This is a genomic window from Fictibacillus macauensis ZFHKF-1 (genome assembly GCF_000269865.1).
GTDB lineage: Bacteria > Bacillota > Bacilli > Bacillales > Fictibacillaceae > Fictibacillus_C > Fictibacillus_C macauensis.
In genome coordinates this window covers 1-115343 of the sequence record NZ_AKKV01000023.1, presented here as the reverse complement: position 1 = coordinate 115343, position 115343 = coordinate 1, and the positions used below count along the sequence as shown (strand labels likewise).

Annotated in this window: 122 protein-coding genes and 4 tRNA genes (1 of these 126 running past the window's edge); 83 read left to right on the top strand and 43 right to left on the bottom strand. The window is 39.7% G+C overall.

Annotation, left to right across the window (positions count from 1 at the left end):
- The 7 genes from gyrA to dnaA form a co-directional block, all read right to left on the bottom strand.
- On the bottom strand, nucleotides 1-72 hold the beginning of the coding sequence (gyrA, locus tag A374_RS07415; protein ID WP_007201583.1) for a DNA gyrase subunit A. The gene continues 2433 nt to the left of window position 1, outside the view; only the first 72 of its 2505 coding nucleotides appear in the window; the start codon lies at nucleotides 70-72; its stop codon lies beyond the left edge, outside the window.
- Between the two features lie 91 nt (nucleotides 73-163).
- Complete coding sequence (gene gyrB, locus A374_RS07410; RefSeq protein WP_007201582.1) at nucleotides 164-2086, bottom strand: DNA topoisomerase (ATP-hydrolyzing) subunit B; 1923 nt, start codon at nucleotides 2084-2086, stop codon at nucleotides 164-166.
- Nucleotides 2087-2138: 52 nt separating this feature from the next.
- The gene (remB, locus tag A374_RS07405) at nucleotides 2139-2408 is read right to left on the bottom strand and encodes an extracellular matrix regulator RemB (RefSeq protein ID WP_007201581.1); all 270 of its coding nucleotides are present in this window, start codon (nucleotides 2406-2408) and stop codon (nucleotides 2139-2141) included.
- 8 nt (nucleotides 2409-2416) lie between these two features.
- Nucleotides 2417-3538, bottom strand: coding sequence for a DNA replication/repair protein RecF (gene recF, locus A374_RS07400; protein WP_007201580.1), 1122 nt, complete (start codon nucleotides 3536-3538; stop codon nucleotides 2417-2419).
- Between the two features lie 14 nt (nucleotides 3539-3552).
- Nucleotides 3553-3765: a S4 domain-containing protein YaaA gene (yaaA, locus tag A374_RS07395; protein WP_007201579.1), complete on the bottom strand. Its 213-nt coding sequence runs from the start codon at nucleotides 3763-3765 to the stop codon at nucleotides 3553-3555.
- Nucleotides 3766-3906: 141 nt separating this feature from the next.
- Entirely contained in the window at nucleotides 3907-5049 is a 1143-nt protein-coding gene (gene dnaN / locus A374_RS07390) for a DNA polymerase III subunit beta (protein ID WP_007201578.1), read from the bottom strand.
- Nucleotides 5050-5252: 203 nt separating this feature from the next.
- Complete coding sequence (dnaA, locus tag A374_RS07385; RefSeq protein ID WP_007201577.1) at nucleotides 5253-6608, bottom strand: chromosomal replication initiator protein DnaA; 1356 nt, start codon at nucleotides 6606-6608, stop codon at nucleotides 5253-5255.
- A gap of 702 nt (nucleotides 6609-7310) precedes the next feature.
- Here dnaA and rpmH point away from each other — a divergent pair.
- From rpmH to A374_RS07330, 11 genes are all read left to right on the top strand, one after another.
- The gene (rpmH, locus tag A374_RS07380; RefSeq protein WP_007201576.1) at nucleotides 7311-7445 is read left to right on the top strand and encodes a 50S ribosomal protein L34; all 135 of its coding nucleotides are present in this window, start codon (nucleotides 7311-7313) and stop codon (nucleotides 7443-7445) included.
- A 140-nt stretch (nucleotides 7446-7585) separates the two neighbouring features.
- Complete coding sequence (rnpA, locus tag A374_RS07375; RefSeq protein WP_007201575.1) at nucleotides 7586-7942, top strand: ribonuclease P protein component; 357 nt, start codon at nucleotides 7586-7588, stop codon at nucleotides 7940-7942.
- Nucleotides 7939-8169, top strand: a complete 231-nt coding sequence (gene yidD, locus A374_RS07370) for a membrane protein insertion efficiency factor YidD (RefSeq protein WP_007201574.1) — start codon at nucleotides 7939-7941, stop codon at nucleotides 8167-8169. Before rnpA ends, yidD begins: the two co-directional genes overlap by 4 nt.
- A 26-nt stretch (nucleotides 8170-8195) precedes the next feature.
- The gene (gene spoIIIJ, locus A374_RS07365; protein ID WP_007201573.1) at nucleotides 8196-8984 is read left to right on the top strand and encodes a YidC family membrane integrase SpoIIIJ; all 789 of its coding nucleotides are present in this window, start codon (nucleotides 8196-8198) and stop codon (nucleotides 8982-8984) included.
- Complete coding sequence (gene jag / locus A374_RS07360; RefSeq protein WP_007201572.1) at nucleotides 8981-9610, top strand: RNA-binding cell elongation regulator Jag/EloR; 630 nt, start codon at nucleotides 8981-8983, stop codon at nucleotides 9608-9610. The genes spoIIIJ and jag overlap by 4 nt, the downstream gene beginning before the upstream one ends.
- Before the next feature lie 243 nt (nucleotides 9611-9853).
- A complete protein-coding gene (gene mnmE, locus A374_RS07355) occupies nucleotides 9854-11230 on the top strand; it encodes a tRNA uridine-5-carboxymethylaminomethyl(34) synthesis GTPase MnmE (RefSeq protein ID WP_007201571.1) in 1377 nt (458 codons plus the stop codon).
- Between the two features lie 18 nt (nucleotides 11231-11248).
- Nucleotides 11249-13135 (top strand): tRNA uridine-5-carboxymethylaminomethyl(34) synthesis enzyme MnmG, encoded by a 1887-nt coding sequence (gene mnmG, locus A374_RS07350; RefSeq protein ID WP_007201570.1) that lies wholly within the window; start codon nucleotides 11249-11251, stop codon nucleotides 13133-13135.
- A gap of 16 nt (nucleotides 13136-13151) precedes the next feature.
- Nucleotides 13152-13865, top strand: coding sequence for a 16S rRNA (guanine(527)-N(7))-methyltransferase RsmG (gene rsmG, locus A374_RS07345; protein WP_007201569.1), 714 nt, complete (start codon nucleotides 13152-13154; stop codon nucleotides 13863-13865).
- A 119-nt stretch (nucleotides 13866-13984) separates the two neighbouring features.
- Entirely contained in the window at nucleotides 13985-14836 is an 852-nt protein-coding gene (gene noc, locus A374_RS07340) for a nucleoid occlusion protein (RefSeq protein ID WP_007201568.1), read from the top strand.
- Nucleotides 14837-15060: 224 nt separating this feature from the next.
- Nucleotides 15061-15834, top strand: a complete 774-nt coding sequence (locus A374_RS07335) for a ParA family protein (protein WP_007201567.1) — start codon at nucleotides 15061-15063, stop codon at nucleotides 15832-15834.
- Complete coding sequence (locus tag A374_RS07330; protein ID WP_007201566.1) at nucleotides 15815-16663, top strand: ParB/RepB/Spo0J family partition protein; 849 nt, start codon at nucleotides 15815-15817, stop codon at nucleotides 16661-16663. Before A374_RS07335 ends, A374_RS07330 begins: the two co-directional genes overlap by 20 nt.
- Before the next feature lie 14 nt (nucleotides 16664-16677).
- Here A374_RS07330 and yyaC read toward each other — a convergent pair whose 3' ends face one another.
- Nucleotides 16678-17307: a spore protease YyaC gene (gene yyaC, locus A374_RS07325; protein ID WP_007201565.1), complete on the bottom strand. Its 630-nt coding sequence runs from the start codon at nucleotides 17305-17307 to the stop codon at nucleotides 16678-16680.
- Nucleotides 17308-17554: 247 nt separating this feature from the next.
- Between yyaC and A374_RS07320 the strand changes: the two genes are divergently transcribed.
- From A374_RS07320 to rpsR, 6 genes are all read left to right on the top strand, one after another.
- Nucleotides 17555-18430, top strand: a complete 876-nt coding sequence (locus A374_RS07320; RefSeq protein ID WP_007201564.1) for a mechanosensitive ion channel family protein — start codon at nucleotides 17555-17557, stop codon at nucleotides 18428-18430.
- Nucleotides 18431-18458: 28 nt separating this feature from the next.
- Nucleotides 18459-18656 (top strand): DUF951 domain-containing protein, encoded by a 198-nt coding sequence (locus A374_RS21120; protein WP_007201563.1) that lies wholly within the window; start codon nucleotides 18459-18461, stop codon nucleotides 18654-18656.
- Nucleotides 18657-18829: 173 nt separating this feature from the next.
- On the top strand, nucleotides 18830-19927 hold the full coding sequence (gene ychF / locus A374_RS07310; RefSeq protein ID WP_007201562.1) for a redox-regulated ATPase YchF: 1098 nt from the start codon (nucleotides 18830-18832) through the stop codon (nucleotides 19925-19927).
- 190 nt (nucleotides 19928-20117) lie between these two features.
- On the top strand, nucleotides 20118-20405 hold the full coding sequence (gene rpsF, locus A374_RS07305) for a 30S ribosomal protein S6 (RefSeq protein WP_007201561.1): 288 nt from the start codon (nucleotides 20118-20120) through the stop codon (nucleotides 20403-20405).
- Nucleotides 20406-20432: 27 nt separating this feature from the next.
- Nucleotides 20433-20951: a single-stranded DNA-binding protein gene (gene ssb, locus A374_RS07300; RefSeq protein ID WP_007201560.1), complete on the top strand. Its 519-nt coding sequence runs from the start codon at nucleotides 20433-20435 to the stop codon at nucleotides 20949-20951.
- A 60-nt stretch (nucleotides 20952-21011) separates the two neighbouring features.
- Nucleotides 21012-21245, top strand: a complete 234-nt coding sequence (gene rpsR / locus A374_RS07295) for a 30S ribosomal protein S18 (protein ID WP_007201559.1) — start codon at nucleotides 21012-21014, stop codon at nucleotides 21243-21245.
- A gap of 47 nt (nucleotides 21246-21292) precedes the next feature.
- On the opposite strand, the gene A374_RS07290 is transcribed toward rpsR, so the two are convergent.
- Nucleotides 21293-21736 (bottom strand): YtoQ family protein, encoded by a 444-nt coding sequence (locus tag A374_RS07290; protein ID WP_007201558.1) that lies wholly within the window; start codon nucleotides 21734-21736, stop codon nucleotides 21293-21295.
- A 63-nt stretch (nucleotides 21737-21799) separates the two neighbouring features.
- A complete protein-coding gene (locus A374_RS07285; protein WP_007201557.1) occupies nucleotides 21800-22108 on the bottom strand; it encodes a hypothetical protein in 309 nt (102 codons plus the stop codon).
- A 154-nt stretch (nucleotides 22109-22262) separates the two neighbouring features.
- Here A374_RS07285 and A374_RS07280 point away from each other — a divergent pair, with 154 nt between their 5' ends.
- The 17 genes from A374_RS07280 to rlmH all read left to right on the top strand — a co-directional run bounded on the left by A374_RS07280 (nucleotide 22263) and on the right by rlmH (nucleotide 37283).
- Nucleotides 22263-23201 carry a YybS family protein gene (locus tag A374_RS07280; protein ID WP_007201556.1) on the top strand — a complete coding sequence of 313 codons (939 nt, stop codon included), beginning with the start codon at nucleotides 22263-22265 and terminating at the stop codon, nucleotides 23199-23201.
- Between the two features lie 11 nt (nucleotides 23202-23212).
- Entirely contained in the window at nucleotides 23213-25186 is a 1974-nt protein-coding gene (locus A374_RS07275; protein WP_007201555.1) for a DHH family phosphoesterase, read from the top strand.
- Nucleotides 25183-25629: a 50S ribosomal protein L9 gene (gene rplI / locus A374_RS07270; RefSeq protein ID WP_007201554.1), complete on the top strand. Its 447-nt coding sequence runs from the start codon at nucleotides 25183-25185 to the stop codon at nucleotides 25627-25629. The genes A374_RS07275 and rplI overlap by 4 nt, the downstream gene beginning before the upstream one ends.
- A gap of 61 nt (nucleotides 25630-25690) precedes the next feature.
- Nucleotides 25691-27055: a replicative DNA helicase gene (gene dnaB, locus A374_RS07265; RefSeq protein WP_007201553.1), complete on the top strand. Its 1365-nt coding sequence runs from the start codon at nucleotides 25691-25693 to the stop codon at nucleotides 27053-27055.
- A gap of 262 nt (nucleotides 27056-27317) precedes the next feature.
- Nucleotides 27318-28604 (top strand): adenylosuccinate synthase, encoded by a 1287-nt coding sequence (locus A374_RS07260; RefSeq protein ID WP_007201552.1) that lies wholly within the window; start codon nucleotides 27318-27320, stop codon nucleotides 28602-28604.
- Between the two features lie 285 nt (nucleotides 28605-28889).
- Nucleotides 28890-28965 (top strand) — tRNA-Lys (locus A374_RS07255).
- 20 nt (nucleotides 28966-28985) lie between these two features.
- Nucleotides 28986-29060: transfer RNA gene (locus tag A374_RS07250), tRNA-Glu, on the top strand.
- Between the two features lie 29 nt (nucleotides 29061-29089).
- Nucleotides 29090-29165: transfer RNA gene (locus A374_RS07245), tRNA-Asp, on the top strand.
- 15 nt (nucleotides 29166-29180) lie between these two features.
- Nucleotides 29181-29256 (top strand) — tRNA-Phe (locus A374_RS07240).
- 247 nt (nucleotides 29257-29503) lie between these two features.
- On the top strand, nucleotides 29504-30208 hold the full coding sequence (gene yycF, locus A374_RS07235; RefSeq protein ID WP_007201551.1) for a response regulator YycF: 705 nt from the start codon (nucleotides 29504-29506) through the stop codon (nucleotides 30206-30208).
- Between the two features lie 4 nt (nucleotides 30209-30212).
- Nucleotides 30213-32060, top strand: coding sequence for a cell wall metabolism sensor histidine kinase WalK (gene walK, locus A374_RS07230; protein WP_007201550.1), 1848 nt, complete (start codon nucleotides 30213-30215; stop codon nucleotides 32058-32060).
- A gap of 3 nt (nucleotides 32061-32063) precedes the next feature.
- Nucleotides 32064-33449, top strand: coding sequence for a YycH family regulatory protein (locus A374_RS07225; RefSeq protein ID WP_007201549.1), 1386 nt, complete (start codon nucleotides 32064-32066; stop codon nucleotides 33447-33449).
- A complete protein-coding gene (locus A374_RS07220) occupies nucleotides 33449-34261 on the top strand; it encodes a two-component system regulatory protein YycI (RefSeq protein ID WP_007201548.1) in 813 nt (270 codons plus the stop codon). The genes A374_RS07225 and A374_RS07220 overlap by 1 nt, the downstream gene beginning before the upstream one ends.
- Nucleotides 34262-34278: 17 nt before the next feature.
- A complete protein-coding gene (locus A374_RS07215) occupies nucleotides 34279-35076 on the top strand; it encodes an MBL fold metallo-hydrolase (RefSeq protein WP_007201547.1) in 798 nt (265 codons plus the stop codon).
- 141 nt (nucleotides 35077-35217) lie between these two features.
- Nucleotides 35218-36429: a S1C family serine protease gene (locus tag A374_RS07210; RefSeq protein ID WP_007201546.1), complete on the top strand. Its 1212-nt coding sequence runs from the start codon at nucleotides 35218-35220 to the stop codon at nucleotides 36427-36429.
- Between the two features lie 128 nt (nucleotides 36430-36557).
- The gene (locus A374_RS19930; RefSeq protein WP_007201545.1) at nucleotides 36558-36722 is read left to right on the top strand and encodes a CxxH/CxxC protein; all 165 of its coding nucleotides are present in this window, start codon (nucleotides 36558-36560) and stop codon (nucleotides 36720-36722) included.
- Nucleotides 36723-36803: 81 nt separating this feature from the next.
- On the top strand, nucleotides 36804-37283 hold the full coding sequence (gene rlmH / locus A374_RS07205) for a 23S rRNA (pseudouridine(1915)-N(3))-methyltransferase RlmH (protein ID WP_007201544.1): 480 nt from the start codon (nucleotides 36804-36806) through the stop codon (nucleotides 37281-37283).
- Between the two features lie 154 nt (nucleotides 37284-37437).
- On the opposite strand, the gene A374_RS07200 is transcribed toward rlmH, so the two are convergent.
- The 3 genes from A374_RS07200 to A374_RS20535 form a co-directional block, all read right to left on the bottom strand.
- Complete coding sequence (locus A374_RS07200) at nucleotides 37438-39081, bottom strand: DUF2075 domain-containing protein (protein WP_007201543.1); 1644 nt, start codon at nucleotides 39079-39081, stop codon at nucleotides 37438-37440.
- A 304-nt stretch (nucleotides 39082-39385) separates the two neighbouring features.
- Nucleotides 39386-40594: an MFS transporter gene (locus A374_RS07195; RefSeq protein ID WP_007201542.1), complete on the bottom strand. Its 1209-nt coding sequence runs from the start codon at nucleotides 40592-40594 to the stop codon at nucleotides 39386-39388.
- 102 nt (nucleotides 40595-40696) lie between these two features.
- On the bottom strand, nucleotides 40697-40870 hold the full coding sequence (locus A374_RS20535; protein WP_156793167.1) for a hypothetical protein: 174 nt from the start codon (nucleotides 40868-40870) through the stop codon (nucleotides 40697-40699).
- A gap of 457 nt (nucleotides 40871-41327) precedes the next feature.
- On the opposite strand from A374_RS20535, the gene A374_RS07185 reads away from it, so the two are divergent.
- Nucleotides 41328-42113, top strand: coding sequence for a hypothetical protein (locus A374_RS07185; protein ID WP_007201540.1), 786 nt, complete (start codon nucleotides 41328-41330; stop codon nucleotides 42111-42113).
- Between the two features lie 24 nt (nucleotides 42114-42137).
- Here A374_RS07185 and A374_RS07180 read toward each other — a convergent pair whose 3' ends face one another.
- Entirely contained in the window at nucleotides 42138-42440 is a 303-nt protein-coding gene (locus A374_RS07180) for a nucleotide pyrophosphohydrolase (RefSeq protein WP_007201539.1), read from the bottom strand.
- A 256-nt stretch (nucleotides 42441-42696) separates the two neighbouring features.
- Between A374_RS07180 and A374_RS07175 the strand changes: the two genes are divergently transcribed.
- Nucleotides 42697-43575, top strand: coding sequence for a Cof-type HAD-IIB family hydrolase (locus A374_RS07175; protein ID WP_007201538.1), 879 nt, complete (start codon nucleotides 42697-42699; stop codon nucleotides 43573-43575).
- 41 nt (nucleotides 43576-43616) lie between these two features.
- Here A374_RS07175 and A374_RS07170 read toward each other — a convergent pair whose 3' ends face one another.
- The 3 genes from A374_RS07170 to A374_RS07160 are packed head-to-tail and all read right to left on the bottom strand — an operon-like array spanning nucleotide 43617 to nucleotide 47143.
- The gene (locus tag A374_RS07170) at nucleotides 43617-44249 is read right to left on the bottom strand and encodes a hypothetical protein (protein WP_007201537.1); all 633 of its coding nucleotides are present in this window, start codon (nucleotides 44247-44249) and stop codon (nucleotides 43617-43619) included.
- Nucleotides 44239-45108 carry an ATP-binding cassette domain-containing protein gene (locus A374_RS07165; protein WP_007201536.1) on the bottom strand — a complete coding sequence of 290 codons (870 nt, stop codon included), beginning with the start codon at nucleotides 45106-45108 and terminating at the stop codon, nucleotides 44239-44241. The genes A374_RS07170 and A374_RS07165 overlap by 11 nt, the downstream gene beginning before the upstream one ends.
- Entirely contained in the window at nucleotides 45089-47143 is a 2055-nt protein-coding gene (locus A374_RS07160; protein ID WP_007201535.1) for an ABC-2 transporter permease, read from the bottom strand. Before A374_RS07160 ends, A374_RS07165 begins: the two co-directional genes overlap by 20 nt.
- 174 nt (nucleotides 47144-47317) lie before the next feature.
- On the opposite strand from A374_RS07160, the gene A374_RS07155 reads away from it, so the two are divergent.
- Both A374_RS07155 and A374_RS07150 read left to right on the top strand, forming a co-directional pair.
- The gene (locus A374_RS07155; protein ID WP_007201534.1) at nucleotides 47318-47593 is read left to right on the top strand and encodes an autorepressor SdpR family transcription factor; all 276 of its coding nucleotides are present in this window, start codon (nucleotides 47318-47320) and stop codon (nucleotides 47591-47593) included.
- Entirely contained in the window at nucleotides 47583-48212 is a 630-nt protein-coding gene (locus A374_RS07150) for a DUF1648 domain-containing protein (RefSeq protein WP_162098289.1), read from the top strand. The genes A374_RS07155 and A374_RS07150 overlap by 11 nt, the downstream gene beginning before the upstream one ends.
- 20 nt (nucleotides 48213-48232) lie before the next feature.
- Here the strand turns inward: A374_RS07150 and A374_RS07145 are convergent, their stop codons facing one another.
- Complete coding sequence (locus tag A374_RS07145; RefSeq protein ID WP_007201532.1) at nucleotides 48233-48580, bottom strand: hypothetical protein; 348 nt, start codon at nucleotides 48578-48580, stop codon at nucleotides 48233-48235.
- A 111-nt stretch (nucleotides 48581-48691) separates the two neighbouring features.
- Between A374_RS07145 and A374_RS07140 the strand changes: the two genes are divergently transcribed.
- On the top strand, nucleotides 48692-49159 hold the full coding sequence (locus A374_RS07140) for a GNAT family N-acetyltransferase (protein ID WP_007201531.1): 468 nt from the start codon (nucleotides 48692-48694) through the stop codon (nucleotides 49157-49159).
- 17 nt (nucleotides 49160-49176) lie between these two features.
- Here A374_RS07140 and A374_RS07135 read toward each other — a convergent pair whose 3' ends face one another.
- Entirely contained in the window at nucleotides 49177-50283 is a 1107-nt protein-coding gene (locus A374_RS07135) for a serine hydrolase (protein ID WP_007201530.1), read from the bottom strand.
- A 72-nt stretch (nucleotides 50284-50355) separates the two neighbouring features.
- A complete protein-coding gene (locus A374_RS07130) occupies nucleotides 50356-50619 on the bottom strand; it encodes a hypothetical protein (protein ID WP_007201529.1) in 264 nt (87 codons plus the stop codon).
- 96 nt (nucleotides 50620-50715) lie between these two features.
- Between A374_RS07130 and A374_RS07125 the strand changes: the two genes are divergently transcribed.
- The 3 genes from A374_RS07125 to A374_RS07115 all read left to right on the top strand — a co-directional run bounded on the left by A374_RS07125 (nucleotide 50716) and on the right by A374_RS07115 (nucleotide 52892).
- Nucleotides 50716-51168, top strand: coding sequence for a hypothetical protein (locus A374_RS07125; protein ID WP_007201528.1), 453 nt, complete (start codon nucleotides 50716-50718; stop codon nucleotides 51166-51168).
- Nucleotides 51169-51277: 109 nt separating this feature from the next.
- Nucleotides 51278-51889: a hypothetical protein gene (locus tag A374_RS07120; RefSeq protein WP_007201527.1), complete on the top strand. Its 612-nt coding sequence runs from the start codon at nucleotides 51278-51280 to the stop codon at nucleotides 51887-51889.
- A gap of 298 nt (nucleotides 51890-52187) precedes the next feature.
- The gene (locus A374_RS07115) at nucleotides 52188-52892 is read left to right on the top strand and encodes a hypothetical protein (RefSeq protein WP_007201526.1); all 705 of its coding nucleotides are present in this window, start codon (nucleotides 52188-52190) and stop codon (nucleotides 52890-52892) included.
- 39 nt (nucleotides 52893-52931) lie between these two features.
- On the opposite strand, the gene A374_RS07110 is transcribed toward A374_RS07115, so the two are convergent.
- A complete protein-coding gene (locus A374_RS07110) occupies nucleotides 52932-54113 on the bottom strand; it encodes an MFS transporter (protein WP_007201525.1) in 1182 nt (393 codons plus the stop codon).
- Nucleotides 54114-54377: 264 nt separating this feature from the next.
- On the opposite strand from A374_RS07110, the gene A374_RS07105 reads away from it, so the two are divergent.
- Nucleotides 54378-54866, top strand: a complete 489-nt coding sequence (locus A374_RS07105; RefSeq protein ID WP_007201524.1) for a ubiquitin family protein — start codon at nucleotides 54378-54380, stop codon at nucleotides 54864-54866.
- Nucleotides 54867-54917: 51 nt separating this feature from the next.
- On the opposite strand, the gene A374_RS07100 is transcribed toward A374_RS07105, so the two are convergent.
- Genes A374_RS07100 through A374_RS07090 form a run of 3 tightly spaced genes read right to left on the bottom strand, consistent with a single transcriptional unit; the run spans nucleotide 54918 to nucleotide 58300 of the window.
- On the bottom strand, nucleotides 54918-55751 hold the full coding sequence (locus A374_RS07100; RefSeq protein ID WP_007201523.1) for a hypothetical protein: 834 nt from the start codon (nucleotides 55749-55751) through the stop codon (nucleotides 54918-54920).
- Nucleotides 55752-55795: 44 nt separating this feature from the next.
- Nucleotides 55796-57472, bottom strand: a complete 1677-nt coding sequence (locus A374_RS07095; RefSeq protein WP_007201522.1) for a tetratricopeptide repeat protein — start codon at nucleotides 57470-57472, stop codon at nucleotides 55796-55798.
- A gap of 15 nt (nucleotides 57473-57487) precedes the next feature.
- The gene (locus A374_RS07090) at nucleotides 57488-58300 is read right to left on the bottom strand and encodes an AAA family ATPase (protein WP_007201521.1); all 813 of its coding nucleotides are present in this window, start codon (nucleotides 58298-58300) and stop codon (nucleotides 57488-57490) included.
- 218 nt (nucleotides 58301-58518) lie between these two features.
- On the opposite strand from A374_RS07090, the gene yiaA reads away from it, so the two are divergent.
- Nucleotides 58519-58989: an inner membrane protein YiaA gene (gene yiaA / locus A374_RS07085; RefSeq protein ID WP_007201520.1), complete on the top strand. Its 471-nt coding sequence runs from the start codon at nucleotides 58519-58521 to the stop codon at nucleotides 58987-58989.
- A gap of 222 nt (nucleotides 58990-59211) precedes the next feature.
- Here the strand turns inward: yiaA and A374_RS07080 are convergent, their stop codons facing one another.
- From A374_RS07080 to A374_RS07050, 7 genes are all read right to left on the bottom strand, one after another.
- Nucleotides 59212-59775 (bottom strand): GNAT family N-acetyltransferase, encoded by a 564-nt coding sequence (locus A374_RS07080; RefSeq protein ID WP_007201519.1) that lies wholly within the window; start codon nucleotides 59773-59775, stop codon nucleotides 59212-59214.
- Nucleotides 59776-59831: 56 nt separating this feature from the next.
- Entirely contained in the window at nucleotides 59832-61133 is a 1302-nt protein-coding gene (locus tag A374_RS07075) for an MFS transporter (RefSeq protein ID WP_007201518.1), read from the bottom strand.
- Between the two features lie 105 nt (nucleotides 61134-61238).
- Nucleotides 61239-62408, bottom strand: a complete 1170-nt coding sequence (locus A374_RS07070; RefSeq protein WP_007201517.1) for an iron-containing alcohol dehydrogenase — start codon at nucleotides 62406-62408, stop codon at nucleotides 61239-61241.
- Nucleotides 62409-62475: 67 nt separating this feature from the next.
- Nucleotides 62476-65166: an MBL fold metallo-hydrolase gene (locus A374_RS07065; protein WP_007201516.1), complete on the bottom strand. Its 2691-nt coding sequence runs from the start codon at nucleotides 65164-65166 to the stop codon at nucleotides 62476-62478.
- A gap of 67 nt (nucleotides 65167-65233) precedes the next feature.
- Entirely contained in the window at nucleotides 65234-65980 is a 747-nt protein-coding gene (locus tag A374_RS07060; protein WP_007201515.1) for a metallophosphoesterase family protein, read from the bottom strand.
- Between the two features lie 184 nt (nucleotides 65981-66164).
- The gene (locus A374_RS07055; protein WP_007201514.1) at nucleotides 66165-67907 is read right to left on the bottom strand and encodes a methyl-accepting chemotaxis protein; all 1743 of its coding nucleotides are present in this window, start codon (nucleotides 67905-67907) and stop codon (nucleotides 66165-66167) included.
- A 104-nt stretch (nucleotides 67908-68011) separates the two neighbouring features.
- Entirely contained in the window at nucleotides 68012-69610 is a 1599-nt protein-coding gene (locus tag A374_RS07050) for an amidase family protein (RefSeq protein ID WP_007201513.1), read from the bottom strand.
- A 268-nt stretch (nucleotides 69611-69878) separates the two neighbouring features.
- Between A374_RS07050 and galU the strand changes: the two genes are divergently transcribed.
- The 4 genes from galU (at nucleotide 69879) to A374_RS07030 (ending at nucleotide 74767) form a co-directional block, all read left to right on the top strand.
- On the top strand, nucleotides 69879-70766 hold the full coding sequence (galU, locus tag A374_RS07045) for a UTP--glucose-1-phosphate uridylyltransferase GalU (protein WP_007201512.1): 888 nt from the start codon (nucleotides 69879-69881) through the stop codon (nucleotides 70764-70766).
- Between the two features lie 32 nt (nucleotides 70767-70798).
- On the top strand, nucleotides 70799-73708 hold the full coding sequence (locus A374_RS19480; protein WP_007201511.1) for a CDP-glycerol glycerophosphotransferase family protein: 2910 nt from the start codon (nucleotides 70799-70801) through the stop codon (nucleotides 73706-73708).
- Nucleotides 73709-73834: 126 nt separating this feature from the next.
- Nucleotides 73835-74059, top strand: a complete 225-nt coding sequence (locus tag A374_RS07035; RefSeq protein ID WP_007201510.1) for a hypothetical protein — start codon at nucleotides 73835-73837, stop codon at nucleotides 74057-74059.
- A 306-nt stretch (nucleotides 74060-74365) separates the two neighbouring features.
- Nucleotides 74366-74767: a hypothetical protein gene (locus A374_RS07030; RefSeq protein WP_007201509.1), complete on the top strand. Its 402-nt coding sequence runs from the start codon at nucleotides 74366-74368 to the stop codon at nucleotides 74765-74767.
- 327 nt (nucleotides 74768-75094) lie between these two features.
- Here the strand turns inward: A374_RS07030 and A374_RS07025 are convergent, their stop codons facing one another.
- From A374_RS07025 to A374_RS07010, 4 genes are all read right to left on the bottom strand, one after another.
- A complete protein-coding gene (locus A374_RS07025; protein ID WP_007201508.1) occupies nucleotides 75095-75481 on the bottom strand; it encodes a DUF4064 domain-containing protein in 387 nt (128 codons plus the stop codon).
- A gap of 35 nt (nucleotides 75482-75516) precedes the next feature.
- Complete coding sequence (locus A374_RS07020) at nucleotides 75517-75930, bottom strand: DUF4064 domain-containing protein (RefSeq protein WP_007201507.1); 414 nt, start codon at nucleotides 75928-75930, stop codon at nucleotides 75517-75519.
- 656 nt (nucleotides 75931-76586) lie between these two features.
- Nucleotides 76587-76973 (bottom strand): hypothetical protein, encoded by a 387-nt coding sequence (locus A374_RS07015; protein WP_007201506.1) that lies wholly within the window; start codon nucleotides 76971-76973, stop codon nucleotides 76587-76589.
- 734 nt (nucleotides 76974-77707) lie between these two features.
- A complete protein-coding gene (locus A374_RS07010) occupies nucleotides 77708-78478 on the bottom strand; it encodes a YhfC family intramembrane metalloprotease (protein ID WP_007201505.1) in 771 nt (256 codons plus the stop codon).
- Nucleotides 78479-78677: 199 nt separating this feature from the next.
- Between A374_RS07010 and A374_RS07005 the strand changes: the two genes are divergently transcribed.
- On the top strand, nucleotides 78678-79562 hold the full coding sequence (locus A374_RS07005) for a helix-turn-helix domain-containing protein (protein WP_007201504.1): 885 nt from the start codon (nucleotides 78678-78680) through the stop codon (nucleotides 79560-79562).
- Nucleotides 79563-79636: 74 nt separating this feature from the next.
- On the top strand, nucleotides 79637-80866 hold the full coding sequence (locus A374_RS07000) for an MFS transporter (protein WP_156793166.1): 1230 nt from the start codon (nucleotides 79637-79639) through the stop codon (nucleotides 80864-80866).
- Here the strand turns inward: A374_RS07000 and A374_RS21115 are convergent.
- Together A374_RS21115 and A374_RS06990 are read right to left on the bottom strand one after the other, a co-directional pair.
- Nucleotides 80800-81600 carry a helix-turn-helix transcriptional regulator gene (locus tag A374_RS21115; protein WP_007201502.1) on the bottom strand — a complete coding sequence of 267 codons (801 nt, stop codon included), beginning with the start codon at nucleotides 81598-81600 and terminating at the stop codon, nucleotides 80800-80802. The two genes, A374_RS07000 and A374_RS21115, sit on opposite strands and share 67 nt — an antisense overlap.
- A 128-nt stretch (nucleotides 81601-81728) precedes the next feature.
- The gene (locus A374_RS06990) at nucleotides 81729-82118 is read right to left on the bottom strand and encodes a hypothetical protein (protein WP_007201501.1); all 390 of its coding nucleotides are present in this window, start codon (nucleotides 82116-82118) and stop codon (nucleotides 81729-81731) included.
- A gap of 245 nt (nucleotides 82119-82363) precedes the next feature.
- Here A374_RS06990 and A374_RS06985 point away from each other — a divergent pair, with 245 nt between their 5' ends.
- The 6 genes from A374_RS06985 to A374_RS06960 all read left to right on the top strand — a co-directional run bounded on the left by A374_RS06985 (nucleotide 82364) and on the right by A374_RS06960 (nucleotide 88263).
- Nucleotides 82364-83029, top strand: a complete 666-nt coding sequence (locus A374_RS06985; protein WP_007201500.1) for a hypothetical protein — start codon at nucleotides 82364-82366, stop codon at nucleotides 83027-83029.
- Between the two features lie 959 nt (nucleotides 83030-83988).
- A complete protein-coding gene (locus tag A374_RS06980; protein ID WP_007201499.1) occupies nucleotides 83989-84723 on the top strand; it encodes a peptidase MA family metallohydrolase in 735 nt (244 codons plus the stop codon).
- A gap of 315 nt (nucleotides 84724-85038) precedes the next feature.
- Nucleotides 85039-85413, top strand: coding sequence for a 3D domain-containing protein (locus tag A374_RS06975; RefSeq protein ID WP_007201498.1), 375 nt, complete (start codon nucleotides 85039-85041; stop codon nucleotides 85411-85413).
- 349 nt (nucleotides 85414-85762) lie between these two features.
- Complete coding sequence (locus A374_RS06970; RefSeq protein WP_007201497.1) at nucleotides 85763-86509, top strand: metallophosphoesterase family protein; 747 nt, start codon at nucleotides 85763-85765, stop codon at nucleotides 86507-86509.
- A gap of 102 nt (nucleotides 86510-86611) precedes the next feature.
- Nucleotides 86612-87670 carry a dual-specificity RNA methyltransferase RlmN gene (gene rlmN, locus A374_RS06965; RefSeq protein ID WP_007201496.1) on the top strand — a complete coding sequence of 353 codons (1059 nt, stop codon included), beginning with the start codon at nucleotides 86612-86614 and terminating at the stop codon, nucleotides 87668-87670.
- Between the two features lie 170 nt (nucleotides 87671-87840).
- Nucleotides 87841-88263, top strand: coding sequence for a DUF4871 domain-containing protein (locus A374_RS06960; protein WP_007201495.1), 423 nt, complete (start codon nucleotides 87841-87843; stop codon nucleotides 88261-88263).
- 81 nt (nucleotides 88264-88344) lie between these two features.
- On the opposite strand, the gene A374_RS06955 is transcribed toward A374_RS06960, so the two are convergent.
- A complete protein-coding gene (locus A374_RS06955) occupies nucleotides 88345-88608 on the bottom strand; it encodes a hypothetical protein (RefSeq protein ID WP_007201494.1) in 264 nt (87 codons plus the stop codon).
- A 116-nt stretch (nucleotides 88609-88724) separates the two neighbouring features.
- Here A374_RS06955 and A374_RS06950 point away from each other — a divergent pair, with 116 nt between their 5' ends.
- The 13 genes from A374_RS06950 (at nucleotide 88725) to A374_RS06890 (ending at nucleotide 98479) form a co-directional block, all read left to right on the top strand.
- A complete protein-coding gene (locus A374_RS06950) occupies nucleotides 88725-88976 on the top strand; it encodes a hypothetical protein (RefSeq protein WP_007201493.1) in 252 nt (83 codons plus the stop codon).
- 62 nt (nucleotides 88977-89038) lie between these two features.
- A complete protein-coding gene (locus A374_RS06945; RefSeq protein ID WP_007201492.1) occupies nucleotides 89039-89524 on the top strand; it encodes a hypothetical protein in 486 nt (161 codons plus the stop codon).
- 124 nt (nucleotides 89525-89648) lie between these two features.
- Entirely contained in the window at nucleotides 89649-90422 is a 774-nt protein-coding gene (locus A374_RS06940; protein ID WP_007201491.1) for a hypothetical protein, read from the top strand.
- Nucleotides 90423-90503: 81 nt separating this feature from the next.
- The gene (locus A374_RS06935; protein WP_007201490.1) at nucleotides 90504-91319 is read left to right on the top strand and encodes an AAC(3) family N-acetyltransferase; all 816 of its coding nucleotides are present in this window, start codon (nucleotides 90504-90506) and stop codon (nucleotides 91317-91319) included.
- A 201-nt stretch (nucleotides 91320-91520) separates the two neighbouring features.
- On the top strand, nucleotides 91521-91967 hold the full coding sequence (locus tag A374_RS06930; protein ID WP_007201489.1) for a GNAT family N-acetyltransferase: 447 nt from the start codon (nucleotides 91521-91523) through the stop codon (nucleotides 91965-91967).
- Between the two features lie 168 nt (nucleotides 91968-92135).
- Nucleotides 92136-92915, top strand: a complete 780-nt coding sequence (locus A374_RS06925) for a hypothetical protein (RefSeq protein WP_007201488.1) — start codon at nucleotides 92136-92138, stop codon at nucleotides 92913-92915.
- Nucleotides 92916-92982: 67 nt separating this feature from the next.
- Nucleotides 92983-93558: a hypothetical protein gene (locus A374_RS06920; protein ID WP_007201487.1), complete on the top strand. Its 576-nt coding sequence runs from the start codon at nucleotides 92983-92985 to the stop codon at nucleotides 93556-93558.
- Between the two features lie 500 nt (nucleotides 93559-94058).
- Complete coding sequence (locus tag A374_RS06915; protein ID WP_007201486.1) at nucleotides 94059-94697, top strand: ABC transporter ATP-binding protein; 639 nt, start codon at nucleotides 94059-94061, stop codon at nucleotides 94695-94697.
- Nucleotides 94698-94725: 28 nt separating this feature from the next.
- A complete protein-coding gene (locus A374_RS06910) occupies nucleotides 94726-95529 on the top strand; it encodes a hypothetical protein (RefSeq protein ID WP_007201485.1) in 804 nt (267 codons plus the stop codon).
- A gap of 118 nt (nucleotides 95530-95647) precedes the next feature.
- Nucleotides 95648-96427 (top strand): hypothetical protein, encoded by a 780-nt coding sequence (locus A374_RS06905; protein ID WP_007201484.1) that lies wholly within the window; start codon nucleotides 95648-95650, stop codon nucleotides 96425-96427.
- Complete coding sequence (locus tag A374_RS06900) at nucleotides 96424-97062, top strand: ABC transporter ATP-binding protein (RefSeq protein ID WP_007201483.1); 639 nt, start codon at nucleotides 96424-96426, stop codon at nucleotides 97060-97062. Before A374_RS06905 ends, A374_RS06900 begins: the two co-directional genes overlap by 4 nt.
- Nucleotides 97059-97826, top strand: coding sequence for a hypothetical protein (locus A374_RS06895; RefSeq protein ID WP_007201482.1), 768 nt, complete (start codon nucleotides 97059-97061; stop codon nucleotides 97824-97826). The genes A374_RS06900 and A374_RS06895 overlap by 4 nt, the downstream gene beginning before the upstream one ends.
- The gene (locus tag A374_RS06890; RefSeq protein WP_007201481.1) at nucleotides 97823-98479 is read left to right on the top strand and encodes a hypothetical protein; all 657 of its coding nucleotides are present in this window, start codon (nucleotides 97823-97825) and stop codon (nucleotides 98477-98479) included. Before A374_RS06895 ends, A374_RS06890 begins: the two co-directional genes overlap by 4 nt.
- Nucleotides 98480-98496: 17 nt before the next feature.
- Here the strand turns inward: A374_RS06890 and A374_RS06885 are convergent, their stop codons facing one another.
- Both A374_RS06885 and A374_RS06880 read right to left on the bottom strand, forming a co-directional pair.
- Nucleotides 98497-100095, bottom strand: a complete 1599-nt coding sequence (locus A374_RS06885) for a glycoside hydrolase family 55 protein (RefSeq protein WP_007201480.1) — start codon at nucleotides 100093-100095, stop codon at nucleotides 98497-98499.
- 68 nt (nucleotides 100096-100163) lie between these two features.
- On the bottom strand, nucleotides 100164-101462 hold the full coding sequence (locus A374_RS06880) for an NCS2 family permease (protein ID WP_007201479.1): 1299 nt from the start codon (nucleotides 101460-101462) through the stop codon (nucleotides 100164-100166).
- Between the two features lie 327 nt (nucleotides 101463-101789).
- Between A374_RS06880 and A374_RS06875 the strand changes: the two genes are divergently transcribed.
- Together A374_RS06875 and A374_RS06870 are read left to right on the top strand one after the other, a co-directional pair.
- Nucleotides 101790-102992, top strand: a complete 1203-nt coding sequence (locus tag A374_RS06875; protein ID WP_007201478.1) for a ParM/StbA family protein — start codon at nucleotides 101790-101792, stop codon at nucleotides 102990-102992.
- A gap of 26 nt (nucleotides 102993-103018) precedes the next feature.
- Nucleotides 103019-103327, top strand: a complete 309-nt coding sequence (locus A374_RS06870) for a hypothetical protein (protein WP_007201477.1) — start codon at nucleotides 103019-103021, stop codon at nucleotides 103325-103327.
- A 90-nt stretch (nucleotides 103328-103417) separates the two neighbouring features.
- Here the strand turns inward: A374_RS06870 and A374_RS20530 are convergent, their stop codons facing one another.
- A complete protein-coding gene (locus A374_RS20530) occupies nucleotides 103418-103738 on the bottom strand; it encodes a TIGR04104 family putative zinc finger protein (protein ID WP_156793165.1) in 321 nt (106 codons plus the stop codon).
- 429 nt (nucleotides 103739-104167) lie between these two features.
- Here A374_RS20530 and A374_RS06860 point away from each other — a divergent pair, with 429 nt between their 5' ends.
- The 8 genes from A374_RS06860 (at nucleotide 104168) to A374_RS06830 (ending at nucleotide 110450) form a co-directional block, all read left to right on the top strand.
- Nucleotides 104168-104584 carry a hypothetical protein gene (locus tag A374_RS06860; RefSeq protein ID WP_007201475.1) on the top strand — a complete coding sequence of 139 codons (417 nt, stop codon included), beginning with the start codon at nucleotides 104168-104170 and terminating at the stop codon, nucleotides 104582-104584.
- A complete protein-coding gene (locus tag A374_RS19470) occupies nucleotides 104574-105689 on the top strand; it encodes a hypothetical protein (RefSeq protein ID WP_007201474.1) in 1116 nt (371 codons plus the stop codon). Before A374_RS06860 ends, A374_RS19470 begins: the two co-directional genes overlap by 11 nt.
- A complete protein-coding gene (locus A374_RS06855) occupies nucleotides 105667-106485 on the top strand; it encodes a multinuclear nonheme iron-dependent oxidase (RefSeq protein ID WP_007201473.1) in 819 nt (272 codons plus the stop codon). Before A374_RS19470 ends, A374_RS06855 begins: the two co-directional genes overlap by 23 nt.
- Nucleotides 106486-107007: 522 nt before the next feature.
- Complete coding sequence (locus tag A374_RS06850) at nucleotides 107008-107349, top strand: lmo0954 family membrane protein (protein ID WP_007201472.1); 342 nt, start codon at nucleotides 107008-107010, stop codon at nucleotides 107347-107349.
- 17 nt (nucleotides 107350-107366) lie between these two features.
- Nucleotides 107367-108011 carry a PspA/IM30 family protein gene (locus tag A374_RS06845; protein WP_007201471.1) on the top strand — a complete coding sequence of 215 codons (645 nt, stop codon included), beginning with the start codon at nucleotides 107367-107369 and terminating at the stop codon, nucleotides 108009-108011.
- Between the two features lie 77 nt (nucleotides 108012-108088).
- The gene (gene liaF, locus A374_RS06840) at nucleotides 108089-108799 is read left to right on the top strand and encodes a cell wall-active antibiotics response protein LiaF (RefSeq protein ID WP_007201470.1); all 711 of its coding nucleotides are present in this window, start codon (nucleotides 108089-108091) and stop codon (nucleotides 108797-108799) included.
- Nucleotides 108796-109818: a sensor histidine kinase gene (locus A374_RS06835; RefSeq protein WP_007201469.1), complete on the top strand. Its 1023-nt coding sequence runs from the start codon at nucleotides 108796-108798 to the stop codon at nucleotides 109816-109818. The genes liaF and A374_RS06835 overlap by 4 nt, the downstream gene beginning before the upstream one ends.
- A complete protein-coding gene (locus A374_RS06830) occupies nucleotides 109818-110450 on the top strand; it encodes a response regulator transcription factor (protein WP_007201468.1) in 633 nt (210 codons plus the stop codon). The genes A374_RS06835 and A374_RS06830 overlap by 1 nt, the downstream gene beginning before the upstream one ends.
- A gap of 35 nt (nucleotides 110451-110485) precedes the next feature.
- Here A374_RS06830 and A374_RS06825 read toward each other — a convergent pair whose 3' ends face one another.
- Nucleotides 110486-111208, bottom strand: coding sequence for a peptide ABC transporter permease (locus A374_RS06825; protein ID WP_007201467.1), 723 nt, complete (start codon nucleotides 111206-111208; stop codon nucleotides 110486-110488).
- Between the two features lie 18 nt (nucleotides 111209-111226).
- A complete protein-coding gene (locus tag A374_RS06820; RefSeq protein WP_007201466.1) occupies nucleotides 111227-111859 on the bottom strand; it encodes an ATP-binding cassette domain-containing protein in 633 nt (210 codons plus the stop codon).
- A 263-nt stretch (nucleotides 111860-112122) separates the two neighbouring features.
- Here A374_RS06820 and A374_RS06815 point away from each other — a divergent pair, with 263 nt between their 5' ends.
- From A374_RS06815 to A374_RS06805, 4 genes are all read left to right on the top strand, one after another.
- Nucleotides 112123-113316, top strand: a complete 1194-nt coding sequence (locus A374_RS06815; RefSeq protein ID WP_007201465.1) for a glycine C-acetyltransferase — start codon at nucleotides 112123-112125, stop codon at nucleotides 113314-113316.
- A 42-nt stretch (nucleotides 113317-113358) separates the two neighbouring features.
- Complete coding sequence (locus tag A374_RS06810) at nucleotides 113359-114321, top strand: L-threonine 3-dehydrogenase (protein ID WP_007201464.1); 963 nt, start codon at nucleotides 113359-113361, stop codon at nucleotides 114319-114321.
- Between the two features lie 93 nt (nucleotides 114322-114414).
- Entirely contained in the window at nucleotides 114415-114663 is a 249-nt protein-coding gene (locus A374_RS19465; protein WP_007201463.1) for a hypothetical protein, read from the top strand.
- Complete coding sequence (locus A374_RS06805; RefSeq protein ID WP_007201462.1) at nucleotides 114663-115064, top strand: hypothetical protein; 402 nt, start codon at nucleotides 114663-114665, stop codon at nucleotides 115062-115064. Before A374_RS19465 ends, A374_RS06805 begins: the two co-directional genes overlap by 1 nt.
- Nucleotides 115065-115343: the final 279 nt, after the last annotated feature.

The window sequence follows — 115343 nt, the reverse complement described above, 5'->3', positions numbered from 1 at the left end:
ATCCATAAAGGATTTACGCATTTCACTACTTATATTAACTTCCTTCACGCGGGGTTGATCTGCTTCAGACATTCGTTCTAACCTCCATTTAGTGCATAATTCATGATTAAACAACCGCTTATAACGGGAAGAGAAACAGGGAGATGCCCTGTTTCACTTCAAGTTATATGTCTAGGTTTTCTACGTATTGCGCATGTTCCTGAATGAAATCACGACGCGGCTCTACCTTGTCCCCCATTAATATTTCAAATGTTTCATCGGCATCCATTGCATCTTTTAACTCAACTTGCAGCAATGTGCGCGTTTGTGGGTCCATTGTCGTTTCCCACAGCTGGGTAGGGTTCATCTCTCCAAGACCTTTGTAGCGTTGTACACCTGGTTTTGGTTGCTGAGGAAGCTCTTTCATAATACGATCCATTTCTTTATCATCGTACGCATATTCAATGCGCTTTCCTTGTTGCACTTTATAAAGTGGTGGTTGCGCAATATAAACATAGCCATGTTCGATAATTGGTCGCATATAGCGATAGAAAAAGGTTAATAACAAGGTACGAATGTGCGCACCATCAACATCAGCATCTGTCATAATAATGACTTTGTGATAGCGTGCTTTGGAGATATCGAAGTCTTCACCAATACCTGTTCCAAGCGCTGTAATAATGGCACGTATTTCATTGTTGGATAGTATTTTATCAAGACGTGCTTTCTCTACGTTAATAATCTTACCGCGCAGTGGCAAAATCGCTTGGAAATGACGATCTCGTCCTTGCTTAGCGGAACCACCAGCGGAGTCACCCTCAACGATGTAAAGCTCTGAGACGCTTGCATCTTTTGACGAACAATCCGCTAACTTACCTGGTAAGGAGGACACTTCTAGGGCGCTTTTACGACGGGTAAATTCACGCGCTTTCTTCGCTGCAACCCGCGCGCGTAACGCCATCATGCCTTTTTCAAGGACACGCTTAGCTACGTCTGGGTTTTCAAGCATGAAGGATGAGAAGTGTTCTGAAAATAGTGATTCTGTAATCGTACGAGCTTCTGAGTTACCAAGCTTCGTTTTTGTTTGTCCCTCAAACTGCGGATCCGGATGCTTAATCGAGATAATGGCCGTTAATCCTTCGCGAACATCATCACCGGTTAAGTTCGTGTCACTGCCTTTGAAGTAATTGTTTTTGCGGCCATAATCATTAATTACACGTGTTAAAGCGGTTTTAAATCCTGATTCATGCGTTCCACCTTCATGTGTACTAATGTTATTGGCAAACGAGTAGATATTGCTCGTATAGCTATCATTGTATTGAAGGGCGATTTCAAGAGAAATGCCTTCTTTTTCTCCTTCAATAAAAATCGGTTCGTGAAGCACTTCACGCGAACGATTAATGTGCTCTACATACGATTTAATACCACCCTCATAATGAAACTCTTGCTTTGTAGGGTTTTCTTCACGTTGATCCACCGCACAAATCTTAATGCCACGGTTCAAATAGGCAAGCTCACGAATCCGCTGTGAAAGTGTAGCGAAGTCATATTCAGTCGTTTCAGTAAAGATTTCAGTGTCCGGTACAAAGTGGATTTTCGTTCCACGTTCTGTCGTTTCACCGATTACTTCTAAATCACTTACTGGTACACCGCGATGATATTTCTGATGGTGAATGTGGCCATCACGATAAACGGTTACGTCCATTTCACTGGAAAGTGCGTTTACAACCGATGCCCCTACACCATGAAGACCACCTGATACTTTGTAGCCGCCACCGCCAAACTTACCGCCGGCATGAAGCACAGTCATAATAACTTCGACAGCCGGACGTCCCATTTTTTCATGAATACCGACAGGAATACCACGGCCGTTATCAGTAACGGTAATGCTATTATCTTTTTCAACCGTTACGGTTATTTCATCACAATATCCAGCGAGCGCTTCATCGATGGAATTATCGACAATTTCCCAGACGAGATGATGAAGTCCTTTTACATTGGTAGCACCAATATACATCCCGGGGCGTTTTCGTACGGCTTCTAGTCCTTCGAGGACCTGAATATCACTTTCATCATAATGTTGTTCTACTTGTTGGTCAGTTGACATTGTATTCTTCACCTACACTTCGGCTTTTAGATCCTATTCTTGTAAAGCTCGTTTATTTTAAATACCAGCTATGAGCAAAATCAACACGCTCTTCTGCCCGTTTTTTGAGAGTCATGGACGATAAGGGAGAGATGTAAACATGTTTCTTCGTGATGATGAGTGACTTTGGATGAAGCTCACTCAATTGAACGAGGCTTTTTTCTGCTTTATGCTTTTGTAAAAAGGCAGGCAAGCAATCCGAGTCTTCCATTGCTTGATAATCCAGAATGGCGATAATTTCTTTTTGTTGAATAACGGCATCTTCACCAATATGAAGTAACATAGTTCACCTCACCTTAATCGTTCAATCGTACCGTTTGCGACTTGGTACGTTGCAGCTTTTTCTAATGTTTCGTGATGAATGCCCTCAACGCTCGTCGTTGTCACGAACGTTTGCACTTTGCCTTGAATGGTGTTTAAAAGATGAGATTGACGATAATCATCTAACTCGGATAAGACATCATCTAGAAGTAGTATCGGATATTCTCCTACCTCAGCGTGAATAAGATCAATTTCAGCTAATTTAACAGATAGCGCTGTTGTTCGTTGCTGTCCTTGAGAGCCATACGTTTGTACGTCCCGACCATTCACGAAAAAGAGAAGATCATCTCGATGTGGCCCAAACATGCTCGTCCCGCGTTCGATTTCTCTATCTTTCATTTTAACAAACTTTTCTTTATACGCTTCTATCATTTTCGACAACTCTTGCTCTTCGCATACGTCAATTGTTGGCTTATATATTACTTCTAGTTTTTCTAAGCCTCGACTAATGCCGTGATGAACTGGCTCAGCCCATTGCTGCAGCAACTTCATATAGCTATGCCGCTTCTCGGTAACCCGAGCGGCTGACTCAATCATTTGCTCTGTTAAAATATCCAGCATGACGCGTTGTTCTTCCGAACGGCTTCGTTGCATCGTGCGTAACAATGAATTACGCTGAGCGAGAATCTTTTGATATTGCGATAAATAATGAAGATAGACGGGATTGACTTGTCCAATCTCCATGTCAATAAAACGACGTCGCACCTGTGGACTCCCTTTCACAAGATTCAAATCCTCAGGTGCAAACATGACGACATTTAATGCGCCTATATAGTCTGTAAGCCTTCGCTGCTCAAGGCTGTTAACTTTTGCTTTTTTTCCCTTGCCAGAAATAACAAGGTTTAAACGGATTGGTCCATTCTTTTTATGAACCCTTCCTTCTATTTTAGCATATTCTTTGTCCCAATAGATTAATTCTTTATCGCGCGGTGTTCGATGCGATTTCGCAAGCGCTAACACGTAGATCGCTTCCATGATGTTTGTTTTTCCTTGCGCGTTTTCACCTAAAAAAACATTTACTTTATTTTCAAACGTCACATTCGTCGTTTCGTAATTGCGGTAATTCTTTATGCTTAATTCTTCAATGTACAACGGGATACCCCCAGTTATTTGGCAACGATAAATTCACCTAATTCTTTAATGGTGATGACATCGCCTTCATATAGCTTTCTTCCACGACGTGTTTCGTGTTCTTGATTAACGAGCACTACATGCTCTTGTAAATACCATTTTACCATTCCCCCGCTACTAATGGCATCTACGTGTTTTAAAAGCTGTTGCAATGTAATATAGTCTGTTGAAATTTGTACCTTTTCCATGTTCATTCTCCTTTAGCTTGTAACCATAATTTGTTTGTGGATAAATCCTACTGATGCAAAGTTATACACAGTGGATAACTCCTAGTGTGAATAAAGACCGGGGAACTAAGTCCACCGGTCTTTTCAAGCTTTGTTCTTAAATTAATACGTTCGAACAGGAACGATCAGTTGAGTAACTGTTTCACCTTCCGTTGGACGGATTAAAAATGGACGCATAGCCCCTGTAAACCAAATCTCGATATCCGAACAATCCATTGCTTTTAGAGCATCAATCATATATTTCGCATTAAAGGAGATTTTTAATTCTTCTCCTTGCATAGACTGTGTTGTTACATTTTCAAATACTTTCCCGACTTCCGGGGAATTTGATGAAATTTGAATATTCGTTTCATCGATGGTTGCTAACTTAACAACATTATTTTTTCCTTCTTTCGCTAGAAGCGAGGCACGATCGATGGCTTGTAAAAACTCTTTTGTCGATAAAACAAGCGTTGTTTTACTTTCTGATGGTACGAGTTTCGATGTATCTGGATAATTGCCATCTAAAAGACGTGAGAAAAATAAGGTATTTTTCGTTTTAAATAATACTTGGTTGTTCGTGACAACAATATGAACAAGCTCGCTTGATTCTTCGACAATTTTCGAAAGCTCATTCAAGCTTTTTCCAGGAATAACGACATTTTGGAAGGCAAGACCTTCTGTGCTGTTGTCAATAGAGGCAATGCGCTTTGCCAAGCGATGGCTATCTGTTGAAACAAACGTTAAAACGCCTTCTTCCAGTTTCATATTTACCCCAGTAAGAATCGGGCGAGTTTCTGTCGTTGAAACGGCAAAAACAGTTTGACGAATCATTTGTCGAAGTAAATCACCTTGAATCATAAGTACTTCTTTTTCTTCTACTTGTGGTAATCGTGGATATTCTTCAGGATCTAGTCCAATTAAGTTAAATTCGGAAGCGCCTGAGCGTAACGTTGTCTCGAAACGTTCGCCTACTTCAATTTCCACTGTTTCTCCTGGAAGCTTACGAACGATATCAGAGAAATAACGAGCAGAAAGCACAATTTTACCTGGTTGTGCTACTTCAATATTAACATTCCCTGCTTCTTCGATTGGAATGTGACGTTCAATCGAAATATCGTTATCACTTCCTGTTAACACCATACCCTCACTATGAACTTCCATTTTGATACCGGTTAGGATCGGAATGGTTGTTCGAGAAGATACAGCTTTCATTACGTCTTGAACGCCTTCGAGCAAATGACTGCGGTTAATTTGGAATTTCATAACGTCCCCCTAAATCTATTTTTTTAATGAATGGTTATATATTATTTTTTTAAAAAAAAGTAGTCGTAGTAGTAATAGGGCCTGTGAATCTGTGGATAACTGCAAAAAGTAAAGTAACAACAGCCTATCCACATGTGGACAGACTGTGTATAAATGCGATGATGTTATGCACACTATTCACAGGGAAAAATGGCATGCAGCGACTATGACTTTAATTGATCGTGTATTTCTTTCATGTTTTTTTGTAATTGTTGATCAGAAATCATCAAATTTGAAATCTTCTCATGAGCATGAAGCACGGTCGTATGATCACGACCACCAAATTCTTCGCCAATTTTCGGCAAAGAGTTATCGGTAAGTTCACGAGCTAAATACATAGCAATTTGTCGAGGAAAAGCGACAGATTTTGTACGTTTTTTGGCTGTGAAATCTTCAAGCTTCACATTGTAATGTCGACCTACGACTTCTTGAATATGATGAATTGTAATCGTGCGTGGCTTAGAGGATGGAATAATATCCTTTAAAGCTTCGGCAGCAAGATCCGCATTCATATCTTGATTAATAAGCGACGAGTAGGCAACAACACGAATAAGGGCTCCTTCAAGCTCGCGAATATTCGTATCGATTTGATTGGCGATATAAAGCATCACTTCATTAGGAATATCAAGGCCTTCTGCTTTCGCTTTTTTACGCAAGATGGCAATGCGTGTTTCCAGGTCTGGTGGTGTAATATCCGTTATTAATCCCCATTCAAAACGGGAACGAAGGCGATCTTCTAACGTTGGAATTTCCTTCGGTGGCCGATCACTTGAAATAACAATTTGTTTGCTTTCTTCATGAAGCGCATTGAATGTATGGAAAAACTCTTCTTGTGTTTGTTCTTTTCCTGCTAAAAATTGAATATCATCTATAAGCAATACATCGACACTGCGAAATTTGTTGCGAAACTCAACGGTTTTATTATCACGAATGGAATTGATAAATTCATTCGTAAACTTTTCAGATGATAAGTAGACCACTTTAGCATTCGGTTTATGATCAATGACATAATGACCAATCGCGTGCATTAAGTGTGTTTTCCCTAAACCTACGCCTCCATATATAAATAATGGATTGTATGCTTTCGCAGGTGCTTCGGCAACGGCAAGTGAAGCGGCATGCGCAAAGCGATTGCCTGATCCAATAACAAAACGATCAAATGTATATTTCGGATTAAGCATGCTTTGACTAATGACTTCTTCTTGTTGCTCACTGTTTGCCTTTTGCGAGGCTTTTAATACTTTATCTAAATCAACTTCTTCCTCAATTTGATGCTGAGGAATTATAAACTTTACATCTAAGGCAGCACCGGTTACATCAAGTAACGTTTCCGAAATTAGCGGGGAATAGTGTGATTCTAGCCAATCTCTAGCGAACTCATTAGGAGCCGTTATGATTAATGTATCTTTTTGCAAAGCATGTGCGACCGTGGATTTTAACCATGTCTCAAAGCTAGGTTTGCTGACCTTTTTCTCTATGGCAGCAAGCGCTTTGTTCCAAAGGTCGTTAATATTCTCCACCAATTGTCCCTCCTACATCATTTCATTAATTTGTGCTTTTAAGCGGGCAAAGAAACCTCAAGATTTTCACAGGCACCACAAGAAAAAAACAATTGCGATGAAAGAGGTGCCGTATAGAAATTGAGAAAGAATCTTGAGGTTTACGTATATATTGCACGTTTTTTACGATCAAACATCATCATTGTACAACGTATGTACAACACAAAGCGCGACAATGAATAATTATACTGTCCACATAAAACGTGCCGATCTATTAATATAGTAGAAAAGCAGTCATTCACACATTATACAAGCGCTGTGGACAAACATATTCACAGCATAGAAATACTGTCCACAACTTTATCCACATGCTGTGGATAGTATTTTGTCAAAAGAAGTTATTAACGAGTTAAAACACAACTAGCATATCAAAAATACCCCATGATTGCAATGGGTTTTTCGTACTTATCCACAACTTCTACACCTTGTGTGGAACTGTTGTCCACAGCACTAGATTTTGTGTAAAACTTGTCGATAAATGTTGTGGATAATCTAAAAGTCACGAAAAAACATATCCACAGTCGTTTTTTCACCTGTTGTGTAAGAGAATGTGAAACGCAGCCCAATGGTTTTTTTTCAGGAGAACTTGACAAAAATCATAAGTCGTTATTATACTTACTTAGACTGTCTTTTTTAAGAGATCCTCAGGGAGGTGTATATATAATGAAACCTACGTTCCAGCCTAACAACCGCAAACGTAAAAAAGTTCACGGTTTTCGTGCTCGTATGGCAACTAAGAACGGCCGCAAGGTTCTAGCTCGTCGCCGTCAAAAAGGAAGAAAAGTATTATCTGCATAGGCCACTGACATCAGTGGTCTTTTTTCTGATATGAACCTGCTTTCTTAGAAAAGTTTGAAATGGTATTAAATGACCGATACTAAAAAGCAGTTAACAATAAATGATGGTCGGGATCTTTAATCCAGGTGGAGTGTTACCCCATGGAAAAACAAAAACGCATTAAAAAAAATGAAGAATTTCAAGAAGTGTTTAAAAGAGGAAAATCATCTGCGAATCGCCAATTTGTAGTGTATACACTGTTGAAGGCCGAACAGCAGCAAGCTCGACTGGGGCTGTCTGTTAGCAAGCGTGTTGGAAATGCGGTAACAAGAAATCGCATTAAGCGTGTCATTAAGGAAATTTTCCGAAAGCATGAAGCAGACATTGCGCATCAAGAATATGTCATCATTGCAAGAAATCCAACAGCAAGCATGGACTTCTTCCAAATGGAGAAAAGTTTACTTCATGTGTTACAGCGAGCAGGTGCTATGAGACAGTCCAAGGGCAAACGCTCATGAAAAAGCTGCTCATTGCGGTCATTCGGTTCTATCAAAAAGGTATTTCGCCAATGACCCCGCCTACTTGTCGGTTTCATCCGACTTGTTCGCATTACGGATTGGAAGCGATTCAACGATTCGGAGCATTGAAAGGCCTATGGTTAACCGTACGGCGAATTTTGAAATGTCATCCTTTTCATCCAGGAGGCTATGATCCTGTTCCGGAAAAAAAGGATCGCCATAAATAATCAACATCTCTGTAAGGAGGATAAGCGTGCGAAATAAGAAATTATTCATACTCATCGGTTTAATCGGTTTGATGGTAGTATTATCAGGCTGTAGCTCTACGCAAACGCCTATTACTGCAAATAGCGACGGTTTTTGGGATCGTTATTTCGTGTATCCACTTTCTTGGGTATTAACAGAAGTCGCTCAATTTTTTGGCGCTGGTGGAACAGGTTACGGTTATGGCTTAAGTATTGTTATTACAACAATTGTTATTCGTCTCATTTTGCTACCGCTCATGATTCAATCAACACGTAGTCAAAAAGCGATGCAAGCGATTCAACCAGAAATGCAAAAGCTTAAAGAGAAATATAGTTCTAAAGATGCAACGACACAACAAAAGCTTCAACAAGAAACGATGGAGCTCTTTAAAAAGAGTGGAGCTAATCCGTTAGCGGGTTGTTTACCACTTATTATTCAAATGCCAATCTTACTTGGTTTCTATCAAGCGATTGTACGAACAGCTGCGATTAAGCAACAAGAATTCCTATGGTTTAACTTAGGACATGCTGATCCTTTATATATTCTTCCGCTCGTTGCCGGTTTAACGACCTTCTTACAGCAACGTATTATGATGGGGAATATGGAAAACCCGAATCCGCAAATGAAAATCATGATGTACATTATGCCAATCATGATTATCGTATTCGCGATTAACTTCCCAGCTGCCCTTTCTCTTTATTGGGTAGTCGGTAACATTTTCATGATGGTTCAAACCTATTTCATTTCCACTCCAAAAAAAGGAGATAAAGCTTTGGATAGGGGCGCTAAAAAGTGAAACAAACAACGGTAACGGGAAAAACAGTAGAAGAAGCAGTTTCGGCAGCACTGATTGAACTTCAAGCTTCAAGAGAAGAAGTAGAGATACATGTTCTAGAAGAGGCGAAACGTGGATTTTTTGGCTTTGGTGGGAAACAAGCAACCGTAGCAGTTTCTCTTAAAGAAAAGGATCCAGTCGCATACGCGATTGCTTTTTTACAAGAGGTCACCGAGCAAATGGGTGTACCTGTTACCATTTCACTTCAAGAATCATCCGAGGATATAGCCTTACAGCTAGCGGGCGAGAAAATTGCCATTCTCATCGGCAAAAGAGGACAAACGCTTAATGCGTTACAATACTTAACGAATTTAGCGGTCAATCAATATAGCGATCATTACGTGCGCATTTCACTTGATGCTGAAAATTATCGGCAGCGTCGTCAGGAATCGTTAGAAAGACTGGCGCTTCATACCGCTCAAAAAGTAGCGGCGACGTTAAAAGCGGTTGCGCTAGAACCGATGCCGTCCAATGAACGGAAAATCATTCATTTGGCACTTCGAACGAATCAGCGCATTGAAACGACGTCAGAAGGCGTAGAGCCTTTTCGTAAAGTATTGATACGACCGAAACGAATAAAAAACTAATAGGTTTTTTTAAAAGTCACTGATCATTATGATGAGTGACTTTTTTTATGGCAAAGAAGCGACACGTAGCCCAAGTTTTCTCATTGCGTTTTAGGGAGCGAATGAGTTAAACTAAAAGGTATTGTGGATAATTATGTCTTCTTTTTTTATGAAGTTATCCACTGTGGAACGTTAGAAATGCAAGTAAAGGAAATAATACACATAGATAATGCAACATGGATGGACTAAAGAGAGGTGAAATCAATGGAATACGATACAATTGCAGCGATCTCAACACCGATGGGTGAAGGAGCTATTGCCATCGTTCGACTGAGTGGTGAACAAGCTGTGACGATTGCTGATTCCATATATAAGGGGAAGCAATCTCTTTGTGATGTGACAACTCATACGATTCACTACGGAAAGCTCATGGATCCTGCGACTGATGAAGCAGTAGAGGAAGTAATGATGTCAGTCATGAGAGCACCGCGTACGTTTACACGAGAAGATGTTGTAGAAATCAATTGTCACGGTGGACTTGTCTCGGTGAATCGGGTGCTACAGCTCGTCTTACGTGAAGGAGCTCGTTTGGCCGAACCTGGGGAATTTACGAAACGCGCATTCTTAAATGGACGCATTGATTTATCACAAGCAGAAGCAGTGATGGATCTAATTCGTGCAAAAACAGATCGCGCAATGAATGTCGCGTTGAATCAAATGGAAGGACGTTTGTCGAAGCTCGTCAGCTCTCTGCGCCAAACGTTGCTAGAAACCATTGCCCATGTAGAAGTAAATATTGATTATCCTGAGTATGATGCCGAAGAAATGACACATCAACTCTTGCAAGAAAAGCTTCATGAAGTGAAAAATGAAGTGGCAACATTGTTAACAACTGCGCAGCAAGGAAAAATTTTGCGTGAAGGATTATCAACGGCGATTATCGGCCGACCGAATGTTGGAAAGTCATCGCTAATGAATGCCCTCGTGCAGGAAAATAAAGCAATTGTTACAGATGTTGCTGGAACGACGCGCGATGTCATCGAAGAATATGTCAATGTTCGAGGCGTACCGCTACGGCTCGTAGATACAGCAGGTATACGAGAAACAGAAGATATTGTCGAACGCATCGGTGTCGAGAAGTCACGAAAAGTATTAAAAGAAGCGGATTTGATCTTACTCGTTCTCAATAATAATGAACGTCTTACGCAAGAAGATGAGAATTTATTGGCTGCCGTTAAAGGGCTTAATGCCATTATTATTATTAATAAAACGGATTTAGAGTCACACATTGATCGCGATCGGCTCCAACAATTGAGTGATAATCACCCGATTATTACGGTTTCATTGTTGCAAGAAGAAGGTGTCGATCGTTTAGAAGAAGGAATTGCCAAGCTGTTTTTTGCAGGTGGGATGGAAGCACAAGATATGACGTATGTATCCAATTCTCGTCATATTGCGCTATTACAACAAGCGTCAGGATCCATTGAAGAAGCGTTGCATGGCATTGAGGCAAGCTTACCGATTGATATGATTCAAATTGATATAACGAGAGCATGGGAAATCCTTGGAGAAATTGTGGGTGACACCGTTTCTGAAAGTTTAATTGATCAGCTCTTTTCACAATTTTGTTTAGGAAAATAGGAGAAGGAGGAAGTTATCATGGGATATGAAGCAGGCCAATTTGACGTGATTGTCGTTGGGGCAGGCCATGCCGGTGTAGAAGCAGCGCTAGCTTCGGCACGAATGGGAGCCAAAACGCTTTGTTTAACCTTAAATTTAGATACCATTGCGTATATGCCGTGTAATCCATCTGTCGGCGGTCCTGCCAAAGGAATCGTTGTACGGGAAGTGGATGCACTAGGCGGTGAAATGGGACGCAACATTGATAAAACGCACATTCAAATGCGTATGCTGAATACAGGTAAGGGACCTGCTGTGCGCGCCTTGCGTGCGCAAGCAGATAAATATCAGTACCAAAATGAAATGAAACGGACGATGGAAAATACACCAAACCTCACACTTCGCCAAGGAATGGCAGAGCGTTTACTAATGGAAGATGGTAAATGTCGAGGTGTTGTGACGCAAACAGGTGCAGAATATAAAGCCAATGCGGTCGTTCTAACAACAGGTACGTATTTACGTGGAAAAATTATTTTAGGCGAACTTTCTTATGAAAGTGGTCCGAACAATATGCAACCGTCGGTTAACTTATCCTACCATTTGCAGGAGCTTGGCTTTGAAATGGTGCGCTTTAAAACAGGAACACCACCGCGTGTTAATAGCAAAACCATTGATTATTCTGTAACAGAAATTCAACCAGGCGATGATGTACCACGTGCATTTTCATATGAAACGACGTCGTATATTACCGAGCAATTGCCATGCTGGTTAACGTATACAAGCCCAGAAACACATGAGCTTATTAACGGAAATCTACATCGTTCGCCGATGTACTCGGGCATGATTGAAGGAACGGGACCACGCTATTGTCCATCGATTGAAGATAAAATTGTGCGCTTTAATGATAAGCCGCGTCATCAAATTTTCTTAGAGCCAGAAGGACGTTCGACAGAAGAAGTATACGTACAAGGTCTTTCTACAAGCTTGCCAGAAGATGTTCAACGGAAAATACTCGCCAGCATTCCTGGTTTAGAGAAAGCCGAACTTATGCGTGCAGGCTACGCAATCGAATATGATGCAATCGTGCCGACACAGCTATGGCCATCGCTTGAAACAAAGCGTGTGGATGGCTTATTTACAGCAGGACAGCTAAACGGAACGAGTGGGTATGAAGAAGCAGCGGGTCAAGGTGTGATGGCCGGTATTAATGCAGCCTTAAAAGTTCAAGGAAAAGATCCGTTGATTCTCGATCGTTCCGAAGCGTATATTGGTGTTCTTATCGATGATTTAATTACGAAAGGAACGAATGAACCGTATCGTTTGTTAACTTCTCGTGCTGAATATCGTCTATTGCTTCGTCACGATAATGCAGATCTACGCTTAACGGAAAAAGGCTATGAAATTGGGTTAATTTCGCAAGAGCGCTATGAACGCTTCTTAGAAAAGAAAGACCAAGTAACGGCAGAAATCGAGCGCTTAGAGCAAGTGTCGATTAAACCGAGCGAAGAGGTTCAAGCGTTGCTAGAAAAAGCGAATAGCTCGGCCCTAAAAGAACCAATGTCAGCTGCGACCCTCTTGAAACGTCCGGAAATCACGTATGATGTGATTGCGAAAATCGTACCAGCGCCAACTAATCTTGATGAAGTGGTAGCAGAACAAGTAGAAATCCAAGTGAAATATGCAGGGTATATTGATAAACAGCTAGCACAAGTAGAACGTATGAGAAAAATGGAAAATAAAAAGTTGCCAATCGATTTGGATTATAACGCGATTAACGGCTTAGCAACGGAAGCGAAACAAAAGCTGTTGGAAGTGCGTCCACTTTCCGTTGGCCAAGCATCCCGCGTATCTGGAGTAAATCCTGCGGACATTTCCATTCTCCTTATCTATTTAGAGCAAGGAAAATTAGCGAAGCTCGCTCAGTAACGTCAGGGGGACGAATATGAAGATCACGGCTTTTGCAGAAGCGCTCAAGGAGAAAGGCATTGTCCTTTCTTCTGTGCAGCTTCAGCAATTTGAAGATTACTTTCATTTGCTCGTAGAGTGGAATGAAAAAATGAATTTAACGGCTATTACAAATCAAGAGGAAGTGTATTTAAAGCACTTCTATGATTCAGTTAGCGCCGCTTTTTATTTTGATTTTACACAAGACCTTTCTATTTGTGATGTTGGAGCGGGTGCGGGTTTTCCTAGCATTCCTTTGAAAATCTGTTTTCCACATGTAAAGCTGTCCATTTGCGACTCTTTGCAAAAGCGCATTACCTTTTTACAGCATCTAACGGATCAGCTTGGCTTACGTGACGTTACGCTTCATCACGACCGTGCCGAAACCTTTGCAAAGCGTCCAGAAATTCGGGAAACGTATGATCTTGTCATGGCGCGTGCAGTGGCACGTATGTCTGTATTAAGTGAACTCTGTTTGCCATTAGTGAAAAAGGGTGGCCACTTCTTAGCGATGAAAGGTTCGCAGCTTCCAGATGAAATGAAGGATAGCGAAAAAGCCATTTCATTATTAGGTGGAAAGGTAAAAGAAGTTCATTCGTTTAAACTTCCTGAAGAGAATAGCGATCGCCATATCGTGCTCTTATCAAAGGAAAAACCGACACCTAAAAAGTACCCACGCAAACCCGGAACACCGAACAAAACACCACTATAAGTGGCATTTGCTGTCGTTTTATCGGGAAAACAAGAGTAAATATTTTCAAGATGGTGGCAGGAAATAAACAAGAAGTAATCGAAATTCTAGGATAGATAACAAAAGGTGGTGTCATTCATATGAAACATCCTTTTTCCCGCTTTTTTGGCATCGGCGAAAAGAGTCAACCGGCAGACGCCGCAAAAAGTGATAACGAAGAAATTCATCAGTTGCTTGTATCATCCATACATCCAAATCAATTTCAGCCTCGTACGATTTTTATAGATGAGCGTATTGAAGAGCTCTCACAAACGATTGAAACGCATGGCATTATTCAACCTATTGTCGTTCGGAAGTCCGGAGAAACCTCGTATGAAATTATTGCTGGTGAACGTCGCTGGCGAGCTGTTCAAAAATTAGGTTGGGAGAAAATCCCTGCTATTATTAAAGATTTTGATGATTCTCAGACCGCTTCGGTCGCTTTAATTGAAAACTTACAACGGGAAGAACTAACAGCCATTGAAGAAGCCATGGCTTATGCGAAGCTGTTAGAGATTCATGACCTCACCCAAGAAAGTTTAGCGATTAAGCTCGGCAAAGGGCAATCGACGGTAGCGAATAAACTACGCTTGCTGAAGCTCCCTGCTTCCATCCAAGAAGCACTTTTACGCAAGCAAATTACGGAGCGCCATGCGCGTGCGCTTATTATTTTAAAGTTGCCGCAAAAGCAAGAAGAAATGCTGCAGGAAATTTTAGAAAAGCACTTAAATGTAAAGCAAACCGAAGAGCGAGTTAAAAAACTCATCGCTGCACAGCATGAGGCAAAAAAACCGGTTGCGAAACGAAAATCGTATAGCAAGGATACCCGTCTGGCCATTAATACGGTACGACAATCCGTTGATATGGTATTAAAAAGCGGCTTGACGATAAATACAGAAGAAGAAGATCATGAAGAATTCTACCAATTTACGATTCGAATTCCAAAAAAGTAAGATAAAAAGCAGACTCTCGTGTTATAAAGGGAGTCTGTTTTTTTGTGTGCGCTTCCCTTTCTCCGCAAAAAAAGGCAAGGAACGTCGAATGATGTCAAGAAGCGTAGAATGGTCATTTTTTTCTGGAAATCTTTTTCTAAAATGCAGGAAATAGCGACAAGTTAGCGTATGTTTCGTGATATGATAGAGAAAATGAACTTTCTCAAAAAGAGGTAGGTGTCATCGTGGCGAAAACCATTGCAATTGCCAATCAAAAGGGCGGCGTTGGGAAAACAACAACGTCAGTAAACCTTGGGGCATGCTTAGCTTATTTCGGCAAGAAAGTTTTACTCGTGGATATTGATCCACAAGGAAATGCAACAAGTGGAGTAGGAATTGATAAAGGTGACATTGATCGCTGCATCTATAACGTTCTTGTTGATGATGCAGAAGTAAAAGATGTGGTATTAGAAACCATTTGTGAAGGATTACATATTCTTCCCTCCACCATTCAATTAGCAGGTGCAGAAATTGAATTAGTACCAACTATTTCCCGGGAAGTAAGACTCAAACGAGCATTATCAGCGGTGGAGAGTCGCTACGATTATATCATTATTGATTGTCCGCCCTCTCTTGGTCTCTTAACGATTAATTCATTAACAGCAGCAGATGCCGTCTTGATCCCTGTCCAGTGCGAATATTACGCGCTCGAAGGATTAAGTCAGCTGTTAAATACGGTTCGACTGGTTCAGAAGCATTTAAATACGGATTTAATGATTGATGGTGTGCTATTAACGATGCTAGATGCACGTACGAATTTAGGCATTCAAGTCATTGAGGAAGTGAAAAAATACTTTCAAGATAAGGTGTATGCGACGATTATACCTCGAAACGTTCGCTTGTCAGAAGCACCAAGCCATGGAAAACCGATAATTATTTATGATCCTAAGTCAAGAGGCGCGGATGTTTATCTAGAATTAGCGAAGGAAGTGATGGGCAGTGGCGAAAGGGTTAGGTAAAGGAATTAATGCGCTCTTCCCCCCTACAACGCAATCAGAACATGAGGAGCTTATTATTGAGCTTGAGGTTACACAACTACGCCCCAATCCTTATCAGCCAAGAAAGCATTTCAACGATGAAAGTATTCAAGAACTCAGTGTTTCAATTCAAGAGCATGGTGTCTTACAACCAATCATCGCGCGAAAAAGCATTAAAGGCTATGAAATTGTAGCGGGTGAACGAAGATTTCGTGCCGCAAAAGCAGCGGGATTAACGAAGCTTCCCGTAATTGTCCGCACGTTTACCGAAGAGCAAATGATGGAGATTGCGCTCATAGAAAATCTACAGCGGGAAGATTTAAATCCGATTGAAGAAGCAGTTGCTTATCAAAAACTCATTGAACATTTACATCTTACACAAGAAGAGCTAGCCACACGAGTTGGCAAAAGCCGTCCACATATTGCGAACTTTGTACGTTTGCTTCAACTGCCCTCCCCTGTTCAAGATCTGCTGGCAGATGGGACATTAACGATGGGACATGGGCGCGCTTTAGTAGGCTTGAAAAAGAAAGCGAAGCTTCAAAGTGTGGTGCAAAAGTGCTTAGATGAAAAAATGAACGTTCGTCAGCTGGAGAAGTTCGTGCAGCTGATCAATGAAAATGTTCCACGTGAAACGAAGAAAAAAACGCCAGCAAAGAATGTCTTTCTTGCGGAAAAAGAAACAGCGCTCCGCGCGCATTTTGGGACATCCGTGTCCATTAAGCGTTCGAAGCGTAAAGGCAAAATAGAAATTGAGTTCTTTTCTGATGATGATTTAGAACGGATTTTGCAATTGCTAGGAAATGAATAATAAGAAGATCATCTTTAAAGTGTTGACTTTAAAGGTGATTTTTTTAATGGAATTGTAATGGTTTCTTCTTTATGACCTCTACTATCTTTCGTAGCGTGATAGAGAGATTGGGCAATGAGTTCAGCCATTTTCATTACGATACTTAAGCGCGTGTTTTGTAATACGAAATATTCCATGAAGCCACTAACATTCACAATCCCTGTCAGATGCATATCGCCAACAGGAGGTAGCTCTTTATTGACACCAGCTCCGGGCTTCACAGGCCCATCACCGACCGAGACCATCCCAACGTGATTTAATTTACCAAGACAAGCATCAATCCCAATAACAAAGGCATGTGGATGCTTTTTTTCAACCATTTTCAATTTTTCTACGAGATTTACCGCATGAACAGGCTCATCTAATGTGCCGTAAACAGGGTAAGGAAAGGCGGTGTTTGCCTTTAACTTCGTACCAACAAGTGGACCAAGAGCATCTCCAGTGGAGCGGTCTGTTCCAATGCATATGACGACAATTGCCGGTTTCCGCGCAGCAGGAAGCAGCATTTCTATGTGTTCTGTAATCAGCGGGCAGGCATCTTGATCCTCATGGTGGGCTTTATAGGTCACTCGCTGACTGGGCACAGGCTTCCTTTTTAGGAACATGACATCCACTCCTTTATAATGGTACTACCAGTATACGGTCAATTTGAGAAAACTATACATATGAAGAAGCAAGGAAGCTTGTCTCTTTTCAAGTGATACCCCATTCCCTCTTCTTTCTAACACGCGGATTTTGCCGCTATGATGCACTCAACATGGAAATTAAGGAGCGTGGGCACTTGTCGTTGAAACTTCGTAGGAAATTGGGTACATTAAGGATGTGTGCAGCGCGTGGGAGGGAGAGGGACGATTGGAACTATTAACCATCGCTCAAGAAGCAGATCGTTTTGTTAAGTTAGTTAGTGATGAACAATTGTGGATTAATATAGGTATGAGAGTACTGCGCATTGCTGCTATTATTATTGGAGCACAAATCGTTGTAAGATTAACGAGAGCGGTAGTGGCCAATGTTTTTAATTTTCGATTAAGAAGTCCGCTACGCATGTCAGAGCGAAGAGAAAATACGCTAGTTCGCTTATTAGATAATGTTGTTGCGTACCTGATTTACTTTATTGCGCTACTCATGATCTTAACGGAATTTAGTATTGATGTAAAAGGGCTATTGGCTGGGGCCGGAGTTGTTGGTCTTGCTGTTGGGTTCGGAGCACAAAGTCTTGTCAAAGATATTATTACTGGGTTTTTTATTATTTTTGAAGAGCAATTTGCCGTCGGTGACTATGTGAAGATCAATAATTTGGAAGGTACAGTAGAAGAAATTGGCTTACGTACGACGAAAGTGAAGCAATGGACGGGAGAATTGCATATTTTGCCGAACTCCTCGATCGTCATTGTAACGAATTATTCGGTTAATAATAGTATTGCGGTTATTGATTTTAGTATTGCTTATGAAGAGGATGTTGACCGCGCCCAAGGAATTATTGATGAGGTTGTCCGTGAAAAGATGCATGAATTGCCTGAGATGGTGGCAGAACCTCAAGTGCTTGGTATTCAATCCGTTGCTCCACTTGAAATTGTGATTCGAGTAACAGCGGAAGTATTGCCGATGACACATTTACAAGTTGTTCGGGAATTGAAGAAGGCCATTAAGCTTCGCTTAGATGATGAAGGAATTGAATTACCGTATCAGAAGATGGTGTCCTATCATAAACACGTTTCAGACGATTAATATAGGTAAATTGAGGGGGCTTTTTTTCTTGAATAAAGAATTTGGATTACATGATGAAGTAGAAATGAAAAAACCTCACCCATGTGGAACAAATCGTTGGAAAATTATTCGAATGGGAGCGGACATTCGCATTAAGTGCATGGGCTGTCAGCATAGCGTTATGATTCCACGCAAAGATTTTACAAAAAAAATGAAAAAAGTACTTCTTTCTCATCAAGGAGAATGATGTTTCACGTGAAACGTTTTTTCAGATAGAGTCGGCGTAATTGCCGGCTTTTTTGCTATGGTTCTACAGTGCTTGTGTTTTATTAGGCAACAACCTATAATGAAAAAAGATGGAATAACGAATGAACAAAGCGCACCAAGGGTGGCGTTTTAACATAATGAGGAGTGAATGACATGGCTTTAACAACTGGGATTGTCGGTCTTCCGAACGTAGGGAAATCGACGCTTTTTAATGCCATTACACAGGCAGGAGCAGAATCGGCAAACTACCCATTCTGTACGATTGATCCAAACGTAGGAATTGTTGAGGTACCAGACGAGCGTCTTCATAAGCTAACAGAAATGGTACAACCGAAGAAAGTCGTGCCAACGGCTTTTGAATTTACGGATATCGCTGGGATTGTAAAGGGTGCGAGCAAGGGTGAAGGTTTAGGAAATAAATTTTTATCACACATTCGTCAAGTAGATGCCATTCTACAAGTCGTGCGTTGCTTTGAAGATGAGAATATTACGCACGTTTCTGGAAAAGTTGATCCGATTGACGATATTGAAGTAATTAATCTAGAGTTGATCTTTGCCGACTTAGAAACGGTAGAAAAGCGCGTGGCTCGTGTTGAAAAATTGGCAAAATCAAAAGATAAAGAAGCAGTAGCTGAATTCAGCGTTCTTGAAAAAATTAAAGAAGCGCTAAGCAATGAGCTTCCGGCACGAAGTGTAGATCTTACGCCAGAAGAAAAGAAAATTGTTTACGGCTTGCATTTGTTAACGATGAAACCGATCCTTTATGCGGCAAACGTTAGCGAAGAAGATCTATTAGAAGGCGGCAATGAGCACGTGGATAAAGTGCGTGACTATGCTGCGCGCGAACAGGCAGAAGTCATCGTTATTTGTGCGAAGATTGAAGAGGAGATTGCTGAGCTTGAAGGCGAAGAAAAGATTGCGTTCTTAGAAGAGCTAGGCATTCAAGAAGCGGGTCTTGATCAATTGATTCGTGCCTCTTACTCCTTGCTTGGACTGGCAACGTACTTTACAGCAGGCGTTCAAGAAGTTCGTGCGTGGACGTTCCGTAAAGGAATGAAAGCACCACAATGTGCGGGGATTATTCATACCGATTTCGAACGCGGTTTTATTCGCGCCGAAGTGGTTGCCTATGATGACCTAATGGAAGCAGGCAATATGGGAGCAGCGAAGGAAAAAGGGAAAGTTCGTCTTGAAGGAAAAGAGTATGAGATGAAAGATGGAGATGTTGTACATTTCCGCTTTAACGTATAAACGTGTAATGAAGGAAATCCGCGACGGCTTCTGCTGTTGTGGATTTTTTCTTTTTGGAAGAGAGGCTTGTCAATTGCCTGGGATTTTGCTATAATTTCTTATTGTGAGTAATTATCGATTTTTTTATGAAATGTTGATAGTTTACTCCTTGCCCGCTTAGGGCCGTTTAGACCAAAAGGAGGTGACCGGAATGAAAAAGTACGAAATCATGTACATCGTCCGTCCAAATGTTGAAGAGGATGCTTTCACTGCTGTTAAAGAAAAAGCGAAAACAATCCTTTCTGATAATGGTGCGGAGATCGCAAAAGAGAAAGACATGGGTAAAAAGCGTTTGGCATATGAAATCAAAGACTTCCGCGATGGCTATTACACGCTATTAGAAGTTAACGCTCCTGTTGAAGCGATTAATGAATTCGACCGTCTTATGAAAATCAATGAAGATGTTCTTCGCTTCATGACAATTGCAGACGAGAGATAATAATTAACGTTTGAAGGAGAGGTTCTTATGCTAAACCGTGTAATCTTAGTTGGTCGTTTAACGAAGGATCCAGAGTTGCGCTACACGCCTAATGGGGTAGCTGTTGCTAACTTTACTTTGGCCGTCAATCGTGCGTTTACAAATCAGCAAGGCGAGCGTGAAGCAGACTTCATTAATTGTGTCGTTTGGCGTAAGCCGGCCGAAAATGTAGCGAATTTCTTGAAAAAGGGGTCGCTCGCGGGCGTAGATGGACGCGTTCAAACGCGTTCTTATGATAATAATCAAGGACAGCGTGTGTATGTAACTGAAGTAATGGCAGAAAGCGTTCAGTTCCTGGAGCCGAAGAATGCGAATGCAGGCGGCGGTGGAGGCGGACAATATCCGCAATACCAACAAGGCCAAGGCAATCAATTCAACGCCCCATCGACAGATCGCGGTTATGGACAGCAGCAGAACCAGAACCCGAAACGCAATAACTTCAACGAAGATCCATTTGCCAACGATGGCACACCAATCGACATTTCTGATGACGATTTGCCATTTTAAAAGCAAACATATAACGGATACGATTATAGATCATTTTTAAAAAGAAGGAGGCGAACGAATATGGCAGGACGTCGCGGTGGACGCCAAAAGCGTCGTAAGGTTTGTTTCTTCACTGTAAACAAAATCACTTACATCGATTACAAAGATGTTGATCTTCTTAAACGTTTTATCTCAGAACGTGGTAAGATCCTTCCTCGTCGTGTGACAGGAACATCTGCAAAATACCAACGTCAATTGACTCGTGCAATCAAACGTGCACGTTTCATGGCACTTCTACCTTACGTAACTGAATAGGTTATGTATGCAAAAAGCACGATTGCCCAGCGGCAATCGTGCTTTTTTTAGCTTTCAAAAATATAAGATAGCGCTTGAAGTGCTTGTGTTGGCGTTTCACATGTTAAGGCCGCTTTATTCGAGAGTTCTTTTAAGGGATGATGGAGAGCGGCAGGACGAATTAAAAGCAACGGCTTGCCGAGTGTAATGGCGCGCGAAGCATCCATGGCTGTATTCCACTGTTTGTATTGTTCGCCGAATAAGGCAATGACAACGTCCGCTTTATTCATGAGCACATCGGTGCGTAAATTATTAATCTTTGATGCGGCTTCATCTTTTAAAATTGCATTCGGTTGCACGCCGAGTATTTCTTCCCCAATATGATCAGAGCGGTCATGGTTTTCCATTGGTCCAACAAAGGTTAATGGTAAGTTTCGTTTTTTTGCTTCCTCTTTAATGGATTCACGCCAATCATCATGAATTTGTCCAGCTAAATAAACCGTTAATTCCATTTTAAGTTCTCCCCTTTTTTTTACGTAATGTACGCCTATTATAACAAATTGGAAAAAGTTCCATTACTTTTTCGTTTTGCGACGACGTACGATGGATAATAGAAGGGAGAGAATACCTGTTAGCAATAAGAACAGCGGAAAGCCTTGTATAACGAAAAATCCAGTCCAAAAGGTTGTTTCATCATTTCCAGTGGCGGTAGTTAACATGGCACCAACGAGCGAGGAAACGAAAAAGCAAAGAATGTTTATAATGAGGTAAACACCTGTTAGAATACTACTTATTAAAACGGATGATTCACTTTTAGGAATGAGGATGACAGACCAACAGGCTGCGATCAAGAGAACAATTGCGGACAATGATAAGAGAATCATAGCGATTCCCACCTTTCCTTAAAATCAAAAATGAGTGAAATAAGTCCTTCATGTTTGTTTTTTTCATACGACGTTAAAACTAAATGATATAATTGGATTTGCGGTACAGAATTTACTACAATAGATACCGTAGGCAATAAGCCAGAGGTGAACTATGAAAAAAACATCAGCACTTGTAGAAGGCGCGATTATGACTGCCGTCTACTTAATTTTACTACTAATTAGCTTATATGTACCATTGATTAATCTCTTTTCGATGCTTCTTCTACCGATTCCGATTCTATTGGTCGTTTGTCGCCAAGGATTACAGGTTGGATTTCTATCCGCAGCGGTTGCATCTGTATTATCGCTCCTTGTCGCTGGTGTGTTAGGCGGGTTTATGGGCGTGATGTTTGCGCTCATTGGTGTAGTCATTGGTGAGCTCTATCGTCGCAAGAAATCAGCCTTTGCCGTATTATTAGGAACGTCGCTAGCCTTTGTCGTTAGTCTGCTCGGCTTGCTTGTTTTTATGAAAGTAGTTCTTGATATTAACCTTATTCAACAAGGGCAACAAGCAATGAACGAGATGATCACGCAATTTGAAAAAATGTATAAAGTACAAGATCCTAGCGTTTTCAAACCTTTACGCGAAGCGATTTCATTAATGCCGATTGTCTTGCCATCTTCTATCCTAATAGGCTCTTTACTGATAGCAATCGTTGTTCAATGGCTATCGACGCTGTTCTTGAAACGTTTACGTATTCCGTTTCAGGCGTTGCCACCGGTTCGTGAGTGGAATGTGCCACGTGGTTTTTTATGGCTGTATTTACTAACGATTGTACTCATGTTTACGAATCCTGAACAGGGTAGTACGTTACATGCGCTCGTGTTGAATGCATTTTCCTTGTTATCTCTCGTGTTAGCGGTGCAAGGTTTCTCTGTGATTTTTCACTTCTTTTATGTGAAACAATGGTCACGTGCAGGTGCCATTTGGACGACAGTTGCGATTGTGATTCTCTCCCCATTTTTTGCACTATTAATGGAATTCGTTCGCATTCTCGGTATTCTTGATTTAGGGTTTGGATTAAAGCAACGGACGAAAAAAAGACAATAGGAGCTGACAATATGCCTAAGTTTTTGCTAAAACGGTGGCATGGCTATCCGGTGATTGCCTTGTTTGCATTAGCGGTAGTATTTGCTGGCGTGCTGACATACTATCAGTGGGTCATTGGTCTAGCCTGCTTCCTATTATTAGCGATCGTGCTCTATTTGATTATGAAGGGAGAATCCTCCTTTCAAGATGATCTTGGCGAATATATTTCGACCCTTTCGCATCGCATTAAAAAAGTTGGCGAAGAGGCACTGATGGAAATGCCAATTGGGATCATTTTATACGATGAGGACTTTAAGATTGAATGGGCGAATCCATTTATGGCTGCCTGGGTGGAAGAAGAGTCGTTTATCGGCCATTCGTTAAATCTTGTGTCTGAGGAGCTCGTTCCTTATATAAAAAGTGATGCGCGTGAAGAAATTATTTTATTAAAATCGCGCAAATTTGAAGTGCATTTTAAAAAAGAAGATCGGTTGCTTTACTTTTTTGATGTGACCGATAAGATTGAAGTAGAACGTCTTTATGAAGAAGAACAACCAAGTCTCGGTATTATTTTTCTTGATAACTATGATGAAGTCACACAAGGCTTGGACGATCAATTTCGCTCGCATATTAACTCGAAAGTGACGTCTATTTTAAATAAATGGGCGAGTGACTATGGTGTATTCTTAAAGCGAACGAGCTCAGATCGTTTTCTCGCCATCTTTAATCAACGCATCTTATCTGAACTGGAGAAAAATCGGTTTGCAGTGCTTGATGAAGTACGTGAATCAACAGGAAAAGATAACGTACCGCTTACATTAAGTATCGGTGTGGGCATGGGAACCGCCGATTTACCGGAGCTCGGTGCACTGGCACAATCAAGCCTAGATTTAGCACTCGGTCGCGGTGGTGATCAAGTGGCGATTAAACAACAGAGCGGGAAAGTCCGCTTTTATGGTGGGAAAACCAATCCTGTTGAAAAACGTACGAGAGTGCGTGCCCGCGTTATTTCTCATGCGATGAGCGAGCTCGTCGTAGATAGTGATAAAGTTATTATTATGGGACATAAGAGCCCTGATATGGATGCGATTGGCTCGGCAATGGGGATCTTGAAGGTTGCTCAAGTGAATGGCAAGGATGGCTACATCGTGCTTGATACGTCTGATCTTGATACGGGCGTGAACCGTTTAATCAATGAGGTAAAGGGTACAGAATCATTATGGAAGTACTTTATTACACCAGAAGAAGCGCTTGAGATGGCAACGAATGATACGCTGCTCGTCGTCGTTGATACACATAAGCCATCGATGGTCATTGAGGAGCGGTTGTTAACGAAACTCGATCATGTCGTTGTGATCGATCACCATCGCCGCGGTGAAGAATTTATTGCCGATCCTGTGCTCGTCTATATGGAGCCCTATGCATCTTCAACAGCCGAGCTTGTGACGGAGCTGCTTGAATATCAACCGAAGCGTTTGAAAATGCGGATGTTAGAGGCGACTGCGCTTCTTGCGGGTATTATTGTTGATACGAAAAGCTTTACGCTTCGTACGGGCTCGCGCACATTTGATGCGGCCTCTTATTTGAGAGCACATGGTGCTGATACCATCCTTGTCCAACGTTTCCTGAAAGAGGATTTGCAAACATACAATAAGCGTTCTAAACTAATTGAAAACGCCAAAATGTATAAAAAGGGAATCGTCATTTCGAAAGCTGAGCCAGAAGAGCAATGCAATCAAGTACTGATTGCGCAAGCTGCTGATATTCTACTTTCGATGAATGGCGTTGCCGCCTCTTTCGTCATCGCTAAGCGCCACGATCAAAAGATTAGTATTTCGGCGCGTTCGCTCGGCGACGTGAACGTTCAGATGATTATGGAAGGTCTCGGTGGTGGTGGTCATTTAACGAATGCCGCTTGTCAGTTAGAGAACGAGACACTCATTACAGCAGAAGAAAAATTAAAAGCTGTCATTAATGAGTATTTTGAAGGGGGAGAAGAAGAATGAATGTAGTTTTTCTTAAAGATGTAAAAGGTAAAGGTAAAAAAGGTGAAATTAAAAATGTTTCTGAAGGTTATGCACGCAACTATCTACTTCCGAACAATCTAGCACAAGAAGCAACGAAAAGTGCGGTGTCTGCTGTTGAAGGCCAAAAGAAAAGCGAAGAGAAAAAAGCGGTAGCGCAACGTGAAGAAGCAGTTCAACTTAAAGAAAAGCTTGCGGAACTAACGGTTGCGATTGCAACGAAAACAGGTGAAGGCGGTCGTGTCTTCGGTTCTGTTACGAGCAAGCAAATTGCAGAAGGCTTAAAGAAACAGCATAAAATCACGATTGATAAACGTAAAATTGAATTGAGCGATCCGATTCGTTCATTAGGCTATACAAATGTCCCAGTTAAGCTTCATAATGAAGTAACAGGCAGTATTAAAGTACACGTTGTAGAAGAATAAACGAAAGAGCAGGACCGGGAGCAAGAGCCGGTCTTCTCTTCTGTCTTTAGGAGGAACACGTATGAGTGATCTGTTTGCTGATCGCATTCCACCCCAGAATATTGAAGCGGAACAAGCTGTTCTTGGTGCCATATTTCTTGAACCGGAAGCGCTGGTCACGGCATCGGAAATCTTACTTCCGGATGACTTCTACCGTGCCTCCCATCAGCGCATCTATCAAGTTATGCTTTCGCTTTCGGAAAAAGGGGAACCAGTCGATCTGGTTACCGTTACATCTGATTTAGCAAATCGTAAGCTGTTAGAGGAAATCGGTGGTGTCTCTTATTTAAGTGATCTTGCCAATGCTTCGCCTACAGCAGCGAATATTGAATATTACAGCAAAATTGTCGAGGAAAAATCATTGCTTCGTCGCTTAATTCGTGCAGCAACAGAAATTGCTGCGAACGGCTATGCTCGTGAAGAAGAAGTCGAAGCTGTAATGAATGAAGCGGAAAAAGCAATATTAGAAGTATCGAATCGTAAAAATGCCGGAGCTTTCATTTCAATTAAGGATGTCCTCGTTGATGCGTACGATAACATTGAAGCTTTGCATAATCGTAAAGGTGATATTACCGGGATTCCGACTGGTTTCTCAGACTTAGATTCTATGACAGCTGGCTTTCAACGCAATGATTTAATTATTGTCGCGGCGCGTCCATCTGTTGGTAAAACCGCTTTTGCCTTAAATATTGCGCAAAACGTGGCAACAAAAACGGAAGAAAATGTAGCCATCTTCTCTCTAGAGATGGGTGCAGAGCAACTTGTGATGCGGATGCTTTGTGCAGAGGGAAATATTGACGCACAGCGTCTTCGTACCGGCTCGTTAATAGCGGAGGATTGGCAGAAGCTAACGATGGCGATGGGCAGCTTATCGGCAGCGGGCATCTTTATCGATGATACACCGGGCGTTCGGATTAATGAGATACGCTCGAAATGTCGTCGTCTTAAACAAGAAAAAGGACTCGGCATGATCTTAATTGATTACTTACAGCTCATTCAAGGCTCTGGGAAATCGGGCGAGAACCGCCAGCAAGAGGTTTCAGAAATTTCCCGCTCCCTAAAGTCGTTAGCGCGTGAGTTGCAAGTACCTGTTATTGCGCTGTCACAGCTTTCTCGTGGTGTGGAATCTCGTCAAGATAAGCGACCGATGATGTCAGATATTCGTGAGTCGGGAAGTATTGAGCAGGATGCGGATATTGTCGCCTTCTTATACCGTGACGACTATTATGATAAAGAATCAGAAAGCAAAAACATTATTGAGATTATTATTGCGAAGCAACGTAACGGTCCAACAGGAACCGTGGAGCTTGCTTTCGTTAAAGAATATAATAAATTCGTAAATTTAGATCGGCGGCATGAAGAAAGCAGTATTCCGCCGGGTGCATAAAGAAACGATGAAACAGGCATTCTTACAAAAGAGAGCCTGTTTTTTTTATCGGCAGATGTGTTACTGACGATCATGCTTATTGTTCGCCGTATGAATACAGGAATGTATAGTAAATACGAACGGATATACTTTTATTCTTGGATAATGTTCGTGTTTTGGTTGACTTCCTACTATAAAATTGGTACACTAAGCAAGGATTATTGCTATTACGCTAAAAAAGGGCGAAATAATAGTTGTGAAAATTTTTGGAGGTGCTGACGTTATGTCATCCGTAGTTGTTGTCGGAACACAATGGGGAGATGAAGGTAAAGGAAAAATTACTGACTATCTTTCTGAAAAAGCAGAGGTTGTTGCTCGCTATCAAGGCGGAAACAACGCAGGACACACCATCGTATTTAACGGAAAAAAATATAAATTACATTTGATTCCATCTGGAATTTTTTATAGCGATAAAATTTGCGTCATTGGTAACGGAATGGTTGTCGATCCGAAGGCGCTTGTTGAAGAGCTTAAATATCTTCATGACCTTGGGGTTACAACAGATAACCTACGCATCTCAAACCGTGCGCACGTTATTTTACCGTATCACCTTCGCCTTGATATTCTTGACGAAGAAAGCAAAGGTGCTAACAAGATCGGTACAACGAAAAAAGGAATCGGCCCAGCCTATATGGACAAAGCAGCTCGCGTCGGAATCCGCATCGCTGATCTTCTTGATAAAGAAGTATTTGAAGAGAAGTTAGAGCGTAACCTTGCTGAGAAAAACCGTCTATTTGAAAAAATTTACGAATCAGAAGGCTTTACGAAAGAAGAAATTCTTGATGAATATTTCGAATATGGCCAACAAATTGCGAAGTACGTATGTGATACGTCTGTCGTTCTTAACGATACGCTAGATGAAGGACGCCGTGTTCTTTTTGAAGGTGCTCAAGGCGTTATGCTTGATATCGATCAAGGAACATATCCATTCGTAACGTCTTCGAACCCAATTGCTGGTGGGGTAACGATTGGTTCTGGTGTCGGTCCTTCTAAAATTCACCGTGCGGTAGGTGTGTCTAAAGCCTATACAACACGTGTTGGTGATGGACCATTCCCAACAGAGCTTAACAACGAAATTGGCGATCGCATTCGTGAAGTAGGTCGTGAATACGGAACAACAACAGGTCGTCCGCGCCGTGTTGGTTGGTTCGATGCTGTTGTTGTTCGTCATGCGCGTCGCGTAAGTGGATTAACAGATCTTTCTCTTAACTCCATTGACGTTTTAACAGGCATTGATACGTTGAAGATTTGTGTTGCATATAAGCATAACGGACAGCTCATTGAAGAGTTCCCAGCAAGCTTAAAAACGCTCGCTCAATGTGAACCAGTCTATGAAGAGCTACCAGGTTGGACAGAAGATATTACAGGCGCAAAAAGCCTTAGCGATCTTCCAGCCAATGCACGTCACTATGTAGAACGTGTTGCTCAACTAACAGGCATTCCACTTACAATTTTCTCTGTCGGACCAGATCGTAACCAAACAAATATGGTTCGTGGCGTATTTGAATAAATAAGTAGCAACTCCCCCCAACTCTTAAGCTTCTTCGGTGATTGGGGGGTTTTTCTTTGTCTCCTTCAAAAGTAACAACAAACATGGACAAATTGATTACATAGTAAGCTGCTAGTAGCAGGGTCGTTAGAGCGATACAGCTATCAGTTTATGGCTCTACTGCTGCCCCATTCTTGGATAAAAGCATGATTTTAAAACTTTTTTATAAAAGATGCTTGTCAAATAATTAGTTTCGTGATAAGATAAATCTTGTCGTGTTCGACAAGGATATTGTCGAAAGTAGACGAGCCATTAGCTCAGTTGGTAGAGCATCTGACTTTTAATCAGAGGGTCGAAGGTTCGAATCCTTCATGGCTCACCATTTTTCTTTCAAAGAAAGATGGCCCGTTGGTCAAGCGGTTAAGACACCGCCCTTTCACGGCGGTAACACGGGTTCGAATCCCGTACGGGTCACCATTTTCTTTTATAATAGATTACAATACTTTGGACTCGTGGTGTAGTGGTTAACATGCCTGCCTGTCACGCAGGAGATCGCCGGTTCGACCCCGGTCGGGTCCGCCATTTTATTGTAAGAGTGGCTCGATAGCTCAGTCGGTAGAGCAGAGGACTGAAAATCCTCGTGTCGGCGGTTCGATTCCGTCTCGAGCCACCATTTTACTTGCATATAACAAACAATTACTATTACCTAAATCATGACAAAAAAGCATGCAGCTTCGTACTGCATGCTTTTTAAGTGTTTCTAGGCTTAAAAACGCTAACGGAATTGGAGAAGACTGGCGTTAGGGAGAATGAAAAGAATATGGTAAAATAAGAGTAGTTTTCTAAAGGATCATCTTCCCAAGAATATACTGACATAGAATGATAGATACAAATACGGTTTCCAAAGGAGCGACAGCCGAATGGACAAAAAAATACTAGTAGTAGATGACGAAAGGCCTATTGCCGACATTTTACAATTCAACTTAGAAAAAGAAGGTTTTCAAGTTTCTTGTGCGTACGATGGCGTAGCAGCCATTGAAATGGTAGAGAGTGAAAAGCCGGATATGATTCTTTTAGATATTATGCTTCCGCTAAAAGACGGAATGGAAGTATGTCGTGAAGTGCGTAAAAAGTATGATACACCCATCATTATGCTAACAGCGAAAGACTCAGAAATTGATAAAGTATTAGGTCTTGAGCTTGGAGCGGATGATTATGTAACGAAGCCTTTTAGCACCCGCGAACTGATTGCGCGTGTAAAGGCGAACTTGCGCCGTCATCAGCAGGAAACAGAACGTGAAGTGGATGAAAATAATGAGATTGTGATTGGAACGTTAACGATTCATCCAGACGCTTACCTTGTAACGAAGCGTGGCGAAACGATTGAACTGACACATCGCGAATTTGAGCTGCTGTATTATTTAGCAAAACATATTGGACAAGTCATGACACGCGAACACTTGTTACAAACGGTGTGGGGCTATGACTATTTTGGTGATGTTCGTACGGTTGACGTAACCGTTCGTCGCCTTCGTGAAAAAGTGGAAGATAATCCAAGTCATCCGCTTTGGATCATAACACGCCGCGGTGTCGGTTATTATTTAAGAAATCCTGATCAGGAGTAAGCAGATGGATAAGGTAGGTTTTTTTCGATCAATACACGTTAAGTTTGTATTGATCTATGTTTTGCTCATTTTAATTGCGATGGAAGTTATTAGTGTGTACTTCATTAACAACTTGGAAAACAATTTGCACAAAAACTATATGAGTGCACTGCAAAACAACTTGGACTTCTTCTCATTCAATGCCGAGCAAAAGATTTTAACGTCTCAACAGACGAAAGAATCGACGGAGCGTAAGAATAATACGTTAACGGATGGCATTATGAAGCTCATTGGGGAAACAAAGGATGAGAACATTAAAGAAGTACAAGTATTAAATAAAGACGGCGTCGTAATTGGCGCCACGAAAAAGAACTTGATTGGGCAAGTAAGTACGAACTCTAAGATTAAGCTTGCCCTCAATGGAACCGAAGATAAATCGGAAATGTACGATCGCAATAAGCAAGCCCGGGTTGTTGTGTGGGCGCGCCCGATTGTGACTGGAAAAGATAAACAAGGCGGTAAGACGGGAGAAGTGCTTGGGGTTATTTACGTAGAGGCCTCCATTGAAAGCGTTTATCAACAGATTACCGATATTAATAAAATATTGACGACCGGAACGGTTATTGCCCTGGTAATAACGGCGTTGCTCGGTATTTTCCTTGCCCGTACGGTTACGCGGCCAATGGCAGATATGCGAAAGCAGGCGCTCGTTATGGCGCGAGGGGATTTTTCGCGAAAAGTGCAAGTATATGGCGATGACGAAATTGGTCAGCTGTCGTTAACATTTAACGATTTGACGCGGAAATTACAAGAAGCGACAGCCATTACCGAAAGCGAGCGCCGCAAGCTGCGTTCTGTTTTGACGTATATGACTGATGGTGTTATTGCGACTGATCGCGACGGCTGTATTATTTTGATGAATGACCGTGCCGAAGAAATGTTAAACATTTCTCGCCAAAATACGCTCGGTAATTCCTTGCTTGAGCTGTTGCGTTTAAATGATCAATATACGTGGGACGAGCTTTACAATGAATATGAAACGATGCTGCTTGATTTTAGTACCGAGAATGTTCATTATGTACTGCGCGCAAACTTTTCTGTTATACAAAAAGAAGGTGGACCAGCAAACGGCTTAATCGCTGTACTTCATGACGTTACCGAGCAAGAACAAATCGAAAATGAGCGTCGTGAATTCGTATTTAACGTGTCGCACGAGCTGCGCACGCCGCTTACGACGATGAAAAGTTATTTAGAAGCACTAGCGGAAGGTGCTTGGGAAGATAAAGATATTGCACCACGGTTCTTAGAAGTAACACAAAACGAGACCGATCGCATGATTCGCCTCGTAACCGACTTACTGCAGCTGTCGAAAATGGACAGCAAAGATTATCGTTTTAATTTCGTACAAAGTGATTTAACCCGCTTCCTACAAGATATTGTCGAGCGTTTTGAAATGCTGCAGCATGAGCATATTCGCTTTCAACGCAATTTGCCATCGCGCAAAATTAACGTACAAATTGATACCGATAAAATGACGCAAGTGGTCGATAACATTATTTCAAATGCGATTAAATATTCACCTGAGGGTGGTGCCATTTCGGTATCTGCTTCTTTACATGGTCGCAAAATTAAAGTAAGCGTATCGGACCAAGGTGTCGGCATTCCGAAAAATAACGTATCGAAAATTTTCGATCGCTTTTTCCGTGTGGACCGCGCACGTTCGCGCGATTTAGGTGGCACGGGTCTTGGTTTGGCGATCTCAAAAGAAATTGTGCTCGCGCACGGTGGAGATATCTGGGCCGAAAGTGAATGGGGACAAGGGACAACCATTCATTTCACCCTTCCTCTAAAAAAGGTCAGGGGGGAACAGTAAGGCATGAAGTGGAGAAATCGATTTCACCAATTGAAGCGTCACGCGAAACGAGTGTCTCGGCATTATGAAGTCATTAAGTCTGTGTTCCTCGTCGTCCTGATCGTCTTAAGCTTGTTTTTAACGTGGAGTCTGTGGACGTTAAAGCCAGACTTAGGCTCGCTAGAAAACACGAAAACGTTAAAAAAAGAACAAGTGACGGATGCGAAGAAAGTATCTGAAGTGATTCGTCCGATTCAAATGATGTATTATAATAAAACGTCGTATCTTGGCGTACCTGCGAATGATAAATTTACGAAACAAGTAAAAGACATGCTCGAAAATGCGAAGTTTTATGATACGCGTACAAAATCTACGAAGAATTTAGAAGAAACGCTTGTGAACCGCGAGCATATTGAAATCATTTATCCAGAGGAAATGTCCTCTGAGGTATATAGCCAAATTTTCAATGTCGCTTCTTCGGGAGGAACATTTACGATTCCATCAGCCGATCGCGTTATTTTTTACAAAAATGCTTCCAATGACGTAGAGGCATATATCGTTTCGTATGGAACAGAAAAAATGATTGCAGCGAGTACGACGTTATCGTTTGACTCTTTAAAGCGTCTTGTAAATCAGCAAGAAAAATCACTCGTTGAATATGAACCTTATGTTGTGCAAAAGCAAGATGATAAAGGCTCACACGGCTCGAAGCGTTTCTATTTTCCGAGTCATGCTTTTAAGCTGAATGTGTATAACTACTTAGCACGTTCGATTTCAGAAGATACGATTGATCGCTACAAAAATGCGCTGTTCCGTGATCCAAGTAACGTAAAAAGTAGCAATGACTATTATACTGATGAAATTTCAGCGATGAATATCTACAATGGCAATCGATTTAAATATACGAATTTCTCTCAAGAACGGACAGAAGACTTTTCACAACAAAGCAAGGGCCCTCTCTTAAGTTCCGTAGAGTATGTGAATAGTCACGCGGGTTGGGGCATGCCGTATTATTACAGCGGCAATGAAGAAGCAAGCTCAACAACGACCTTTGTTCCTTTTATTCGCGGGTTACCGATTTTAAATAGTGAGATGAAAATGAAACTCGTATGGAATAACAATGACTTAAGTGAATACCAACGATCGATGGTAGAACTGAACACCGATGCGAAAGATGTTGGCTTTACAACGAAAAAAGTAGAGCTAGAGTCTGGTGAACAAGTGAAACAAGCGTTAAAAAGTTATGATTCAAGCCAAATACATGGCATCATGATTGGCTATGAAATGAAAGTAACGAAAAATCAATACAATCTCTACGTATTAGAGCCGAAATGGTTTATTAATGCTGGTCAAAATCACGAATGGCATCCACTGTTTCGAGATGAGCCACGACCAGGAGGTGATCGCTAATGGATTGGAAGAGTACGAAAACCATCTTTATCCTTTCCTTTTTGATCTTAAATATATTTCTTGGTTATCAGCTGTCTGTTAAGCTTCAGCAAAATAACATCCAATATATTGCCGACTTACCGCTTGAAAAGCAGCTTGAAGATAATAACATTAACTATAAGGACGAGCTGCCTGATTATAAAGCGAAACAAACCTTGATTAGCGGACAGCGGGCGCCATTTTCGCCAGCTGACTTAAATACGTCTAAGGAAGTCAAGCTTGATAAAGATAAAAGTGCCAACGATATGCTCGTTTATTCACTAAAAAAACCACTAAAAGTAACAGAAAGCAACGTGGTTGACGAAGTGAGCGCCTTTTTAAAAGAAGAAGTATACCGTGGCAATGAATATAGTTTCTATAAAAAAGATACGACAAGTAAAACAGTCTGGTTTACACAGTCGTATGATGGTAAGCCCATTCTTTTTGACTCAAAAAGCAAAGATATGCCCGGGGGTATGGTGAAGTTTCATTGGAATGATACAGGCGAAGTAAGAGGCTTTGAGCAGACATTTCTGTCGATTTATCGCCAAGGTACACCTCAGGAAATTATTTCACCGATGAAAGCGATCGGTCGCTTGTTTAAGACAGGCTACCTCTCAAACGGTGAAAAAATTAAAAAAGTACAGCTTGGCTATTATAGTTTAGCGAATGTAGAAGACGTGCAAGTGTACGTTCCAACGTGGAGTGTGGAAACCGAAAACGGCCATTATTTAGTGAATGCGACCGATAGTTCCATTCAACAAATTGATCGAGAAGGCAATGAGGAATCATAAAGGAAGAAGGGTTAGAGATGAGTTTGCAATTTAGTGTGCTTGCGAGTGGAAGCACCGGAAACGCGATTTACGTGCAAACGGAAAAGGCGCGTTTGCTCGTCGATGCCGGCTTAAGTATGAAAACAATCAAGAAGCTCTTTCTAGACGCAGGCTGCTGTGGCCTTGAAGAGCTTGACGGCATTTTAATTACACATGAACATAGCGACCATATTAAAGGGCTTGGGGCGCTAGCACGCAAATATAAACTGCCTGTGTATGCAAATGACAAAACGTGGAGCGCCATGAATGCGAACATCGGAACGGTGGATGACGCGCAAAAATTCACATTTGAAATGGAGAGTGTGCGCACGTTTGGCGATCTTGAAGTGGAGAGCTTTGGCGTGTCACATGATGCTGCTGAGCCGATGTTTTACGTTTTTCATCATGAAGGGAAAAAGCTAACGCTCATGACTGATACGGGTTATGTGAGCGATCGCATGAAAGGCATTACGAAGCATAGTGATGCGTATGTAATGGAATCCAATCATGATATTAATATGCTAATGATGGGTCGTTATCCGTGGAGCATTAAGCGCCGCATCCTAAGTGATCACGGTCATATTTCCAATGAAGATTGCGGCTTTGCGCTGGCTGATCTTATTGGTGAGCAAACGAAGCGTATTTATTTAGCGCATTTAAGTAAAGATAACAACATGAAAGATATTGCCTACTTAAGTGTAAAGCAAACGCTAGAAAGTAAAGGTGTAGCGGTCGGTGAACAAGTGTCGCTCTATCATACCGATGCCAGTGAGCCAACCGAGCTCATACGTTTATAATTCACCCTTTGAGGAAATAACAATAAATGTGAAAAAGTGTGGAATTTCACTCATAGTTTTTTCACGCTACCAACATTTTTCTATAATTGAGTCATAACAGTAATTGCAATTATCCATTCCAGTTGAAAGGGTGAACAATTGATGGGCTTTTATGATGATCATGACAATAACGAATCGCGCCCACGTAGAGGACGTAGTCGAGGTGGCTTTCTCCTCACCGGGATTATTGGTGCCGTCATCGGTGGCTTAATTGTCCTTTTATGTATCCCGGCACTTGGCGGTGTTGGCTTATTGCCAAAAACATATACGCCAACGAATGAGTATAGCGGGAAAGAAGAAGATGGACTGAAAAAATCCGTCGATGTCAACGTGACAACAAAAGTAACCGATGCGGTGAAAAAAGCACGCGACTCGGTCGTTGAAGTCTTAAACATTCAAGGCGGCAACTTCTGGGATCAAAACAAGCAACAACCAGCGGGCTCGGGATCGGGTGTTATTTATAAGAAAGCAGGCGGCAAAGCGTACGTTGTAACGAACTACCACGTTGTTAAAGATGCCTCTCGCCTTGAAATTACACTAAGTAACGGGTCGAAGTTAAAAGGTACGCTACGCGGTGGCGATCCGGTCATGGACCTTGCAGTCGTTGAAGTTGACGGAAGTAAAGTACAAAAAGTCGCAGAGTTCGGTTCTTCTAGCTCATTAAAGCCAGGTGAACCAGCAATCGCTATCGGAAATCCACTAGGCAGCTTCCCAGGCTCCGTAACAGAAGGTGTCATTTCAGCCGCGGACCGCACGATGCCAGTTGATTCTGATAAAGACGGCAACCCAGATTGGCAAGCAGAAGTCATTCAAACGGATGCCGCCATTAACCCTGGTAACTCCGGTGGTGCCCTGCTTAATATCGCCGGCCAAGTAATCGGTATTAACTCAAGTAAGATTGCTGAATCAGCCGTTGAAGGCATTGGCTTTGCGATTCCAGTCGATATCGCACGACCAATCATTAACGACCTTGAGAAGTATGGAAAAGTAAATCGCCCATTCCTAGGCATTGGACCAATTCCACTTTCTCAAATAAGCAGCTATCACCGTGATTCCACGCTGAAGCTTCCATCAAGTGTGAAAGATGGCGTCGTTGTTATGAACGTCGAGCCATTATCACCAGCTGATCGTGCGGGCTTAAAAGAGCTAGATGTCATCACAGCCTTTGATGGCCAAGCGATTAAGTCACCACTCGATCTTCGTAAGTATCTCTATACGAAAGCCAAAGTCGGTCAAAAGATTAAAGTGACCTACTATCATAAAGGTGATAAAAAGACGACAGAAGTAACGTTATCGTCTAATAAATCATCGTAAGTCATGACGAAGAAACCAGTGAGCGAACGAGCGCCCACTGGTTTCTTTTTGAGAGGCAATAAAGAGCCACGCTTTGTGTTACAATATCAAGAGAAATTGAAATTGTGGATAAGTAAAGGAGTTTATATATGATACATTATTGCTGCGAAGAACATGTGGACATTGGGATTGACGAGATTGTGGATGAAACCGAAAAGTACCCAGATCTTGAGTTATTAACAGAAGAAGCAAAGTTATCAACAACCTGTCATTATTGCGAAAAAAAGGCCATATATAAAGTATCGAACACGTGAGCCCATACTAAATGTGGATAGAATCTGTGTATATGTGGATAAAGTCTGTGGATAAGTTGTTTATAAAAGGAGTTATACCCTGTGAATATCTTAATTATCACTGTCGGTAAGCTAAAAGAGAAATACTTAAAACTTGGAATCGACGAATATACAAAGCGCTTACGACCGTACGCCAAAATCGACATTATCGAAGTACCCGACGAAAAAGCACCCGAAACCTTAAGTTCCCAAGAAATGCACATTGTCAAAAAAGCAGAAGGCGATCGCCTTCTCGCCAAAATCCCACCCGATGCCCACGTCATCGCCATGGCCATCGAAGGCAAACTCATCTCCTCCGAAGACCTCGCCGCCAACCTCGACCAGCTCGCCACCTACGGCAAAAGCAAAGTCGCCTTCGTTATCGGCGGATCCCTCGGCTTAAGCGACGACGTAATGAAACGCGCAAATGAGAAAATCTCATTTGGACGAATTACCTATCCGCATCAGCTGATGAAATTGGTGTTGGTAGAGCAGGTGTATCGCGCGTTTCGGATTGTGCGGGGGGAGCCTTATCATAAGTGAGTGAGGATTTAAAAACAAAAAGTTAAATGATTGTTATTTTATACAAATAGAACCCTTCTATTTATCTTAGAAGGGTTTGGTATGTCAACATTCATAATAAACAGCAATGTTTAGGCTGAATTGAAAGTTGACCGAGCTTTCATTTTAATTTCACTCAAAATCGTCTTTTCTTTTTCAACTCGAGTAGTCTTTCTCTTAATTTAGAATCTGTTGCGTAAATATATAGTCCATGAATACCCCGCTTCATAAGGACATTAATAGAATTTAAAATAATTTCTTCTTTAATTTCTTGGTTTTTTTCAGGTGACAGATCTGTTCTTGAAGTGAATGCACCTATATCTTTGTATTTGGACGAATCAATGACGAGTTCGTCTGTTTTTCTATCATAGCTTACGGAAGGACCAAGAACTACACCAACGTAATTTAAGTCAAACCCCTGTACAGTATAAATGGATCCAACTTCCTTAATAGAGCTTGGACCTTCTGCCCACGTAATACTATCCTGGGTGCTATTCCAAGGCATGTTAATTCCTTCTTCATCAACGAAATAAGTTTTTCCGTCTTTTTTATGAATATAATCAAAGGTTGATACAATTCGAGAAAGTCCGATTTCGTTGTTTTTACGTTCAATAGCTTTTTTAAACGTATCAGCATCTTCAAAAAATTCAAGCTCGAATGAGGAGTCTTCTTTTGACGGCATAGTAAGAATTTTCTTTGCAACAAAATGGTCAATCCATTTGATAGTTTCTAAATTGGCGTGCATTCTCATTTGATCTGTAAGCTTTACAGTTTTCACATTATACTGATGGGTTATTTCTTCTAACAACCTATCGTTCCAATAACTTTTTATCTTCAATACTTGTTTTGGATCAAAGATAACGATGGAGATTTTACTACGCTTAATAATTTCATCTAGTTGATTATGGGAACGAAAATTGTTATAAGGATCTTCTTTCGTCAGAAGCAAATGAGCTTCGTCGATTAGTACGATATCTACCGTTTCATTAGACTTATTCTTCGTATTAATAAAGGGCGTTGGCTTAAGAAGATTCTTTTTCTTCAAGTTTGGTAGACTGTTGGCAATGCTTTTATATGTCTTTAGCATCTCCGTATGATTCACTAGCAAGTAATTATCTGTTCCGTATAAAAAAGAGCTAGCATCTTTAGCCAAATCTTGAATGGTATTAAACAGAGAGCTTAATAAAACACTTTTACCTGTTCCGGCATCGCCTTCAATAGTAATTACGTGATTCCCCTCTTTGTGTACATATTCTTTACAAAAATTGAGAATTTCATTTTTTATATCGAGCTGCTGAGTAGAGAGTTCCTTATAAGGTGATAACTTATAAATGTCCTTGTTTCTAAGATTTTCAATAGTGTCAGTCACTATTTGCTCTTTTCTAAGTTCCTCCCAAATTAAATGAAAGATTTCTTCATTATAGAAAGATTTCTGATAGTAATTATGCATTACCCTCGATTTAGTTTGGCTCACGTTTTGCAATTGATAGTGGTTATCAGCGATAAAATAGTTAATTAAATTTGACTCGATATTATATGTTGCAGACTGATTGAACTTCTCGTGTCCAATTAGTATAGAGTGGTTCAAATTTTTTCGCTTGTCATTCTCCATATGGTTCTTCAAGCGTCTTGAAGCGTGAACTGTTTGTCCAATATAGACAGATGGCTTTTTTTTATCATTATAAAGTATATATACAATAGGATAGTTATTCAGATGTAGTGATTGTACAGTAAGTATATTGTCGAGAGTAGAATTTTTTTCAAACACAAGTTCATTCATGGTTATAGCCTCTGTATCTTTTTCTATAATGTTATCATATACATGATAAAAATTTCCGTAATTTGTATAATATACGTGAAATATTAATAAGATTACCTGAAACAATGTTGTGTGCTGAAAACCATGGTGTAAATCTCAATATGGAGATTAGAGGAAACATCTTCTGGAAAAGAAGCACTGATTGATGGAGCAGAATTTGTTCCTACTTCTAAAAAAATGAATTGAGTTATGATTGATGTGTTGAATGCCTCATATGACTGTATTCTTAAAATAATTACTTACCCTCATTTCTCTTTTTCAGATATCATTTCCTACCTTTGTTTTTTACGAGGGAGCTAATCAGTAATATACCTATTATTATAATAAAGGGAATTGGTGATATTTTTAAAATTATCCCTGGTTCATAAATTTCCGTTAATAATGGTAACAATAATGTTATTAAGGAAAAAAGAATACCATCCACTGCATCTGCTAACGCTATAATTTTCCCCCTAATTTTATTAGGTACTGTTTGTAACTCAACATTCAGTAAATTTGAAGGTAAATCCATAGCAATCCAGATTATTAAATAAAATAGATAGCCTAAAAAGAATGGCGAGAAAGGGATTAGTAATGTAAACAAACACATTACTATGATTGGTATATAAAATCCAATTAAATGTTTTCCATGACTTTGAAAAAGACGATACCATTTATAAGATAAGTAAGAACCAATGATCATACCGATTGCTGAAATGATTCGGTAAAAGCCATAAACATCCTCTCCACCGACCCTAGCAGCTCCTAAAGTAGGGACTAAGAGAGTGTCTGATAGTGCTAAACACCCCCACAGTATTGTGGATCCTATTACTAAGCCAAGAATTTTTTTACTTTCCCAGAGATAGTTTAAAGCATCCTTGTATGTACCTAAATGCTCTTTTTCTAACTCAGAATTCATAGAGGAATCTCTTTTATTAGTAGGAATACTTATCCAACAAACAACAGCAAATATAAAGTAAGTTAAAGCATTTAGTATAAATATAAATTCAATAAAATTAGAGACGATTACAAAAGCAGCTATAGAGGAGCCTACCACTCTAGAAACGCCACTAAAGACCCCAAACCATCGATTCACACTAGGTAATTCTGATTCACTAACGAAAAATGGAATGCTAGACATAAATGAAGGTTTAAACACTGTTTTTACAAAGCTCGCTATTGTCGTAATGATTAAGATCATAGTGTAATGCTCAATAAAAACGATTAATAAAAGGCTTAGTACAGCTAAAACTATATTTACGGTTGTCGTAATAGTTTTTCTAGAATATTTATCCGCAAGATAACCAGAATACGGTCCAACAATCAATTCTGGAACAAATCGAAAAAATAAAAATAATCCAAACAGTAGACTAGATTGAGTTAACGTATACACAAATGTGGCTAGCGCAATACCCTCTGCCATATTCCCTAATTTTGATAACGAATCTGAAAATATTAATAATTTTATTTTACTTCGATTGCTATTTACTATCACTTAATCCCCCCTTACTAAACATAGGTATATCAAAAACAGCAAATCATTGTTTTATAACTACAAAAAAAGGGCATCTACCAGATCCCCTTGATTTTGCTTTCCTCAATCCACAGCCTTCGTATAATACTTCACATACAGAAAAAGCGCTAGAGCTAAGACTGCTTTTGAAAGACGGTTTAGAAAATCTGCTGTTTCTGAAAAGTGAAAACCTACAATAATATCTGCAATAGCGAAAACCCCTGTTAGTACAATGATGAGTTTTAAAAGTGTTTTCATAGTTGTTCTCTTCCCCTTTTTTCACTGCTATATCCATTATATCAAAATTTTTCTATGTGAAATTGTTCATGTTGAATTCTTTAGGTGTATTCTATTTTTTACAATATTTATATAAAGTGTGTTTTTTTAGAGGGGGAATAGCGGTACAATGAAGGTGTTCTTATCGCAAATTTCATCTAAGGTGTGTGCTCATATGCTTCAGAAAAAGAAAAGAGAAATAAATATAACAGCGATCATTGTGTCTTTAATATATGTTTTCACTTTCTCGTACTGGCTTAATAATCAACCGCCTGAAAAATATCCACTGCAGTTCGCAGCGTTAATGCCAGCAGGAGTGGCGGTGATCCATATAATGTTGGAATATGTTATTAAGTATGATTTCTTTAGAAAAAATGAAAAGTAACAAACTACATCGCTTCCTAAATGGGGGCGGTGTTTAGGTGATGGGGTGGTATTTTTGAAGGGTCTTACGAGCTTATTTATTGTGTATTATGCGCTGATTGTAGGTTATATAGGAATCATTGATCAAGAGTCATCGGTTGGTAGTTTGTTAAAATTGGCTATTGTCTTAGCCGGGATTATGGTACTTGTTGTGTGGAGTAGCTTTATGTTGTCCTTACTGTATCATGAACAGCTACGTGATAAGAAAAAGAGAATGAATGTGATCTTTTTTTCGCTGTATAGTGAGGGGTTTTTATTTATGATGGTAATTCCTTACACATACAAGCATGTTTCTCCGCTCATTTTGTTGCTGATTTTGTTTGGTTTATTTACAGTAAACTATATGTTATGGGTTTCGGTTGTGGCGACGGTCAAGCAGCGAGGGCTTTCGTTAAATGTGAGTTTGTGGCGTATTGTAAAAATGGGCGAGGCGTTAGAGCATACTGCGCTCATATCGTCTATGACGACGCTTGACCGATTAAGTTACGTTTTTGCAGTAGCGTGTGCCATTGTTGAGGATTCTGTTTTCTTTTCAAGCATTGTCGTAGGCATTCTTTTGTTATCAATTAAGCCAGTGCGTCGTTTAGAAGAAATGACGACGTTTGGTGTGGTTGTCCATAAAGAATATGTTGTTGCTAAAGTGATGTATTATAGTGTGTATCTTTTCACGATCGGTTGGCATCTTTATTTTCCGAATCTAACGACATTTCTTATTGGTGTATGTAGTATACTGGCGCTTAAATTATGTATGGGAAAAGTTATGGAGGACACTTACCATAAAGTTCAAAGAAATGAGATTTAGCAGCGCGCTAAATCTCATTTTCCTTTATTTCACCGGATATTTCTTTCCGTTTTTCTTAATTTTACTGTGAATAATTTCGCTCACATCAAGATTGAGCTCGGAACAAAGCGTTAACGTATAAATAAGAATGTCGGCGATTTCTTCTGAAATGTTTTCGCTATTATCTTGTAGTGCTTGTTCGTTCGTACGCCATTGAAAGTCTTCAAGTAATTCCGCCGCTTCAATCGAGATGGAAATCGCAAGGTCTTTTGGATTGTGTGCTGGACCCCAGTTACGGGCATCGCGGAAGTCATTAATGGCTTTCATAATGGTTGTTAGATCGGACATTATGTATCCTCCTCGAGTAAATTTTTGGCATTCATTGTATTGCTTCACATATAAATACAGTTCTCATCGTACCATTTTCAAAAGAATCATGGTGGGATTTTTGTGATGAAACTATAATCATATTACCTCCCAACCCATGTAGTATGCTTCCTGGGAACTATTTTACAAAAGATACCATAAGCAATTTCGTGTTCGTTCGGTGCTAAAAGATTTATAATCGAGAGATAGTGTTTGCTTTGAAAGGGGAAACGACATCATGATATTATTTGCACTTGATATGGATGGGACGACGTTATCATCTAGCAATGAAATTAGTCTAGAGAATATCGCAGCCATTCAAAACGCTCAAAGCCTTGGCCATAAAGTGATGGTCTTATCGGGGAGAGCACCAGAATCCATTCAAACCGTGTTAGATCAATATAACTTACAACTTCCGATGGGTGGAAGTAACGGAACGGCCGTTTATGCAGATGGAAAGCTATTGGAGCTCACATCATTATCGCACGAACAAAATCTACGCATCGCGGAAAAAGTGGAACAGGAAGCAGTTCCTTTTAAACTGTATACGAATAAAGGGACGTTCATTCAAAGGAAGTGGAGTGAGCGTTTAGAGGAAGTGCTTGCTTCAGGCACAATTCCTGCTTCTCATTATGATGATGAGAACTTCGGAAAAATGACGAGGGTTGTGGAAGATCCACAGCTATTTGATTCCATTGAAGACTTATTAGAAGATGAGGAACTCGCGATTCAGAAGTTTTTCATGCTTGTGTTAGATCCCGCACAAAAAGAGCGTTTATTAAACGTTATGAACGCAATGGACGGTGTGTATGTGACTACTTCATCGCCATTCAACATTGAAGTGATGAATATTACAGGAAACAAAGGAAACGGCCTAAAAGTCATGGCAGAGTACTTACAAATTCCTATGGAAAACACCGTTGCCATTGGTGATCAGTTCAATGACCTTCCGATGTTTGAAGCGGCGGGCTTTGCGGTAGCTATGGGCAATGCTGAAAATGAAATCAAGCGACATAGCGACTATGTCACATTAACAAATGATGAAAATGGCGTAGCGCACGCTATTGAGCTTGTTTTGAAAAAAGAAGCCGAGCTTGAGCTTGCGGTAACGAAATAAGAGGTAGCACCGAATCGAGATAGGATTCGGTGCTTTTTTACTTATAATTTACGTTTTAAAATAAGATGACCCATCGTCAACAAGACAGAGCCGAAGAGTAAGTTACCTAATACATTTATCTTAATTTCATTGAACGCGAGGGATTGCTGGTTGAATAACATAATATGAAAGGGGAGAATACTTCCTTCTGTTAGAAATTCTGTAGAAACATAAACACCAACAAATAAGAGTGGAATCATCACTTTTTTAGAAATTATTACGAGTGAAAAGGCAATTCCAATGTAGAGAACCGTCTGTGAACCGAATTGTAAAAAGAGAAGAAGCATATTGCTGTTTGAAATACGTAGAGATAAAAGTATCGAGCACAGCAAAATGAGCGCTAAGTAAAAACCACCAAATACAACCAGTGTTAATAGACCGTGTTCGCGCGCTTTTAATGGATAACTAAACAGTAACTCGTCGCCTTTTTCTTCGTAATAATCATAAAATAGAAAGGCGATCCACCAAACAGAAAATGGTGCGATTAAGAATTCCATTTGTTTTAGTAACTGAAAGGAAAATTCCGACTCGCCGTTTAGCCAATAATACATAAAGGCGAGTAATGGGAGGATAGGAAAGTAAAAAGCATACCCCATTGCTCGTATCTTAAAAGGGACATCGATCCTAGTGAACATGTTGTGTTAGCCATCCTCTCGTCAAGCAAAGGTAGGCATCTTCAAGATTTGTGACGGCCTCAGTACTTCCTAACAAGAATTCTGGAGAGAAATAACGAAGGAGATAATCATCACCTATTTGCTTAGTTGAAATGATGTGTTCTTCTTCAATTGGCATTTCCTCAGCCATTGTAATTTTCTTTTCGTACACATGACCTTGGACGATTTCGGCAATTTCTTTTTTTGTGCCCGTTGCTAATACGTTACCATTTTTTATAATGGCAATATAATCACATGTCGTTTCAATATCTTCAACGATATGAGTTGAAAGAAGAATAATTCGTCCTTCTCCAAGCTTTCGAAGTAAGCGACAAAAGCGAACACGTTCGTCAATATCTAGTCCAGCTGTCGGTTCGTCGACTACAATAATTTTTGGATCTCCTAGAAGTGCCTGAGCAATGCCAAGTCTACGTAGCATACCGCCAGATAGATGTTTTATTTTCTTTTTACGGTCATCAAGTAAGTTAACAGCCGCCAATATCTCTTGTATAATGGTTTCACGGTTTTCTTTGATGCCTTTTAGTAAGGCAAAATGATTCATAACTTCATCAACGCGTAAGGATTTATAGATAGAAAAATGTTGTGGAAGATAGCCTAATATTTCGCGCACTTGATCCGTTTGTTGCCATGAGAGGTCGTTCAGGTGTAAGGTACCTTGCTCTGGCTTTATAAGGGTCGCAATGATTTTCATGAGCGTTGTTTTTCCGGCACCATTTGGACCGAGGAGTCCAAAGGTGCCTTTCACTTCTAGCGAAAGATTATCAATTACTTTTTTGCCAGCGTATGATTTGGTTAATTGGTTAATGGACAATGTGTTCATTGTTAATTCCTTCTTTCACTAACTTTAATAGCTTTTGTACATCTTCCCAAGCTGTTTTACCTTGTTTCATTTGTTGCAACCATTTTTTGCAGAAAATCAACTGTTCTTGCTCTTTACCAGGTGTTTGTAGCCATCTCTTTAAGGACAGTAGGACTTCTTTTTTCACACCTTGTGATTTTACTTCGCTATACCATGTTAAAACATTTTCTTCATGACTGATTTTCATTTTCTTATTGTATAAGTACGCATACATCGTGCTAAAGGCTTCTGTATAATCTCGATCACGGACTTGGATATTCTCATGTTTCCAGGTGAGAGCGGGAACAAGTATATATGGATAAAAAGATGCGTCTGGAAGCATCCAGCGATCAGATGGTGTGTCTAGCAACAATAATTTTTCCCCATACCATGCTCTTTCGTCATTTTTATTTTCTGCTATGGATAATAGCGGCAGCTTAGCGATTGTTTTTGGATACTGTAACTGCTGACCTAAGTCTCGATTAACAGATTCAATGATACGAGTAATAGTCTTTTTAAAACCTGCATAGAATTCACCCTTACTCTGACCCGAAAATAGAAGTGTTGTTCCTTCTCTTTTCTTTGTTTGTAGTTCTCCGGATAAAAGCGTTACTCCAAATCGGGATGTACCGTCCCACTGATGATTACTTTTAGCAGTCAGATTACAATAATCTAATTTTCTTCCCTTATAAGTTAACGAGTAGATCGTGTCGGTATTCACTTGGTGATTATTTCGACTTAATTGACCAGAAGAATCAATCTCAAAAGAAGGTGCTGTGTTAACAGACGGTATCCAGTTAAAGTAATAGGGTAAAAAAACAACTCGCTCGTTCGCATAAAATAAAGGTGAGCTATGTCCTTCATACTTGATGTTTAATTTTAGATATTCTTTCGCTTTCCACTTATGAGGTAACGTTACAATGATTGAATCTTTCTTTTGAATGAAAGGCAGTGCTTTTCCACTTTCTTTAACTTTTTGAACTTTAAAGCCGTGATAAAGCGACATTTGCACTTTTTTTACACCGGCATGATTATTATGTAAAAATTTTACATATACGTTAGCCTGTACACCTTGTTTGATAGTAAGATCAATCTTGTAGGATATCGGAACGACGCTGATATGATTAGCAGCGCTTTTCTTGTATGTACTGTAGTAGTCTTGCTCTTCAAATTCTCTCGGCTGATCGCTTAATTCACCGGTTTTTAATACTTGCCAATCTCGAATCAATTGATATAGGTTACCCCCTAATAGCAAGGATAGGATTAAGGTAATGATGAGAAATATTCGTTGTTTAAGAAGTTGGTGTATCAATTTCAAATAGATGATCAACAGCAAAGTAAGGCTTAAAATCCACACGCTATGCTTATACCAGTAAAAAGAGTCGATTGGAAAACCATATAAGCTATCATATTTACCGTCGGGATTAGGATCTCCTAAGTTAAGGATCCGTGAAAATTTCTTGAGGGCATCTCCTAAAAAAACATAATTAAGAGGGCCGATAGCAAGCCAAATTAAAATAGTTAGTGGAAAAACTAATTTGTTTTTAACGATAAGAGCTATCATTAGCCCTAAAAAATAACCAATCAAAAAAGTGAAAGCAAAATACAATAAAGTATAATAAAAGGCGCTAATATAAAGATGTGTTAGCGGGAAATTTTTTCCGATGTAATAAATAAAAAATACTATGTATGTTAAGAGCGAATATACAAATGACACGATTAAACCAAAAATTATTTTGGCACATAAATTGATAAGGAACGCTTTATTGATTGTTAAATAAATAGTGCGCAAGTCGTGTTGGTCTTCTAGCCTAATAACTAACACGCCCAAAAATACAAAAAACAGCAAACCTCCTTGAACTAAAAAACTAGTAGATAACAGGAAATCACCAGGTGCCGCCGTGTTCAGAAGCCCCATTAACTCGTACGCTAAATAACCAAGTAAGATTATCCAAAAGAAAACTTGGCGTTGCATTTCTTTGAAGGTAATTGCTAGCATATTAAAAAATAATTTCAACAGAGATCCTCCATTACTTAAAGGATTATTGAATGTAAAGAAACCACTCTGTAAATATAGTAACATGTCAGAAGTATGATTGAGGTAAATTTGGTAGATATAGATTGATAATTTTGGTTAATACTGTTAGTTTAGTAATTAGATAATTATCTAATTACTACGGAGTGATCACCCATGAATGGTGTGTTTAAAGCGCTTGCTGATCCAACTAGGGTAAAGATTCTAGATTTGCTAAAGAAACAAAGCTTAACAGCAGGGGAAATTTATGAACATTTTTCTATGAAAAAACCGAGTATTTCGCATCATTTAAATATTTTGAGTGGGGCACAGTTGATTTACGCAGAGAAAAAGGGCCAATTTGTTCACTATCATATTAATCTTACTGCTATTCAAGATGTGATGCGTTGGGCAATGAAGTTTAAGCATGAAGGAGGAGAAGATGATGCGTAGAAGCAAGGGAATTTCACTATTTTTGATAGCGATCACTGTTCTTGTTAGTGTTGGTGCCTATGCTTTTTTACCGGATTCTATTGCGATTCAATTTTCGGGAAACAATGAACCGAGCAATGCCGCACCGAAGTACATAGGCTTGCTAATTGCGCCAGCGGTTATGATATTCTTTCATGTGACAAAAGAGATGAGAAGCCGAGGGGTGCATCGTGCGAATTTGCTTGATACTACGGTATTTTTTCTGCTCTCTCAAGGCGTGTTAGCATGCATTCAGTTGTTTACGATCGGTTATAATCTTGGGTTAAATCTAAATATTTCAGCGTATATAAATATTCTTTTAGGCATTGTACTGATTGTCATTGGTAATGTGTTGCATCGTGCGGTTAAAGGATTTGGTCAAGGCATTAGCAATCGTTGGACGCTGTCGAATCTAACCGTTTGGAAAAAAACACATCGCGTCAGTTCCTTTATTTTCATCGGAGCGGGCGTGTTGCCAATCGCGTTAAATGTTGTTAGACAACCGTATTTAACAAGCATATCAGCGTTCATTTTAGGTGCTAGCATTCTTCTTTGCTATGTGTCGTCTTACCTTTTTTATTTGAAATATCGAAATGTGTAGAGCACGGTGAGGGTATCGATTTATCTGGATTTAATCGTATTAGTGATTCCCCAGAACAGAAATCGATAGAGCAAAAACAGAAAAATCAAGCCTACAATAAGGCTGCCAAGTGAAAGAGTCTCAACGTCAATGAAAAAAGTATTCATGAAGATGAGCAGTAACGAAAGCAATTCCATAATGGAGTTGTAGAGACCGTTTTCTTTGTATAACTGTTTAGTTTTTTTAAAATTAAAAACATGCTTTAGTTGATCAGTATAAATTCCTTTAGCAGCAGCTACGGGTATAAGAACAGCAAAGGCTAAGAAAGAGGAGACGCCCAAAGTATTTGTTACTACACAGAAAGCAACGGTAACTAAAATTAACAGCATCGCATGATTCTCCTTTTAATTCGTTCGTATTAACAAAATCATATGATAAATTGTAAAAAATTTCAATTAAAATTTACGAAATTTTTAGAATGCATAACGGAGGGTACGGACTTGGAATTGAAGCTCTATCATGACTACTATAAAAACCATATACAAGATTATGAACTAAGTGAAGCGCAGCTAGCGTTCACCATGCATCCGAAAGCGTGTATTCCGTTATCAGAAGCAGATGGAGATCGTTCGTCCATTCTTGCTCTAGAGGACGATGAACTTGTAAGCTTTTTTGTATTACATCGCAATGACGGCGTGCAGCCTTACTCTGCCAATCGCCAGGCGATTTTGCTACGGGCCTTTTCAACAGATCATCGTGAGCAAGGAAAAGGTTATGCGAAAAGAGCATTGGCACAATTGCCACAATGGATCGCTACGCATTTTACGGAATGCAATGAGATTGTGTTAGCGGTCAATTTGGAAAATATCGCTGCGCAAGGGCTGTATAAAGCGTGTGGTTTTGTTGATACTGGCGGAAGAGTGATGGGCAGAAAAGGCGAGCAAATGATTATGAGTTATGCTCTTTAAAGAGCAGAAGCAGCCGTTTAAGAAGAAAGGGCTGCTTTTACTTTTTCAGCATAATTTGAATTTTTTACAACGTGTAATTGAAAATGGCGTAGGTTATTGCGAAGTTTAGTAGCATCTAATGGCTCAAGGTGATTGGCCATAAAAACCATTTCAAACGTATGATTGTGGCGATCGGTACCATAGAAGCCATTCGTTAGAACAAACGAGGTGGAGCCTCCTTTTTGCCCAGCATGCTTTAGCCATTGACGATTCTCCTCTTGTTCCATGAGGGATTCTAAAATTTCGTCTAAATGGTGCTGAACGGCAGGTTCAAAGTACGTTTTGCTGTTGATTTTTTCAAGAAGGGACATATAATCGGCGGCCGAGGCTGCTGGTAAGAAGTTGGACCAGATTTCTTGAACATCTTTATTGAGCAACGTTAAGGCTGGGAGTTTCTGCTTGGTTTTTATTTTTTCATTAATGGCAATCGCATCGTTTCGATAGTCTTCTTTGGACAGAGATTTCAAGAGAGCTAGCACTTCTTTTTCTTGTAACTGCTGTTCTTGTTGAATGACATTCGGAATGTATAAGCTTGCAACGAGCGGATACAGCTTGTCATGATGTGAGAGTTGTAGGTCATTGAGGTTTTTGTTAATGGAATCAAGTCCAAGTAAGTTGATTAGATAGTCAGTATTGGCGTTAGAGCTGAATTGGAGCATGCCTTTTGCTACGTCTTTTACTGTCACGTGCTCAGCTTTAATTTTATGTTGAGCGCGCATTGACGCTTCCCAGGCTGGATGAGCACCGCCGTCTGTGTTTTTTATGTAGAACGTATTCAGTGCCTCTAAGGATACTTCTGAGTCGGCTTGAATGATGCCAGCAGCGGCTTGTTTAGCATATTCAATGCCCACAATATATTTCACCATGCTCGCTAAGGGCAAAGGTTCGTTTTCATTGATAGCACATACGATCTGATGATCTTTTTTGATGAATAGTGCGCAGTTTTTCTTATGATGATGTTCTTTAACAAACGTTAAAACATAGTCGGGATCCTGTTTCTGTAACCACTTTCGCGCCAACCACATAAAGAGAAAAAAGCCTAGTAGGATGACAGCGATGATTCCAATTGCTATTTTTATAAGCATGGTAACTCCTTTCTTTTTCCAAAAATTACAACACCCACTCAGCATATCATATAAGGAGTGGGCTTTATACGTTTAGGGCATTGAATTTACGGTGTAGTCAATTAAAAGGGTCAACAGTGCTAACGCTAATGAACAGCTTGCTGAAAGAAAGGCAAGCTTACGAAAGCGAGAGTGTTTATTACGATAAAGAAAAGGAAGCAAGCCATTGAGCAGGATTCCAAGAGCCCACGCCCAGAGACCGTAACGTGAGTAGAGCGGCTGCCAATCGATGAGCCAAAACGTGAGAATGGTTAGTTGGAAGAAACCTAGAATGATGGTGAGTGTGTTGAGAATCATGAGTACAGCTCCTTTAGATGATAAACCTTTTTCCTATTAACGGTTAATGAAGTTAAATCTATAATAAAAGGTGATATTTGTCTATAGGGGGATCGGATGAAAACATTATTGAATAGTATAGGACCGATTGTGTTAATGATTGCCCTTCGTCATATGTTAAAAAGTACAGCACTAAACGAACAGCGTCTTCTGCTAGAGGCGAGTTTCCTCATTGGCAGTATGCTGCTTGTTTTTCTTTATAGTTGGCTTATGAAGGTGTTGCAACGAAAGCAATCAGATGAGCAGGAAGAAACTCAATTATCGTATATTTTACCTGTGTTTGGCGTATATGCAGCGTATAACGTGGTGTATGAATCGATGCCAATTGTCTACAATCCACTCGTAACCGAGCTCATTCGTTTTGGAGTGTGTTTGCTTGTCTATAGTTTTATTATGGTGTTCGTTAAAAACGCCAGGAACGATTTGAAGAGGAATAAGCCCGTTTTCTTCACTTTTTTTAATAGAGAAGCACTTTATGTAGGCGACGATGACAAGAAAAACGCATCTTAAATGATTATTTTTTATAAAAAAAGGTTTTTTATCCATTTCATACCTAAAAATTTGTTAAACTTAAAAAGTTAGTTCATCATTTACATATTGAAAAGGGGTAGGGAACGCAATGAAATGGTTTAAATTGATCGTCGCTATTATGCTAAGCGGCAGTTTGTTGTTAGGAGCGGTACAAACAGAAGCAGCTTCCAACACACAGCATGTTAAGCAAGTAAAGCAGCCTGCAAAGAAGTACAAATCAAGCTCTAAAATCCATCTAAAAGATAAGTATGTTTTAGAAAAAGGATATAGCAAAAAACGTCTGATTACATTAATGCGTCCAGAAGCTTTAAAAATAGTAAAAGCTTTAGATCAAACGTATACATCTGGAAGCACAAAGCGATATAATTCATACTTAGTTCAGCATGTGACGGGTGTAGAAAAAAGTTCCTTGGAAGAGGCGAAACAACTTTATAAAGAGAGCTATCTCGAGGATAAAAAAAGATTTGGCAAACGTGTTATGAAAGAATTGAAAAATGATCTTCAACGCGCGAAAATAAAAGATTTGAAATGGAATAGTACATATAAGCCTAAGGGCCTAAAGGACTATCTGTTAATTAGCTATAAGTATACGGTTAAGAAACGCTCTTTTGGAGTAGTTTTTGTTTTCGATAAGGTAAAAAGAAAGTCGGGTATACGTTTAGTAGATGCTAATATTTTTCCATTTGTGTATAAATCCTAAAAAACATGACGTAAAGAGGTTAACCCCTCTTTACGTCGTGTTTTTTTGTTTGTAATCTATCAAGTACCTTTGGCAGGCAAGATTTTATTAAGTATATAAATAGCATAAATTTAATCAATGAAGAACGCTTTTTATAGTATACGGTCATAAATTAGTAAGAGGTAGATCTGTTAAACATCGCTTTTAAAGGATATTTTTTCAAAAAACAGGACTTGTTCATCATTTTTACACTTCAATAATTTGTTAAAATTAAAAAGCTAGTTCATTATTTACATATTGAAAAGGGGTAGGGAACGAAATGAAATGGTTTAAATTAGTCGTCGCTATTATTCTAAGCAGCAGCTTGTTGTTAGGAGCGGTACAAACAGAAGCAGCTTCTAACACACACCATGCCAAGCAAGTAAAGCATAAGAAAGCGCATCATGCGAAGAAGCATCATAAGAAGAAAAAACATAAAAAGGCACATCATAAGAAAGAGCACAAAAAAACGCATCATAAGAAAAAACACCATAAAAAGAAAAAGCACAAACCAAGCTCCAAAATTCATTTAAAAGGCAAGTTTGTTTTAGATAAAGGCTATAGTAAAAAACGTCTGATCACATTAATGCGTCCAGAGGCGTTGAAGTTAGTGAAAGTATTAGGTGGAACGTACAAAAATGGAAGTGTAAAGCGTTTTAATTCTTATTTGGATCAGCATGTAACGGGTTTATATAAGGATGATTTGAAGGTTCAAAAAAAGATGTACAAGGATAAATATATTTCTGATAAAAAAAGATACGGCAAACGTGTTATGAACATACTAAAAGGCGATATAAAAAGAGTAAAAACAAAAGATATGAAAACGTATAGTGTATATTCTAATAAAGATTATTATTTTATAACGTATCAATATGATGTTAAATATCGCTCTATATCGGTTACCTTCGATTTTGCAAAGGTCTCGGGTAAGAAGGGTTACCGTTTAGTAAGTACTAGTGTTCATCCATTCGTATTCGCCATCTAATTAAAAACAAAAGCACGACGTAAAGAGGCTAGCCCCTCTTTACGTCGTGCTTTTTTGTTTGCGGTCGAGTCTGTAGCTTAATGTTGTCAATAAGCTTGCTAGTAGCGCTATGATTGCTCCAACGATGATGATGCTTTTTAGGCTAACGTTATGATAGAAAAGGCCGCCGACGGCTGAGCCAAGGGCGATGCCGACATTCGAGGCGACGGGTGCCAGGGAGGCGGCAAGGCCAGTTGCGTTTGGCTGGTACACGCGTGCTAAGTCGATTAAATAGAGCTGTGTGGACGTTGTTAATAAAATGGCCATGAGTGACATCAAGCCGATATTAATGAGTCCTAGAGTGAAAAAGTTCGTGCTATAAAAGAGCGATAACAGCACGACAGATTGAATTAAAAACACGAAGCGCAGTCTGCCGATTCCGTTATGACTCGCAATTTTGCCAGCTAAAATGTTACTTAAAATAGAGATAAAGCCATAGCCAAACAGAACAAGGCTAATGGAGTTTTCCGCTATTTGCATGCTTTTTAGGATAGGTACGAGATACGTATAAATAGCATACGTTGCGCCAAAGCCGAGAGCTGGTATGAAAAAGGCCATCAGCATGCGCGGGTGAATCAGCAAGGAAAATTGCTGAGCAATCGAGCCGCGTGCTTGTTTTGGCAAGGTAGGTAGTTGCCACAGCGCTGCAAGAAGCGCGCAACAGCCGAGAGCGGTCGTGACGATAAAAGTAGCATTCCAGCTATAGGCTTCCGCTACCGATGTGCCGATTGGAACGCCAATCACATTGGCAAGTGTAAAGCCGCCAAATACGCAGGAAATAGCGAAACCGCGCTTTGCTTGTGGAAACACCTCACTTGCGACGACCATGGCAAGTGAAATGAGTACGCCTGTTACGATCGCTGTGAGCATGCGTAAAATAAGAAATAAAAGATAATGGCTTGTGAATATACAGGCGGCATTTAAAGCGATAAAGACCATAATGAGTCCAAGCATCCATTGCCGCTTAGGAAAATGATTGGTAATGGCCATGACGATGGGTGTGCAAATTGCAAACGTAATGGCAAACGCCGATACGAGCGTTCCGGCTTTAGCGTTGGTAATCTGCAAATCGCTAGCTAGATCTGTTAAGATGCCGACGATGACAAATTCACTCGTTCCTAACACAAATGTAAGTAGCGAAAGGGTGCCGATGAGCAACCAGTGTTGTTTTGTTAAATTCATGGTGTGTCCCCTCTTTGTATACAATTCCACTATCATACCATAGGAGACGAATAATCCCAAAAGGAAAAAACAGGAGCGAGTATTAGCCTCTTTTGCTAGTTATTTTCGATCATTGTAAGATGGTACGACTTTTTTTGTAGTTGTTTCAATCATCTTTATGAGAAGTAAACGAGTGACAGTTAAATACTGGAATGCATTTATAGTAAAATATGTAATAATAGAAAAAGAGTAAAAAATAAACAATAAAAGGATGATGTAACGATCGTGAGAAGAAAAACTACAATAACTGCACTAATCCTACTATTCTTTCTTCTTTTTTGGGTCATCTATTCTCTATTTCAGCCGTCCGTTTTAGTAGGAACTTCTAAAAATGGCGAGTGGAACGTAACGTACACACCATCAGAAAACGTTCATTTTGCAGAAGAAGGTCTCTGGGATGGCTATTATCAATGGAAAAAGGATGAACGGCCTACTGTGAACGACTTAAAGTGGATGGAAAATAATAAAACGTTAGTAGAATGCAAGTCCACAGGAGAACCGATCGTATTATTCACAAAAAAAGTACGAGATCGCATTGAAGGCATACCTACAATGTCATTACCCCCTGAAGAGCAAGTACGCTATTCGACTAAAATTAGTTGGAGAGAAGATGAAAAGCAGCATAGTGAAGTGATTGTGCTAAAAAAACATAAACGGCTATTTGTGACGCCGCTGTTTATTAGAAAAATAGTAGATAGAATAAATGCGAACTAAGTTCAAAAAAGTGTCCCCAACTTCATTGGGTGGAGACACTTTTTTTGCTGTTTATTTCTTTTTAAAATCCCAAGAAGGAACTTTGTCTGTAGGATCCTTAGGAAGAGGCTGTGAATACATATACCGTAAAGGAAGTGTAATCGATCGAGTGACCGCGCGTTGATACTTCACAGTAAAAATAATCAAGAGGACGATGCCAATGAGTATGAAAAAGGTGTTAAGCCCAAACCAATAAAATAAACAGTAGAGAGAAAAGATTGGGAAAATAAGATAGGCTCTAATGACAAAGGTACCCGTATGATTTGTATAGATAAACCGGTTAATTGGTACTTTAACGACCACTTGAAGCACGCGCATAAACAAGATATAGAAAATTTGCAGAAAAGCTAAATAAACATGCTTGGTTGGATAAATGTGTGATTGTCCCCAATAAAGTGAGTGATCCAATGAATTAATGGCATAAGCTTCAGCCCAATCAGCACGCGCTTGTTTAAACCGAAACTTTTGAAAGGCTTTTTGGGCTTTTTTAAGATAGATGGCTGCTTCATATTTTGCATATTCCGGATTAGTAGGATCGGATTCGAAGGCCTGCTGCATAAGATTGAGTTTTGGGTATAGAAACAACGCATTCTCAGGTTGATTAAGGTATTCAATGACAAAGTGAACCAACTCTTCATCTTTTAATAACCCGTGAGCAATGGCTTCTTCCTTCCAGTAGTTGCCTTCACTCGTTTCGTTGAAGTGATAATGGTAAAGGAAGCGGGCAATATACCCATCAGGAAGGTGCGGATCGTTTTTTAAAATATTGGTAGCGAACGCTAGTGAGCGTGCTTGAGTATTTTCTTCAATGAGCTGATCTGCAAAGTTACGTAGTAATGGAATCAAGCAAAGAATCCCCTTTCTAAACTTAGTAGTTTACGAATGTGAATCTATTTAATGGCGATACTTGTAATTTTGTAATGTACCAGCTTAACCACCGCAGTCAATTTCTTTTTTAAATTCACGAGTGTAAACGTAGTCTTACTCCTGTTTGTTTTGCTATGCTTTTCTTTTAAAATAATCGCATCGCCGAGTGCTTTCCATGATGCGCTTTTTATTTTATTTTTTGTACGTAACGATTGAAGCGCAGGACTGTTAGCGTTTTCTTTAATCTGTTGAATAAAAGCAAGTACAACCATTTTGTTCGCATTTTCCATGGTGTATTGACTTGTTTCATTCGTTTGTTGAATCGATTTGGTGGTGGCTGGATCAACCTTTTCAGGTACGGGTTGTTTTTTGAAATAATGATGGTTTATTAGAATGCTACTCAGCACACTAACAAATAGTAAGATTGTTAAGTTTTTTGACCAGTTTCTTTGTTTCTGCTCCGCTTCTAATGGTTCCACAGGATCTATAGGAATGTCCGTAATCGTTTGCGGGACCTCGGCCTCTTCTTTCTCTTTGGAAAAAGTAGATTCCTCACCATACGCTTCATAGTCTTCAATCTCATCATAAAATGAATCACTTGGTGGGGAAATTCGCGCTCTTTCAGGCTTTACAGCGACAAGACGCATTTGCAGTTTTTCTGGTTCCTTTGGTTTTGTAGCAGTTCTTGATTGCAACTGCGTATAGTAGTCTTTTTGTGCAGCATACTGGTAGTTTAGAAAAAATAGCTGTAAATTTTTCAAAAATTTATTTGGTTTTTTAAGCTTGCTGTAAAAAGTTACGTATCGTTTAATTGTCCAAATCAAAAGCAAGAGATAAACAACGAGTAAATAACCACCAATAAAGTAGGAAGCCTTCCCGATGAGTGCATATAAAAGGCCCGCATCAATAAGGAATAGCAGCAAGAAAAGTAACGAGAAATGCGGTTTTTTTCTAAAATAATACACAGTAAGACGAAGTGGTACCGATAAGAAAAAGAACAGATAACTCATCTGTAGAAGACGTCGATACGTATAGTCGTTCATAATCGTTGTTTTTTTAAATAGTCTTTTGACCTCGGGGTCGCTTGGTGCAAGCGCTAAACTTTGCTCAGCATAGCTTCCATCTTCCTCATTCATATAATGTGTAGTGTGACGTGCGCTAAAGGCTTTCATATTAGGTAGGTACTCAACATTACTCGCAGCTGCTTTTTTCTCATAGATGAGTCCTTCGTGAATGTATCCTTGCTGCATTAAAAAGCGACTATAACGCCCGAGTAATTCAGCATCGTTCGGCTCTTCTCGTAAAGCAATGGCATAGGCTCGCAGCGTTTCGTTTTCAATTTCTTTCGTTTCTGCTCGATCTAAGAAAGCGAGCTGCTTATGAAAGAAACTTTCCTCTGGATCAACGCTTATTGCTTGATGAATGGCAAGGAGAAGCTGTTCTTCTGATGCTTTACACTGTTGTAAAATCGTAAGCACGATAATAAAAGAATGCTGATTAATCTTCGGTTGAGCAAGTGCTTGGTCTACAGCGGCAAGTGCCTTCTCTTTTTGGCTCAATTCATAAAAGTAAAAGGCCATAAGCGCGTAGCCTATGGCTTGCTCCGCGTCTTGTGATAGCATTTTTTTAGCATGCTTCTCAATAGATGTTAAAAGTAGGCTTCCAGCGTATTGTTCGATGATTGGAAATAAATGATTCAAGAAACTCCCCCCTTTCTACAGCAATTCTTCTAGTATGTAAGCATGGATATTTTGATATTCTTTATGAAAAACAACGCGTTGTTTCGCAAACGCAAACCATTGTAGGGTCGATGATTTCATGGCAATCATCGCTTCATACAGCGTTTCTTGGAACGAGAGTTTGTCACTTTTTTTGCTCCGTGCGGTCGTTATTATTTTGTGCAAATCGTCATTCGTAAAGCTAGCACTATATTGATTAAACAGGTCAAGGAATGGCTGATTTACCTCGCTATGCAACGCTGTATGAATCAATGTCTGGCGTTCTTTTGTATTTGGTGGTGGCATGAATACAAGCGGATGAAAAAAAGTGTGACTACGTAGTTCATAATCGAGATCCCACGGCCTCGTCGTAAAGCCAATTACATAAATGTGATCTTTTATTTCTAATGACTGCCACGCGGTTTGTAAATAATACAGCACCACTTGTTGATCATAAGAGCAATTCCCTTCTACCGGCAACAACTCATCTAGGTGATCTATGTATAAAATGCTTTGACTTTGCGCTTGTGCCTCCTGAAAGAACGTCATAATGATGTTCTTCGCTTCATCCATCTCGTTAAGCACTCTCGATATGTCTAGAGTGGCAAAGTATGATGATGTTTCAAGCGCAACGCGTCTGGCAAGTAACTCAGGTCTGCAACCATCAGGCCCATATAAGAGCGTTCCTTGCATCATTACGCTAACACCCATCGAATGGTGGTTATAACGCTGTGCGGTAAAATCATAAAAAAGCTCTCGTTTTACATATTCTTGTCCGTACGGCTCCTCTAGATGCTCTTCATATTCCACTAATCTGTCACCTCTCCCATAAAATGTAACAAGTAAAAGTATATCAAAAAATGAAAGCACAAAACGCACGGGACAGTAGGTAAAAGGTGCTATTTTTACAGAATTAATATTGGAAGAAAATATTTCGTCATGAAGTATGTAAAAATTTGCTATAATAGTAAGTACACTAACAAGGAAATTGGCTAACAGATGGAATGACAGTAAAAGGGGAGCTGCTCATGTCTGATTTAAATGATAACCAGTTAATGCGGAAGGATGAAAGTCAACAAAAGTTTAAGACAGTAAGAAAAGAAGGAGAGCCTACTGCAGCGTTTAAAGGCGCGAGCTGGGCTACACTAGTCATCGGCATGGCAGCCTATTTAATCGGTTTGTTTAATGCTGACATGGAGTTAAATGAAAAAGGGTACTATTTTGCCGTCTTAATCTTCGGATTGTATGCAGCGGTTTCTTTACAAAAAGCAGTTCGTGATAAGGAAGAGGATATTCCTGTCTCAAGCATTTATTATGGCATTAGTTGGTTTGCTGTCATTATAGCGGTCGCATTGATGGCCATTGGCCTGTATAACGCAGATGGGCTTGCATTAAGCGAAAAAGGATTTTATAGTATGGCGTTTGTACTCAGTCTCTTTTCAGCCATTACCATTCAGAAGAACATTCGTGATACGCAAGTGGCTAAAGAAAAAGAATAAAAGGAAAGAGCGTTCATCCTTATGGGAGGGGGAACGCTCTTTTTAGTGGTGTTGATATCTTAGTGCAACTTTAATGTCGTAGTCAGAAATCATTATTCATGTATTGCTCTAAAATTATAATCTCTTTTTAAAGCCGTGCTTTACTAGCCTATCAACCCTAGCTAGAGCACGTGTATACTTTATAGAAGTAAGTATAATCCTTTAAATCTCTTTAGGGATATCTTAAGGTTTTATATACAGTTTCTCCCATTCGCTCCGTAAAATCCCCATTTTAATGGCATCAAAGCGCTGTCCATCCACTATGCGTGCTTGCCGAATGCAGGCTTCTTCTTTCATGCCGAGTTTCCGTGCTACTTCTATCATACGTTTGTTGCCAGACCAGGTTGACATACCGAGGCGTGGAAGACTCGTATGCCGAAAAAGAAAATCAATCCATAAGGAATAAGCTTCCGTGCCGTACCCACCATTCCAATAATGGGGATCATAAATGACAATCCCTGTTTCAAGCCAATCGGTACCACGATCGATCCAATGGGATTCCACAATGCCAATACAATACTCATTGTCTTTAATGAGCAACGAGGATGGTACGTGATCTGCAATAGAGGAGCGATCCTGCCACTCTTTCACAAATTCGGCGTACGTTAGATATGGCTCTTTAATGTATGGTCCGTTCCATTTTTTTGCTTCTTGCAGCGGTTCTTCGTACTTCCAATAATAAAGCTGTTGCAGGTCTTCTTCTGATGCTTCGGTTAACGTTACTTTTTGGTTAGAAAGAATTATCATAATTTCTCCTTTTTACGAAGAAGACCGGCATAGAAGCCGCCGGTTTTCTAAAAAGTTTATTTGCTATTTGCTTGAAGTGTAGGTGCGGATGGTTGCTCATCCATGAGCGAGGATGACGAGGATTCGCTCATTCGCCAATAGGTGACTAAGCTAATGGCAATGCATAGTGCGACATAAAAATAAAAGTAGGATTCATGGCCAATGCTCTTCAGCCAAAGAGCGATAAATTCGGCTGTTCCACCGAATATAGCAACGGTCAGGCCATAGGGAAAACCAACACCTAGTGCACGAATTTCGGTTGGAAATAGCTCGGCCTTTACGATGGCATTAATGGATGTATAGCCGGTGACAATGACTAACCCAACAAACATAAGCAAAAAGGCACCGAGCGGGCTTTGTACTTGTGCCATGAGTAGAAAGAGAGGCACCGTTAGTAACGTTCCAGCCATTCCAAAGGTTAAGAGAAGAGGGCGACGACCGATTCGATCAGACAATGCGCCTGCAAGCGGCTGCAGCACGATAAACAGCAAGAGCGCAAAAAAGTTAATCCAGCTAACATCGACCTTTGGTAATCCAGCAGTATTCACCATGAATTTTTGCAAATACGTAGTGTACGTATAAAAGGCGACCGTTCCACCAAGCGTTAAACCAACGACCGTTCCTACGGCTTTCGGATGTTTCATAAGTGCCGTAAGCGTTCCGGCACCTGTACTCGGTTTGTTTTTACTTTCTTTAAATTGCTCCGATTCATCCATTGTGCGGCGCAGCCAAAGAACAGCGAGAGCACCTAGTGCACCAATGACAAAGGGAATGCGCCAACCGTACGTTACCATAGCGGATTCAGAAAGGATTTGTTGCAGAACAATTTGAACAGCAAGAGCAACAAGCTGACCCGCCACGAGCGTCACGTACTGAAAGCTAGAATAATAGCCGCGCCGACCGGAAGTGGCCATTTCGGATAAATACGTGGCGGACGTGCCGTACTCGCCACCAAGTGAAAGTCCTTGCAGCAAGCGAGCAAGCACTAAGATAATTGGCGCAAAAATACCAATCGTTTCGTATCCTGGTGTGACGGCAATAATGAGTGAGCCGCCAGCCATAATCGTAATCGATAGTGTGAGAGCGGCGCGCCGCCCGTGGCGATCGGCATAGCGACCCATAAGTAGACTACCAATCGGGCGCATAAGAAAACCGACGGCAAAAATCGCTGCCGTATTGAGTAGCTGACTCGTCGGATCGCCTTTTGGGAAAAAGTTCGTTGAAAAGTAGACAGCAAACGCTGAATACACATACCAGTCGTACCATTCAATTAAATTCCCGACTGAACCTTTGAAAATGTTAGACGTTACTTTATTCATAGAGTGGTCTCCTTTACCTGTATTAGAAAGCGCTTACTTAAAGGGTAAAGGATGTAACGCTTTCACGCAATAAATAAAAAGGCGTTTTATGTCAGGAGCCAGCTTTTACTTTGATACAGGAACCCCTTTGTATGCCGTTGTATAGATGCTTTCAATTGCTTCCACTGTTAATGGAACCGGGCTACGAGCAAGCAAGCGTGTCTGCTTGGCTCCTTGTTGCGTTAATGAGGCGATCGCATCTTCTGGAATGTGAAAATCTTGTAGTGTAGCGGGAATATGCACTTCTTTAATGAGTTCATGCAGTCGGTCGACAAACCGCCGTGAAGCTTCCTCGGCAGATAGATCCTCCACTTTTTCGTTCATCGCTTTATATAAGTGCTTCATCTTCTCCATGCAATGAGGGCGCAAATAATCCATCACATACGGTAGGAGCACGGCATTCGATTCACCATGAGCGAGGTGGAATTGTCCGCCTAACGGATAAGCAAGGGCGTGGACACCGGCAACACCTGCATGGAAAAAAGCAAGACCTGCTAAGTAGCTGCCGTGACTTAAGTCGTTGCGTGCTTGCGCATCTTCGCCATTGTCGACCGCGCGCTTTAACGCAGCTGATAGGAGCGAAACTGCATGCAAACTAAATGCGTCGGTTACAGGAGAAGCATTTACAGATAAATAAGCTTCTATGGCATGCGTTAAGGCATCCATGCCGGTTGCAGCGGTTACGTTTGCAGGTACAGTGTACGTAACGTGAGGATCAATAATGGCTACGTCGGCTAGAAGGAGGTCGTGAGCCACAACATCTTTTGTCGTAGCAAGTGATAGAACAGCAATATTCGTTACTTCTGAGCCTGTCCCTGCTGTCGTAGGAATTAGAATTTTTGGCAACCCTTTATGAACAACGGTTTTTGTGCCTGTAAGATGTAAATAATCACTGACGCAACCATCATTAGCAGAAAGTACAGCAATAAGTTTTGCTAAATCAAGCGCACTGCCGCCACCAAAGCCAATGATTAAATCAAAAGCCTGTTGTTTTGCAAAAGTAAGCAGTCGTTCTGCCGTATCGACGCTAGGCTCAGGCGTAATGTCATCGTAAGTAGTGATGGAGAAGCCTCCCTGTTCAAGCGGCTGCTGTATAGAACGGACTATTCCGAGCTTAACGAGCGTTGGATCGGTAATCAGTAAGATCTGTTGTCCATTCCATTTCTGTACTTCTTGGACCAATTGGTCGAGCGCCTGCGCTCCAATAATCGTTTTAGTAGGAAACATGAGGTTCATTCTGTAACAGTCCCTTCGTTTCATTGATAGAAGGCACCTTCGCTTTCAATGAAAGTGCCTTCTTTTACTATAAAAGTTGAAGCTGATAGCCTGTCTGATCGTATAAAGCTTCACGAACCGTATCCACTTCTTTCGGAGCAGGAGATGTTTCTAGCTTCACTCCAACGGTTTTTCGATCAATATGAATCGATGGATTCTTCTTCAGCTGCCACGTGTTTGGCAGAAGCGTTAACGTACGTTGGATCACTTCATTTTGCTTTGGTTGCTGTGCAAAGGTTACCGGAAAACCAATGCGATAAGAAAGCTCTTCTAAGTCCGCATGATGGCGTTCGGCAATTTCAGGTGTTATAAAATGTACTTCTAGTGTGCGCTCTTTGCCTTGTTGACGAAGACTTGTTTTGTAAATCGTTAATTGCCGGTCATGCGCCCAGCGCTTAGCTTCTTCCATCGCTTGATTGTTTTCAAGCGGCGAGGTGTTGCTTGCGATGGAATAGAGTGGCTGCTGTGATGCAGTTGACGGGGCTTTGTCGTCTTTAAATTGAACGGTAAAGCCTGTTCGTTTCGTAAAGGATGCTAGTGCTTGTTCTGCTTGAGGCGGTTGTTCTACATTCACAACTACGGTATGCGTAGCAAGATGAATAGACAAAGAGCCTACTGATTCACCAAGCGCCTCTCCTAAAAGTGGAGTGAGTCGATCTTGACGAATGGAATCAGATAGGACCGTACGCCACCCTGTCTGGCTTACTACTAAGCCTGTTAGATCGCTTCGTTCTTGTGCTGTAAAGCGATTTGGAAAATCAAAGTAAAGGGTCAGTTGCTCATTAGCCGTATGCATAAAGTCAACACCGCATTTTAAGAATCCTTCGATTTCCTGGAACTGTGTACGCACCCACTCCATTGCTTTAGTAGCATTCATTTGTAATCCTTGTACAGGAAGCTTGAGCTCTTGCATACCGCTAATAAACTTTTCATCCATTGTGTAATAGGAATGACTATAGGTTGTTAGTTGTAACGCGAGAGCGACCGCAACTTGCTGCTCTAATCTAGTAACCTGTAACGCTTGATAGATGTCCGTCAGTGTCGCGCGCCCGGGAGTTAATCGTGTCCAATCAATCGCTTGAAGCATAGGACGAGCGAAGGTAAGAACAGGCTCTACCTCTTGGACGAGTCGACTCATCGTATCGTTATACGGTGCAATGGCACAGGCTACATCATGTGGTTGAAGCTTAAGCGGTTTACCTTTTAGCGTTTGACAAAAGAGTAGCTGACCTTTCGGGTGTATACTCGTACAGAGTGCAAGCTTATACAGATCATCTTCATCTTGTCGATACAACAAAAGCTGTCCAATATAACTTCGCGCGTGTTCTATCATAGGATCAAGGCTATAGCGCTTCCCTTTTATTCCTTTACCCGAAGTTCGCTTTTCAAACTCATACGTTTCACCATTTTCAACGAGAATAGGTGAATAGCGCTCGTGAAGGCGTTCCGCTAGCTGCATGCGCGCAGTATCATCACCATGGACGAGCAAGGTATGCGTAGGTGCTAATGCCTCTATAAACACATTCATTTCATGGGCATCAGCATGTCCAGATAGTCCGTATTTGGTAACGGAGCATTGCACTGGATATTCCCGTCCGTTTAACTCAATATGTTGCTCAATGCCGTCAGCAAGGTTTAGTAACTTGCGTCCAGGGCTCTCTTCATCTTGATAGCCTGTAATAAAGATGGCGTTTTTTTCATTAGAAAGTAGACGTTCAGCATACCAAGCACTTGCGCCGCCTGTTAACATTCCAGATGAGGCTACGATACAGGCAGGCTTACCATTAAGTACATCTTCTCGTTCATCACGTGACACAGCACGACAGCGCTCGGTTAAAAAAGCATCGCCGTTTTTCATGATGCGATGAGCGACAGGTCCTTTTAAATAGTGAGGATAATCGCGATAGATGCGACTAATTGGCGTCACGAGACCGTCCACATATATCGGAAATTGCGGAATGAGTCCACGTTCCATATAGTCTTGTAAAATTAAAAGTACCTCTTGCGCACGACCGAGTGCAAAGGCGGGAATTAACGCAAATCCACCGCCAGCTATAGTAGCGGCGACATGTTCAGCTAAGCGTTTTTCTTCGCTATTGCGATCGCTATGCGCACGGTTGCCGTATGTTGATTCCATAATAACAACGTCTGGTTCAATGTGTTTTGGGACGACGGCACCGGGAATCGTTCGGCCTGCTTTAAAGCTTAAATCACCTGTCACAAAAAGCTTCTCGCCGTCTCCTTCGATTAAAAACATAACGGCCCCTAAGATGTGACCAGCTCGGTAGCTAGTAATTTTAACATGACCAATATGTAGTGTCTGATTGGCGGGAAACGGTAAGAAAGCTTGTAGGACAGCAGCTACTTGCTCCTTTGTATAAGGTGGTAAAGTATGCGTCTGTTCAGAGCGCATTGACATGATTTTAAAAGAATCTTTCATCATAACGGTCGTTAGCTCAATCGTTGGTGGTGTGGCATACATCGGAACGTGTGGAAACATCGCATGCAGGACAGGTAATGCGCCAATATGATCGGCATGCGCATGCGTAACAAGTATGACATCAGGTACACCAAGCTCCTCAATTAAGCCAAGCGATGGCAATAGTTGATCGCCATGCATACGCATGCCAGCATCAATGACTATAACTTGATCAGCCAATTGTATATGAAGGCAAGATGCGCCAATTTCATTACCGCCACCTAACACAGTTATCTTCATAAATTCACCTTCACTTTATTTTTCTCATTTGCTTTATTCTATCATGAGTGATAACAGCTTCGCTTGGTTAGCGAAGCTGTTGATTACCGTGCATCATTTTTAAAATATACGCTCGATCTGGTACTTGTAATGTTGCATAAGAAGCTAAGAAGGCTGTATTGTCATAGGGTGCATTATGTAGCTCAATATTCATGGTGTGGTTCGTTAAGGAGACGAGAGCATAAGGAGCTGTTTGCGTACGACTACAGCCAAGTGCGCCGGGATTTAAGTATGTGGAGTGGGCAGTTTTAAAATAATGCAGCGGATGACGGTGGCCAAAGCAGATAAGATCTGCCATCACATCTTTGAATAGTTGATCTAATTGATAAGGATTGATCCCTACAATCGGAGAAAAAGGCTCATCGGCGATGGTCAGCGTTTCATGTCCAGGCACTAATTGATAATGAGCAAACCAAAGATGAACGTGATTTATTTCTCGCGTAATCACACGAGGCAGCTGCTGTAAATGTGGTACGTACGAGAGATCTATATGATGTGCAATCCATTCATGATGTTCTTTTAAGTTCGGATGATAATCAGGGTACGGTGTATTCGTTAGTAATGCGAGGATAGCTTCATCATGATTGCCGGTAACCATTGCCACGTCTTCGCGAGAAAATAAAAGTTCTAGTACTTCATTTGTGTCAGGACCATATCCGATCAGATCACCTAAACAATAAATCATATCTACATGATGATCGTCTTGAAGTTTTGCTAAGACAGCTTTAAGTGCGGCAGCGTTGCCGTGAATGTCTGATATGATGCCTAGTTTCATAGAAATCATCCTCTCTTGTGATTGAAGGAGATACTTAGAATTACATAGTCGTGTTTAGTATTACCTTGTATAAATGTATTGAAATGATGAGAACAATCATGTTTATGCGACATTGAACTATCCTATAATCATTTGATTATAAAAAGGCGAAATCCTTAACCACATAAGGATTTCGCACCTGCTCTTATACTTTAAATTTCGTTAATCGTTGCTGTAGCTCCATAGCTTGTTTGGACAGAGATGTTGAGGCGGCGGTTACTTCTTCGATGCAAGCTAGCTGTTCTTCGGTTGATGCAGCAACCTCTTCTGTGCGTAGGGCTGTTTTTTCGGAATAGTGTTGTGAGTGTTCAGCGGCTACTACGAGTACCTCCATCTCTTCTGTGACGCGATTTGTTTTCGTATGAATGTCTTTAATGTGGGTAAGCACGTGTGCAATGCTTGCTTTAATGGTTGAGAACTGATCACCGGCAGCATTCATAGCGGTAAGCCCTTTTTCCACTTCTTGCTGGGCTTGGTTCATCGTTTCAGTAGTACTGAGCGCATTGCCTTGGATTAAACGGATTAACTCTGTAATTTGTTGTGACGCTTCTGTTGATTGTTCAGCGAGTTTTCGGACTTCTTGGGCGACGACTGAAAAGCCTTTTCCTTGTTCACCGGCACGCGCTGCTTCAATGGATGCATTTAAGGCAAGTAAATTGGTTTGATTAGCGATGCCTTTAATACTTTCGATAATGCTTTCTATTTGCTTTGATGTTTCATTGAAAGTGAAAATGTTTGTACTCAAGTGCTGTACAATGCTTACAATTGTTTGCATTTGTCCACTTGCTTGTGCGATGGATTGCTCTCCATCGGTTGCCAATTGGACGGTATGTTGTGATTGTTTCTCGGTCTCTTTACTATGATTTTTAACGTCATTCATGCTACTTTTTATGTTGCCAACGGAATGCACGGTGTCTTCATAGCGCGATAAATTCTGTTGGCTTTCTTTTAATATGTCTTGTGTTGTGTATGTAATTTGTGCTGTAGCCTTTGATGTTTCATCGGCGGCAGCTAGCAATTCTTTTGAAGACGACGCTACTTGTTGAGAATGAATAATGACATCTTTAATGACTCCCTTTAATTGCTCACCCATGCGTTCAAACTGAAGAGAGAGACGACCAATTTCATCATTCCGATGGCTTATATTAGAGCCAGTCGTAAGCTCACCATTGGCTAAGCGAATAGAGGCTTGCTCCATGGCGCGAAGTGGTCGCGTAATACGTTCGGCAAAATAGTAAATAATGACTCCTCCAATCATTAGAGAGAGTCCGAGCGTAATGAAAAGCACATACAGGATACTATTTGCGCCTTTATTAAAGTCCACAAGGTATGTACCAGCATTTACAATCCAGCCCCAGCGTGGATCCTTTGCGGTATACGTAATTTTTTCACCAATTTCTTTAGATTGTGGGAGTTCCCATTGATATGTAAAAAAACCACCGCCTTTATTAGCTAATGTGATGAGTTCCTTGCCCATAATTTTTCCATCTTTTGAAACAATTTTAAAGGAATCCTTTCCTTCGATGAGCGGATGGGCAATTTCTATTCCTTGGTCATTTAGAACAAAGAGGTAGCCATGCTCTCCTAAATCAAAGTTTTTGGAAATAGGCCGAGTTCCATCGGGGCGCTTGGCACCTAAAATAGTGTTTTTTACGTGTTCTTGTGCCGCTTGCAAGGAGAGTTTCCCCGCTTTTACTTGGTCATCTACCTGCTCAATCATAGCTAATGTGTACTTTACATCATTTTTTAAACCGATTTTTCCCCGTTCATCTAGCTCACTTTTCGCTTGAAAAAAGCTAACAATGCCAATTAAAACACTAGGAATCGTTAACAGTAAAAGACATATAGCAATTAGCTTCAATTTTATTGATTTTTGCTTTTTTCTCACACATACCCCTCCAAATTAAGATCTATAGTAGGAATATCGGTAAAAAAGCAATCTTTTACAAATGAAAAAAAGAGACATTGTCGTCAATGCCTCTTTGCGTACATTTATAGAGAAGGAGAACGACGGTGCTTCGTTTCTTCTTCATAGGTGCGTCCAATGCTTAAGAGCTTTTCTTCTGAGCGGGGTTTACCGATCAGTGTAATGCCAACAGGTTCACCGTTTGCTTTATAGCCAGCTGGAATCGAGAGAGCAGGATAACCAGCTCCACAATATTCAACGGCATGACTTGTGCCCAATGTTAAGAGGGCGTCGGCGCCATTTGCCATTGCTGCATCTAGGAATGAACGTGCTTGCTCGCGTGTTTGTGCAATATGATGTGCCAGTTCTTGAGAGTTCATATGCTTATTTTCCACACTTTCGACAAGGCATTCTTGGCCAAATGGTGCTCGGAAGGTGATGCGTTTTTTGTTATAGTCAACTATTTGTTGCACTGTGAGTGAGGAATGAGTTTTTGTTTTCTTTAAATAGGCATTAACATCGTTTTCGAAGCTTTCGCGCATTATGCTGTTTAAGTCAATATGCTTCGGAGATTCAAGTTGTACTTTCGTTACGTAAAAGCCGCTATACTGAAGCTCTTTCATCACGCGCGTAACGATTTGTTCCTCTTCTTGTGTTGTGTCAGGATGTGCTAGGTAAGCAATTGTCATACGACTTGCTTGCTTCTGATCTAACGATTGCACGGCAGTTGCCGAAAACGAGCAGGAAATACTAGCAGGATCTCGTTCATCAACAACGTTCATTACCTCAAAGAGAACGGCTACATCTTCAACACTTTTTGCCATTGGTCCTGCTGTATCAAGTGCTGAGGCAATCGGTATGATCCGATGTCGGCTAATCGTTCCGAATGTGGGTTTAAGTCCAACCACGGAATTTTGCGTAGCAGGGCTAATAATGGAGCCACACGTTTCTGTGCCAACAGCAAGTGGTGCAAGGTTAGCCGCCACTGCAACCCCACTTCCTGAACTTGAACCACCAACATCAAAGCCTCCATAAGGATTCATCGTCTGTCCACCAAGCGAGGAATACCCATTCGGCGCTTTTTCTGACATGTAGTATGCCCATTCACTCATATTTGTTTTGCCTAAAAGAATTCCTTGCTGCTTGCGAATCTGCTCAACAAGAAAGGCATCTTCATCCGTAAAAGCCTCTTTTAAGACATCGGCGCCAGCTGAAGTATGCATGCGATCGGCTGTTCCAATATTATCCTTTAATAATAATGGGATGCCAAATAGCTTTCCATTAGTGACGTGGTTGGTGTCATCGAGCTTCTTAGCAATGGTTAAGGCATCAGGATTTAATTCAACAACGGCATTTAACGTATCTTCATCATTCTTTTCAATGTTAATGACATAGTAGGTTACAAGCTCTTGGCAAGTAAGCTCTTTTCGCTTTAAGCGCTTTTGAATAGAAAGAATACTTGCATTTGCAACCATGGCATCAATCTCAGAGTGCCGTTTGCGGCTCATTTCATGCATTGCTTTTTTAAATGGCTTGAAATCAAGCGTTCGCTGGGAAAAACTTGGTGTTTTATGAGATTGAAGGACGGCTTGATCATTTTGAGATTTGGTTTTTTTGACAGCCAGAGCGGCAACTGCCGCTGCTGCCGCTGCGCCAATTCCCGCAAATTTTAATAGTCGTTTCATACGAGCAGGAGCCTCCTGGAACTAGAAATATTTTGCTATGCTTTTACAATATACGTAAATGCTTGGATTCACAAGTTTTGTTGGTAGCATTGCAAGAAATGTAATATTGCTGATTAACAAGCAAACCAATTGAATATGATATTTCAATAATGTTACACTGAAATAAAATTGTGTAAAAAGTATCATGACATTTAGCAATGATCCGTCTTATTTCTTATATTTATTTTATTTAAAATTACACATAGTTAATAAAAGGAGAGCGATTCAGTTGAAAAAGGTGAAAAAGGCGATTATACCAGCCGCTGGATTAGGAACGAGATTCTTACCAGCTACGAAAGCAATGCCTAAGGAAATGTTACCGATTGTAGATAAACCAACCATTCAATATATTGTCGAGGAAGCAATTGCTTCAGGCATAGAAGATATTATTATCGTAACGGGAAAAGGAAAGCGTGCGATTGAAGATCATTTCGATTATGCGTTTGAACTGGAACAAAACCTTTATGAAAAAGGTAAAATGGAAATTTTAAAAGAGGTTCAAAAATCAGCAGCCATGGCAGATATTCATTATATTCGTCAGAAAGAACCAAAAGGCCTGGGACATGCTGTCTGGTGTGCACGTAAATTTATTGGTGATGAACCATTTGCTGTCTTATTAGGTGACGATATTGTTCAATCAGAAACACCTGGGTTAAAGCAATTAATTCAAGAGTATGACAACACAGGTAGCTCTGTTATTGGTGTTAAAACCGTTTCTAGTGAAGAAACGAGTCGTTATGGAATTATTGATCCTACTTCACAAGAAGGGCGACGCTATGGTATTAAAGGGCTTGTTGAAAAACCGACACAACAAGAAGCACCTTCGAACCTTGCGATTATGGGTCGTTACGTATTAACACCAGAAATCTTTGCCCACTTAGATAAACAAACGGTCGGTTCTGGAAATGAGATTCAGTTAACAGATGCGATTCAACAATTAAACACAGAACAGCCTGTCTATGCCTATGACTTTGAAGGCAAGCGATACGATGTTGGGGAAAAGCTTGGCTTCATTGAAACAACGCTTGATTTTGCGCTGCAAAATCCGGAGTTAAAAGCACCACTTTTATCATTTATGAAGCAAAAACTGATCGATGAAAAAGTGACCATCTCATAATTGTCACGCTTGAGTAATGGGGGAGAAAAGGAATGAAGAACAGACACGGTCGGTTTTCCTTTAGCCATGTATCGTGGAATGGGGAAGACATCGTCATTACATTACCTAAAAAAGTAGAGTTTATTCAAGAGTATGTTTCGCTTTTTGTAATGGAACGAAAAAAAGCAATGCCTGTTGAAGTGGAGTATGTGTTTATTTCATCAGAGGAAAAAGGAGATCAGCTACGTATTTCCTTTGAACAATTTGCACATTTACCACAAGGTCGTTGGGATTTTTATATAAAAAAAGGCTTATTTGACGGAGCACAAATGCGTCGATTGGGCTTGTATGAAACAGCTGTTTCACCACAAAAAATGCGCTATTTAAAACCTTTTTATTATGTAGAAGAAGCGGTGGCAGGGGTGCCGTATGTGACAGAGAAAAATGGCTTATCGCTTCATATCGATTCTGTTCTGCAACTTGAACGAGAAGGCTATGACATTCTTTCTTTACCAACAGGTCTTTGTCAAGTGGATGTGCAAGATGAAACCATGGCGATTACGCTTCCTTATCCATTACAAGGAAGTGAGGATGAAGTGAAAATTGTGTGCAAAAATGAACGCGACATTTCTTTTCTTCCGTATGAACGGAGTGCTAACCGTCAGGTGTTAACCGTTGATTTGCAAGGAAAAGAAATGGCAACGGTATTTTTGGAAATTACGAAAGGTCAGCTCATTGAACGCTATCCCTTGTCATTAGATGCTGAAATAGAAAGCATCGAAGTGCCTTTTACTGTAAAAGGTCAGCTTCCTTCTCGACATTTGTTTGTTACTGCCAATTCGATCGTTTTTGATTTAAATACGGCTGATTTGGCACACTGTGAGGAATTTGATTTTTTTCTTTCAAAGCGAAAATCGGATGATGAGGTGCCTTTAGCCTTTACGAAGCTCACCTACCAAGGCCAAACGCGGATTATGCTTGATGTAGAACCGTTAAAGGAGCATATTCAACAAAGTGGTCGTTGGGACGTATTCATTCGCATGTATCATGGTGCAATTTGTGAAGTGCGAAGAATCGGCAATCATAAAGCATTAAGCGGTCTACCTGACCAAGATGAGGAACCACCTTATATACCGTTATCAGACACATTAGGACTGTCTCCTTATTTTACCGTAAAAAATGAATTAACTTTTTATATGTGTACGAACGAGCAATATGTAAATTCTCTGTATCCAGCAAAAGCGACATTACAAAAGCTGACAATGTCTCAACAAGGTGAGATTACGCTCAGTGCAAACGTGAAAATGGATGAAGCATATATTATTGAAGGACTTGTACTGCGCCATCGTCAAAATAAAGAGCAAACGGTAATGATTCCTTGTAAAGTAGAAGTAGTAGAAGATGACAATGAACGTCGTCTTTCTGCTGTGTTCCATGTGAAACGATTGCCCCTAGAGCAATTTTATTGGGATTTCTACGTTTCTGTATTGTTGCATAATGGTACAAAACGGTTCATTCGTTTGCGGAATGGCAGCTTAGTAACGTATCGTAAATTAAAAAATGCGGTATTTAATCATAACCTTCATACGACAGATGAACATGTGATTTATCCATACATTACGGTTAACAACTGTGTAAGCTTAACGTATCGACGAGTAGGTGAGCATGAAACGTTACGTGATAAAATGCGAGAGTATATTGCTTATATGCTATCTATTCTATGCCTATGGTATTTCCGATGGCAGCCCGTCTGGTTAGTTCATGAGAAATACTCAGAAACGGCCCAAGATAATAGCTTTTATTTCTTTAAATATATGTATGAGAAGCATCCTAAGCAAAAAGTGTATTATGTCATTAAAAAAGGGTCGGCTGATGAGCGCCATTTAACGCCTTATAAGCGACGCGTTGTTTATTTTATGAGTATTAAACATCTATTTCTATTGTTAGGCTCTAAGCTTATTGTTTCTTCTGAAACGAAAGGCCACGGATATGCTTGGCGCGTTTCCCAAGGCCCTATTCGCAATACACTTAATAAGAAACGATTTGTGTTTTTACAGCACGGTGTCCTTGGTTTGAAGAAGGTGGAGAATACCTTTAAAGTTGGCACCGCAAATGGTGCGAACTTGTTTGTTGTTTCTTCTGATTTCGAAAAAGATATAGTGGTGAACTATTTCGGTTATGAGGAAGAAAACGTCATTGTAACGGGGCTTTCACGATGGGATGTATTAGAAGATCAAAGTCAACAGACGAAGCAAAAGGAAATCTTCTTAATGCCAACATGGCGAAATTGGTTAGAAGAAGTAGATGACGAACAATTTGTACAATCCTCTTACTTCCATGAATATAATAAACTTATTTCTTCACCGAAATTAACGTCTTTATTAGAGCAATATGATGTGAAACTGAATTTCTACGTTCATCCGAAATTTATGCCTTATGTCCAAAGCTTTACAAGTACGAATGAACGCATTTCGGTTATTCAATTTGGCGAAGTAAATGTGAATGAACTGTTAATGAGAAGTAGCCTTTTAATTACGGATTATTCAAGTGTTGCTTGGGAAACCTATTATCAGAAGAAACCGGTGCTTTTCTTTCATTTTGATGTCGATCAGTATGAAGAAAATCAAGGGGCTTATATGAACTTAAAAGATGAGCTGTTTGGTGAGGTTGCTTACGAGTCAGATGATTTAGTTTCGCGCTTAGAGCAGTATATTGTCCAAGATTTTGCTGAGAATCCGATATTTGCACAAAAACGTGAACACTACTTCAACTATGTTGATCATCATAATAGTGCACGCATTTATCAGGAAATTAAGCAACAAGAACGTAAGCTTTACGCGTCAGCCTCCTTATGGCAATCGCTAAAGCGTAATTACTTCGTAAAACACGTATGGGAAAAGTATAAAAATAATCGTCTCGTGTATCGTATGGGGCGTGGAATTTATGAAAAACTGCACTCTTAATAGTGTTGATCTAAATTTGGTATAGAGTTTCCAATGGATGAAGCTTTCCTTTTTGCCAAACATCCGCTATACTTTTTGTAATATCTTGGATAGATGTCCACGTATAGAAAGGATGGATGAGCTGTCATGAATGTTTGGAAATTGATGAAAGGAACTGCCATCATCGTACCCGCTCTCGTTATAGGGATTGCCGCTTCTAAGCGAAAAAAGAAGAAGCAAGAAGCAATCGTTGATGCTGAGCCACTGGAAATCGATCAAGAAGAAGTCATACGGATGGCAAGAGAAGAAGCACGTAAATGGCAAGATCAAGAGCAAACAGTCACAAAAAAAGAAGACATGGTAAAAAACTAAAAACAAACGGGATCTCCTATTTAGGGGGTCCCGCTTTTTGATTGTCTATTTACTTTTCGGGACTATTGTCATAGGATAAAAACCACAAGAGTTTCTTACTATCCTACCGTGAATTTGTATTTTTTAGATGGAGATTGGAGGGTTTTGGTCCTATTTATAGACATAATCTAGCATTTATCTAGTACGATGATTCCGTTTTTTTCAGAAAGTGAAAATTTACCACTGTGAAGTGTTATACTGTCTTTTTGAATAGGAGGAAGCGATGTAGACTAGGACCTCCGTCATTTCAAAAAAGGAGAACATTACATGAATCGATTCATCATTATAGCTTTTCTTACATCTATTCTAGCCTTTTTATGTATTTCACTCATTCTACTTATTAATCCAGCAACGGTTCTAAAAGATAATGGACAGATTCATTATTTCTGTTCCTATATGATGTATAGCTTACCTGTTCATGTTGTCGGTTGTGTCCTTGCTGAAAGTGCACTAAGACGTGCCCAAGGCCGTGAACTCCGCATTTTTCAACAACTTCTGTACATGGCGATGCTCGGTTTATTATTTGGAGTCATGTTGACAATGTTACTTTCAGGTCACGAAGCTCCAGAACAGATGGATTGGCCAAGTCTTGTCCTGATGATCATTGTTGGAATTATTAGCTCCTTATCTTTTTACTTTATTCGAAAAAAAGCATATTCACCTTCCTAATTTGGGGAGTGAAGCCTAAACGGTTGTTTAAGTTTTTTTTTATGAAGTGAAAAAGAAGAAACCTACGGGATTAAGGTTTCTTCTTTTATTTTACATAGCTTGAGTGAGGTGTTTTTGATGTTGTTTGTGTTTGCTGCGGACCATTAAACCAACTCCAAAAAAGACGAAACCAAGGTACTTGATGAGTAAAAAGGCAACTGCTGCGACTATTTGTTTTGCTTTTTAAATCTTTAAGGATAAAGATACACAAAACGAGTATAATGGCTTGCATAATATTATTAATTAAATAGAGTTCGTTCTGTTAACAATCGTTCCACTTTGTACATATTATTGTTCAAACGTCACTGGTACTTTTTTGCGACGAACGAGACCTAGAATGCCTGTTACAATTAGCATGGCAGATAGAATAATGGATAAGAACTGAGTTAGTATGATTGTAATGGCGCCTACAACAATGGAAATAATACTGATTGCGGTAACGTTCTTTCCTTTTCTATAAATAAAAATACTAATGAAACTAAGGATACAAATGATAAGAATAAATAAGGAAGAAATGATAATTGCATTTTGAACACCTTGTGCTGTGTTAGCATCCACTTGAGCCTTAATCTGAGGATTATTATATAACACACTAGTAAAGATCAGAACGATAAAACCTAATGCAGATAGTGATGCATTAATAATTGATAAAATAAATTCCGCTTTATGTTTCATAGGTAAGCTCCTCTACTTTTTTTAAAAATCATTCGTTAAAAAGATTCTTCTATCCTCGCGTCACTTTGTTTATTTCTACGAGAAAGTGCCATGATACTAGCAATGAGTAATAGTGCGGCTGGAATGACTGAAATGAGCCATAGTAATGAAATACCAGAGATGACAATGGCCACGATACTACTAGCCATAATTCCTTTTTCTTTTTTTAACATCACACATAATACAATGCCAATGATGGTCGCGATTATGCTAACCACCACTAACGATAAAAACGTTTGACTGGCAATATCAAATCGTTGAGCATCCTCTGGGGTTTTAAAGGAACGATTGTCCATTTCGTTATGTAGGAATAATCGAAATAAAGAAACAAAAGCAATCGATCCTAATGATAGTAACCCAAATAAAACAGTGCCAATGATGGAAAGAATAAATTCTACTTTGAATTTCATGCCATTCCTCCTACTTTAAATCATTGTATGCTGCAACTTGCTATCTTTTTCGCGCTGTTTACGGGCAAACAACTGAGAACGAGTTCTGCCATTACTGTCTCAACTTGTGTGACCTTTTCTCCACTAGTTGCTTTAAGCTTCCTCGTCATTTCCATATATCCCCCTTTTTATAAAAATTTACTCCTGTTTTCACACTATCATAAAGTACAAAAAATTGATTGTTCTCCTGAAAAAAGGGGAAAAAGGAAGGGGTGATTTTAGCATAGAACGTTGAAGCAAACATGCTTTAATTGTTAATATTTTACTAATTAGGGTGTGATAATCAATGGAAAAAATCGAATCGTTTTTTGCTTCCTGTCATTACCAGGAGGGCATGACGCAAGGTTTCACCATAAAACTGATTGAACACAGCGTTAGATGTCGCACTGTGGGGTGGGATAGCCAATTCCTTGACCGTTTGTTTCAGTTTTGCGGGTGAATTCTTTATAAGGAATTCCTTTTAGTTGAAGGGCAAACGATAATGATTCTTTTTAGCAAAACACTGAAATGATCAAGAGAGGCTCGGTCACCAACTAGAATGAACAAAGAGGCATACTAGTTTCATTCGTAAACTTACATCGTTTGATGCCCGAGCGATTGTCAGAATAAAGTGATGACTATTGTTCAAATGTAACAGATGCTTTGTTACGGCGAACGAGACCTAGAATACCTGTAGTGATTAACATTGCTGATGGGAGAAAAGAATACCCAAATGAAATTAAAAGGAAGAGCCCACCAAAAACAATGCTGACAATACTAATAGCTGTTACACTCTTGCCTTTTTTGTAGACAAATATGCCAATTAAGCTAATAATGCTAAGAATTAAGATTAATATAGAAAAATAAAGAAACCCCACTTGTGCAAATTCCGCAGAGTCTATTTCTAGTGCTTTTATAAATTCTGGGTTATTTAGAATGAAGATAAATAAGAGAAGAACTAGAAATCCAATTCCTGATAAAACCGTATTAATAATAGATAAAATAAATTCCGCTTTATGTTTCATACATACTCTCCTTTATTTTTTAATGAAGTACGGTTTAGTATATATCCTCCTTTTTAAAAAAATAACTCATACTTCTACACTATCATAAAGTGCTAAAAATTGAATGTTTACCTAAAAAAGGGTAAATAAGATGGGGGGATTTTAGCACAGGTACTAAAGGTTATGTTTTCATAATTGTGAATATATTACTAATTATGATGTATTAGCTTCTCGTACACGCAAACTAATTTCCTGGCACTTGTAAAACTTTTTCCCCATTTACCTAAAAGGATTTATATGGTTTTTTGTAATAGAGGTGACTTTTTATTAGACATCAAGCGATCACTATTTAATTATTGCCTAACTAAGTGAAGGGGTGTGAGGGATTTGAAATTAATGAAAAAATTACTGATAATCTACACGTTTTTTGCATTGACAGTAAGTATGATTATGGTGTGGAGTTTAACGAATGAACCTCTTAGAATCAAAATTTTATTCACAATTTTATTTTTTATATTTACGCCATTGTCTACATTTATAGTATATAAATTAAGTTCATTTTTTCGTAAGTTTAGTAAATAACTTCAGATCGTATTGTAAGTAGAGAGTGTTATGGGAAAATTACATAGAAAATATATTCTTGAATACTTTGAATGAGGCTTTGCGTTCCTGGTAGTGAATGTAAAGAAGTACACAAATCAATGACCACATCATCAAACTCGAAGATGTGGTCATTGTTTATAAACTAGCCCTCTTTATAAGGAACTTGTCTTTTTAAATGTATTTTTTGATTTAATAATATACCACACAGAACCGACAGCAATCACAATGAGCATGATTTCAACGGGTACGAGTGATAGATAGCCTGTTTGATAGAAGGCAGCAGGCAGGTCGCACAGTGCATGAATGCCGATCGCATAAAATAAATAGCTAAGCTTACCGCTTTTCACCGCGTACATGACGAAGATCGCCAGCGCTATTTGTAGGGCTAAGGCACAAAGACGCTCTATAGAAGCGAGCGATAAGTCGAAAACAGTAATATTTAATATCGCTTTTTTTGTCATCATGAGTGCATCTTTCGTTTGCGGCGTCATCATTTTATCAAAGTTACCAGAGTTGATTTGAAAGGCTATAAAGATGTTAGAAAAGCTACTTAAACCGAGAATTAAGATGCTTTCAATGCCTCCGTGTCCTAATCCGAAGGCAAAACCATCTTTCCAATCACGAAACTTTTTCAGCAAGTAAGTCATCACTAAAAAGCGTCCACCTTCTTCAAAAATACCGGCCATTAGTGCCGAATAGGGGATGCGAAAGGCGGGGTATTCCCACACGCTCGTCCGCGTCACAAAGGCATGTACTACTTGCTCAAGAATAACAGCAAATACGATAAATGTAACAATACCTAACGTAACCGGTTTCATTTTAACTTTTAGCTTCACTACACCAAAAATCACGAGAATTATAGGTACGAGAATAGCTACAATCCCACTAACAATCATCATGGTAATGACACTTTGACTAACCATAAACTTCCCCCTTTTCACTTCATTCTGTTTCACATGGAACAATCAATAATAGACTTTCACTTCTTTATAATAGTAAAAAATTGTAAGTCTGTACAGTGCTCATACTATCTTCATAATATGCGTCTCCGGCTATAAAAAGCAATGATGATCAAAAATAAGCATGAAAAACATGATACAGTTTGACGTAAGAGGTGAGAAGATGAGCAGTCATCCCCTAATTCAACGAGCGATTGCATATATTGAACAGCACTTGCAATCTCCTCTATCACTTGCAGTGCTATCAACTCACGTAAATGTTTCCAAATTTTATTTTCACCGTCTATTTCAAAAAGAAATTGGTGTACCAGTCGGAGAATATGTTCGCTTCCGGCGCTTAGCCTATGGGGCAACACTATTGTTACGTACGAGTTATAGCATTCTGGAAATTGCGTTATTGTGTTCCTTTGAATCACAAGAGGCATTTACGCGAGCATTTAAAAAACAGTACCAATTACCGCCGGGACGCTATCGTCGGGTAATAGGTCAGTTGTTCCTAGCAAAGGAGGACGTAATGATGAAAAATGAACAGTTGTTAACAGGGTGGATTTTGTCAGGGTCACATCCTAGCTACTATGAAGTAGGAATTGATCGGTATGTGTTTCATCAAGGGAAGGCTTCTGGAACGCTGAAGTCGATTGAAGCATCATCACCGACACAATTTGCGACAATGATGCAGCAATTCAAGGCAAATCGTTATCAAATGAAGCGCATGAAGCTATCAGGGTTTTTAAAAACAGAAAGGGTAGAGGGAGAATGCGGGTTCTGGATGAGAATAGATGGACCGAATGGAGTCGTGCAACAGTTTGATAATATGGCAGGTCGTACGTTATCGGGAACGACAGAGTGGACACATTGTCATATCGTATTAGATGTATTGGAAGATAGTGAGGTTATTGCCTTTGGTATTTTATTAAGTGGAAGTGGTCAGGTATGGATGGATTCGTTAACGTTTGAAGAAGTAACGGAGGAGATTCCTCTTACTGAAAGGCAAACAGAAGAACTTCGTGATGCGCCCATCAATTTAATGTTTGAAGAGACGATGTAAATCTTGCGTAGTAAGTCAGCAAGAAGAGCATCGAAGACCTCTCGCTTCTTTTGTACGCTATAAAAGAGGTGAGAATGATGAAAGAAAGAAAAAATCTACTATTTTATATTGCCGGTGAAGCGATCTCGAGTTTGGGAGATGTAATGTCCGGGTTAGCCTTTCTATTTTTAGCATACGATTTAACGCAATCGGCATGGTATACGACACTTATTGCGTTGGCACAAGCCCTTCCTTATGTTTTTTTTGGATTAATTGGTGGAGCAGTTGCCGATCTTGTTGACCGTAGAAGGCTGCTAGTGATAATTGATGTCATTCGTGTGCCTATTGTCGCGTCCGCTGTCGTGTTGTATAGCTTTGGTCACTTAACGTATGGCTATTTAGTACTGATTGGCTTTCTTCTGCAAACGCTAGGCTGCTTTTTCAATCCAGCTCATCGTGCCTTGCTTCCGATGATTGCTAGCGAAGAGAAGCGCATGGTGCTTAATAGTGTAATGGATAGTGTGACACGTGGCATTCAAGTGCTTTCTCCATTTATTGTTACAGCACTATTGGCGATGGGCCATACCGTGTATTTGTTGCTTGTTGATGCGTGTTCCTATATCGTTAGTGCATTTTGTATTAGCAAAATTACACTGACCACTGTTAAAGGTAGTGTTAGGAATGATAAAGTATTACTTAGTGTTTTTAAGGGGCTGATTCAGTATATACAATGGTTAAAAAACCAATCAGCGCTGCTTCTTTTATATGCGATGACCTTCATCGTCGTCTTTTTACACACGTGGGTATGGCAAGTCGGCCTACTACTGGCGCTCATTGAACACAGCAAGCATCCCAAAGAATGGTTTAGTATGTTAGAGGGAATCTATGGCGGGGTTGTAATTGCTGTTAATATTGTATTGCCGTTTGTATGGAAGAAGCTGAGTATGACTGTGTATGTTAGTGGGGCCTTCATATGGGGGTGTGGGGTTGTACTGCTTGGCTTCGTTTCTGAGCCGTCATTTTACATTGTGTGTGTAGTGATCGTCGCTATAGGGGTGCCGATCGCAGGATTGTCACGTGTTTATTTATTGCAGCAATGGCTGCCACAAGACAAGCTTGGCCGTGGCTTTAGCTTTAATGCCGTGCTCCTGTATATCGCAAATAGTGCATCTCTTGCTTTGTTTGGTTGGCTTTCTTATTACGTATCGGTCGCTACTCTTATGAAAAGTTGTGGGCTAATCATGCTCGTAACGACCGGCTATTTGTTGCTTCGGTTTGCACGAAAAACACTAGGTGTCATGCCAAATAAACGTTTAAAAAGCTGAGTAAAAGCAGCTGCAGAGGGAAAACCTGCTTGCAAGGCGATGGAAAGAATGGTTTCTTTAGAATGCAGTAACGCTTGCTTTGCGTGGTGTAAGCGAGCGAGCTGTAGCCAGGAGTAGGGAGATATGCCACTGCATTCCTTAAAAACGTGTGCATATTGATATTTACTTAAATGAATAAGACTACTTAGTTCATCCAATGTCCAAGTATGCTGAGCGTCCTCATACATGGCTTCCATCGTCTGCATAATGAGGGGCTGAAACAGACGATAACTTTCTATTTCCCGAGCAGGGTGTTGCGTTTGTAACAATAACAGCGCAAGTTGGGTAAAGCTATGGTCGAGAAATAGCTGAAATTCCTGTTCACTTGATACGTGTAACATCGTAGAGAGAAACGCTACCCATTGTGTAAGTGGAAGGTGCTTGCGCACGATCCAAGGAAATTGAAGACTATGATCTCTTTGGGGAAGAGCCTCGCTTACATCTTGAAAAAAGCTAGGTGAAAGCTCAATTAAAAATTTCTTTTGCTCCACAGCAAGCTGCTGGTGGCGGTCATAAGGATTTAACACTACAAATTGATGCGTAGTAAGTGTTGTGTCAAAAGTGGGTAGCTTATACGCCATATTTCCATCGATTGCATAGATAAACTTATAGCTTGGATCACTCCGTAGATTGCCTTCTGTTCTTTTTTCTGATGTATAAAGAAGCGCACCTTGAGCGCGTTCATAGTACATCATGTTCTTTTTTTGAGCGTTAGTTTTTTCATCGCTCCAATCACCTCTTTTCTAAACCGTTCTATTCTTTCTAAGAAAATCCTCCCTATAGAAAATGACAGCAAACGAAATGGTTTACTGTCATTAGAAGATTACCAGTTATAGCTAATATCAACGGCACCTTTCATTTGCTTGCCGCTACTATTTTTAAATACAAAATAGTAATTGCCTGCGCCGCTACCTTTTTTAAAGAAAACAGTTGTTTCTTTTCCTTGTGATGAAACGGTTTTGCGATCTACTTCAACATCACTCGTCGCTGTTCGTTTGTGTAGAGATAAAATAAGTCCAGATCCTTTTGCACCTAATGTAGGTGTTGTTGTTACCATAAAAGTTGGGGTGCTAGTTACATACACCATGCGGCTCGACATGCTTCCTTTAAGACTATAAGTAGAATGATAGGTATTGCTAGAGGCATGAGCAGTGTTCATTGAAAATAAAAGTATACCGAGTAATACGCCAAAAGACATTAATTTCTTTAACATGAAATCATCTCCATTTAAGAATTTACTGGTTGCAATGCCATTATAGAGCAATAATTTACAAAAATAAACACCATTAGTTTAAAAATTTTATAAGAAATTTTTTTTGACAAATTTTTAGTAGAATAAAAGGTTACTCTTTTAGGAAAAAGAGGTTTTTTTTCGTTGATGTAGAAGGTTATAAGGGATGCTGTCTTTTTTACTAGCAAGAGACAAAAATGGTTGTCTCTAAAAGGAGTTGTATTGTTGTGAAACCATTGACTCGTTTTTTATTTTCTCAGGAACATTCTGTACGATTATTGTATACAGAGGACGATTACAAAAGAGAAACGTTAGATGGGTTACACAAGGCTCAGCAGAAAGTAAGTGCTTTTTTTCATCAAAAGAAGCCAATAGAGCTCACTGTATATCTTGTAAGTCATCGGCAAGCCTTTATGCGTACGGTTACTAACATTCTAAAAAAAACCCCTTCTCCTACCCTATTCGCTCAAGCGCAAGGTGTAGAGCTTGTACTTCTTTCGCCCGCTGCTTATTTTCCTTCCTATGATGATCAAGGATATCAAGAACTTATGTGTTCAGAAATGATTGCTATGTACAGCGCAATGCACAGAGAAACGGAACTACCGAATTGGTTGAAAAAGGGCCTTGCTGTTTATTTAGTGTGCGATGAGCGCGTGCATCGTATCGATAAAAAAAATCACCTTACAATTCGCGACATTGAGCAATCTTTTAAAAGTGACCGTATATGGAGCGCGTTGCTTGTTCGTTTTATAGAAGAAGAGTATGGCGAAGAAGCCCTGTATGACCTAGCGACAGGAAAAGTTGCTAACCTATTTGAATTGCTTGGGAAAAACGGAGAGGCAAATTGGCAGCGATGGCTGACTAGTACATTTCAATCGCCTGCCTTATCATAGAAAAAACCCAGCAGGAGTGCGCTATGTAATCTCCGGCCAGGTTCTTGGTAGGTTGTAAAAAAACTTAATGAAAAGGTTTAAAGATCTCTATGACAGGACTTAGAATAATACTATATAAATGATGAATAAGACGGTCAATAATCGTCATGAGATCTTTTCCTTTCTAACAGAAATTAATGATGGAACAATCGTCTCAAAGCATCCACAATGGGATTATGAAGCAAGAAATTAACGACATTTAGTACTGTTTGGACGACATTCATGAGACCAGCTCCTTGTGTGATTAGTAGTGTGATGAAGTAGTGCGGCTATACGTTGTTTTGTTTAATGATGGAACAATCGTCTCAAAGCATCCACAATGGGATTATGAAGCAAGAAATTAATGAAATTTAGTACTGTTTGGATAACATTCATGAGACCAGCTCCTTGTATAATTAGTAGTGTGAAGAGTTACTGCGACTTTATGTAGCCTTAATCAATGATGGAATAACTGTTTTAAAGCATCTACAACTGGATTATGAAGCAAGAGATTAACGACATTTAGTACTGTTTGGACGACATTCATGAGACCAGCTCCTTGTGCGATTAGTAGTGTGATGAGTTAGTGCGAATTGTACTTGTTCGTTTAATGATGAAAGAGATGTCTTAAGAAATCGGTAACTGGATTGTGAAGCAGGAAATTAACGATATTCATTAGTGTGTGGATTACGTTCATGTGAACATCTCCTTTTTGTTTGAAATAGTTAACTTGTATTTATCATAAGCTATGAAAATACAAAAAGCAACGAAATTTTCAGAAAATATCGAAAATTAATCCTTGTTCAACTTGTTATTTACATAACGAAATAATTGATAGTGGCAATTAGAAGAATAAACTGTGCAGTGTCCTCATAACTCCTAAAAAAGGAGTTTTTTTCTGAGAAAGCGAAAGATAGTGTATAAGGAAAAGGAGGGAGCCTATGAGCAGCATATTGAAAGAGTTCTCTTGCTGCTGTGATGGTCAGATCCAGCTATATTATATAAAAGAGAATTATGTAGAAGAAACACTTGATGGGTTAAAGAAAGCAGCAAGTAAGCTAGAAGCGTTTTTTGGAGTGCCGACTCGTCCTGTTGAAGTGATGGTGTATTTAGTACCGACGAGAAGATGGTATGAGCAGCTTGTAGTAGACGTTTTGAAAGTTAATATTGAAGTGCCATCACGTGAAAGTAGAATTGCGCAAATGCAGCGTAAAGAGCTTGTTCTTCTTTCACCGGATGCGTATCCTTCGCATTCTATTTATACGTATGAAAAAACAGAGTATGAACGCTTGCTCTGTCATGAATTAACGCATGTGTATCATGAGCATTTTACAAGTAATTTAGAAATGACGCCACGGTGGCTTGAAGAAGGCTTAGCTATTTACTTATCCAATCAGTGGCGAACGGATGTAGAGTTTCGGGATCCTGTACAGCGGGCGATTCAAACACGTGAGCTTCCAAGTTTAGAAGAGGTCGAAAATAGTATTCTCCTCTCTTATATTTGGGGATGGACGCTTGTTCGCTTTTTAGATGTAACGTATGGTCAAGATCTTATAAAAGCAATTGTAGTACAAGGCAGTGATCAGGCCGTGTATGAAGCAACCCGCTTGGAAAAAGAGGTGTTTGAAGCTCGATGGCATGCATGGTTAAAGGCAGAACGTGCAATCCAAAGTTAAATAAACTCGGCAATCGTACCCTTTAGAATAAGGCAGGATTGCCGAGTTTTTTATTTTTATATAAATTTTCTTTTGATAAACTTTTAGAAATTTATTAATAAAACATGACGCGATATAGGGAGGAAAGCCTGATGGGAAAAGGTTTTGTTCGATAGTTACTATAATTAATAATTAAATTTTCGAAATTTTTTATGTCGGTTGTTTCTGTTTTTTAATGTGGTTGTAATATGATTGATACATTTCTCTGGTATTTTATTAGTGTTAGTAATTTTAGTATATATTTCCTTAATATAACCAAGGGGGAACTTTTTCTTTATGAAGAAATTAATAGTGGCATTAGTAGTGTTCTTGCAAGTCTTCACGTTAATGGTGAGCAATCCAGCAGAAGCACGATCTACATATAAAAAACGTATGACAGGATTTCAAGTAACGCATTATAATGAAAGCGGCCTGACAGCAAGTGGACGTCGCACGAAAGATGGCGTAACAATCGCTGTAGACCCACGTGTAATTAAACTAGGAACATGGGTAGAAATTAAATTCCCGAACGGAAAGAAAATTAAACGTAGAGCAGACGACACGGGTGGAGCCATCAAAGGTAGAATTATTGATTTGTATGTAAATAAATCTGACCGTACTGTTCGTAAGCTTGGACGCATTCATAACGTAACAGTAACCATCTTAAAGTAGTTTAGTATACTAAAAATCATAGCAGCATGCTTCGCTTAAAGCGGAGCATGCTGCTTTTTTGTCTAGAGTAACAAAATATAGCAATAAATGTGATAAATAGTACAATGGCATAAATAAGAACTTAATAGTAATTCTGCGGTATTCAATATACGGAGATACGGACTTTCTTAGCATAAGAAGTTGTTTGTCTTCTCTATATAGACTGGGCAGCTCATGAACTACTTGTGAAGTTTACAGTGAGGAAGCTTAGTATGTATGTTGTGCTCCTTCTTTTGTATGGCCTCTTTCTATGGAGAATGGGCGTTCTATAGCTTATACTACGTAAGAGAGCAGAAAGGAAGGGTTTCCCATGTCAAGAACGATTGTTATGTCAGATATTCATGGTCATTATGAGCCACTGATGGCCCTACTGTCAGATGTGAAATATGGAAGTGGCGACAAGCTTATATTTTTAGGTGATTATGTCGATCGTGGTCCCGATGCAGCGCGCGTTGTCGCGACGGTAAAAAACCTCGTAGAAACAGAAAATGCAGTGGCGCTTGCTGGCAATCATGAAAACTTATTTTTAAAATGGTTATGGCGCATGGAAGATCGTAAGCGCTATTTGCAAATCGATGGCGGCAAAAAGACGGTGAAAAGCTTTTGTAAGCCGTATGGCATCTCTTCTTATAAAGTGCAGGCGAAAAAGTGTATTTTTAAAAACTACCGCGATGAGATTACGTTTTTGAAAAATTTACCGCTTTATTATGAAGATGAGCGGCATTTGTTTGTTCATGCGGGCATTAATCCGGAGCTTGATGATTGGCGTCAAACGTCTAAGCGAGACTTCCGCTGGATTCGCTCGGCGTTTTGGGAGAAGCCGCAAAAAACGGGGAAAATCATTATCCACGGTCACACACCAACAGTGATTTTACATAAAGATCATTACGACGTATGGCTCAACAATGATAATCAGGAAATTAATATTGATGGAGGCTGTCATTACGGTGGTTGGCTGCACGCTTTAGTCATTGAAGGGAATGACTATACTGCTTATTCCATTGATCATACGTGCAGTAAGCGACAAGTGAAGAAGGTACCGTTAACCGCTGTATAAAATGGAAACGCTCTTTGCGTAACTTCCGCTATTTATAGATGATTTGGTTATAATGAGTATGGTAAGATAGCAGAAGGTATTTTTTGAAAAGAGGGTACAACGATGAAAACATCCATTTACGGGTTAACATTGCAACAGCTTACTGCTTGGCTTGGCGAACGCGGTCATCGTCCGTTTCGTGCGCAGCAAGTTTGGGAGTATTTATATAGAACACGCGTAACTGATTTTAGTTTGATGACAGATGTGAATCCAGACTGTATTCAATTGTTGAGTGAGCATTTTGTGATTGAAACGATGACACAGCACGTGAAGCAAGAATCGCAAGACGGCACTATTAAGTTTCTTTTTCGCCTACAAGATGGCAATTTAATTGAAACGGTATTAATGCGTCATAAATACGGATTATCAGTTTGTGTAACAACACAAGTCGGCTGTAACATCGGCTGTAGCTTTTGTGCGAGTGGCTTGTTAGCGAAAAGCCGTGATCTTTCAGGTGGCGAAGTTGTTGAACAAATTATGCGCGTACAGCTCGAGCTAGATGCGCGGGGCGAGCAAGAGAAAGTAACGCATATTGTCGTGATGGGAATCGGTGAGCCGTTCGATAACTTTGAGAATATGAAAAACTTTATTCACATCATCACGGATCATAAAGGATTAGCTGTAGCTGCGCGTCGAATTACAGTTTCTACAAGTGGTTTAGCGAAAAAAATGCGTGAATTTGCAGATAGCGGACTGCAAGTGAACCTTGCGCTATCACTGCATGCGCCGAATAATGAACTTCGTACGAAAATCATGAAAATCAACAAGGCCATTCCACTTGAACCACTCATGGAAGCTGTTGACTATTATCTAGAAAAAACAAATCGCCGCTTAACGATCGAGTATATTTTGCTTCGAGATGTGAATGATCATAAAAAAGAAGCGCTCGAACTTGCTCAGCTGCTTCACGATAAGAAAAAACGCTTATACGTGAATCTCATTCCATACAATCCTGTAGATGAGCATAGTCAGTATCAGCGCAGCGAAGAACGCTCCGTGCTTGAATTTTATGATACGTTGAAAAAGAACGGTATCAACTGTAAAATTCGCCAAGAACACGGTTCAGACATTGATGCCGCTTGCGGACAACTTCGAAGTAAGCAAATTAATAAAGAGGCATAGACACAAAAAGAGAAATGCAACAGTCTATGTAGTGTGAAAGAAACTCATTCATTACACTATAAAAATAACATTCCAAAACGCTCAGTAATTTTGAGCGTTTTTTTTTTATGATGAGCAAGAGAAATTATGGTATTTTATGGTAAAATATTAAAAAGGAGGAGGTTAGTTGAATGAAAAAAATCGTTGTAGCCCTTTTTATCCTTTTTCTAACTGCTTGTAGCCAAGATGAGTGGAAAGAAAGCTCGTTGTTTGAATCTGGTAGTTATACGATGATTGGTGAAAAAGAGAAAATTGGTTTTATATACGATGATTCCGAAAATGTAAGATTTTATCCTAACGAAGAACAGAAATATATGTGGCATTTGTGGGGCTCTAAAGATTTGCCTGATAAACCATTTAAAGTTATTGCCACATCACAGAAAACAGACGAGGAAGTGTCGCTTATACGTGATGTTACCGGGGATGCAAACAATGGGGCAGATGCCCACATTCCATCGATCATGTCACTACCTCACGCTGGCATGTGGAAGTTAGACGCATATGTCGATCAAAAATTGTTCGGAACAATTTTTGTCAAAGTGCATAAAAAATAAAGACTGATTGTAACGAAATCTCAATATTAATTTTGATAAAAGAGATCAGGGAGGCCTGATCTCCTTTTGTATGCAAATAGCTTATGACAGTTTACTTCGCAGTGTTTTAATACGAATGGCTAGAAAGGAAATGAAGAAAGATATAAAGCTAAAGAACAGCGCATAACCAAACATCGCGCCACGTCCGACGTTTTGATAGAGCGGTACGAGAAGGGTTGGTATATTGAGAGCAATGAAAATAATTAAAGGAGCAAGATACATATTTTTATGTTTTAAACCGAATAGCAAGGATATACCTAACGTTAAAATTGGAGCAAATATAAGATAAAGCGGTAATTCCCACATCTACTATACACTCCCATTCTGTTGTATTTGTGATTTAGTCTCATTATACAATAAGTTGACAAAAAAATCCTTTGTAGTAATATTTATCTACAAAAACATCAGTTAGGATGAACATCATGATAAAGAACACATTTCTTCTTGCGGTACTTGCGCTGCAAATCATCTTTTTAGTGGTATGGATTAGTGACTTGAATGAGTATTTTACATTCTATTCATTTATTGCCTTTTTACTCGTTGTCGTAGCGGGTGGCTATCTTGCTGGTTTCTTGCGTTTCAATAAGAGCTCCAAGATCTTAACAATTCCAGTATTGTTTATATCGATTATGCTTTCCCCAGTGCTTGTTTTCGTGGGAACGTGTGGACCGTGAATGCTTAAGTATGCTTCTTTTCTTCCACTTTAGGGAAACGTAAGAAAAAGGAGTGATGAACTATGATTCCAAAAACGATGAGTGAGCTTGAGGAACTGCGCGTAGAATGCCGTCAGATGGTAAATAAACGAGCATCTGCTTCGGCAGCGGCGGCGGTAGTTCCCGTGTTAGGACTAGATGTTGGTGCGGATTTGACGATTATGTATGAGCTAGTGAAAACAATCAATGAAAAATTCGGCTTAAGTCCGAGTCAGCTTGAGCGAGTCAGTTCAGCTGTAAAAGGGAGGATATTAGTGCTAGCAACGTCGCTTGGGAGTGAATACATAGGACGTGTGGTGACGAAAAAGATGTTAGCCGCCCTCTTAAAGAAAACAACGAAAAAAATAGCTGTCAAACAAGTGACGAAATTCGTGCCGTTTGTCGGGCAAGCAGTGGCTGCCTCGATTAGTTTTTCAGCGATGAGATACCTTGGCAATGCTCATGTGGAAAAATGTTATGAAGTGTGTAAGCAGCTGTTAGAGGAACAAACGTTAATGATGCAGGAGTAGAGAGAAGCTAGGGCTTCTCTTTTTCTTGTTCCCCTATAAACAGTACCAACAAAGGGTTTTCTTTTAGTGAAGCGGAATAATGAAAAGAGCATAAAAAAAGATTAAGACGAGGAGAAGGACGGTAATGAAAAGAATAACCATTCTATGTTGTACAGCACTCCTACTGACAGGTGGATGTACGACAAAAGAACCAACTGCCAAAGAAAAGCAAACACCTACAAAAACGACAAAGAAGGAGGCGCCAGAACCAGAGGTAAAAGCGATAGAATACCGAGATCCGCCAGCTTCTGCAAAAACTCCTGCTGAATCCATCATTCATCAAATGATCGTTCATTTTAAAAATGGAGAAAAGAAAAAGCCTACAAAAGCAGACATCATTTCAGAAGCGACAATTGGAAGACAAAGCATACTTACCATTCATTCACCTGAAGGAAAAAATAACTATGCTTTTTTTTATTATGAGAAAAAGAAAAAAACGAATACATGGGAGATTAGCTATATAATTCGACAACGTATGGGGCCTCGTCCTAAAGATATGTGGGATTCCAATGAAGAGGGCTTGCAGTTACCGATGAAGACATTTGATAAGTTAGAAGCGGATGTAAATAAGGATGCACACCTGTGGACATTGGGTGATACAAAAAACAACATTGTTTCCATCTTTACGTTTAAACGATCCGGAGCAATAACAGACCCGGCAAAGGAAATAGTATTGAAAAGTAAAAAACAAGAAGCGTATCTTTCAGTCGATACATTTAACAATCCGTTTTTATTTTATTTTGATTCCGGTAAAGTAGTGATGCTTTCTGGGAATTTAAGTAAAGAACAGCTCGTACATTTAGCAGATGGTTTACCATCCGTTCATTCTTCTTATTTTCCAAGGTCGCCGAAATCATAATGAAAGAAGAGTGGGCGATGTTCTTGTAGAGAGCTACAGCTACGTTATGAATCAATGAAAATAGAAAGGATTAGATCAAATATGCCTATTTTAGAAGATTTATTTACTGCGAAAGCGCCAATCACACAAGGTAGTTTAGAAAATGATTTGCGAAATATGGGATTGAAGTCGGGAATGAATGTTATGGTTCATTCTTCTCTAAAATCAATAGGTTGGATTTCAGGGGGAGCAATCGCCTTTATTCAAGCATTGATGGAAGTTGTGACGAGTGAAGGTACAATTATCTTTCCTAGTCATTCTACGGATTTATCCGATCCTAGTACGTGGCGCGCGCCGTCTGTTCCAAAAGAATGGTGGGAAACGATTAGAGAGACTATGCCGCCCTTTGATTCACAAACAACACCTACATATGCACTTGGTACCGTAGCTGAACAATTTCTTAAATTCCCAGGAGTGATTAGAAGTAATCATCCGCAATATTCTTTTGCTGCATGGGGGAAAAATGCACATCATATTACATGTGACCATGCATTAGCGTTCGGAATGGGCGTGCATTCGCCGTTACAAAAAATGTATGATTTAGACGCGTATTCATTACTTGTAGGTGTGTCTTATGAAAATAACACATCTTTTCATTTGGCCGAGTATCAGGTAGATCAGCCTTCAACAATTACTCAAAGCTCACCCATACTAGAGAATGGCAGGCGCGTATGGCAAACCTATCAGGATATTGAATTAGATCCGAATGATGCTTTTGATGAAATAGGAAAAGACTTTGAACAACATTGTCCTGTAGTAAAAGCGAATGTTGGTCATGCCAATGCAAGATTGTTTAAACAAGTGGATGCTGTGAATTTTGCCTTAGAGTGGCTGAACAATGCTTATAAAGAAGTCTAAAAAGATGATTTATTCGAGTGCTATTTTAATTATAGAGAAACGAAGGAATAGTAATAATATAATTGGAAAGTAGCACAAAAAATGTTAAAGGAGGCGTTCAGTATGAGAAATAAAGCAAAAAGAATGAAAACATTGATGGGGACTACGCCGAATTAAACAGTGTGTGAAGCGTTTTCCCTACATTTGAAAGGGGAAACATGTATGAAAACTGTAACACTAGTAGAAGTAAACAAGGAAAATTGGTATGATTGCTGCCAACTAGCGGTTTCGCCAGAGCAAGAGCCATACATTGAATCTAATGCGATCTCAATCGCTCAGTCAAAGTTTGAACCGACTTTGAAGGCTTACGCAATCTATGAGGAACAAACAATCGTTGGTTTTGTAATGTATAACATGGTTCAAGAAGAATTAGAGAGTCATTGGGTGTATAGAATCATGATTGATCACAAATTTCAAGGCAAAGGAATCGGAACAGCAGCTACGAAATTAATGATTGCCCAAATGGAACAATTACCGAATTGTAAGAAGATTGTCGTCGGTTATCATCCGTTAAATAAAGGTGCACATAAGCTTTATGCTAGTTTAGGCTTTGTGGATAATGGAGATCGATTTGGTCAAGAAATGGCCGTTATAAAATATATAAACTAACAGTGAAGCTTACGAGAACAAGCATTTGTTCTCGTGAGCTTTTTTATGATGAAATTCTTAAGATATCTTAAGAAAAAGTGAAGAATTACCAAATGCTGTTGATTGGTTAGAGGGAATGGAGTAACGTGTGTACTGTATCGTTTAGTACGCTTTTTCAGGGGGATTGTTATGAAAAATTATTTGAACAAGCATCGTGTTGTTTTTAGCTTTCTTGTTGTTTTATATGCTGTTTGTGCAGCTGTAACTGGAATGGAACATTCACTCTTATGGACAGGTGGGCCGTATAAACCGGGCATTAATTCTTTTTTGTTTCTTGCTCTTTTTTCAGATTTCGAACTGTTAAGTGGGATTATACCCCTATTTATTATTATTCTCGTATCTGACCTCATGGCTCGGCATTGGTTTAGTGATATGAAAGTTTGGAGCATCATTAGGGGTGGCTATGCTCCTTTTATTAGACAAAATTTCCTCAATATAATACTTGTGATCACTGCATTTATTGTCGTAGGAGATTTACTTTCTTTAATTGGTCTCATGATTGTAGATGGAAACAATTGGACAATGGATTCTTATACGATTGCACCTGGTTTAGGAGGTCACCACGGTCCTATTCTGACGATGCTTCTTCTTTTTTTCTTTCAATGGATGCAAGCAATCTTTTATGCATTTGCCACTTTTGTATTCTTACTCATTACGAAACGAATCTGGGAAACCATTGTTTATCCGTTTCTATTCCTTATTGTTGTACCGATTCTGCTCGTTTATGTGCTTGACTTTATGAGTGAGAAATATCTATTTCCAAGTATTACTGCTGTATTAGTCCAAAAAAACCAAAGTAATCAGCCTGTTATTGATAATCTTACCGCTTGGATCGGTGGATCGTTACTCATGATGCTTGTGACTTTCGTCATTCTAACGATAAAGAAAAGAAAGGGACTTGTTCGATGATTGGATCAGCACCATCAAAATAAGTACCATGAATGCTGTTAAAATGTGATCGATAGGGGCAATTTAAATGGATATAAAACGTTTTTTGGTAAGAAACCGTACAATCATTGTATTATTGCTATTTTTTGTCCTTGGTATCATTCAGATTAATATAGGACACACGATTTCTGACGATCCTTATTACAAGTCCGGAATTAATTCAATTTTCTTTTACGATATTTTTTCTTCTTTTGAGTATTTTAGTACACTTAAAGCTCTTCTAATCATTGTGCTCGTATCTGAATTAATTGCTCGCATATGGCACAGTGATATAAAGACATGGAGTATTCTCCGTGGCGGCTATCGACCGTTTTGTACAGAAACGTTTTTAACAGTCATTGGTGGAGTGATTTTATTCGAGCTCGCGAGCGTTTTACTTTCTTTGATAAGCCTTATAATCCTTCTTGGTAACAAATGGACGTTTGACTCATTAATAATTGCCCCAGGATTAAATGGTGCTCACGGACCAATCGTAACTATGCTCATTCTTATAGTGATGCAGCTATTTATTTCACTTACCTATGCTCTTGGTACACTATTGATCTCGCTATTTACAAAACGCATTTGGGAAACAATTATTTATCCTTTTTTCCTTCTAATTTAATTTCCAATTCTTCTACTGAATGTTGGATTGACCTACCATACTCCATCAGACGTTACTAATAAATTAGTGTATGAAACGGTAGGTTCAATGAAGAAACATTTGCTAGAAATTATAATGACTATAGGAGGATTTACGCTTCTTTTCGTTCTGCTAATACCGATTGTCATGAGACACCAACGTAGAAAGGGGCTTGCTCGATGATTATGAAACTAGATCATGTACAAATTTAAGAAGGTGTAGCATTACAAAGAAATACGTAATAAAACTCGCCAGAACACGCTGTTTGTTCTCGCGAGTTTTTTGTTTTTATGATGAAATTCTTAAGAATCTTAAGAAAAAATGAAGATTTACCAAATACTGTTGATTGACCGATGAGAATGGAGTAACATGTGTTCTGTATCGTATAGTACACTCAATGTTTTTATGTTAAATCGTTTTTTAAAAGAATAGAAAATTCATCAGGTTCACCACTATAAAAAATAAGAAAGGGGACTTGTTCGATGATCGCGACACTAGATCATGTACAAAAACGTTTTAAAGGAAAACGCGTATTGGAGGATGTAGCACTACAAATTAAAGAAGGGGAAATTGTCGGTGTCATAGGTGGCAATGGATCTGGTAAAACGACGATTCTTCGTATGCTTGCTGGACTCATGTATGCCGATCAAGGAGAAACGACAGTTCACGGTAAAAAGATTAATACAGGAGAGTTTCCTGGAAACATCGGACTTTTAATTGAAACGCCGCGCTTTATTGAACGACTGACCGGTATGGAAAACTTAAAAATGCTCGCGGGCATTCAAAACAAAATCGACGAACCTCGCATTCGGGAAACGATGAAACATTTTTTCCTTGATCCAGATTTAAAAGATCCTGTTAAAACGTATTCACTCGGCATGAATCAACGACTTGGCCTCGTTCAAGCATTCATGGAAGAACCGAAGCTCCTGTTGCTCGATGAGCCGACAAATGCGTTGGATGAGAAAAGCCGTCAGCGGTTTGAGGAAGTGCTGCTAGAAGCGCGGAGTAAAGGAGCAAGTGCTGTCATCGTTTCGCATCATCAAGATGAGATTGCTAGATTGTGTGATCGCGTCTATTTAATTGAAGAAGGTACGTTAAAGGAAGTGACGGGGCAATGATTCAATGTCAGTTTAGGAGATGGTCTCAATGGACATAAAACGATTTTTGGTAAGAAACCGTACGATTCTTATATTATTACTGATCTTTGTCTCAGGTATCATTCAACTTAATATGGGTGTCACGACATTAATAGATTTCCCTGATTTTAAGCCTGGAATTAATTCAGTATTATTTCACGATATTTTTTTTGATGGAGAATACTTCTTTGTACTTAGAAATGTTCTAACAATTGTGCTCGTATCCGAATTAACGGGTCGGGAATGGCACAGTGATATGAAAGTATGGAATATACTTCGCAGAGGTTACCGTCAGTATTGTGTACGTACTTTTTTAAAAGTAATTGGTGGTGTTATTTTATTTGAACTTGCCGGAGACTTTCTTTCTTTAATAGGTCTTATGTTTCAGCTTGGAAACAACTGGACTTCTCATTCGTTCACGATTGCACCAGGATTATATGGAAATTATGGACCGATCACCACAATGGTTATTCTTGTGTTGATGCAACTATTTACCGCACTTTTATTTGCTTCTGGAACGTTTTTAATCTCGTTATTTACAAAACGCACATGGGAAACGGTGGTTTATCCTTTTATCATTCTAATAGTGATTCCAATTCTTGCTTATAACTTATTGCCAGAATTTCTAGATGTTCCTGACAGATTTGTTAAACCGCTATCGGGATATGGGAGTGTTTTAGTGAGTGATTATGGAGAGCCAAAGTGGGATTACCTGCTAAAAAGTGTATTGACTATAGGGGGCTTTACTTTTCTTTTCTCTCTACTCATCCCGGTTGTTATGCGATACCAACGAAGAAAGGGGCTTGTTCGATAACAGCTTCATCATAACAAATAGTGAGTATGTTATTAAAAGTGTTTCGATAGGAGACAATCTCAGTAAATTTAAGTTATGGGTATCCGTCTTTTCTTAGTCTTTTTTAGCGGAGGATGAAATGAATTATTATTTTAAAAAACACACTCTTTTATTTAGTATATTAGCCATCCTATTTGCAGTAGGTGCAACCATGACTGGTATAGAACATTCGATAATATGGACCGGTGGGCCCTATAAACCAGGTATTAATTCTTTTTTGTTTCTTGCTCTTTTTTCACATTTCGAACTATTAAGTGTGATTGTACCTCTATTTATTATTATTCTCGTATCTGACCTCACAGCAAGGCAGTGGTTTAGTGATATAAAAGTTTGGAGCATCGTTAGGGGAGGTTATGCTCGTTTTATCAGACAAAATTTCCTCAATATAATAGTCATGATCACTGCATTTATTGTCGTAGCAGACGTACTTTCCTTAATTGGTCTCATGATTGTGTCTGGAAACACTTGGACAATGGATACTTATACGATTGCACCTGGTTTAGGAGGTCACCACGGTCCTATTCTAACGATGCTTCTTCTTTTTTTCTTTCAATGGCTGCAAGCAATCTTTTACGCAACTGTCACTTTTTTATTCTTACAAATTACGAAACGAAGATGGGAAACCCTTGTTTATCCGTTTCTCTTCCTTAGTATTACACCGATTCTGCTCATTTATGTGCTTGCCTTTATAGGAGAGAAATATCTATTTCAAAGGATATCTGCTGGATTAGTCCATAAAGGCCTAAGTAATCAGCCTATTATCGATAACCTTACCGCTTGGATCGGCGGATCGCTACTCATCGTGCTTGTAACATTTATCATTATGACTATAAAAAGAAGAAAGGGGCTTGTTCGATGATTGCAACACTAGATCACGTACAAAAACGTTTTAAAGGAAAACGCGTATTGGAGGATGTAGCACTACAAATTAAAGAAGGCGAGATTGTTGGAATCATAGGTGGTAACGGTTCTGGTAAAACGACGATTCTTCGTATGCTTGCTGGACTAATGTATGCCGATCAAGGAGAAACGACAGTTCACGGTAAAAAGATTAACATAGGAGAGTTTCCTGGCAACATTGGACTTTTAATCGAAACGCCGCGCTTTATTGAACGGTTAACTGGGATGGAAAACTTAAAAATGCTAGCTCGTATTCAAAACAAGATCGATGAACAACGCATTCGGGAAACGATGAAACACTTTTTCCTTGATCCAGATTTAAAAGATCCTGTTAAAACGTATTCACTCGGCATGAATCAACGACTAGGTCTCGTGCAAGCATTCATGGAAGAACCGAAGCTGCTGTTGCTCGATGAGCCGACAAATGCGTTGGATGAGAAAAGCCGTGCGCGTTTTGAAGAAGTACTGCTAGAAGCACGGAGTAAAGGAGCGAGTGCAGTCATCGTTTCACATCATCAAGACGAGATTGCTAGACTGTGTGATCGTGTCTATTTAATCGAGGAAGGTACGTTAAAGGAAGTTACGAAACAATGATCAAACAGTTATTTTTAATCAATATTAAATTACGATGGAAACGATTCTTGCTCGTGTTTCTAGCAACAGCACTAGCGTCCTATAATACAAGACCTACATATATGGATTACAAAGGGGCGCTGTCGAGCAACGATTGGATGCTTGAAGTAAGTGGAACCATGCTTATTATGTATTTCTTTGCGCCGCTTATGGTAATTCTTTTAACGTTTGATTTGACGCAATGGCTTTGGAGTTATGTAGGAACGTCGGCGCTTTCGAAATTAGAGAAACGGAACACGTTATTTTGGTCATATGTTGCGATCATCTTAGGCATAGTTACGTTTGTTGTCGTTAGTATCGTATTTTGGGGTTACATTATCGGCTATGTTCGTTATAACGGGTTTGCGGCAATGGATCATCATCTGTTGTTAACGTCGAAAAGCAGTCCTTCTCTGTTTGTGTTTACACACTTTGTTATTGATTTCTTCGGCTTATTTTTTATTGCTATGATTGGCTTGTTTGTTGCGTTTTTAACGAAAAATATCGTGTTTTCTTTTATCATTCCGTATGCTTTATCCTTTTTCTTATTAATGGCTTTTAAAGGTGGACTAGGGTTTAAAGGTTTATTCCCCGGAGAAGGAATTTTGCTAAATCCTTATTTTGCCGGAACGTCGGCTGTGCTCATTCTAATCGCTAATGCCGTATATACGATATTTGTACTCTTTGTTTTGTATGGGATTATTAACCGAATCAGTCTTGTCATGCCAAGGACGGGACGAGGATGAAGCGGTATGTATTGGATGTGCTCTGGATTCTGTTAGGAGCGGTGACGCTTTTCGGAAAAGGAAAGATAGACGGCTCCATCTGGAAAAATGAAGGTGCGGGATCGATTGATGCCGCCATTGCGTTTACGAATAGGGTGCCAATTATGGATTCGATTCTATGGATTGGTTTTACGGTTTTCGGCGCATTGTTTGTGATGCGCCGTCTGGAGGATCGAACGGTATTGTATCCGTTATTTACGGGTAGAATGGGATCGCGTTCCACATTGATTGCTCGTGAACGGAAGATCATCCTGCTATGGAGTGCGGTTTTTCTACTAATTTCAGCTGTTGGTAGTTTCACAATCGGTTCTTTGTCGCTCGGTACCATTTTTTCATATGTGTATGCATGGGTAAGCTTAAGTCTGCTCATTATGGTCTTACGTCTCTTGCAAGATGGCGTACGACAGGCGGAAGGTGCTTATACGGTTTGGCTGTTTCTATTGCTAGGCTCTTCGCTTCTGCCAAAGGTGAATGAATACGCACCGTGGATGTACGGCAATGCTTATTTTATTTGGCAGCACGCCGTCGTCGTGCCTTCACTGTTGCTAGTGCTTACTTGTACGATTGTGTCTGTTGGGTATATGTATCGAATGAAAGCTGCAGATTGGGCGTAACCCACTGCAGCTTTATTTTAGTGTGTTTTACCAGTCGATACAGGCAATCGGTACCCATCTGCTTTGAAGTGATGGATGTTCGCCTTGGAACCGTCGAGCAATAGTGCTTTGTTTCCTTGTTTACGGGTAGCAGTTACATGATGCAGTGCGAGCTTAGTAATGTTCGGTCCAACCTGAATGGCGATTGGAGCAGAATCGGTAATTGTTACGTTGCACAGCTCGACATCATCGGTGCCGTGAGAGCCTCCGAATAGCTGTATATCGGCAGAAGCACTTGTAAACTGTCGAATGGTGATGTTATGCAATTTAATATGACGTGAACGGTATTGCAGAGCGAGTACAGGCTGCTCCTTGTAATCGTAATGAGCATCGCCAATCGCAATCATGTGATTGATGACGACATTCCTATACGCAGAAACGACGAGCGCACGCTGGGTAGAGTCTTTATAAAGCGGAGTGCGAATAGGTGCGATGGCAACGAGACGACTCGCCGTAATGTTATAAGCGCTGAGCGATTCAGGATCACTTTCAATATGATGACCGATGTGGCGGAAATTGAAAGAGCGATTGTCATGCACTGAAATGTGACCATTTATAATCGTATGCGAAGCTGCCGCACAATGATGGTGCGCTTTAATTTCAACACCACCAAAGCAACGAGCCGAAGAGTTATTGAGCAACATCACGTTGCTCGAGCCGTCATCAATTTCAAAACCGTTAGAGTTGGAAAAGCCTGTATCGTGCGCACGTCCGCTTGGGTCGGAAAAATGACAGTTGGAAATAAGCACGTACTCACTATGATGTGTAGTCGCCCCATCATCACCAAAGCCGTAGCCAGTTAACTGATCAAGCCAAACGTAACGACTGCGACGACGGGCGCGTGTACCGTCTCCCCAATACGTATAGCGATGGCTAGACACGTCAAAGCAATGCAACCCAGGATTAATTGCTTCCACACCTGTGACCCAGCCATACGTTACGTGTGCGTATGTGAGGGCGCTTGACCGATTATTGCCGGCTGCTGTTTTCTCTGTTGCAGAAAGACGTTCTACGTTCCAATCGAGACTCATATGTTCCACAGCAAGATGATCGTTGCCGCGAAAAAAAGAACGATTGGCAATCACCCATGCGGACTTTGGTGCAAAATCGTGTAGTTTTAGAATTGTTTTTCCTTTGCCATCGCCATATAGCCGGGTCCAGGACGGTAAGCGCACACCTTTTGTTATATAAACGCCTTGCGGAACGTATACCGATACGTTGCCACGTCCAATTGCGCGTTGAAAGGCGAGCGTGTCATCGGTTTTGCCATCCCCAACAGCTCCATAGTCACGCACATTCACTTGCTTTGTTTTGCAACATAGATTGTCATATTCTTGATCTAGCGTTTGTTTCCAACTAGGTAAAATGTGCGTGCCATTATAATGCACAACATCTCGAGGCGGAACGTCGGTAGCTGCGAACAAGCTTTTCATACTGTGTAAATCAGGCAGTGACGTTGTTTCAAACAGCGCTTCGGTTTCTTTTTGAGCGCGTGCCATGTTTATTTCGGCAGTAAATAGTTCATCAAGTAGTGCGCTATTTTTCGTGGGCGTATGATTTTTTTCTAAATGAAGCACGCTAATCACCTCATTTCATGATCTATAGTATTCCCGATTATAAAAAAAAACCTCCTAGATTAGAAGGTTTAGTTCATTAAAAAAATCAGTTGATATAAAAAGAGGGCCGCAAAAATATAGACGAGCGGATGTACTTCGCGAATTTTTCCTTTAGCGAATTTCATGATTGGATAGGCAATAAAGCCAAGGGCAATGCCGTTTGCAATGCTTGACGTGAGCGGCATACTGACGATAACTAGAAAGGCTGGGAAGGCTTCATCGAAGTCATTCCAGTTAATTTCTGATATGCTTTTAATCATAAAGCTTCCAACAATAATTAAGCTTGGTGCTGTGATGGCTGGAACGGATGAGACTGCGCTCACGAGCGGGCTAAAGAAGGCGGCCACAATAAATAGAACGACAACAATAAGTCCCGTTACACCTGTTTTCCCGCCAGAGCCAACACCAGCCGACGATTCAACACTTGCAGCTGTAGGGCTCGTTCCAAACATGGCCCCAACGGCCGTTCCGATCGAATCGGAGAAAAAGGCACTGCCAGCGCGGTCGAGCTTATCATTTTTTAATAAGCCTGCTTGGCGCACGATACCAAGTAGTGCGCCGGTCGTATCGAATAACATAACGAGTAGAAATGAAAAGACGACACTATATAATCCGAAATGGATCACATCCGCAACAGATTGAATCGGATTGTAAACGAGCACGCCTTCTGGTAGGCGAGGAATGGATACAATGCCGGATTGAAAATGAAGTTTGCCTGTAAAAAAAGCAATGCAGCCTGTGAGAATCATGCCGATAAATAAGGCGCCTTGAACATTTAGCGTCATGAGTGTAATGGTAATGACGATCCCAACGAGCGTGAGCGCTACTTTTGGTGAATTAAAGTCACCAAGTGTTACTAAATTTGTAGGATGATCAGCGACAATCCCTGACAGACGAAGACCGATGAAGGTAATAAATAAACCGATACCAGCGGCAATTGCATGCTTTAAATTAGCAGGAATGGCTTGAATCAGTTTAGCTCGAAAAGATGTGAGCGAAAGTAGTAGAAAAATAATACCAGTAACAAAAACAGCGGAAAAACCAATAACATACGGAATATGATGATTGCTAATAACCGAATAGGCGAAATAGGCATTCAACCCCATGGAAGGTCCGATGACGATCGGATAATTCGCAAATAGTGCCATGCATGACGTCCCGATGACGGTTGCGATAATGGTAGCGGTGAAACCTTGATTAAAGGGAACGCCCGCATCGCGAAGGATCATTGGGTTGACAACAATAATATAAGCCATCGTTAAAAAGGTCGTAATACCAGCGAGAACTTCAATGCGAACACTGCTATTTCGCTCCTTGATTTTAAACATAGTGGTGACACTCCTTGCTTTTATATAAACTAATTTATAACTTTACCATAAAAAAGCGAGAAAGTAAGGAAGGATTTTTTATCCAGTCAATTTCAACGAGCTTCTGTAAAGTTTCACAGTATAATAAGAGGGTTTCCGCAAAAATTGTCAAATATTAATAGTAGTCGAGGTGTCGCATTCTGCTGTTAGTGTTCGAAGTTCTATAGAGTAGAACTTTCTAAACAGTGTGCTACTGCAACACAAACGAAGATACATAGTTTCGTAAGGCTCAGTAATACCTTGTGTCATCAGGTAACTTCATATAAAATATTAGGAGGAATTAGACCTATGCAATTTCAATTTTTAGTAGGTAATGATAATGGAAACAGCGAGCATGATATTTACATTGACGGACGTTTGTATCAACAACCAAATGTGAATTGTGCGGTTGATCAACTGCCATGGAGCGAAGAGCAAGCGCCAGAAACAATCGTGCGCAATCTTCAAGATAATTTAATCGTAACGATAGATTCTCCATCTGCACGTGCGGGTATGTATTATGTAGGAAAGTTCGCTTTAGAAAGTGGCGAATTAATTGAAAATATTCAAGTTGGTGTGGATTACAAATATGAAATCGACTTACCAATCGTGAATACATTGGCTCATATCGCGGCAGTAGCTGTTCAAAAAGGCTTTGCGCAAGAAGGTAAGCTGCCAAAAACAATTGATGTTGCTGTTGATATGGCAACGGCTTTGCCGATTACACAGCATTCTGATGAATCAGCAGCAAAATTTGAGCAACGCTTCATGAAAGGTCCTCATCATGTCACTGTTCACGTCGGTAAAGAACGCGTGGCTGTAAAAGTGGTCTTTGATTTTGTAAAAGTTATTCCAGAAGCAACTCCGGTTACGTTCTCACTACAAAAGGATGAAGAAGGCAATTGGAAAAAAGGTGAAATCTTTAATGATTTCGTACAAGCCTATGATATGCCGAAAAACTTTAACGGCAGCTTCTTTAAAAATAAGAAGATTCTTCATACCGATATCGGTGATGGCTCAACAGAGTATCCGATTACAGAAGGCAATAAATTTTTGCGTCAGTTCGTTCACGGATCAAATCACGGAGCAGGCTATGCGATCGAAGAAGCGTTAAGCGAGTTTAACCGTTTGATTCATCTTCCAGACAGCCCGCGTCAATTTTTCAGCGATGTGATTAAAAACCCGAATCATAAATATCATGCGCGCGCGATGAAAACACTAAAGCGTCCATTAGAAGGACAAGCACGTCAAATCATTAATAACATTCGCAAGCAATTAACGAAAGCAAGAAATGAAATTGACATGATTTGTGTGTACGGTGGCGGTAGCATTTTAATGCGTCCGATCTTAGAGCCAATGTTAAAAGAACTTGGTGACGAGCGCGAAATTCAATTGCTGTACATTCCGGCAAAATTTGCAGTAGCCATGAATGCGAATGGTCTTAATTCATTCGTTCGTGGTAAAATTTATAGCGCGATTAAAGAACGAGCAAAGCAACCGGTAAAACAATAATTCAGCATAGTGAGGGGGTGTAATACATGAAAAAGCAGAAAAAACCAGGTGATAACATTTCACTGAAAACAAAGAAAAACGAAGCCCCCGCCATTATTGACTGGATTAATGCGCAATCAAACTTAATGGATTCGATTCGTTTCTTAGTCGAAAATGAAATCAAAGCAAACGGTGTCCGTAACTTGCAACAGCACGTCCCGTCCGATCGTGGCTTTATGGATGAAGTAGCAGCAGGCCGTTACGAAGAGAGTACAGCACCTACTGGTAAATCTTTAGCTTATGAAGAGCCAGCAGAAGAAGAAATTGACGAAGACGATATTGATTCTTGGACATAATCAGAACGCCCCGCATGGTAGCAAGCTTCCATGCGGGGCGTTTTTTGTAAAATGTAAAATGATATGTAAGATGATTGCAGTGAAAGCTTCTTATGCCGATTGTTCGTGTTCGTTTAAGGATTTAAACTTCAAAATGTACGGAAGAAGAACCGCAAAAATGATTAATACTACTAGAGTACACGTGAAATACGTTTGGCGAAAAGACAGCGAAATCGTAGTTAAGTTACGTACATACATGTTAGAAAAAACGATAAAAGCAATCATTAGCGCTGATAGCATTCTTGATGATGATGTTACTTTGTGCTTGCACCCACAAGTTGTACACGTTAATTGCCGCCAAACACTAGATGCTTTCATAACTTCTCCCCATGTAAACGGCTGTTGGCAATTTACACACTTCTGTATTTTCAAAGAAATGACCCCCTTTTTTTAAAAACAATCGATTGAAGTGAGAGATTATTTAAAAAATACAGTACTAATATAACAGAAAATATAGATTGTTACAATATTTCCTTAAAAAGTATTTACATACAAAAAAACAATGATAGTATATTTTTGTAATGTTTATTGTTACTTAAACTACTTGAGATGAGGTGAAAAGTATGCGCGTAAAAACGATTAAAAAGTCTAATAAAAAATTCGCAAATGAAACTTGCTACGATTGATTTAGATGATTACATAGGATATTTAAAATCAGAGGAGGTAAATAGCATGCGCGTAAGAACGATTAAAAAGTCTAATAAAAAATTCGCAAATGAAACTTGCTATGACTGATTAAATGTTTAATAAAAGCATAGATGTCATAACATCTATGCTTTTATTTATGCATGCTAAAACAATATGACTTATTTAACTAACGATGAAATATTTGACCAATTGATACTTAAAAAAATAGACAAGTTTATATTAGCATTAGAACATAACATTCCGTCTTTAACAGAACTTTCTTTAGACGTGAAAACAGAGATATATAAAGCATATTTTAATCAGGATTGTGAATTTAACTTTTATTTGTGGATTGATATTATTAAACTCCTAAAAGAAAAAGGAGAAATTTCTCTAGCCCATGAGGTAGCAGAGTTTATAGTTACATACTACAGTGATTTTAATTATGGAATACTATTTTTTACTAAGGATACTTATTATTTATATCTTTCTTTAGATGATCTAGGAGCTGTATATGAATTTTCTTCATTAGATGAATACAAGAAATTTAAAATGAATCAGACTGAGGCTTCAATATTCTATGAGATCTAAAACAATAAATTATAAAAAAATAAGTTATCTCTACCTAGTAGCTATTCTATCATCAGGTTTATTTTTTGCTTATGCGACAACAAGATTAATTTCTTCAAACCTTGCCTCGCCATTTTTAATTCTACTAATGAGCACCGTAATTGATATTATTGTTTTTTTCGATTTAACGTGGTTTCAAAAACTTTCGCAGTTACCTACAAGATATTTGAGTTTAGCAACAGTAATCTTTCTTTTGATATCGAACTTCTTCTTATTTACTAGTGAAAAAGAACTTTTTATTCTAATAATCTTATACACCTTTTGTACATTATCCTTTTCACTTCATTTACTATCTTTTGAGCAAAATATCATTGGATTTAAAGGAAATGCAAAATCGGGATTGATTAGTATAACGTTGTTCAAAAATATTTCGAAGATTATTGGCTTTTCAGTAGGAGCTATTCTACATAATGTATCATTGCAAAATTATAACTTAATATTACTTACATCATTCTTAGTTCTTACCACTGTTAGTCTACAACCAGAACCAAAAAAAGTAAAAGTAGAAAAGAAGAGTGGTAGAGTAAAAGGAAAAATCTATTTATTTATATTGATTTTATTGGGTACTACTGCAGTTTTTTGGATTCCGCTTTTCATAGTCGAATTAAAGAAGAAAGGGATACTTGAATATTCTAGTATAGTATTTATGTTACCTGGAATTGTTTCCGTACTTTATTTGAGGTTTTTTCAAAATATAACATTTAAGAATAGCTTTATGGGGAAAATTATTCTATACATATTCATAATATTATCATTTTTAATATTAAATATTTATGGGGATTATTTATTTGTGCAAGTTATTTTGTTTAGTATACTTGTTGCTATTGGTATTTCCATAAGTATTGAAGTTCGGGCTACATTTATCCGAATAAATAAAGGTATAAACACAAAATTATCCTTACAAATACTCAATTTAATATCTGCAGTTTCACTATTATGTTTTACGCTTTTAGCAATGTACCTCCATGGAATACAATATTTAATTTTGATTTTAAATATGCTTGCGGCAATAATTATTTTGGTTTATAGAAAGGATTTTATAAATGAAAATCGGACTTTGTTATAGAGATTTTATTCATGAAGAATGGATTGAAGGAATTTTCCCTCATATAGATTTTATTGAAATCATGCCTGATATAACTGATGTTAAAACAATGAAAAAATTAGTGGAATTGAGCAATTATCATAAAGTTAGCATAGGAATACATAGTTTAAAGTCTTCATTAGGTTCAAAAGAGGGAGTTCATACCCCTTCTTTAAATAAATATTTTTTTCAACATCATTACTGTAATGCTGAATACTTTTCTGATCATGCAGCATTTTCGCATCTTCAAGGTAAATATCTTTCTACTGTTTTTCCAATATCATATTCGAAAAAATCTGTAGAAATTTTAGCGAAAAATTTAGAAACAGTTAAAGAATACTTTCCGGACTTGATTTTAGTTGAAAATATTACTCAAAATCAATTAAGTTCGGATAATGAGCTTACAGAAGCACAATTTTTCAAAACACTAATGGACGTGACTTCAAAAGAAATAAAGCTAATGTTCGATGTCACAAATGCTTATGTAACATCCTTCAATAACAATATTTCCTTTACCGACTATATCAATGAATATCCATTTGATGATGTGATTTGTGTACATGTATCCGGATTTACACGTTTAAAAAATGGATTTTTACGAGATTCTCATGCCAATGGACTAGATCAAGAAATTTTAGATTCTTTAAAATTAATTCTTAAAAAATGCAATCCTAAATATCTTTTATTAGAGCGCGATTTTGGTGTTCATTCATTAGAAGATACATTAATTGATATTCAGAAGTTAAAAGAAGCATCTTTAGAGAATGCACTGGTTTAAGACAATAGAGAAATTTAACATCCAGTCTAAAACCTATTAAATAAACTGTTAGACTGTTATAGCTTTAGAACCCCCTTACTAGGTTGCTTTCCGCCCAATTTCCATTGGCGAATTGTAGCCTAATTTTCTTGTACCCTTTCTTCATTATAGTACATGATATACTCGTCAACTTATTCAATAATGCCTTGTAGAGACATGGATTTTAAGTGAAACACTTTAATGACAGCGTCATCCTTTTTCTACTTAAATCGAGCAAAAACATAGAGCATGGTACTTGAAAGGTTGAAATCTACGCTTTCTAGTCCCCTTTTTTTATTCCTTCATTGAAAAACTCCAAGTACTTTTTAAGACTTCTCTTTCCATTTGTGTTTCTTTTATTTGCCACTCTTACATTTATTCCGTACTCAAACATTCGTCCTACCTTCCCTACGCCTAAAGCCTTAGCTGAAATTACAGCGCGAGGACATTATAGATCTGAAGCAAAATCGGTAAGCTTAGAGTATGAAAGGAGGGAGTGATCAGATGAAAAAAGTTGGTTTAGTAGTCGTCGGGATCATTGCCGGTATTGTATTACTCGCGCATCTTGGTTCGATGGTTGGGATGGTTATAGCGCTCGCGATTGGCTTTGTCGCACTGCGGATTTTTATTAAAGCAGAGACAGTCGGTAAGAAGCTAGCAGCTGGAATCATTGCTCTCATTGCACTGATTGCGATGCTCGTCAATGCCCCAGCGCTCATCGGTATTGTAGCAGGTTATGTTTTATACGTTGTCTATCGCAAATGGCAAAAGCAAGAATCCTGCGCAGCTTCTCAAGATCCCTTTACAAACTTTGAACGACAGTGGCAAGAACTAAAACGTACGTAAAAAAGGAGAGAGAATACATGTCATTATGGACGCGAATGAAGGAAGTAGTAACAGCTGATTTTCATGCTTTGCTAGATGAGAAAGAACAAAAAAATCCGCTAGCCATGTTAAATCATTATTTACGAGGTTGTGAGAAAGAAACGGAGCACGTGCGAACACTCGTAGAACGACAAGCTTTTCTTTGTGAAGAGTTTGCGCGTGAGGAGCGGCAAGCACAAATGGCAATGCAAAAACGAAAAGAACAAGCGGTATTGGCGCAAGAAGCTGGAGAAATGCCCTTATACGAGCTTGCTCAAACCGAAGTGACACGCTATGAAGCAAGAATAGAGCGCTTGCACGAAGCGAAGAGAGAGGCGAATCAGGAGCTGGAAACGCTGCAAGAGAAATTTGAAGAAATGAAGCATAAGCTAAAAGATATGCACGTCCGCCGTATGGAATTTATGGGACGCGAGAACGTCGCTCGTGCGCGGCACGGCATGAATAAGCTCCTACAGCCATCCGAACGCGAAGCATCCTATACAAGATTCGATGAGATGGAACATTACTTAGCGAGATTAGAGCGAGAAGCGACGACAAAAAGTTATGATCATTCGCTTGATGAACGCTTTCTTGCACTTGAAAAAAAGGAATTTCAGCAGGAAAAAAAGAACACTCTTTCATAAGGCGCAATGTGCTATTCTAAAGGCGTATGTGAGTACGCCTTTTTCACGCGTAAACGTTTTTGAAAGGAGGGAGCGCTATGAAAACGAGCTGGATTGTGCTCATTGGTAGTCTGTTGCTCATGATCGATGTATTGTTTCAAGGAGGTGGCCCCCTCTTTTCTTTTTTGTTTTTCGCCATTTGTATTTATTTTGGGCGAAAAGGGAATCGTTTTTTTGGGAAATTACTCTTTTGGTTTGGTGTGATTGGTCTTGTTTTTACATTGCTAAGCTTAGTGCTCGTTCGGTTGCTTATTGTGATCTTGCTTGCGTATTGGCTCGTAAAAATGTATCAATCAAAAAAAGCACCACATGTCATAACACCAGTCTTTGAAGGCAAGCCTTCTTCTCAACAAAACGATTTTCTCGTAAAAAAAGAGCTGCTTTTTAAAAATCGGTGGTTCGGTCGGCAAGAAACGCCGTCTTCGGTTTATGAATGGAATGATATCGTCATTCACTGTGGAATCGGTGACTATAAAATTGATCTTAGTAACACGGTGCTTCCAACCGGAGAATCGGTTATTATGATTTCTAGTTTAATTGGTCATGTGGAGCTATTGTTGCCATATGAAACGTCACTATCGCTGCAACATTCAGTCATGTTTGGCAATACGACGGTGTTTGAACAGCGCGAATCGCAAGCCTTTAATGCAACATTTTCCTATGAAACACAAGAATATGGGCGCTCTCCGCAACGAATCAAGGTGATCACAAAAATGCTCATCGGTGATGTAGAGGTGAAGCGCGTATGAAGTTAACTGTGCGTTTAATCATTGTTTGGACGTGTTTTTCTTTGTTATTATGCGGCATATTATTTGCGAGCGTGTACGTGATATTTGGGAAGAATGGCGTGATTGCTTATTGGCACTATTCACTGTTTGGCTTGCCGCTATTCGTACTGTTGCTGCTTGCCTGTCTTGTGATGGCAATCTTTCTTGGCACGATGTTCGGCTCTATGGTCGCTCGTCAAGCGCGTCTACTCTCGCTTGGCATTCAAGATGTCGCAAAAGGGAAAGCGGTCGTGATTCCTGAAGAACAGAAAACAGCGGAGCTTCAAACGCTCTGGGAAGAGATCAAGCAAGCACAATTGCACGTGCAAGAGCAAGTGAAGGCGTCACAGAAATTAGCGAATGATAAAGCGGAGCATCAAGAAAAGCTTGTTCAAGAAATGGTGTCCCGTGAACGCCAGCGCTTAGCGCGTGAGCTGCATGACTCTGTCAGTCAACAGCTGTTTGCAGCGTCGATGCTGCTATCAGCCGTGAATGAGACAGGAGAGCGGAATCAGCAGCTTGCGCTAGTAGAGCAAATGATCCATCAATCACAAGTGGAAATGCGAGCGCTGTTGCTGCATTTACGACCAGCAGCGTTAAAAGGTAAATCTCTTCAAGACGGCATGAAAGAGCTGTTGCTTGAATTTGTGGAAAAAAGCGCCATTACGCTCAAGCAAAAAATCGAGCCGATCGTTTTATCAAAAGGCATTGAAGATCACTTGTTTCGTATTTTTCAAGAAGGCATATCGAATATGTTACGCCATGCGAAAGCAGATTACGTAGAGGTGCTGCTGCTTGAACGTGATGGGTTTGTGATTTTACGCGTCGCAGATAATGGCGTAGGGTTCTTACTAGAAGAGGCACGAACGAGTTCGTATGGTCTAGATACGATGCAAGAACGTGCATTAGAAATTGGGGGAACCTTTAAAGTTGTGAGCCTTCCAGGCAAAGGAACGCGGTTGGAAGTCAAAGTACCATATATGAGAAAGGAAGTGAGGTAATGATTACGGTCTTGTTTGCAGATGATCATGAAATGGTGCGCATCGGCATTTCTGCCTACTTATCCGCGCAGCCTGATATTGAAGTGATTGGTGAGGCGGAAAATGGTCAACAAGCGATTGCCCTTGCCCACTCTTTAAAGCCAGACGTCATTTTGATGGATTTAGTGATGAAGGAAATGGACGGTATTGAAGCGACGAAACAAATCATGCAACAATGGCCACAAGCGAAAATTATTATCGTTACAAGCTTTCTTGACGATGAAAAAGTATACCCAGCGCTTGAAGCAGGCGCGTTAAGTTACTTATTAAAAACGTCAAAAGCGAGTGAAATTGCCGATGCCGTTCGGGCGGCGTACCGAGGTCAGTCCGTGCTCGAACCGGAAGTGACAGGGAAAATGGTGCAGCGGATGCGTACAGGCTCCCCCCACTTACCGCATGAAGAACTGACAAATCGTGAGCTAGAAGTGTTGTTATTACTTGCAGAAGGAAAATCCAATCAAGAGATTGCCGATGCCTTGTTTATCGCACAAAAGACAGTCAAAGTGCACGTTTCTAACATACTAAGTAAGCTTGATGTACAAGATCGTACGCAAGCCGTGATTTATGCGTTTAAGCATGCGTTGGTGCAATAAAAAAGCGAGCACAGCTACGGCTCGCTTTCATGTTTTTATAACCCCATCTTTACCCATCGTGTTTTTGAGAAGCGAAGAATAATGAAATTGACGGCCAATAGAGCAAGCAAATACAGCAAAATGGTCGCATAGTTGCTAGATGGTAACGAACCATGCTGTGACTGTAATACGTGATCAAGGCGCGGTGATAGTGAATTGCTCGCTTCAAATGGTGCAATAAATCCAAACAGCTTAGGATCGACGGCAACGAGAATGACAGAAGTAAGCCAGTACACAATGCTAATGCCGATGCTCATCAATATGTTTGAGCATAGAATGCTGATTGTTCCGATGATTAGTATGTATTGTAAAATCACAGCTGAAAATAAAAAGAGCATCAAGAAAAAGTGTGAGAAATTATGAAACATAATAGACAACAATAATGAACCGATCGTAATACAGACAAAGCTTTCAAGAAACAACACACCTATTTTTTTATAGAAGAACGAGTAAACACTTTCGCCAATTAACTTGTAAAATAGTATATTTTTATTAGAGTATTCACGATTAATAAAGAAAGCAATTACAAAGGAAAAGAGCATTAAACCGAATTGGGTTGCTACTGTATATGAACTGAAGAAAAACATGTTATACGTAACATGGTTCACTTTATCAATACCAACAAGTAAAAAATACCCCATTAAAAACATAAACATCACCATAGCCGCTAAAATCCAAACGACTTTATTGCTAAAGCTTTTTTTAATTTCTAACTTCACAAGGAACCCCCACTTTTCTTATGCTTCATGTATGTATACATCAATTAATTGTTCTGCAGAAGCAAACGGTACAATTCGCTGCTCATGCAATAAATAATAGTCTCCGGCAATTGCCTTCAAATCAGATAATTCATGTGTAATATTAATAATGATTTTTTCTGGATGTTCTTCTATGTATTCATTTAAAAATTGATGAATTTCCATAATCGTTTTTTTATCAAGTGAATTCGTAATTTCGTCTAGCACGATAATCGCCTTGTCTTCCAATAAGAAACTAAGCAATTTTAACTTTTGCTTTTGCCCATCACTTAAATGTTTGATGAGAATCTTTCCATCAATGTTACTCAGATTTAAGAGCTGTTCCATACGGGAAATCATCTGTTCATTGAATGTATCTCGTAAAAAGCGCAACAAGAAATCTTTGGATACATCGTGTGGAATGTTGGATGCACTTGAGATTAAGCAAACATTTTCCTGAACATCAGGTAGCATCTGCTTACTAGTGTTAAGTAGTAAATCTTTTGCAAACTGCGATTTACCTACTCCGTTTTTTCCGACAATATGACTAATGACTCCTGTAGAAAAGGCCAGATCGGTCTCTTTTAGCAACGTTTTTCCTTTTACTTTTAACGTATAATTTTCTATGTTCATTGCATGACTCCTCATCTAAAGTGTAGATCTTCCACATACTAGTTTCTCTAATTACGGTTATATTTGTCAAATAAACTAGAAGAAATCTGGAAAACACCATCCTTTTTTAGCAAAAAAGAAACTGTCAATGTATGATGTACACACTGTCGAAGTATGATAGAATATAGAGCGAAAACATAGGAATACCAGGCTGTTCATGTCTTTTCCACGTGTACATTTGTGCAGTCTTATATAACAATCTATTCATGAAAGAGGGCGTTTGTATGACAAGCAAAGTATTGGACCATTTCTTACAAGAAAACTTAGGAAGTTTAAAAGAAAAAGGTCTTTATAACGAAATTGATCCTCTGCAAAGTGCAAATGGACCGATCATTAAAGTCGGTGGAAAAGAGCTGATTAACCTCTCTTCCAATAACTATTTAGGACTTGCTACAGATGAGCGATTAAAGCAAGCTGCCAAAGCAACAATCGATGAATATGGTGTAGGTGCAGGGGCTGTGCGCACAATAAACGGTACGCTTGACGTCCACATTAAGCTAGAAGAAAAGCTAGCAGAATTTAAACATACAGAAGCAGCCATTGCCTATCAATCAGGCTTTAACTGTAATATGGCAGCAATCTCTGCTGTTATGGATAAAAACGATGCCATTCTTTCTGACGAACTGAATCACGCTTCCATCATTGATGGTTGTCGCTTATCACGTGCTAAAGTGATTCGTTACAATCATTCTGACATGGAAGATTTGCGTGCGAAGGCGAAAGAAGCGACAGAATCTGGTCTTTACAATAAAGTAATGGTGATTACAGATGGCGTTTTCTCAATGGACGGTGATATTGCAAAGCTTCCTGAGATTGTGAAAATTGCACAAGAATTTGATTTACTTACGTACGTAGATGACGCTCACGGTTCAGGTGTTCTTGGTAAAGGCGCAGGAACAGTGAAGCATTTCGGACTGTCCGATCAAGTAGATTTCCAAATTGGTACTCTTTCAAAAGCAATCGGTGTCGTTGGTGGTTATGTAGCCGGCTCCAAAGATTTAATTGATTGGTTAAAAGTAAGAAGTCGTCCGTTTTTATTCTCGACGTCTTTAACACCGGGAGATGCGGCGGCATGTACGAAAGCCATTGAAATACTAAGCGAAAGCACAGAGCTTCAGGAGCGCTTATGGGAGAATGCTGGTTACCTAAAGGCAGGCTTAAAAAAGCTTGGCTATAATACGGGAGACAGTGAAACACCAATCACGCCAGTTATTATCGGCGATGAAGTGAAAACACAAGCATTTAGCAAACGATTGAATGAAGAAGGCGTTTATGCGAAATCAATCGTATTCCCAACGGTTCCAAGTGGCACAGGTCGCGTGCGTAATATGCCAACAGCAGCACATACGAGAGAGATGCTTGATGAAGCACTTACTGTGTATGAAAAAGTCGGCAAAGAAATGGGCATCATTTCGTAAAAGGTAGAAGATATTCTAGTATCGTAGGTGGAGGAACTTCCAATGAAAAAGATTTTAATTACCGGGGCTCTTGGTCAGATTGGTTCTGAACTGACTGAGAAAACCCGCAACATATATGGCGCAGAAAATGTAATTGCTACTGATATTCGCAAAACAGATAGCCCAATTGTGACTTCTGGTCCTTTTGAAACGTTAGATGTAACGGATGCACAAGCAATGGCTGATCTTGCAAAAAAATATAATGTAGACACGATTATTCACTTAGCAGCACTACTTTCGGCAACAGCGGAAGCAAAACCGTTGCTAGCTTGGAATTTAAATATGGGCGGTCTTGTCAACGCACTAGAAGTAGCGCGTGAAAACCAATGTCAATTTTTCACCCCAAGCTCGATCGGTGCTTTCGGTCCGTCTACACCAAAAAATCAAACACCACAAGATACGATTCAACGTCCAACAACGATGTACGGTGTGAACAAAGTATCTGGTGAATTGCTTTGTGATTATTACTTCCAAAAATTCGGCTTAGATACGCGTGGCTTGCGTTTCCCAGGTCTCATCTCTTACGTAGCACCTCCAGGTGGTGGTACGACGGATTATGCGGTTGAAATTTATTATGATGCGGTTCAAAAAGGTCGTTATACGTCCTTTATCGACGCTGGAACGTACATGGATATGATGTATATGCCGGATGCGCTTAATGCGATCGTTGATTTGATGGAAGCAGATCCTGCCAAGCTTATTCACCGCAACTCGTTTAACGTTTCTGCAATGAGCTTTGAGCCTGAACAAATTGCTGCTAGCATTAAAAAAGTCATGCCAACCTTTACAATGGATTATGATGTCGATCCAATTCGTCAAGGCATTGCCGAAAGCTGGCCAAATGCGATCGATTCCTCTGCGGCCATTGCTGAGTGGGGCTTTAAAGCCCAATATGATCTTGATTCGATGACACAAGACATGCTAACGAAATTAAATGATAAATTAAACAATAAAGTAACGAACTAAGGGAGGCCTCTGTGGAGGCTTCTTTTTTTAGTTTTGACAAAGTGACAAGGGGAATACAAACTGTGTATGCATCAACAGTAGGAGGATATCGTTATGGCTAAAAAAATGACTATCGTTGCACTTCCCTTGGCTTTTGCATTAACAACAAGTATCGTAAGTGGTTGTTCAAATGAAGAGAGTCACCCGAAAACGAAACAAACACCCGCTTCAAAGCAACAAACATCTACATCAGAACGGAAGCTACAACAATACGCTAAAGATCCTGATGCGAAAAAAACGGATGAAGATTTTGACTTAGTTGGCGTAGTAAAAAGTGTGAAACCGCTAAAGAAATCACATTAATGATTGATCAGAAAAAAGTGAGCGTAACAAAATTACCATCATTCAAGCGTGAAGAGAAAACACCGAAAAAAGTGGATGGAAAAGAAGTTAAAGTGGAAGTGGATGCTAAACAACAGCAAGCAGAAAGTATAGAGCTCACAGCAAAAGCATTAGCCAATGCTAATGGGGTGTACGAAAAAGAAAGAGATGGTGACTTTCATGTCATTGGAACGCTACAAAAAGATACGCCAACAACGATTACAGTGAAAGTACCTACTGGTGTGAAATCATATAAGAAACGAAAAGATTTTGAATATGATGATGAAACAAACAAAGCAATGCTAAAAGGAAAAATGGTTCGCTTAGAAGTGAAAAAAAATCAAATGGTTGAGAGTCTAGAAATGGATTCGCAAGATCAGTAGGAGAGGCCGGGACACAAATAGCCGTAACTTATAAAAAATGGCTTCCTCATCGATTTTGATGATAAGAGCCATTTTTTATGTTGCTTGTTATTGCAACGCTAGAGCATGCCAGAAGCTCTCAGATGCATGTAGACATAGAGTGTAAGCTATTTATTGAAAGTGATCGCGCGCAGGAGACCCCGCTTCGCGCGCAAAGCATGTCCGTTCGCGCGCAGGAGCACTCGATTCGCGCGCAAAGTATGTCCGTTCGCGCGCAGGAGGCCTCGATTCGCGCGCAGA

Bases quoted from the DNA above. Each gene is read 5' to 3' on its own strand.
- A374_RS07025 (WP_007201508.1), bottom strand. From the start codon at position 75,481: ATGAAACATAAAGCGGAATTTATTTTATCAATTATTAATGCATCACTA.
- A374_RS07125 (WP_007201528.1), top strand. From the start codon at position 50,716: ATGAAAACATTATTGAATAGTATAGGACCGATTGTGTTAATGATTGCC.
- A374_RS06905 (WP_007201484.1), top strand. From the start codon at position 95,648: ATGAATTATTATTTTAAAAAACACACTCTTTTATTTAGTATATTAGCC.
- A374_RS07020 (WP_007201507.1), bottom strand. From the start codon at position 75,930: ATGAAATTCAAAGTAGAATTTATTCTTTCCATCATTGGCACTGTTTTA.
- dnaN (WP_007201578.1), bottom strand. From the start codon at position 5,049: ATGAAATTCCAAATTAACCGCAGTCATTTGCTCGAAGGCGTTCAAGAC.
- liaF (WP_007201470.1), top strand. From the start codon at position 108,089: ATGAAAACGAGCTGGATTGTGCTCATTGGTAGTCTGTTGCTCATGATC.
- A374_RS07065 (WP_007201516.1), bottom strand. From the start codon at position 65,166: ATGAAGATAACTGTGTTAGGTGGCGGTAATGAAATTGGCGCATCTTGC.
- yaaA (WP_007201579.1), bottom strand. From the start codon at position 3,765: ATGGAAAAGGTACAAATTTCAACAGACTATATTACATTGCAACAGCTT.
- A374_RS19470 (WP_007201474.1), top strand. From the start codon at position 104,574: ATGAGATCTAAAACAATAAATTATAAAAAAATAAGTTATCTCTACCTA.
- rsmG (WP_007201569.1), top strand. From the start codon at position 13,152: ATGAAGATCACGGCTTTTGCAGAAGCGCTCAAGGAGAAAGGCATTGTC.
- A374_RS19480 (WP_007201511.1), top strand. From the start codon at position 70,799: ATGAAGAACAGACACGGTCGGTTTTCCTTTAGCCATGTATCGTGGAAT.
- ssb (WP_007201560.1), top strand. From the start codon at position 20,433: ATGCTAAACCGTGTAATCTTAGTTGGTCGTTTAACGAAGGATCCAGAG.
- A374_RS06975 (WP_007201498.1), top strand. From the start codon at position 85,039: ATGAAGAAATTAATAGTGGCATTAGTAGTGTTCTTGCAAGTCTTCACG.
- A374_RS07145 (WP_007201532.1), bottom strand. From the start codon at position 48,580: ATGCTGTTAATTTTAGTTACCGTTGCTTTCTGTGTAGTAACAAATACT.
- A374_RS06815 (WP_007201465.1), top strand. From the start codon at position 112,123: ATGACAAGCAAAGTATTGGACCATTTCTTACAAGAAAACTTAGGAAGT.
- mnmG (WP_007201570.1), top strand. From the start codon at position 11,249: ATGGGATATGAAGCAGGCCAATTTGACGTGATTGTCGTTGGGGCAGGC.
- A374_RS07050 (WP_007201513.1), bottom strand. From the start codon at position 69,610: ATGAAACGACTATTAAAATTTGCGGGAATTGGCGCAGCGGCAGCAGCG.
- A374_RS07080 (WP_007201519.1), bottom strand. From the start codon at position 59,775: ATGATAATTCTTTCTAACCAAAAAGTAACGTTAACCGAAGCATCAGAA.
- rplI (WP_007201554.1), top strand. From the start codon at position 25,183: ATGAATGTAGTTTTTCTTAAAGATGTAAAAGGTAAAGGTAAAAAAGGT.
- A374_RS06935 (WP_007201490.1), top strand. From the start codon at position 90,504: ATGCCTATTTTAGAAGATTTATTTACTGCGAAAGCGCCAATCACACAA.
- A374_RS07075 (WP_007201518.1), bottom strand. From the start codon at position 61,133: ATGAATAAAGTAACGTCTAACATTTTCAAAGGTTCAGTCGGGAATTTA.
- A374_RS07015 (WP_007201506.1), bottom strand. From the start codon at position 76,973: ATGAAACATAAAGCGGAATTTATTTTATCTATTATTAATACGGTTTTA.
- A374_RS06915 (WP_007201486.1), top strand. From the start codon at position 94,059: ATGATCGCGACACTAGATCATGTACAAAAACGTTTTAAAGGAAAACGC.
- A374_RS06920 (WP_007201487.1), top strand. From the start codon at position 92,983: ATGGATATAAAACGTTTTTTGGTAAGAAACCGTACAATCATTGTATTA.
- A374_RS06910 (WP_007201485.1), top strand. From the start codon at position 94,726: ATGGACATAAAACGATTTTTGGTAAGAAACCGTACGATTCTTATATTA.
- A374_RS06900 (WP_007201483.1), top strand. From the start codon at position 96,424: ATGATTGCAACACTAGATCACGTACAAAAACGTTTTAAAGGAAAACGC.
- A374_RS07120 (WP_007201527.1), top strand. From the start codon at position 51,278: ATGAAATGGTTTAAATTGATCGTCGCTATTATGCTAAGCGGCAGTTTG.
- A374_RS07285 (WP_007201557.1), bottom strand. From the start codon at position 22,108: ATGATTCTCTTATCATTGTCCGCAATTGTTCTCTTGATCGCAGCCTGT.
- ychF (WP_007201562.1), top strand. From the start codon at position 18,830: ATGGCTTTAACAACTGGGATTGTCGGTCTTCCGAACGTAGGGAAATCG.
- A374_RS07170 (WP_007201537.1), bottom strand. From the start codon at position 44,249: ATGTTCACTAGGATCGATGTCCCTTTTAAGATACGAGCAATGGGGTAT.
- A374_RS06805 (WP_007201462.1), top strand. From the start codon at position 114,663: ATGATTGATCAGAAAAAAGTGAGCGTAACAAAATTACCATCATTCAAG.
- A374_RS06880 (WP_007201479.1), bottom strand. From the start codon at position 101,462: ATGTTTAAAATCAAGGAGCGAAATAGCAGTGTTCGCATTGAAGTTCTC.
- A374_RS07200 (WP_007201543.1), bottom strand. From the start codon at position 39,081: ATGAATGAACTTGTGTTTGAAAAAAATTCTACTCTCGACAATATACTT.
- A374_RS06855 (WP_007201473.1), top strand. From the start codon at position 105,667: ATGAAAATCGGACTTTGTTATAGAGATTTTATTCATGAAGAATGGATT.
- A374_RS07180 (WP_007201539.1), bottom strand. From the start codon at position 42,440: ATGTCCGATCTAACAACCATTATGAAAGCCATTAATGACTTCCGCGAT.
- A374_RS06960 (WP_007201495.1), top strand. From the start codon at position 87,841: ATGAAAAAAATCGTTGTAGCCCTTTTTATCCTTTTTCTAACTGCTTGT.
- yyaC (WP_007201565.1), bottom strand. From the start codon at position 17,307: ATGTTCCTAAAAAGGAAGCCTGTGCCCAGTCAGCGAGTGACCTATAAA.
- remB (WP_007201581.1), bottom strand. From the start codon at position 2,408: ATGTTACTTCATATTGGTGAAGATGCCGTTATTCAACAAAAAGAAATT.
- A374_RS07225 (WP_007201549.1), top strand. From the start codon at position 32,064: ATGAAGTGGAGAAATCGATTTCACCAATTGAAGCGTCACGCGAAACGA.
- A374_RS06875 (WP_007201478.1), top strand. From the start codon at position 101,790: ATGCAATTTCAATTTTTAGTAGGTAATGATAATGGAAACAGCGAGCAT.
- A374_RS07000 (WP_156793166.1), top strand. From the start codon at position 79,637: ATGATGAAAGAAAGAAAAAATCTACTATTTTATATTGCCGGTGAAGCG.
- A374_RS06820 (WP_007201466.1), bottom strand. From the start codon at position 111,859: ATGAACATAGAAAATTATACGTTAAAAGTAAAAGGAAAAACGTTGCTA.
- A374_RS06870 (WP_007201477.1), top strand. From the start codon at position 103,019: ATGAAAAAGCAGAAAAAACCAGGTGATAACATTTCACTGAAAACAAAG.
- A374_RS07130 (WP_007201529.1), bottom strand. From the start codon at position 50,619: ATGATTCTCAACACACTCACCATCATTCTAGGTTTCTTCCAACTAACC.
- A374_RS06955 (WP_007201494.1), bottom strand. From the start codon at position 88,608: ATGTGGGAATTACCGCTTTATCTTATATTTGCTCCAATTTTAACGTTA.
- rnpA (WP_007201575.1), top strand. From the start codon at position 7,586: ATGGAAAAACAAAAACGCATTAAAAAAAATGAAGAATTTCAAGAAGTG.
- A374_RS06835 (WP_007201469.1), top strand. From the start codon at position 108,796: ATGAAGTTAACTGTGCGTTTAATCATTGTTTGGACGTGTTTTTCTTTG.
- A374_RS07070 (WP_007201517.1), bottom strand. From the start codon at position 62,408: ATGAACCTCATGTTTCCTACTAAAACGATTATTGGAGCGCAGGCGCTC.
- A374_RS20535 (WP_156793167.1), bottom strand. From the start codon at position 40,870: ATGAAAACACTTTTAAAACTCATCATTGTACTAACAGGGGTTTTCGCT.
- A374_RS07220 (WP_007201548.1), top strand. From the start codon at position 33,449: ATGGATTGGAAGAGTACGAAAACCATCTTTATCCTTTCCTTTTTGATC.
- gyrB (WP_007201582.1), bottom strand. From the start codon at position 2,086: ATGTCAACTGACCAACAAGTAGAACAACATTATGATGAAAGTGATATT.
- rpsF (WP_007201561.1), top strand. From the start codon at position 20,118: ATGAAAAAGTACGAAATCATGTACATCGTCCGTCCAAATGTTGAAGAG.
- rlmN (WP_007201496.1), top strand. From the start codon at position 86,612: ATGAAAACATCCATTTACGGGTTAACATTGCAACAGCTTACTGCTTGG.
- walK (WP_007201550.1), top strand. From the start codon at position 30,213: ATGGATAAGGTAGGTTTTTTTCGATCAATACACGTTAAGTTTGTATTG.
- A374_RS07260 (WP_007201552.1), top strand. From the start codon at position 27,318: ATGTCATCCGTAGTTGTTGTCGGAACACAATGGGGAGATGAAGGTAAA.
- rpsR (WP_007201559.1), top strand. From the start codon at position 21,012: ATGGCAGGACGTCGCGGTGGACGCCAAAAGCGTCGTAAGGTTTGTTTC.
- A374_RS07110 (WP_007201525.1), bottom strand. From the start codon at position 54,113: ATGAATTTAACAAAACAACACTGGTTGCTCATCGGCACCCTTTCGCTA.
- yiaA (WP_007201520.1), top strand. From the start codon at position 58,519: ATGTCTGATTTAAATGATAACCAGTTAATGCGGAAGGATGAAAGTCAA.
- A374_RS06830 (WP_007201468.1), top strand. From the start codon at position 109,818: ATGATTACGGTCTTGTTTGCAGATGATCATGAAATGGTGCGCATCGGC.
- A374_RS06945 (WP_007201492.1), top strand. From the start codon at position 89,039: ATGATTCCAAAAACGATGAGTGAGCTTGAGGAACTGCGCGTAGAATGC.
- yycF (WP_007201551.1), top strand. From the start codon at position 29,504: ATGGACAAAAAAATACTAGTAGTAGATGACGAAAGGCCTATTGCCGAC.
- A374_RS07030 (WP_007201509.1), top strand. From the start codon at position 74,366: ATGAATCGATTCATCATTATAGCTTTTCTTACATCTATTCTAGCCTTT.
- A374_RS06970 (WP_007201497.1), top strand. From the start codon at position 85,763: ATGTCAAGAACGATTGTTATGTCAGATATTCATGGTCATTATGAGCCA.
- A374_RS06990 (WP_007201501.1), bottom strand. From the start codon at position 82,118: ATGTTAAAGAAATTAATGTCTTTTGGCGTATTACTCGGTATACTTTTA.
- dnaB (WP_007201553.1), top strand. From the start codon at position 25,691: ATGAGTGATCTGTTTGCTGATCGCATTCCACCCCAGAATATTGAAGCG.
- A374_RS06940 (WP_007201491.1), top strand. From the start codon at position 89,649: ATGAAAAGAATAACCATTCTATGTTGTACAGCACTCCTACTGACAGGT.
- A374_RS06925 (WP_007201488.1), top strand. From the start codon at position 92,136: ATGAAAAATTATTTGAACAAGCATCGTGTTGTTTTTAGCTTTCTTGTT.
- A374_RS21115 (WP_007201502.1), bottom strand. From the start codon at position 81,600: ATGATGTACTATGAACGCGCTCAAGGTGCGCTTCTTTATACATCAGAA.
- A374_RS06860 (WP_007201475.1), top strand. From the start codon at position 104,168: ATGACTTATTTAACTAACGATGAAATATTTGACCAATTGATACTTAAA.
- rpmH (WP_007201576.1), top strand. From the start codon at position 7,311: ATGAAACCTACGTTCCAGCCTAACAACCGCAAACGTAAAAAAGTTCAC.
- A374_RS19930 (WP_007201545.1), top strand. From the start codon at position 36,558: ATGATACATTATTGCTGCGAAGAACATGTGGACATTGGGATTGACGAG.
- A374_RS07010 (WP_007201505.1), bottom strand. From the start codon at position 78,478: ATGGTTAGTCAAAGTGTCATTACCATGATGATTGTTAGTGGGATTGTA.
- A374_RS07165 (WP_007201536.1), bottom strand. From the start codon at position 45,108: ATGAACACATTGTCCATTAACCAATTAACCAAATCATACGCTGGCAAA.
- A374_RS06845 (WP_007201471.1), top strand. From the start codon at position 107,367: ATGTCATTATGGACGCGAATGAAGGAAGTAGTAACAGCTGATTTTCAT.
- A374_RS06890 (WP_007201481.1), top strand. From the start codon at position 97,823: ATGAAGCGGTATGTATTGGATGTGCTCTGGATTCTGTTAGGAGCGGTG.
- mnmE (WP_007201571.1), top strand. From the start codon at position 9,854: ATGGAATACGATACAATTGCAGCGATCTCAACACCGATGGGTGAAGGA.
- A374_RS06895 (WP_007201482.1), top strand. From the start codon at position 97,059: ATGATCAAACAGTTATTTTTAATCAATATTAAATTACGATGGAAACGA.
- A374_RS07175 (WP_007201538.1), top strand. From the start codon at position 42,697: ATGATATTATTTGCACTTGATATGGATGGGACGACGTTATCATCTAGC.
- A374_RS06930 (WP_007201489.1), top strand. From the start codon at position 91,521: ATGAAAACTGTAACACTAGTAGAAGTAAACAAGGAAAATTGGTATGAT.
- A374_RS07035 (WP_007201510.1), top strand. From the start codon at position 73,835: ATGAATGTTTGGAAATTGATGAAAGGAACTGCCATCATCGTACCCGCT.
- A374_RS07290 (WP_007201558.1), bottom strand. From the start codon at position 21,736: ATGGAATTAACGGTTTATTTAGCTGGACAAATTCATGATGATTGGCGT.
- A374_RS06950 (WP_007201493.1), top strand. From the start codon at position 88,725: ATGATAAAGAACACATTTCTTCTTGCGGTACTTGCGCTGCAAATCATC.
- A374_RS07115 (WP_007201526.1), top strand. From the start codon at position 52,188: ATGAAATGGTTTAAATTAGTCGTCGCTATTATTCTAAGCAGCAGCTTG.
- noc (WP_007201568.1), top strand. From the start codon at position 13,985: ATGAAACATCCTTTTTCCCGCTTTTTTGGCATCGGCGAAAAGAGTCAA.
- yidD (WP_007201574.1), top strand. From the start codon at position 7,939: ATGAAAAAGCTGCTCATTGCGGTCATTCGGTTCTATCAAAAAGGTATT.
- A374_RS07275 (WP_007201555.1), top strand. From the start codon at position 23,213: ATGCCTAAGTTTTTGCTAAAACGGTGGCATGGCTATCCGGTGATTGCC.
- A374_RS06980 (WP_007201499.1), top strand. From the start codon at position 83,989: ATGAGCAGCATATTGAAAGAGTTCTCTTGCTGCTGTGATGGTCAGATC.
- A374_RS19465 (WP_007201463.1), top strand. From the start codon at position 114,415: ATGGCTAAAAAAATGACTATCGTTGCACTTCCCTTGGCTTTTGCATTA.
- A374_RS07215 (WP_007201547.1), top strand. From the start codon at position 34,279: ATGAGTTTGCAATTTAGTGTGCTTGCGAGTGGAAGCACCGGAAACGCG.
- A374_RS07280 (WP_007201556.1), top strand. From the start codon at position 22,263: ATGAAAAAAACATCAGCACTTGTAGAAGGCGCGATTATGACTGCCGTC.
- A374_RS06810 (WP_007201464.1), top strand. From the start codon at position 113,359: ATGAAAAAGATTTTAATTACCGGGGCTCTTGGTCAGATTGGTTCTGAA.
- A374_RS07150 (WP_162098289.1), top strand. From the start codon at position 47,583: ATGATGCGTAGAAGCAAGGGAATTTCACTATTTTTGATAGCGATCACT.
- A374_RS07135 (WP_007201530.1), bottom strand. From the start codon at position 50,283: ATGCTTATAAAAATAGCAATTGGAATCATCGCTGTCATCCTACTAGGC.
- A374_RS07005 (WP_007201504.1), top strand. From the start codon at position 78,678: ATGAGCAGTCATCCCCTAATTCAACGAGCGATTGCATATATTGAACAG.
- A374_RS07155 (WP_007201534.1), top strand. From the start codon at position 47,318: ATGAATGGTGTGTTTAAAGCGCTTGCTGATCCAACTAGGGTAAAGATT.
- A374_RS06850 (WP_007201472.1), top strand. From the start codon at position 107,008: ATGAAAAAAGTTGGTTTAGTAGTCGTCGGGATCATTGCCGGTATTGTA.
- A374_RS07210 (WP_007201546.1), top strand. From the start codon at position 35,218: ATGGGCTTTTATGATGATCATGACAATAACGAATCGCGCCCACGTAGA.
- A374_RS07060 (WP_007201515.1), bottom strand. From the start codon at position 65,980: ATGAAACTAGGCATCATATCAGACATTCACGGCAACGCTGCCGCACTT.